115 protein-coding genes, 1 tRNA gene, 1 pseudogene and 1 riboswitch (2 of these 118 cut by a window edge) are annotated in these 109,222 nt (G+C 72.1%); of the genes and pseudogenes, 56 read left to right on the top strand and 61 right to left on the bottom strand.

What is annotated here, in order from left to right:
- The 4 genes and pseudogenes from IH50_RS37885 to IH50_RS0121370 all read left to right on the top strand — a co-directional run.
- Positions 1-377: pseudogene (locus tag IH50_RS37885) on the top strand (ATP-binding protein); it begins 6 nt to the left of the window's first position.
- 317 nt (positions 378-694) lie between these two features.
- Positions 695-1,579: a helix-turn-helix domain-containing protein gene (locus IH50_RS0121380; RefSeq protein WP_078914055.1), complete on the top strand. Its 885-nt coding sequence runs from the start codon at positions 695-697 to the stop codon at positions 1,577-1,579.
- Positions 1,580-1,874: 295 nt separating this feature from the next.
- Positions 1,875-2,321 (top strand): hypothetical protein, encoded by a 447-nt coding sequence (locus tag IH50_RS0121375; protein ID WP_030864557.1) that lies wholly within the window; start codon positions 1,875-1,877, stop codon positions 2,319-2,321.
- Between the two features lie 23 nt (positions 2,322-2,344).
- Positions 2,345-2,911 carry a hypothetical protein gene (locus tag IH50_RS0121370; RefSeq protein ID WP_030864556.1) on the top strand — a complete coding sequence of 189 codons (567 nt, stop codon included), beginning with the start codon at positions 2,345-2,347 and terminating at the stop codon, positions 2,909-2,911.
- A gap of 64 nt (positions 2,912-2,975) precedes the next feature.
- On the opposite strand, the gene IH50_RS0121365 is transcribed toward IH50_RS0121370, so the two are convergent.
- The gene (locus IH50_RS0121365) at positions 2,976-3,902 is read right to left on the bottom strand and encodes a DUF3027 domain-containing protein (protein WP_030864553.1); all 927 of its coding nucleotides are present in this window, start codon (positions 3,900-3,902) and stop codon (positions 2,976-2,978) included.
- A 343-nt stretch (positions 3,903-4,245) separates the two neighbouring features.
- Here IH50_RS0121365 and IH50_RS0121360 point away from each other — a divergent pair, with 343 nt between their 5' ends.
- The 4 genes from IH50_RS0121360 to IH50_RS0121345 all read left to right on the top strand — a co-directional run bounded on the left by IH50_RS0121360 (position 4,246) and on the right by IH50_RS0121345 (position 7,822).
- Complete coding sequence (locus tag IH50_RS0121360; RefSeq protein ID WP_030864549.1) at positions 4,246-5,679, top strand: MFS transporter; 1,434 nt, start codon at positions 4,246-4,248, stop codon at positions 5,677-5,679.
- A 64-nt stretch (positions 5,680-5,743) separates the two neighbouring features.
- Positions 5,744-6,244, top strand: coding sequence for a DUF2771 domain-containing protein (locus IH50_RS0121355; RefSeq protein WP_234328215.1), 501 nt, complete (start codon positions 5,744-5,746; stop codon positions 6,242-6,244).
- A gap of 11 nt (positions 6,245-6,255) precedes the next feature.
- Positions 6,256-6,975 carry a futalosine hydrolase gene (locus tag IH50_RS0121350; RefSeq protein ID WP_234328214.1) on the top strand — a complete coding sequence of 240 codons (720 nt, stop codon included), beginning with the start codon at positions 6,256-6,258 and terminating at the stop codon, positions 6,973-6,975.
- Positions 6,962-7,822 (top strand): 1,4-dihydroxy-6-naphthoate synthase, encoded by an 861-nt coding sequence (locus IH50_RS0121345; RefSeq protein WP_030864539.1) that lies wholly within the window; start codon positions 6,962-6,964, stop codon positions 7,820-7,822. The genes IH50_RS0121350 and IH50_RS0121345 overlap by 14 nt, the downstream gene beginning before the upstream one ends.
- A gap of 7 nt (positions 7,823-7,829) precedes the next feature.
- Here the strand turns inward: IH50_RS0121345 and IH50_RS43325 are convergent, their stop codons facing one another.
- A complete protein-coding gene (locus tag IH50_RS43325; RefSeq protein WP_030864536.1) occupies positions 7,830-8,213 on the bottom strand; it encodes a cold-shock protein in 384 nt (127 codons plus the stop codon).
- A 164-nt stretch (positions 8,214-8,377) separates the two neighbouring features.
- On the opposite strand from IH50_RS43325, the gene IH50_RS0121335 reads away from it, so the two are divergent.
- The gene (locus tag IH50_RS0121335; RefSeq protein WP_030864533.1) at positions 8,378-8,656 is read left to right on the top strand and encodes a hypothetical protein; all 279 of its coding nucleotides are present in this window, start codon (positions 8,378-8,380) and stop codon (positions 8,654-8,656) included.
- Positions 8,657-8,667: 11 nt separating this feature from the next.
- On the opposite strand, the gene IH50_RS0121330 is transcribed toward IH50_RS0121335, so the two are convergent.
- Together IH50_RS0121330 and IH50_RS0121325 are read right to left on the bottom strand one after the other, a co-directional pair.
- Complete coding sequence (locus IH50_RS0121330; RefSeq protein WP_107062104.1) at positions 8,668-9,306, bottom strand: haloacid dehalogenase-like hydrolase; 639 nt, start codon at positions 9,304-9,306, stop codon at positions 8,668-8,670.
- Positions 9,307-9,385: 79 nt separating this feature from the next.
- Positions 9,386-10,576, bottom strand: a complete 1,191-nt coding sequence (locus IH50_RS0121325; RefSeq protein ID WP_030864527.1) for a hypothetical protein — start codon at positions 10,574-10,576, stop codon at positions 9,386-9,388.
- Between the two features lie 117 nt (positions 10,577-10,693).
- Here IH50_RS0121325 and IH50_RS0121320 point away from each other — a divergent pair, with 117 nt between their 5' ends.
- The 3 genes from IH50_RS0121320 (at position 10,694) to IH50_RS0121305 (ending at position 15,693) form a co-directional block, all read left to right on the top strand.
- Positions 10,694-13,378 (top strand): helicase C-terminal domain-containing protein, encoded by a 2,685-nt coding sequence (locus IH50_RS0121320; RefSeq protein ID WP_030864524.1) that lies wholly within the window; start codon positions 10,694-10,696, stop codon positions 13,376-13,378.
- Between the two features lie 419 nt (positions 13,379-13,797).
- Entirely contained in the window at positions 13,798-13,953 is a 156-nt protein-coding gene (locus IH50_RS42080) for a hypothetical protein (RefSeq protein ID WP_199822115.1), read from the top strand.
- 96 nt (positions 13,954-14,049) lie between these two features.
- Complete coding sequence (locus IH50_RS0121305; protein ID WP_030864522.1) at positions 14,050-15,693, top strand: DNA repair helicase XPB; 1,644 nt, start codon at positions 14,050-14,052, stop codon at positions 15,691-15,693.
- 4 nt (positions 15,694-15,697) lie between these two features.
- Here the strand turns inward: IH50_RS0121305 and IH50_RS0121300 are convergent, their stop codons facing one another.
- The 4 genes from IH50_RS0121300 to IH50_RS0121285 form a co-directional block, all read right to left on the bottom strand.
- Positions 15,698-16,081: a hypothetical protein gene (locus IH50_RS0121300; protein ID WP_051767392.1), complete on the bottom strand. Its 384-nt coding sequence runs from the start codon at positions 16,079-16,081 to the stop codon at positions 15,698-15,700.
- A gap of 165 nt (positions 16,082-16,246) precedes the next feature.
- Positions 16,247-17,038, bottom strand: a complete 792-nt coding sequence (locus IH50_RS0121295; RefSeq protein ID WP_030864515.1) for an ABC transporter permease — start codon at positions 17,036-17,038, stop codon at positions 16,247-16,249.
- A complete protein-coding gene (locus IH50_RS0121290) occupies positions 17,035-17,991 on the bottom strand; it encodes a daunorubicin resistance protein DrrA family ABC transporter ATP-binding protein (RefSeq protein ID WP_030864512.1) in 957 nt (318 codons plus the stop codon). Before IH50_RS0121290 ends, IH50_RS0121295 begins: the two co-directional genes overlap by 4 nt.
- A gap of 29 nt (positions 17,992-18,020) precedes the next feature.
- Positions 18,021-18,689 carry a DUF4097 family beta strand repeat-containing protein gene (locus IH50_RS0121285; protein ID WP_030864508.1) on the bottom strand — a complete coding sequence of 223 codons (669 nt, stop codon included), beginning with the start codon at positions 18,687-18,689 and terminating at the stop codon, positions 18,021-18,023.
- Between the two features lie 221 nt (positions 18,690-18,910).
- Here IH50_RS0121285 and IH50_RS0121280 point away from each other — a divergent pair, with 221 nt between their 5' ends.
- Positions 18,911-19,666, top strand: a complete 756-nt coding sequence (locus IH50_RS0121280; RefSeq protein ID WP_030864505.1) for a helix-turn-helix domain-containing protein — start codon at positions 18,911-18,913, stop codon at positions 19,664-19,666.
- Between the two features lie 52 nt (positions 19,667-19,718).
- On the opposite strand, the gene IH50_RS0121275 is transcribed toward IH50_RS0121280, so the two are convergent.
- Positions 19,719-19,904: a hypothetical protein gene (locus tag IH50_RS0121275; protein WP_030864501.1), complete on the bottom strand. Its 186-nt coding sequence runs from the start codon at positions 19,902-19,904 to the stop codon at positions 19,719-19,721.
- 116 nt (positions 19,905-20,020) lie between these two features.
- Positions 20,021-20,917 carry an aldo/keto reductase family oxidoreductase gene (locus tag IH50_RS0121270; protein ID WP_030864499.1) on the bottom strand — a complete coding sequence of 299 codons (897 nt, stop codon included), beginning with the start codon at positions 20,915-20,917 and terminating at the stop codon, positions 20,021-20,023.
- Between the two features lie 93 nt (positions 20,918-21,010).
- Here IH50_RS0121270 and IH50_RS0121265 point away from each other — a divergent pair, with 93 nt between their 5' ends.
- Together IH50_RS0121265 and IH50_RS0121260 are read left to right on the top strand one after the other, a co-directional pair.
- A complete protein-coding gene (locus tag IH50_RS0121265) occupies positions 21,011-21,898 on the top strand; it encodes a helix-turn-helix domain-containing protein (RefSeq protein ID WP_030864497.1) in 888 nt (295 codons plus the stop codon).
- 215 nt (positions 21,899-22,113) lie between these two features.
- A complete protein-coding gene (locus IH50_RS0121260) occupies positions 22,114-24,207 on the top strand; it encodes a HelD family protein (protein WP_030864494.1) in 2,094 nt (697 codons plus the stop codon).
- A gap of 222 nt (positions 24,208-24,429) precedes the next feature.
- Here IH50_RS0121260 and IH50_RS0121255 read toward each other — a convergent pair whose 3' ends face one another.
- Positions 24,430-25,119 (bottom strand): copper homeostasis protein CutC, encoded by a 690-nt coding sequence (locus tag IH50_RS0121255; protein ID WP_030864491.1) that lies wholly within the window; start codon positions 25,117-25,119, stop codon positions 24,430-24,432.
- Positions 25,120-25,232: 113 nt separating this feature from the next.
- The gene (locus tag IH50_RS0121250) at positions 25,233-25,913 is read right to left on the bottom strand and encodes a maleylpyruvate isomerase family mycothiol-dependent enzyme (RefSeq protein WP_030864489.1); all 681 of its coding nucleotides are present in this window, start codon (positions 25,911-25,913) and stop codon (positions 25,233-25,235) included.
- A gap of 75 nt (positions 25,914-25,988) precedes the next feature.
- On the opposite strand from IH50_RS0121250, the gene IH50_RS0121245 reads away from it, so the two are divergent.
- The gene (locus IH50_RS0121245; protein WP_030864485.1) at positions 25,989-26,651 is read left to right on the top strand and encodes a hypothetical protein; all 663 of its coding nucleotides are present in this window, start codon (positions 25,989-25,991) and stop codon (positions 26,649-26,651) included.
- 10 nt (positions 26,652-26,661) lie between these two features.
- The gene (locus IH50_RS0121240) at positions 26,662-27,732 is read left to right on the top strand and encodes a GNAT family N-acetyltransferase (RefSeq protein WP_030864482.1); all 1,071 of its coding nucleotides are present in this window, start codon (positions 26,662-26,664) and stop codon (positions 27,730-27,732) included.
- Here the strand turns inward: IH50_RS0121240 and IH50_RS0121235 are convergent.
- Positions 27,714-27,992, bottom strand: coding sequence for a DUF4031 domain-containing protein (locus tag IH50_RS0121235; protein ID WP_030864479.1), 279 nt, complete (start codon positions 27,990-27,992; stop codon positions 27,714-27,716). The two genes, IH50_RS0121240 and IH50_RS0121235, sit on opposite strands and share 19 nt — an antisense overlap.
- Positions 27,989-28,402: a hypothetical protein gene (locus tag IH50_RS0121230; protein ID WP_051767391.1), complete on the bottom strand. Its 414-nt coding sequence runs from the start codon at positions 28,400-28,402 to the stop codon at positions 27,989-27,991. Before IH50_RS0121230 ends, IH50_RS0121235 begins: the two co-directional genes overlap by 4 nt.
- A 68-nt stretch (positions 28,403-28,470) precedes the next feature.
- On the opposite strand from IH50_RS0121230, the gene IH50_RS0121225 reads away from it, so the two are divergent.
- Together IH50_RS0121225 and murQ are read left to right on the top strand one after the other, a co-directional pair.
- Positions 28,471-29,400, top strand: coding sequence for a MurR/RpiR family transcriptional regulator (locus IH50_RS0121225; RefSeq protein WP_037872648.1), 930 nt, complete (start codon positions 28,471-28,473; stop codon positions 29,398-29,400).
- Between the two features lie 129 nt (positions 29,401-29,529).
- Positions 29,530-30,468: an N-acetylmuramic acid 6-phosphate etherase gene (murQ, locus tag IH50_RS0121220; RefSeq protein ID WP_030864470.1), complete on the top strand. Its 939-nt coding sequence runs from the start codon at positions 29,530-29,532 to the stop codon at positions 30,466-30,468.
- Between the two features lie 18 nt (positions 30,469-30,486).
- Here murQ and IH50_RS0121215 read toward each other — a convergent pair whose 3' ends face one another.
- Complete coding sequence (locus IH50_RS0121215) at positions 30,487-31,116, bottom strand: hypothetical protein (RefSeq protein WP_030864467.1); 630 nt, start codon at positions 31,114-31,116, stop codon at positions 30,487-30,489.
- 101 nt (positions 31,117-31,217) lie between these two features.
- On the opposite strand from IH50_RS0121215, the gene IH50_RS0121210 reads away from it, so the two are divergent.
- Complete coding sequence (locus IH50_RS0121210; RefSeq protein ID WP_030864464.1) at positions 31,218-31,787, top strand: hypothetical protein; 570 nt, start codon at positions 31,218-31,220, stop codon at positions 31,785-31,787.
- A gap of 168 nt (positions 31,788-31,955) precedes the next feature.
- Here IH50_RS0121210 and IH50_RS0121205 read toward each other — a convergent pair whose 3' ends face one another.
- Together IH50_RS0121205 and IH50_RS0121200 are read right to left on the bottom strand one after the other, a co-directional pair.
- Entirely contained in the window at positions 31,956-33,440 is a 1,485-nt protein-coding gene (locus IH50_RS0121205; protein WP_030864462.1) for an MFS transporter, read from the bottom strand.
- 172 nt (positions 33,441-33,612) lie between these two features.
- Positions 33,613-34,743, bottom strand: a complete 1,131-nt coding sequence (locus IH50_RS0121200; RefSeq protein ID WP_030864460.1) for an NADH:flavin oxidoreductase — start codon at positions 34,741-34,743, stop codon at positions 33,613-33,615.
- A 156-nt stretch (positions 34,744-34,899) separates the two neighbouring features.
- Here IH50_RS0121200 and IH50_RS0121195 point away from each other — a divergent pair, with 156 nt between their 5' ends.
- Positions 34,900-35,256, top strand: a complete 357-nt coding sequence (locus IH50_RS0121195; RefSeq protein WP_030864457.1) for a hypothetical protein — start codon at positions 34,900-34,902, stop codon at positions 35,254-35,256.
- Positions 35,257-35,338: 82 nt separating this feature from the next.
- Here IH50_RS0121195 and groL read toward each other — a convergent pair whose 3' ends face one another.
- The 4 genes from groL to thrC all read right to left on the bottom strand — a co-directional run bounded on the left by groL (position 35,339) and on the right by thrC (position 39,615).
- Positions 35,339-36,961: a chaperonin GroEL gene (groL, locus tag IH50_RS0121190; RefSeq protein ID WP_030864456.1), complete on the bottom strand. Its 1,623-nt coding sequence runs from the start codon at positions 36,959-36,961 to the stop codon at positions 35,339-35,341.
- A 346-nt stretch (positions 36,962-37,307) separates the two neighbouring features.
- Complete coding sequence (locus IH50_RS0121185) at positions 37,308-37,511, bottom strand: cold-shock protein (protein ID WP_004929928.1); 204 nt, start codon at positions 37,509-37,511, stop codon at positions 37,308-37,310.
- 430 nt (positions 37,512-37,941) lie between these two features.
- Complete coding sequence (locus tag IH50_RS0121180) at positions 37,942-38,217, bottom strand: ubiquitin-like small modifier protein 1 (protein WP_030864454.1); 276 nt, start codon at positions 38,215-38,217, stop codon at positions 37,942-37,944.
- Between the two features lie 108 nt (positions 38,218-38,325).
- Positions 38,326-39,615, bottom strand: a complete 1,290-nt coding sequence (gene thrC, locus IH50_RS0121175; protein WP_030864452.1) for a threonine synthase — start codon at positions 39,613-39,615, stop codon at positions 38,326-38,328.
- Between the two features lie 17 nt (positions 39,616-39,632).
- A riboswitch (SAM riboswitch) is annotated at positions 39,633-39,780 on the bottom strand.
- A gap of 140 nt (positions 39,781-39,920) precedes the next feature.
- On the opposite strand from thrC, the gene IH50_RS0121170 reads away from it, so the two are divergent.
- The 3 genes from IH50_RS0121170 to otsB are packed head-to-tail and all read left to right on the top strand — an operon-like array spanning position 39,921 to position 43,254.
- Positions 39,921-40,865 carry a glucosyl-3-phosphoglycerate synthase gene (locus IH50_RS0121170; protein ID WP_030864451.1) on the top strand — a complete coding sequence of 315 codons (945 nt, stop codon included), beginning with the start codon at positions 39,921-39,923 and terminating at the stop codon, positions 40,863-40,865.
- Positions 40,866-40,923: 58 nt separating this feature from the next.
- A complete protein-coding gene (locus IH50_RS0121165; RefSeq protein ID WP_030864448.1) occupies positions 40,924-42,330 on the top strand; it encodes an alpha,alpha-trehalose-phosphate synthase (UDP-forming) in 1,407 nt (468 codons plus the stop codon).
- Positions 42,331-42,390: 60 nt separating this feature from the next.
- Positions 42,391-43,254, top strand: coding sequence for a trehalose-phosphatase (gene otsB, locus IH50_RS0121160; RefSeq protein ID WP_030864446.1), 864 nt, complete (start codon positions 42,391-42,393; stop codon positions 43,252-43,254).
- A gap of 135 nt (positions 43,255-43,389) precedes the next feature.
- Here otsB and IH50_RS0121155 read toward each other — a convergent pair whose 3' ends face one another.
- The 4 genes from IH50_RS0121155 to IH50_RS0121140 are packed head-to-tail and all read right to left on the bottom strand — an operon-like array spanning position 43,390 to position 45,900.
- A complete protein-coding gene (locus tag IH50_RS0121155) occupies positions 43,390-43,935 on the bottom strand; it encodes an NUDIX hydrolase (protein ID WP_030864442.1) in 546 nt (181 codons plus the stop codon).
- A gap of 5 nt (positions 43,936-43,940) precedes the next feature.
- Positions 43,941-45,062, bottom strand: a complete 1,122-nt coding sequence (locus IH50_RS0121150; protein WP_030864441.1) for an adenosylhomocysteinase — start codon at positions 45,060-45,062, stop codon at positions 43,941-43,943.
- 14 nt (positions 45,063-45,076) lie between these two features.
- Positions 45,077-45,514: an ATP-binding protein gene (locus IH50_RS0121145; protein WP_037872645.1), complete on the bottom strand. Its 438-nt coding sequence runs from the start codon at positions 45,512-45,514 to the stop codon at positions 45,077-45,079.
- Positions 45,515-45,522: 8 nt separating this feature from the next.
- Positions 45,523-45,900 carry a hypothetical protein gene (locus IH50_RS0121140; RefSeq protein WP_037872644.1) on the bottom strand — a complete coding sequence of 126 codons (378 nt, stop codon included), beginning with the start codon at positions 45,898-45,900 and terminating at the stop codon, positions 45,523-45,525.
- Between the two features lie 148 nt (positions 45,901-46,048).
- Between IH50_RS0121140 and IH50_RS0121135 the strand changes: the two genes are divergently transcribed.
- Genes IH50_RS0121135 through IH50_RS0121125 form a run of 3 tightly spaced genes read left to right on the top strand, consistent with a single transcriptional unit; the run spans position 46,049 to position 48,603 of the window.
- Positions 46,049-47,158, top strand: a complete 1,110-nt coding sequence (locus tag IH50_RS0121135) for a helix-turn-helix domain-containing protein (RefSeq protein ID WP_030864432.1) — start codon at positions 46,049-46,051, stop codon at positions 47,156-47,158.
- Between the two features lie 16 nt (positions 47,159-47,174).
- On the top strand, positions 47,175-47,852 hold the full coding sequence (locus IH50_RS0121130; RefSeq protein WP_030864430.1) for a YdcF family protein: 678 nt from the start codon (positions 47,175-47,177) through the stop codon (positions 47,850-47,852).
- A complete protein-coding gene (locus IH50_RS0121125; protein ID WP_078914052.1) occupies positions 47,794-48,603 on the top strand; it encodes a WbqC family protein in 810 nt (269 codons plus the stop codon). Before IH50_RS0121130 ends, IH50_RS0121125 begins: the two co-directional genes overlap by 59 nt.
- 113 nt (positions 48,604-48,716) lie before the next feature.
- Here IH50_RS0121125 and IH50_RS0121120 read toward each other — a convergent pair whose 3' ends face one another.
- Both IH50_RS0121120 and IH50_RS0121115 read right to left on the bottom strand, forming a co-directional pair.
- Positions 48,717-48,974 carry a DUF3263 domain-containing protein gene (locus IH50_RS0121120; RefSeq protein WP_030864423.1) on the bottom strand — a complete coding sequence of 86 codons (258 nt, stop codon included), beginning with the start codon at positions 48,972-48,974 and terminating at the stop codon, positions 48,717-48,719.
- A gap of 10 nt (positions 48,975-48,984) precedes the next feature.
- Positions 48,985-50,253 (bottom strand): extracellular solute-binding protein, encoded by a 1,269-nt coding sequence (locus tag IH50_RS0121115; RefSeq protein ID WP_030864420.1) that lies wholly within the window; start codon positions 50,251-50,253, stop codon positions 48,985-48,987.
- Between the two features lie 119 nt (positions 50,254-50,372).
- Here IH50_RS0121115 and IH50_RS0121110 point away from each other — a divergent pair, with 119 nt between their 5' ends.
- The 3 genes from IH50_RS0121110 (at position 50,373) to IH50_RS0121100 (ending at position 53,560) form a co-directional block, all read left to right on the top strand.
- Entirely contained in the window at positions 50,373-51,326 is a 954-nt protein-coding gene (locus tag IH50_RS0121110; RefSeq protein WP_030864418.1) for an ROK family protein, read from the top strand.
- Positions 51,326-52,510 (top strand): N-acetylglucosamine-6-phosphate deacetylase, encoded by a 1,185-nt coding sequence (gene nagA / locus IH50_RS0121105; protein WP_030864415.1) that lies wholly within the window; start codon positions 51,326-51,328, stop codon positions 52,508-52,510. Before IH50_RS0121110 ends, nagA begins: the two co-directional genes overlap by 1 nt.
- Positions 52,511-52,630: 120 nt before the next feature.
- On the top strand, positions 52,631-53,560 hold the full coding sequence (locus IH50_RS0121100; protein ID WP_030864414.1) for a 1-phosphofructokinase family hexose kinase: 930 nt from the start codon (positions 52,631-52,633) through the stop codon (positions 53,558-53,560).
- Positions 53,561-53,566: 6 nt separating this feature from the next.
- On the opposite strand, the gene IH50_RS0121095 is transcribed toward IH50_RS0121100, so the two are convergent.
- Together IH50_RS0121095 and cdgB are read right to left on the bottom strand one after the other, a co-directional pair.
- Positions 53,567-54,499, bottom strand: coding sequence for a carbohydrate-binding protein (locus IH50_RS0121095; protein WP_030864412.1), 933 nt, complete (start codon positions 54,497-54,499; stop codon positions 53,567-53,569).
- A 116-nt stretch (positions 54,500-54,615) separates the two neighbouring features.
- Positions 54,616-56,313, bottom strand: a complete 1,698-nt coding sequence (cdgB, locus tag IH50_RS0121090; RefSeq protein WP_030864409.1) for a diguanylate cyclase CdgB — start codon at positions 56,311-56,313, stop codon at positions 54,616-54,618.
- Positions 56,314-56,629: 316 nt separating this feature from the next.
- Here cdgB and IH50_RS0121085 point away from each other — a divergent pair, with 316 nt between their 5' ends.
- Together IH50_RS0121085 and IH50_RS0121080 are read left to right on the top strand one after the other, a co-directional pair.
- Complete coding sequence (locus IH50_RS0121085; protein WP_030864406.1) at positions 56,630-57,211, top strand: flavin reductase family protein; 582 nt, start codon at positions 56,630-56,632, stop codon at positions 57,209-57,211.
- Positions 57,212-57,275: 64 nt separating this feature from the next.
- On the top strand, positions 57,276-57,758 hold the full coding sequence (locus IH50_RS0121080) for a GNAT family N-acetyltransferase (RefSeq protein WP_030864403.1): 483 nt from the start codon (positions 57,276-57,278) through the stop codon (positions 57,756-57,758).
- 281 nt (positions 57,759-58,039) lie between these two features.
- Here the strand turns inward: IH50_RS0121080 and arfB are convergent, their stop codons facing one another.
- Positions 58,040-58,468, bottom strand: coding sequence for an alternative ribosome rescue aminoacyl-tRNA hydrolase ArfB (gene arfB / locus IH50_RS0121075; protein ID WP_030864400.1), 429 nt, complete (start codon positions 58,466-58,468; stop codon positions 58,040-58,042).
- Positions 58,469-58,649: 181 nt separating this feature from the next.
- Here arfB and IH50_RS0121070 point away from each other — a divergent pair, with 181 nt between their 5' ends.
- The gene (locus IH50_RS0121070; RefSeq protein WP_030864397.1) at positions 58,650-59,225 is read left to right on the top strand and encodes a TerD family protein; all 576 of its coding nucleotides are present in this window, start codon (positions 58,650-58,652) and stop codon (positions 59,223-59,225) included.
- Positions 59,226-59,293: 68 nt separating this feature from the next.
- Here IH50_RS0121070 and IH50_RS0121065 read toward each other — a convergent pair whose 3' ends face one another.
- Complete coding sequence (locus tag IH50_RS0121065; RefSeq protein WP_030864395.1) at positions 59,294-60,697, bottom strand: M1 family metallopeptidase; 1,404 nt, start codon at positions 60,695-60,697, stop codon at positions 59,294-59,296.
- Between the two features lie 50 nt (positions 60,698-60,747).
- Here IH50_RS0121065 and IH50_RS0121060 point away from each other — a divergent pair, with 50 nt between their 5' ends.
- Positions 60,748-61,248 carry a hypothetical protein gene (locus tag IH50_RS0121060; protein ID WP_030864392.1) on the top strand — a complete coding sequence of 167 codons (501 nt, stop codon included), beginning with the start codon at positions 60,748-60,750 and terminating at the stop codon, positions 61,246-61,248.
- A 10-nt stretch (positions 61,249-61,258) separates the two neighbouring features.
- Here the strand turns inward: IH50_RS0121060 and IH50_RS0121055 are convergent, their stop codons facing one another.
- Entirely contained in the window at positions 61,259-61,936 is a 678-nt protein-coding gene (locus IH50_RS0121055; RefSeq protein ID WP_078914057.1) for a pentapeptide repeat-containing protein, read from the bottom strand.
- A 132-nt stretch (positions 61,937-62,068) separates the two neighbouring features.
- On the opposite strand from IH50_RS0121055, the gene IH50_RS0121050 reads away from it, so the two are divergent.
- Genes IH50_RS0121050 through IH50_RS0121040 form a run of 3 tightly spaced genes read left to right on the top strand, consistent with a single transcriptional unit; the run spans position 62,069 to position 65,170 of the window.
- Positions 62,069-63,229 (top strand): FAD-dependent oxidoreductase, encoded by a 1,161-nt coding sequence (locus tag IH50_RS0121050; RefSeq protein ID WP_030864389.1) that lies wholly within the window; start codon positions 62,069-62,071, stop codon positions 63,227-63,229.
- 55 nt (positions 63,230-63,284) lie between these two features.
- Positions 63,285-64,259 (top strand): zinc-binding dehydrogenase, encoded by a 975-nt coding sequence (locus IH50_RS0121045; protein ID WP_030864387.1) that lies wholly within the window; start codon positions 63,285-63,287, stop codon positions 64,257-64,259.
- 23 nt (positions 64,260-64,282) lie between these two features.
- On the top strand, positions 64,283-65,170 hold the full coding sequence (locus IH50_RS0121040) for an aminoglycoside phosphotransferase family protein (protein WP_030864385.1): 888 nt from the start codon (positions 64,283-64,285) through the stop codon (positions 65,168-65,170).
- 36 nt (positions 65,171-65,206) lie between these two features.
- On the opposite strand, the gene IH50_RS0121035 is transcribed toward IH50_RS0121040, so the two are convergent.
- Together IH50_RS0121035 and IH50_RS0121030 are read right to left on the bottom strand one after the other, a co-directional pair.
- A tRNA-Thr gene (locus IH50_RS0121035) sits at positions 65,207-65,280 on the bottom strand.
- A gap of 86 nt (positions 65,281-65,366) precedes the next feature.
- Positions 65,367-65,777 (bottom strand): DUF3224 domain-containing protein, encoded by a 411-nt coding sequence (locus IH50_RS0121030; protein WP_030864383.1) that lies wholly within the window; start codon positions 65,775-65,777, stop codon positions 65,367-65,369.
- Positions 65,778-65,868: 91 nt separating this feature from the next.
- On the opposite strand from IH50_RS0121030, the gene IH50_RS0121025 reads away from it, so the two are divergent.
- From IH50_RS0121025 to IH50_RS0121010, 4 genes are all read left to right on the top strand, one after another.
- On the top strand, positions 65,869-66,840 hold the full coding sequence (locus tag IH50_RS0121025; RefSeq protein WP_199822114.1) for a helix-turn-helix transcriptional regulator: 972 nt from the start codon (positions 65,869-65,871) through the stop codon (positions 66,838-66,840).
- 209 nt (positions 66,841-67,049) lie between these two features.
- Positions 67,050-68,138 carry an ABC transporter ATP-binding protein gene (locus tag IH50_RS0121020; RefSeq protein ID WP_030864379.1) on the top strand — a complete coding sequence of 363 codons (1,089 nt, stop codon included), beginning with the start codon at positions 67,050-67,052 and terminating at the stop codon, positions 68,136-68,138.
- A gap of 182 nt (positions 68,139-68,320) precedes the next feature.
- Positions 68,321-68,764 (top strand): hypothetical protein, encoded by a 444-nt coding sequence (locus IH50_RS0121015; protein WP_030864377.1) that lies wholly within the window; start codon positions 68,321-68,323, stop codon positions 68,762-68,764.
- A 212-nt stretch (positions 68,765-68,976) separates the two neighbouring features.
- Positions 68,977-69,708: a nucleotidyltransferase family protein gene (locus IH50_RS0121010; protein ID WP_030864364.1), complete on the top strand. Its 732-nt coding sequence runs from the start codon at positions 68,977-68,979 to the stop codon at positions 69,706-69,708.
- 130 nt (positions 69,709-69,838) lie between these two features.
- Here IH50_RS0121010 and IH50_RS0121005 read toward each other — a convergent pair whose 3' ends face one another.
- From IH50_RS0121005 to IH50_RS0120980, 6 genes are all read right to left on the bottom strand, one after another.
- Positions 69,839-71,464, bottom strand: a complete 1,626-nt coding sequence (locus tag IH50_RS0121005; RefSeq protein ID WP_078914051.1) for a DoxX family protein — start codon at positions 71,462-71,464, stop codon at positions 69,839-69,841.
- Positions 71,465-71,651: 187 nt separating this feature from the next.
- Complete coding sequence (gene rlmB, locus IH50_RS0121000) at positions 71,652-72,596, bottom strand: 23S rRNA (guanosine(2251)-2'-O)-methyltransferase RlmB (RefSeq protein WP_030864343.1); 945 nt, start codon at positions 72,594-72,596, stop codon at positions 71,652-71,654.
- Positions 72,597-72,775: 179 nt separating this feature from the next.
- Positions 72,776-74,176, bottom strand: coding sequence for a cysteine--tRNA ligase (cysS, locus tag IH50_RS0120995; RefSeq protein ID WP_030864339.1), 1,401 nt, complete (start codon positions 74,174-74,176; stop codon positions 72,776-72,778).
- A 146-nt stretch (positions 74,177-74,322) separates the two neighbouring features.
- Complete coding sequence (ispF, locus tag IH50_RS0120990; RefSeq protein WP_030864337.1) at positions 74,323-74,820, bottom strand: 2-C-methyl-D-erythritol 2,4-cyclodiphosphate synthase; 498 nt, start codon at positions 74,818-74,820, stop codon at positions 74,323-74,325.
- A complete protein-coding gene (gene ispD, locus IH50_RS0120985) occupies positions 74,810-75,583 on the bottom strand; it encodes a 2-C-methyl-D-erythritol 4-phosphate cytidylyltransferase (RefSeq protein WP_030864336.1) in 774 nt (257 codons plus the stop codon). Before ispD ends, ispF begins: the two co-directional genes overlap by 11 nt.
- Before the next feature lie 330 nt (positions 75,584-75,913).
- Positions 75,914-76,396, bottom strand: coding sequence for a CarD family transcriptional regulator (locus IH50_RS0120980; RefSeq protein ID WP_003953493.1), 483 nt, complete (start codon positions 76,394-76,396; stop codon positions 75,914-75,916).
- A gap of 651 nt (positions 76,397-77,047) precedes the next feature.
- On the opposite strand from IH50_RS0120980, the gene IH50_RS0120975 reads away from it, so the two are divergent.
- Positions 77,048-77,752: a hypothetical protein gene (locus IH50_RS0120975; protein WP_030864334.1), complete on the top strand. Its 705-nt coding sequence runs from the start codon at positions 77,048-77,050 to the stop codon at positions 77,750-77,752.
- Positions 77,753-77,972: 220 nt separating this feature from the next.
- Here the strand turns inward: IH50_RS0120975 and IH50_RS0120970 are convergent, their stop codons facing one another.
- Together IH50_RS0120970 and IH50_RS0120965 are read right to left on the bottom strand one after the other, a co-directional pair.
- A complete protein-coding gene (locus tag IH50_RS0120970) occupies positions 77,973-78,653 on the bottom strand; it encodes a response regulator transcription factor (RefSeq protein ID WP_019326704.1) in 681 nt (226 codons plus the stop codon).
- Positions 78,650-79,981, bottom strand: a complete 1,332-nt coding sequence (locus tag IH50_RS0120965) for a sensor histidine kinase (protein WP_030864332.1) — start codon at positions 79,979-79,981, stop codon at positions 78,650-78,652. Before IH50_RS0120965 ends, IH50_RS0120970 begins: the two co-directional genes overlap by 4 nt.
- Before the next feature lie 201 nt (positions 79,982-80,182).
- Between IH50_RS0120965 and phoU the strand changes: the two genes are divergently transcribed.
- On the top strand, positions 80,183-80,872 hold the full coding sequence (gene phoU, locus IH50_RS0120960; RefSeq protein ID WP_030864330.1) for a phosphate signaling complex protein PhoU: 690 nt from the start codon (positions 80,183-80,185) through the stop codon (positions 80,870-80,872).
- A 131-nt stretch (positions 80,873-81,003) separates the two neighbouring features.
- Entirely contained in the window at positions 81,004-81,159 is a 156-nt protein-coding gene (locus IH50_RS42075) for a hypothetical protein (RefSeq protein WP_199822113.1), read from the top strand.
- A gap of 92 nt (positions 81,160-81,251) precedes the next feature.
- Here IH50_RS42075 and IH50_RS0120950 read toward each other — a convergent pair whose 3' ends face one another.
- Positions 81,252-82,556, bottom strand: a complete 1,305-nt coding sequence (locus tag IH50_RS0120950; RefSeq protein WP_030864327.1) for an MDR family MFS transporter — start codon at positions 82,554-82,556, stop codon at positions 81,252-81,254.
- Positions 82,557-82,709: 153 nt separating this feature from the next.
- Here IH50_RS0120950 and IH50_RS0120945 point away from each other — a divergent pair, with 153 nt between their 5' ends.
- Positions 82,710-83,471, top strand: coding sequence for a phosphoglyceromutase (locus IH50_RS0120945; RefSeq protein WP_030864324.1), 762 nt, complete (start codon positions 82,710-82,712; stop codon positions 83,469-83,471).
- Positions 83,472-83,560: 89 nt separating this feature from the next.
- Here the strand turns inward: IH50_RS0120945 and IH50_RS0120940 are convergent, their stop codons facing one another.
- From IH50_RS0120940 to IH50_RS0120920, 5 genes are all read right to left on the bottom strand, one after another.
- A complete protein-coding gene (locus IH50_RS0120940; protein ID WP_030864321.1) occupies positions 83,561-83,836 on the bottom strand; it encodes a ribosomal protein L7/L12 in 276 nt (91 codons plus the stop codon).
- Between the two features lie 50 nt (positions 83,837-83,886).
- The gene (locus IH50_RS0120935; protein WP_030864317.1) at positions 83,887-84,195 is read right to left on the bottom strand and encodes a hypothetical protein; all 309 of its coding nucleotides are present in this window, start codon (positions 84,193-84,195) and stop codon (positions 83,887-83,889) included.
- Between the two features lie 158 nt (positions 84,196-84,353).
- On the bottom strand, positions 84,354-85,178 hold the full coding sequence (locus IH50_RS0120930) for a LamG domain-containing protein (protein ID WP_030864316.1): 825 nt from the start codon (positions 85,176-85,178) through the stop codon (positions 84,354-84,356).
- A 170-nt stretch (positions 85,179-85,348) separates the two neighbouring features.
- Positions 85,349-85,540, bottom strand: coding sequence for a hypothetical protein (locus IH50_RS0120925; RefSeq protein WP_030864314.1), 192 nt, complete (start codon positions 85,538-85,540; stop codon positions 85,349-85,351).
- Between the two features lie 504 nt (positions 85,541-86,044).
- Positions 86,045-86,323 carry a hypothetical protein gene (locus tag IH50_RS0120920; protein ID WP_030864312.1) on the bottom strand — a complete coding sequence of 93 codons (279 nt, stop codon included), beginning with the start codon at positions 86,321-86,323 and terminating at the stop codon, positions 86,045-86,047.
- 319 nt (positions 86,324-86,642) lie between these two features.
- Here IH50_RS0120920 and IH50_RS0120915 point away from each other — a divergent pair, with 319 nt between their 5' ends.
- A complete protein-coding gene (locus IH50_RS0120915) occupies positions 86,643-87,467 on the top strand; it encodes a hypothetical protein (protein WP_030864310.1) in 825 nt (274 codons plus the stop codon).
- A 13-nt stretch (positions 87,468-87,480) separates the two neighbouring features.
- On the opposite strand, the gene IH50_RS0120910 is transcribed toward IH50_RS0120915, so the two are convergent.
- Together IH50_RS0120910 and IH50_RS0120905 are read right to left on the bottom strand one after the other, a co-directional pair.
- On the bottom strand, positions 87,481-88,086 hold the full coding sequence (locus IH50_RS0120910; protein WP_234328213.1) for a hypothetical protein: 606 nt from the start codon (positions 88,084-88,086) through the stop codon (positions 87,481-87,483).
- A gap of 31 nt (positions 88,087-88,117) precedes the next feature.
- Positions 88,118-89,470, bottom strand: coding sequence for a PE-PGRS family protein (locus tag IH50_RS0120905; protein WP_234328212.1), 1,353 nt, complete (start codon positions 89,468-89,470; stop codon positions 88,118-88,120).
- Between the two features lie 406 nt (positions 89,471-89,876).
- On the opposite strand from IH50_RS0120905, the gene IH50_RS0120900 reads away from it, so the two are divergent.
- Positions 89,877-90,854 (top strand): alpha/beta fold hydrolase, encoded by a 978-nt coding sequence (locus IH50_RS0120900; protein ID WP_030864297.1) that lies wholly within the window; start codon positions 89,877-89,879, stop codon positions 90,852-90,854.
- 99 nt (positions 90,855-90,953) lie between these two features.
- On the top strand, positions 90,954-91,202 hold the full coding sequence (locus IH50_RS0120895) for a hypothetical protein (RefSeq protein ID WP_051767390.1): 249 nt from the start codon (positions 90,954-90,956) through the stop codon (positions 91,200-91,202).
- 120 nt (positions 91,203-91,322) lie between these two features.
- Here IH50_RS0120895 and IH50_RS0120890 read toward each other — a convergent pair whose 3' ends face one another.
- On the bottom strand, positions 91,323-91,790 hold the full coding sequence (locus IH50_RS0120890) for a DUF2000 domain-containing protein (RefSeq protein ID WP_199822112.1): 468 nt from the start codon (positions 91,788-91,790) through the stop codon (positions 91,323-91,325).
- Here IH50_RS0120890 and IH50_RS0120885 point away from each other — a divergent pair.
- On the top strand, positions 91,789-92,598 hold the full coding sequence (locus tag IH50_RS0120885; RefSeq protein WP_030864291.1) for a helix-turn-helix domain-containing protein: 810 nt from the start codon (positions 91,789-91,791) through the stop codon (positions 92,596-92,598). The genes IH50_RS0120890 and IH50_RS0120885 overlap by 2 nt on opposite strands.
- Here IH50_RS0120885 and IH50_RS0120880 read toward each other — a convergent pair.
- A complete protein-coding gene (locus tag IH50_RS0120880; protein ID WP_030864290.1) occupies positions 92,552-93,070 on the bottom strand; it encodes a YbjN domain-containing protein in 519 nt (172 codons plus the stop codon). The two genes, IH50_RS0120885 and IH50_RS0120880, sit on opposite strands and share 47 nt — an antisense overlap.
- Complete coding sequence (gene mshA, locus IH50_RS0120875; RefSeq protein WP_030864289.1) at positions 93,063-94,400, bottom strand: D-inositol-3-phosphate glycosyltransferase; 1,338 nt, start codon at positions 94,398-94,400, stop codon at positions 93,063-93,065. Before mshA ends, IH50_RS0120880 begins: the two co-directional genes overlap by 8 nt.
- A gap of 207 nt (positions 94,401-94,607) precedes the next feature.
- Between mshA and IH50_RS0120870 the strand changes: the two genes are divergently transcribed.
- The 3 genes from IH50_RS0120870 to IH50_RS0120860 all read left to right on the top strand — a co-directional run bounded on the left by IH50_RS0120870 (position 94,608) and on the right by IH50_RS0120860 (position 98,456).
- A complete protein-coding gene (locus IH50_RS0120870; RefSeq protein ID WP_420709089.1) occupies positions 94,608-95,462 on the top strand; it encodes a class I SAM-dependent methyltransferase in 855 nt (284 codons plus the stop codon).
- A gap of 197 nt (positions 95,463-95,659) precedes the next feature.
- Positions 95,660-96,754: a C40 family peptidase gene (locus tag IH50_RS0120865; protein ID WP_030864285.1), complete on the top strand. Its 1,095-nt coding sequence runs from the start codon at positions 95,660-95,662 to the stop codon at positions 96,752-96,754.
- Positions 96,755-97,091: 337 nt separating this feature from the next.
- Positions 97,092-98,456: a PP2C family protein-serine/threonine phosphatase gene (locus tag IH50_RS0120860; protein WP_030864283.1), complete on the top strand. Its 1,365-nt coding sequence runs from the start codon at positions 97,092-97,094 to the stop codon at positions 98,454-98,456.
- Between the two features lie 214 nt (positions 98,457-98,670).
- Here the strand turns inward: IH50_RS0120860 and IH50_RS0120855 are convergent, their stop codons facing one another.
- From IH50_RS0120855 to IH50_RS0120845, 3 genes are all read right to left on the bottom strand, one after another.
- Positions 98,671-99,003 carry a DUF2516 family protein gene (locus IH50_RS0120855; RefSeq protein WP_030864278.1) on the bottom strand — a complete coding sequence of 111 codons (333 nt, stop codon included), beginning with the start codon at positions 99,001-99,003 and terminating at the stop codon, positions 98,671-98,673.
- A gap of 128 nt (positions 99,004-99,131) precedes the next feature.
- Positions 99,132-99,749: a hypothetical protein gene (locus IH50_RS0120850; protein WP_030864268.1), complete on the bottom strand. Its 618-nt coding sequence runs from the start codon at positions 99,747-99,749 to the stop codon at positions 99,132-99,134.
- A gap of 78 nt (positions 99,750-99,827) precedes the next feature.
- Positions 99,828-100,298 carry a helix-turn-helix domain-containing protein gene (locus tag IH50_RS0120845; protein WP_030864267.1) on the bottom strand — a complete coding sequence of 157 codons (471 nt, stop codon included), beginning with the start codon at positions 100,296-100,298 and terminating at the stop codon, positions 99,828-99,830.
- A gap of 122 nt (positions 100,299-100,420) precedes the next feature.
- On the opposite strand from IH50_RS0120845, the gene IH50_RS0120840 reads away from it, so the two are divergent.
- The 3 genes from IH50_RS0120840 to IH50_RS0120830 all read left to right on the top strand — a co-directional run bounded on the left by IH50_RS0120840 (position 100,421) and on the right by IH50_RS0120830 (position 102,898).
- Positions 100,421-100,945, top strand: a complete 525-nt coding sequence (locus tag IH50_RS0120840) for an AAA family ATPase (protein ID WP_030864265.1) — start codon at positions 100,421-100,423, stop codon at positions 100,943-100,945.
- Positions 100,946-101,577: 632 nt separating this feature from the next.
- Positions 101,578-102,210 carry a glyoxalase gene (locus tag IH50_RS0120835; RefSeq protein ID WP_030864262.1) on the top strand — a complete coding sequence of 211 codons (633 nt, stop codon included), beginning with the start codon at positions 101,578-101,580 and terminating at the stop codon, positions 102,208-102,210.
- 88 nt (positions 102,211-102,298) lie between these two features.
- Positions 102,299-102,898, top strand: coding sequence for a DinB family protein (locus IH50_RS0120830; RefSeq protein WP_030864242.1), 600 nt, complete (start codon positions 102,299-102,301; stop codon positions 102,896-102,898).
- A 10-nt stretch (positions 102,899-102,908) separates the two neighbouring features.
- On the opposite strand, the gene IH50_RS0120825 is transcribed toward IH50_RS0120830, so the two are convergent.
- Positions 102,909-104,138: an aminotransferase class V-fold PLP-dependent enzyme gene (locus tag IH50_RS0120825; protein WP_030864239.1), complete on the bottom strand. Its 1,230-nt coding sequence runs from the start codon at positions 104,136-104,138 to the stop codon at positions 102,909-102,911.
- Positions 104,139-104,312: 174 nt separating this feature from the next.
- Complete coding sequence (locus IH50_RS0120820; protein ID WP_030864236.1) at positions 104,313-104,657, bottom strand: winged helix-turn-helix transcriptional regulator; 345 nt, start codon at positions 104,655-104,657, stop codon at positions 104,313-104,315.
- 50 nt (positions 104,658-104,707) lie between these two features.
- On the opposite strand from IH50_RS0120820, the gene IH50_RS0120815 reads away from it, so the two are divergent.
- Positions 104,708-105,595: an NAD(P)-dependent oxidoreductase gene (locus IH50_RS0120815; RefSeq protein WP_030864233.1), complete on the top strand. Its 888-nt coding sequence runs from the start codon at positions 104,708-104,710 to the stop codon at positions 105,593-105,595.
- A 7-nt stretch (positions 105,596-105,602) separates the two neighbouring features.
- Here the strand turns inward: IH50_RS0120815 and IH50_RS0120810 are convergent, their stop codons facing one another.
- From IH50_RS0120810 to IH50_RS0120800, 3 genes are all read right to left on the bottom strand, one after another.
- The gene (locus IH50_RS0120810) at positions 105,603-107,630 is read right to left on the bottom strand and encodes a HelD family protein (RefSeq protein ID WP_030864231.1); all 2,028 of its coding nucleotides are present in this window, start codon (positions 107,628-107,630) and stop codon (positions 105,603-105,605) included.
- A gap of 40 nt (positions 107,631-107,670) precedes the next feature.
- Positions 107,671-108,297 (bottom strand): TetR family transcriptional regulator, encoded by a 627-nt coding sequence (locus IH50_RS0120805; RefSeq protein WP_030864226.1) that lies wholly within the window; start codon positions 108,295-108,297, stop codon positions 107,671-107,673.
- Positions 108,298-108,369: 72 nt separating this feature from the next.
- Positions 108,370-109,222, bottom strand: partial view of a phosphotransferase gene (locus IH50_RS0120800; RefSeq protein WP_030864224.1) — the 3' portion only. Its footprint extends 251 nt past the window's final position; 853 of the gene's 1,104 nt are visible here — the last part of the coding sequence; its start codon lies off the right edge, out of view; the stop codon is at positions 108,370-108,372.

The raw sequence follows: 109,222 nt of genomic DNA, 5'->3' as shown, positions 1-109,222 counted from the left end.
AGTGATGTGAATCAGCAAACCGCCGAACCCGCCGTCCCCGTCCGCAACTTCAGCGTGTTGCCCTCTCCCACGCCACGCGGCGCTCATCAAGCCCGGCGACTGGGAGCAGGCCAACTGCGCTCCCGGGGGTTGCCCGTGGACCCTGCTCGTCAGGTCATCGCGGAGCCGGCCGTCAACGCGGCGAACGCCTCCCCGAACTCCGACCGGCCTCCCCGGACGCCGAGTCCGGCCGGGGCCTGCTGCTGGTCGAAGCGCTCGCGGACCGCTGGGGTGTGACCGAGGGCCGCTTCCCGCACAAGACCGTCTGGACCGAGCTGCGCCTCACCCCGCCGGAACCGCCGACGTCCCACGCCCCGCTGCGGGAGCCGGGGAGCTGACGCCGGCCCGCCCCTGGGCATGACGTCTTTCCCGATACGCGCACACTTCAGCCATCACTGTCCCCTTGCCGCTCATCCGAGCGCCCGCATGACATTTCCCCGCCGACTGCTCACGCTTTTCCCCACAGCACCCACCTGCCAGCCCCCCGCACAAGCCCGAACCACCCGTCACGGCACCGGAACCCGAGATCTGAAGCTCCGGTGCCGTCGGCGCCTTCCCAGGAAAGAACTCGGGGAAAAGCACCCCACCAAACCCCACCCTTTCCCGCCCGAGGCGTGTCGTCACTCGGGCGGGTGAACATCACCGGCTCGGCTGGATTTCCGCCCCCTCGGCACCTCTACGCTCAGCGCACACCACCCGCTTCGTGGTGATCGGCAACCACCTCACCCAGCACCCCGAGCTGTCCCTGGTCGCCATCGGCCTCGCCTGCCACATCCAGTCGCTGCCCGCCGGCACCCCCGTGGACATCAAGAGCCTCGCCGCCCGCTTCAAAGAAGGCACCAAACGCATCGCCAACGCCCTGCACGAACTGGAGACCCACGGCTACCTCCGCCGCGAACGCATCCGCACCCCCACCGGCCACATCATCACCCGCACCACCTCCTGCAACCAGCCCCACCACCGACGCGAACCGGCCCCCACCGACTGCCCCACCCCGCAGCCCCACCCGGCAGAGCAACACACATCCCACCCCCTCCCACCGGGGGAACACACACCCCGACCCCGCCCGGCGAAGCAACACACCCCCCACCTCCGCCCGGCACCCCGACCCCGGCCCCGTAAAGCCCTCCCCGCCGTCCCCCAGCCCGGTCACCCCGCCCCGGCCCTCCTCCAACAGGCCACCGACCTCCTCACCGGCCTGCGCAGCCGTGACCCCCGCCTGCTGCTCTCCACCACCGACACCGCCCACCTCGCCCCCGGAGTCGCCGCCTGGCTCGAACGCGAGGTCACCCCCACCGCCCTACGCCACGCCCTCACCACCGACCTCCCCGACGAGCCCCTGCACCGCCCCGCGGCCCTCCTCGCCCACCGCCTCACCGCCCAACTCCCGCCCTCGCCCCCGTTCCGCGCACCGGCCGCTCCCCCACCGGTCCGCCACCCCCTGCACAACTGCGACGGCTGCGACCGCGCCTTCCGCGCCCCCGAAACCGAAACCCACTGCCGCGACTGCCGTCCGGCGAGCACCGTCCCGCAGTCCTGACCCTTATGGGGGCTGCCCGCCGTTTTCCACGCAGGACGATCTGGGCCGAACCGAGGATCCCCTCCGGTCGGGTGCCGTAAGTCCCTCGGCGGCGATGGGCGCGTGTGTCCATCCGAGGAGCGTGGACGGGGCGCGAGCCCTCGCGCCCCGATGGTGGCGCGAGGCCCGATCGACGGGAAATCAGTCGCACGAGGGGTTGTCAGGATGGGAGGATCGTTCAACGATCCTACGGGAGAGGCGCGTTGCCGGGTGCCGGTCTCCGCGCCTGTGGTGGACAGCCCGGAAGGGAAGTGCCGTGGGGGAATTACGCGCGGGAGCACGGATCGGCACATGGCTCGTCTGCGGGATCGCCGGCCTGGCGATTCTGTACATGGTCGGCGCGTTCGCCTTCGGGGGCGCCGGGTGGATCACGGCGCCGTTCCGCGGCGAGGCCGAGGAGCGGGAGCGGACCGTCGGGTCCGGCGCGTTCCGGCTGACGACGTACGAGGAGTTCTTCGACCTGTGCGAGGCCGTGCAGAACGCCGAGGGGACGATCCTGGCGCTCCAGCAGGAGCGGGAGTCGGCGTCCGAGGCGCGCAGGGCCCAGATCGACCAGTCGGTCACCGCGCTGCGGGCGACACGGATCGAGTCCGTCAACGACTACAACACGAAGGCCGCCCAGGAGCACCGCGCGCCCTTCCGTGACAAGGACCTGCCCTACCGGCTCGACGCCGACGCCGAGAAGACGACCTGCACCGCCTGATCCCGGGAAGGGGACGACCGACCATGCGCAGGATCGCACGCATCACCCTGACCGCCGTCTCGGTGCTCGCTCTGGGCCTCGGACTGGCCTCCTGCACCGACGACTCCAGCCAGGACAAGGAGAACAAGGCCAAGCAGGACGGCTACGACCGGCTTGTGGCGCGGCAGCCCGCGGGCCGCATGGAGTACTCGCCGACCCGTGAGGCGATCAACCAGTGGGTCGAGACCTGGGGCAAGCGGGGCAAGCTGTCGTACGTCTACATCCAGAACGCCAAGGGCGAGTACGGGTACTTCATCATGAAGGGCCTGCCGGTGCCCCGCTGCAAGATGCTCACCCCGACCGAGCGGATGGAGAGCACGTCCCACGGCGTGGCGGTCCTGCCGCAGCCCGGTATGGACGGCACGTACTCGGCGGGCTCCATGTGCCACGCGTACTACGGCTTCGACGCCACGACCGGCGCGTACATGGAGTTCACCGTGGGGACGAACCAGTCGTTCTTCCTCTTCGACAAGCCCATGACGATGCCCGAGTACGCCGGCGCCGGCCAGATGGGCCCGTCCTCGATCGAGGACGTCGAACAGCGGCGCTGAGCCCCGCCCCGTCCGTCACGGCGTGACGTGATCCGTCACGCCGTGGCCGGCGAGCCGCTCCCGCCTACGAGTGCCCCAGCTCCGCCGACAAGGCGTCCTCCGTCGCCGGGACCGAGCCGGAGTCGGGGGCGGGGCGGAGGGGGAAGGGGTCGACGCGGGTCTCGTCGATGACCGGCGGGGCCGGCTGCGGAGGCTTCGGCATGACCGCCGCCTCGGAGTGGCCGCCACAGCCGTAGGCCAGGGAGACGACATGGCCGTCGGCCGGGGAGAACTCGTTGGCGCACACCCCGAACGCCTGGCCCAACGAGCCGCCGATGGGAGTGAGGAAGCCGCACGAGACGCACGAGGCGGGGGCCGCCTGCGCCATCGGCGTCTTCGCTCCGAACGACTCCTCCCAGCGGTCGGCGGCGCTGTGCAGGCCGTAGCGGGACAGGACCCGGGCACGGCGCATGCCGAGTTCCTCGGCGACCGCCGCGATCGAACCGCGGGACGGGGCGACCGGCAGGCCGGCCGGGGCGCCGGCCGTGACCTCGGCGTCCTCCGCCTCCACCAGGTCGGCCATCTCGTGGGAGACCGCGGAGCTCGGCGGCGGCTCCTCCTCACCGGAGAAACCGGGCTCCAGGCGCAGGTCCTCGGCCTCGATGGGGAGGAGGTCGCCGGGGCCCATGTCGCCGGGGCGCAGCCGCTCGCTCCACGGCACCCACTCCGGGGCGAGGACCGCGTCGGGGCCGGGCAGCAGCACCGCCTCGTCGACCGTGACGATCTTGGCGCGGGAGGCGCGGGCCACGGTGACGGCCCAGCGCCAGCCGCGGTAGCCGGGCTCGTGGCACCCGAAGAAGTGGGTGACGACGCGGTCGCCCTCGGAGACCAGCCCCTCGTGTCCGCCCACGACCCCTGGCGCGGCGACCTCCTCGGCTGCGGCGCGGGCGAGGTCGACGGCCTCGGCGCACAGACGGTCGGGGGTGCGGCTTCGCGTTGTCGCTGCGCTCACAGGTATCGCTTCTCTCCTACGCCGTCTCACGAGTGCGCCACTCCCAGCACGGGGGGCGGACGGAGCGGACCGTGGGACCGCGTCGACGTCCGCGCCACAACATGCTCGGGCGCGCCTCCATCCATTCTGCGGGATGGCTGAGATACGCACGCTACCTTCTCGCGTGCGCTGGGCCTACACCGACGGTTGTTACGGAGTCCCGCGCGCCGGTTTCCGGGGGCGGCCGGCCGGCCCCGGCGGCATGTTCCCGTCGGCCTCCGGCGTTCGGCCGTACAGCCGCACCACGGGCGGCGTCCGCGGCGATACGGCATTACACACGGCCATCTCGGGGCACTATGGCGTCGTGGCTACCGCGAGGACACCCCAGGGCGCCACCGGGACCGGTGGGCCGAAAGGGGTGAGGGGCAGCGGCCGACGCTCCGGGACGAGCCGGGCGGGCGGCCCCCTTCGCGCGTTCGGGCGCGCCCTGCACTTCCCGGTGACCAGAACCGCGCGGGGCATCCGCCGGGCGACCCACGCGCACGGCGCCGGGGAGTCCGGGCTCGGCAAGCTGATCGAACTGCACGGCGTGAACGGCGCCGGCGATGTCATGATCACGGTCGCGCTGGCGTCCACCGTGTTCTTCTCGGTGCCGACCGACGAGGCGCGCGGCCGGGTCGCCCTCTACCTCGCCATCACCATGGCACCGTTCACCCTCCTCGCCCCGGTGATCGGCCCGCTCCTCGACCGCATCCCGCACGGCCGCCGCGCCGCCATGGCCGGCGCGATGCTCGCCCGGGCGCTGCTCGCGCTGGTGCTGTCCGGCGCGGTCGTCACCGGCGGGCTGGAGCTGTATCCGGCGGCGCTGGGCGTGCTGGTCTCGTCGAAGGCGTACGGGGTGGTCCGCAGCGCGGTCGTGCCGCGGCTGCTGCCGCCCGCCTTCTCCCTGGTGAAGGCGAACTCGCGGGTCACCCTCGGCGGGCTGCTGGCGACCGGGATCGCCGCGCCGGTCGGCGCGGGCCTGCAGCAGGTCGGGCCGCGCTGGCCGCTGTACGGGGCGTTCGTGATCTTCGTGGCGGGGATGTTCCTGTCCTTCCGGCTGCCGCCGAAGGTGGACTCCGCGAAGGGCGAGGACGTGGCGCTGCTCGCCGCCGACGAACGGCATCTGCACGGCCCGCGCGGCAAGGCGGAGAAACGTCCCGGCCTGCGGACGGTCGGTCCGGCCGTCACCCACGCGCTCGGCGCCAACGCCTCCATCCGCTGCCTCACCGGCTTCCTGATCTTCTTCCTCGCCTTCCTGCTGCGCGAGCACCCGATGACGGGGCAGAGCGCCGCCGTGTCCCTCGGCATAGTGGGCGTGGCGGCGGGGGCGGGCAACGCGCTCGGTACGGCGGTCGGGGCGTGGCTGCGGTCGCGCGCCCCGGAGATCATCATCGTGACGGTGGTGGCGTGTGTGGTGAGTGCGGCGATCCTGGCCGCCGCGTTCTTCGGCGCGGTCCTGGTGGCGTGTCTCGCCGCGGTCGCCGGGTTCGCGCAGGCGCTGGCCAAGCTGTCGCTGGACGCGCTGATCCAGCGGGACGTGCCCGAGCTGGTGCGGACGTCGGCGTTCGCGCGTTCGGAGACGCTGCTGCAGATGTCGTGGGTGCTGGGCGGCGCGATCGGCATCGCCATGCCGCTGATCGGCGCGCTGGGACTGGCGGTGGGCGCGGCGATCGTCGCCGCGGGCTGGCTGACCACGGTCCGGGGACTGGTCCGTTCGGCCCGGCAGGGGAACGCGGGGCGGGCGCGAGTGGCGTAACGGCGCGGCCACGCCGTACCCCCGCATGGGGAGTGCGGCGGACGCGCCAGATAGCCTTCGCCCCATGACCACGTTGCCCCGCGGCGCAGCCGCTCTGAGTCACCGCGCTGTGCGACGCCGCCGTGCCGTCGCCGCCGTCGGCGCCGTATCCGCCGGACTGCTCGTCCTGGCCGCCTGTGACAAGCCGACGCCGATGGCCACCATCACGGTGGGCGGCGACTCGGTGAGCTCGGAGGCCACCTGTGGTGGTGAGGGCGAGGCCCTGAACACCGAGACGCTCAACAAGTGCCTCCAGGACAAGGGCATCGACGAGATCACCGTCGACGCCACCAAGGAAGTGCGCTTCGGCGTCGACCCGGAGATCGCCGACCACGGCTGGACCATCCTGATGAACGGTCAGCCGCTGGTCGACTCCAGCAAGAAGACCTACCAGGCCATCCCGGGCAGCGTGTTCTTCAACGCCCAGTACGGCGCCCAGGGCGACTCGACCCTGGTGTCGATCAAGGAGGGCGAGCAGTCGGCCACGGGGCTGTGGTCCTTCCGGCTGAAGAAGAAGGAAGACTGACCGGTCCGGTCGTGTCGTCCTCACGCGTCCTCGTGGTCACCGCGGTCCCCGCCGAGCGGGACGCGGTGGCCGGGGCGTTCCCCGGGGACGCGGAGCACGTGCACCTTCCCGGGGTGAGCCTGGTCCGCACGGGCGGCGGGTTCGACCTGCTGGCCGCCGGTGTCGGGCCCGCCGCGGCCGCCGCCTCCACCGCCGCGGCGCTGACCGCCGCCGCGCTGGACGGCACCCCTTACGGTCTCGTCGTCTGCGCCGGCATCGGCGGGGGGTTCCAGCCCGAGGCGCCCCTCGGCTCGCTCGTCGTCTCCCGCATGATCACGGTGGCCGATCTCGGCGCCGAGACCGCGGACGGCTTCCTCCCCGTCACCGAACTGGGCTTCGGGCACGTCACGCACCCCTCCCCGCGGTCCCTCGTACGGGAGGCCGTCCGGGTGACGGGCGCCCGCCCCGGCACCGTCCTCACCGTCTCCACCGTCACCGGCACCGCCGACCGGGCAGCCGCACTGCGCGCCCGCCACCCGGACGCCCTCGCCGAGGGCATGGAGGGCTTCGGTGTGGCCGAGGCGGCCGTCGCACAGGGCCGGCCCGTGCTGGAGGTGCGGGCGGTGTCGAACCCCGTCGGCCCACGCGACCGCGCCGCCTGGCGCATCGGCGACGCCCTGAGCGCCCTCACCGAGGGTTTCGGGAAGCTCGCGCCCGTCCTGAAGAGTTGGATACAGCATGACCACCCCTGAGCAGCAGCAGCGCCTGCGGATCGCCTACTCGCCCTGCCCGAACGACACCTTCGTCTTCGACGCCCTCGCCCACGGCCGTGTCCCCGGCGCGCCCGCCGTCGACGTGACGTTCGCCGACATCGACCTCACCAACGGCATGGCCGAGCGCGGTGAGCTGGACGTGCTGAAGGTGTCGTACGCGGTCCTGCCGTACGTCCTCGACGACTACGCCCTGCTCCCCTGCGGGGGCGCGCTGGGGCGGGGCTGCGGGCCTCTGGTGCTGAGCCGGGAGGCCGGGACGGACCTGACCGGCCGTACGGTCGCGGTGCCGAGCGAGCGGTCGACGGCGTACCTGCTGTTCCGGCTGTGGGCGGCGGACGTCGTACCCGGTGGGGTGGGCGAGATCGTGGTGATGCCGTTCCACGAGATCATGCCCGCCGTACGGGACGGGAAGGTCGACGCGGGACTCGTCATCCACGAGGCGCGCTTCACCTACCAGGACTACGGGCTGCACAAGCTGGCCGACATGGGTGAGCACTGGGAGCGGACCACCGGGCTGCCGATCCCGCTGGGCGCGATCATCGCGAAGCGGTCGCTGGGCGAGGAGACGCTGACACGGCTCGCCGACTCCATTCGCACCTCGGTGCGGATGGCCTGGGACGAGCCGGAGGTGTCACGTCCGTACGTCATGGAGCACGCCCAGGAGATGGACCCGGCCGTCGCCGACCAGCACATCGGGCTGTACGTCAACGAGTTCACGGCCGGTCTCGGCGAGGACGGCTACGCGGCCGTACGGGGGCTGCTCACGCGTGCGGCGGCCGAGGGACTGGTGCCGCCCCTCGGCCCGGACGCGCTGCGGTTCCCCTGAGCCGGCCCTAGACGTCGAGCTGGTCGGCGACCGCGCGGAGCAGGCCGGCGATCTTCTTGCCGGCCGCGCGGTCGGGGTAGCGGCCCCGCTCCAGTGACGGCGTGATGTTCTCCAGCAGGGTCGTCAGGTCCTGGACGATGGAGGCCAGCTCGTCCGGCTTCTTGCGCTGGGCCGCCGCGACCGACGGGGCCGGGTCCAGGACGGTCAGGGAGAGGGCCTGGTCGCCGCGCTGTCCGGCGACCACGCCGAACTCGACGCGCTGGCCCGGCTTGAGGGCCTCGACTCCGGCGGGGAGGACCGAGGAATGCACGAAGACGTCCCCGCCGTCGTCACGGGAGAGAAAGCCGAAGCCCTTCTCGCTGTTGAACCACTTGACCTTGCCGGTGGGCACGTCTGTCCTCGTCCTCGTACTCGTCGGGAAAACTGCTTCGGAAAACGGCTCTTGATAGCACTCGGGCGGGCCCGATGACCCGCCGGTACCAAGGCTAATGGTCTTCGGGCCGGTGACAAGACGTCACCCGGTTGTTCCTTCGCGCTGGGAACTACCCTGGTCCGGTGCGTGACAAAACCCAAGCGAATTCCCCCGCGCCCGGTGACGGTCTGGTCCGTGCCGGCGCCCTCGTCTTCTTCGTCGGCGCCGTGGCCACTCTGGTCACCGTGGCCCCGTTGTTCCTCGGGACGACGCCCTTTCCCACGTACATGTTCGGGCTGAGCATGTTCATGGCCGTCGGATTCCTGATGGCCGGCGCGGGCGTACTGCGTTCGGCCGCGGCGGGGCGCCGCCGGGCACGGGCGGGACAGGTTTCCGGGCAGGTTTCGGGTCCGGTTTCCTGAGCGGTTTCCGGTCAGCCGTTCGAGCAGTAGTCCGAAAACCACCGCGGGAATTCCGGCAGACCGGTGAGGACGACGTCCGCGCCGGCCTCGCGCAGCTCCGTGGCGTCACAGGGACCGCTGGCGACGGCGACGGACAGCGCGCCGGCGGCCCGCGCGCCGCGCACGTCGCCCACGTGGTCGCCGACGTAGACGGCGGCCTCGTGCTCGCGCAGCGCGAGCGCCTTCTGCTCGGCCCACAGGTTCCCGATCACGGCGTCCGGCTCGATGCCGAGGTGGGCCAGGTGCAGTTTGGCGTTGGGCTCGTACTTGGCGGTGACGACGATCGCCCGCCCGCCCGCCTCCCGCACGGCGGCTATCGCCTCACGGGCGCCGGGGAGGGCGGGCGTGGCGGTGATCGCGTACGCCGGGTACATCGCCCGGTAGAGGTCCGCCGTCTCGTCGACCCGCTCGGCAGGGAACCAGTGGGCCAGCTCGTCCACCAGCGGCGGGCCGAGGCGGGTGACCGCGAGGTCGGCGTCGATGTACGTCCCGGTCCGCTCGGCCAGCGCGAGGTAGCAGGCGCGGATGCCGGGGCGGGAGTCGATGAGCGTCATGTCGAGGTCGAAACCGACGGTGGGCGGGAGGGGGGCGTTGATGGCCATGCGCGCCATTGTCCCAACCCCCGGCCACGGGCAGGCGCGCCGCCCGTAGCCGCGGGCAGGACCTGTCGGCCGTGGCCGAACCGAAGGATCAGCGTTGGCGCTGTGAGCGCCAGACCAGGAACAGCGCCGTGGTGAGGGCCGCGGCCCGGATGACCCACGGCCAGGTCTCGGAGATCGCGGCGTTCATGTGCCCCTCGGCGATGGGCGTACCCCAGCGCCCCGCCGTCCTCCCCCAGAGCCACACGACACCGCCCGCGAGCGCGAGGCCGGGAAGGATCACCACCGCCCATTTGATCTCCGCCTGGGTCAGGCGACGGGAGGCGTAGGCGATGAGCCAGCCCAGGAGCAGGGCGCGCCAGTCACCGATCACGGCCCCGGCGACCAGCAGGCCGGCGGCGAGCAGGAGCAGGGGGTTGCTCCAGCGGCCGGACGGCAGGCGCGGAAGGAAGCGGCGGCGACGGCGGGAAGCGGCGGGCTCCTCCTCCGCCTCGGGCGCGGCGGCCGGCTCGGCCGGCGTTTCCTCCTTCTCCCTCGCCGGGGGCGGCTTGAGGAGTTCGGGGATCTCGACCCCGCCGACGAAGCCCGGCACCTCGTCACCGATGCCGAACGCGCTGTTGTCCACCCGCCACCAGTCGGGCTGGGTGGCACTGTCACCGAGTTCGTCCGTGCCGGCCCGGTGCGGCGGGGACGGTACGTGGGCGGGGGCGGAGGCGGGTCCGCCGTCCGGCGCCCCGGCGACAGGACGGGGCCGGGGGACGAGCCGGCGCAGGACGCCTTTGGGGCGGCCGGCACGGGCGTCCTCGCGGGCCCCGGCACGGGCGTCCTCGCGGGCCCCGGCACGGGCGCCCTTGCGGGCGTCCTCGCGGGCTTCGGTGCGGGCGTCCTCGCGGGCTTCGGTGCGGGCGTCCTCGCGGGCTTCGGTGCGGGCGTCGGCACGGGCATCCTCGCGGGCGCCGTCGCGGGCCCCCGCGCGCGCGTCCTCGCGGGCCCCCGCGCCGCCCTCCCGCTCCCGCTGCACCGGCACAGCCGCAGGCGGCGCGGCGGCGGCGGAGGTGTCCTCGGCCGCCGTGACGACCTCGGTCGGCGTGCCGATGCGGGAGATGATGCGGCGGACCGCCGCGGGCGAATCGACCACGGCCTTCGCCCGCCGCCGGTCGATCTCGTCGCGCAGCCCGGCCACCAGCCGCATACGGGCCGCCGACGGCAACTGCCGCTGCTGCGCCACGTCGCCGACGCGGCTCAGATACTCGTAGACGACCTGGTCGCTCTCGATACCCACGAAGTCCCCTCCGGGACGGATGCGTCGGGACACCGTCGCCCGACGGTACCGCGAGTGGGACCGGCCGACCCAACTCCCGGCACGCCACCGGCGTACCCACCCGCTAACGTGAGGCGGATGAGCACCGAGGAGAAGCCCGCGGCGGCCCCCCGATCCCTCGCCGAGGCCCTCCGGGGGCGGGACGACGCGGCGCTGGCCGCGCTGCTGCGCGGCCGGCCGGACCTCGTCACGCCCGTGCCCACCGACCTCACCCAGCTCGCCACCCGCGCCGGCACCCGCGCCTCGGTCGTACGGGCTCTGGAGCGGCTGGACCGGTTCACGCTGCAGACGGCGCAGGCGCTGGCCGTGGCGGCGGATCCGGCGTCGTACGGCGAACTGCTCGGGCTGATGGCGGGCGACGACCGCGACCCGGCGGTCCGTGCCGCGCTGCCGCACGCGCTCGGCGTGCTGCGCGAGCAGGCGCTGGTGTGGGGCGGTGACGACCGGCTGCGGCTGGTGCGCACCGCCCGTGAGCTGCTGGCGCCGTCGCCGCAGCACCCCTCGCCGACCGGGCTCGGGCCGACCGTGCGGGAGGCCACCGCCGGGATGTCACCGGGGCGGATCCAGGAGATCGTGGCGGCGGCGGGACTGCCGTCGACGCACGACTCGGTGTCCGCCGTGGCCGCGCTGACCGCCCTGTTCGACGACCCGGAGCGGATGTCGGCGCTGCTCGACGGGGCGCCGGCCGAGTCCGTGGAGGTGCTGGAGCGGCTGGTCTGGGGCCCGCCGTACGGGCAGGTCACCGCCGATCCCGCACCCCGGCTGCGCTGGCTGCTCGACCGGGGGCTGCTGCTGCCGACGGCGCCCGGGACGGTCGTCCTGCCGCGCGAGGTCGCGCTGCGGCTGCGGGCCGGACGGGCGCACCGGACGGTGGAGCCGTCGCCGCCGCCCGTCGAGGCGGCCGCCGCGCACCGTCCGCAGGTGGTGGACGCGACGGCGGCCGGGCAGGCGTACACGGCGCTGTCGACGGTCGAGGAGCTGCTGAAGGACTGGCACGAGGGCGGCCCGGCGGTGCTGCGGGCGGGCGGGCTGAGCGTACGGGACCTGAAGCGGACCGCCGCCGCCCTGGACGTGCCCGAGCCGGTGGCCGCGTTCTGGGTGGAACTCGCCTACACGGCCGGGCTGCTGGCCTCCGACGGGGAGGCCGACGAGCGGTACGCGGCGACCCCGGCGTACGACCAGTGGCGCGAACGGCCGGACGCGGAGCGGTGGGCGCACCTGGCCACGGCGTGGCTGACGGCGACCCGGACGGCGGGGCTGGTCGGCGGGCGGGACGCGAAGGACCGCACACTGTCGGCCCTGGGCCCGGGCCTGGACCGCTCGGCGGCCCCGGAGGTACGGCACAGGGTCCTGGCCCTGCTGTCCGGCCTCCCGGAGGGAACCGCACCGGTCCTGGAGTCGGTCCTGGCACGGCTGCGCTGGGAACGCCCCCCGCGCGGGGGCGGGCGGGGTTCCGCCGGTACGGCCGCTCCGGCGGCGGAGGGCGCGCACCGGACGCCGGGCGGTCCCGGGGCCGGGGACGGCAGGGGGGCGGGTGCGTACGGCTCCGTCGCCGGAGGTGTCCGCGGGGCGGAGGGGGCCCCGGCGGAGAGGGACGGTGAGGATCTGCGGGCGCGGATCGCGCGGTGGACGCTGTCCGAGGCGGAGATGCTCGGCGTCACCGGGCGCGGCGCGCTGTCCGCGCACGGGCGTGCGCTGATCGGCGCGCCCGCGGCCAGGCGGGCGGAGGCGGAGTCCGAGGGGCCGGGCGACAAGCTGCCCGTGCACCACCGGCCCGCCCCGGCGCCGGCGCCGCTCTCCCCCGCCGAGCAGGCCGCGGCCGCCGCTGCCGCCGCCCGCCTGCTCGCGCCGCTGCTGCCCGAACCGCTGGACCACGTGCTCCTCCAGGCCGATCTGACGGCGGTGGCGCCGGGCCCGCTGGAGCGTCCGCTCGCCGACGTGCTCGGGGTCCTCGCGGACGTGGAGTCGAAGGGTGGCGCGACCGTCTACCGGTTCACACCCGGCTCGGTACGGCGCGCCCTCGACGCCGGGCAGACCGCCTCCGACCTGCACGCCTTCCTCGCCGCGCACTCCCGTACGCCGGTGCCGCAGCCGCTGGCGTACCTCATCGACGACGTCGCCCGCAGGCACGGGCACCTGCGGGTGGGCGCCGCCTCGGCGTACGTCCGCTGCGACGACGACGCCGTGCTCAGCGAGATCCTCGCCGACAGGCGGGCCGCGGGGCTGGGCCTGCGCCGGCTGGCCCCGACCGTGCTGGCCGCGCAGGCCGGTCCGGCCGGCCTGCTGGAGGGGCTGCGCGCGATGGGGTTCGCGCCGGCCGCCGAGTCGGCGGAGGGCGATGTGGTGATCGCCCGCGCCGACGCCCACCGCACCCCGCCGCGCACTCCCCCCGCGCCGGTCCCGGACGGGCCGCCGGTCCCCGACGACACCCTGCTCACGGCGGCGGTCCGCGCCGTCCGCGCCGGCGACCTGGCCTCCACCGCCCCGCGCAGACCGGCCGCCGGGAGCGAGCCGGACCGCGGGGAGCCGCCCCGTACGACCGCCGCCGAGACCCTCGCCACCGTGCAGGCCGCCGTCCTCACCGGCGAGGCGCTGTGGATCGGCTACGTCAACGCCGAGGGCGGCGCCAGCCAGCGCGTCATCGCCCCGGTCCGGGTGGAGGGCGGCTTCGTCACGGCGTACGACCACACCGCGGACGAGGTGCGGACGTATCCGCTGCACAGGATCACGGGGGTCGCGGAGCTGGCGGACGACGAGGGCTGAGCCGTCCGGGTGTACGGCGGACTTCATGCACGCCACGCCGGGGCGTTCCCCCTGACGGGCGAGGTTGCGGGGTGTCGCGCATCCCGTGGCGGGCCGTTGGGCAGCCACCGGATGTCCTGGACGGGCCCGGAAGCCACCGCGGTCCGTTCGCACGCAACAGAAAGGAAGTCCCATGCGTGCCGTTCGTCGCGTCGCCGCCGTGCTGACCTCCACGGCCGTGCTGCTCGGAGCGTTCGCCGCCGAGGCCGCCGCGGTCGGGATCGACCTCGGCGGGGGTGTGACCTTCTGACACGTGTCCATGTCCTGACTCGTCTCGTGTCCTGATCCGTTCCGTTCCTCGTTCACGGCGGGCCGGTCCCTCGTCCCCGGGGCCGGCCCGTCCCGTCGTCCGGAGAAGTCGAAGAAGTGAGGGGTGTCCTGTGCCTTCCACGTTCCGTGCGGTGGCCGTCCGTCTCTCCGCTCTCGCGCTCGTCGCGGTGCTCACCCCGGCCGCCGGAGGGGAGCCGCTCCTCACCGAGGGGGTGCTCGTCGAGGGGCCGCTGGTGAACAACCTCACGCTGCCCGCGCCGAGGTAGCCCGGTCCGCTCAGGACCACGAACGCGCGCGATCGGGCAGACTGGAGGTTTGGCCGAAGGGCCCGTGCCGAGCCCGTCGCAGAAAGGCAGCCGCGCGTGAATGGTCCGCTCATCGTCCAGTCCGACAAGACCCTGCTCCTCGAAGTCGACCACGAGCAGGCCGACGACTGCCGCCGTGTCATCGCGCCGTTCGCCGAGCTGGAGCGGGCGCCCGAGCACATCCACACCTACCGGGTGACCCCGCTCGGCCTGTGGAACGCGCGGGCGGCCGGGCACGACGCCGAGCAGGTCGTGGACGCGCTGGTGCAGTACAGCCGCTACCCGGTGCCGCACGCGCTGCTCGTCGACATCGCCGACACCATGGACCGCTACGGCCGGCTCAGCCTGCACAAGCACCCGGCGCACGGCCTCGTCCTCACCAGCACCGACCGGCCCGTGCTGGAGGAGGTGCTGCGCTCCAAGCGGATCGCGCCGCTGGTCGGCGCCCGTATCGACCCCGACACGGTGGTCGTGCACCCCTCGGAGCGCGGGCAGATCAAGCAGACGCTGCTGAAGCTGGGCTGGCCGGCCGAGGACCTCGCCGGGTACGTGGACGGCGAGGCGCACCCCATCGAGCTGGTCGAGGACGGGTGGGCGCTGCGCCCGTACCAGAAGCAGGCCGTGGAGAACTTCTGGCACGGCGGCTCCGGTGTGGTCGTCCTGCCCTGCGGCGCGGGCAAGACGCTGGTCGGCGCGGGGTCGATGGCGCAGGCGAAGTCGACGACGCTGATCCTGGTCACCAACACCGTCTCGGCCCGCCAGTGGAAGCACGAGCTGGTGAAGCGGACCTCGCTGACCGAGGACGAGATCGGCGAGTACAGCGGGACGCGGAAGGAGATCCGGCCCGTCACCATCGCCACCTACCAGGTGCTGACGACGAAGCGGAAGGGGATCTACCCCCACCTGGAGCTGTTCGACTCACGGGACTGGGGCCTGATCCTCTACGACGAGGTGCACCTGCTGCCCGCGCCGGTCTTCAAGTTCACCGCCGATCTCCAGGCCCGGCGGCGGCTCGGTCTGACGGCGACCCTGGTGCGGGAGGACGGCCGCGAGTCGGACGTGTTCTCGCTGATCGGCCCGAAGCGGTTCGACGCGCCGTGGAAGGAGATCGAGGCGCAGGGCTACATCGCCCCGGCCGACTGCGTGGAGGTCCGGGTCAACCTCACCGACTCCGAGCGGCTGGCGTACGCGACGGCGGAGCAGGAGGAGAAGTACCGCTTCTGTTCGACGACGGCGACCAAGCAGAAGGTGACGGAGGCGATCGTCCGGCGGTTCGCGGGACAGCAGATCCTCGTCATCGGGCAGTACATCGACCAGCTCGACGAGCTGGGCGAGCACCTGGACGCGCCGGTGATCAAGGGCGAGACGTCGAACGCCCAGCGGGAGAAGCTGTTCGACGCCTTCCGGGAGGGCGAGATCAACGTCCTGGTGGTGTCCAAGGTCGCGAACTTCTCGATCGACCTGCCGGAGGCGACGGTCGCCATCCAGGTGTCGGGCACCTTCGGGTCGCGGCAGGAGGAGGCGCAGCGGCTCGGCCGGGTGCTGCGGCCGAAGGCGGACGGGCACCAGGCCCACTTCTACTCCGTGGTCGCCCGGGACACCATCGACCAGGACTTCGCGGCGCACCGGCAGCGGTTCCTGGCGGAGCAGGGGTACGCGTACCGGATCATGGACGCGGACGAGCTGCTCACCGAGGGCTGACCGGTCACCCCTCGGGCAGGTTGAACACCAGCGCCAGGACGAACAGCCAGGGCAGCAGCGACAGGCCCGCCAGCCAGGCCCGCGGCACCGACCAGCGGCGGGTCCAGGGCAGCAGCCAGGAGGCCAGCCAGGCGCCGCCCGCGAGGAGGCCGCCGTAGAACAGGGTTCCGAAGACCATGTTCAGTGCGGTCGTCAGCGCCTGCGAGCAGTCGTCGGGTCCGCAGCTGTCGGTCGCCATCACGGACAGTCCGCCGAACAGGAACGCCACGGGGGCCAGCAGCGCCCCGAGCACGGTCGCGACGGTGGGCGCCACCCAGGCGCGGGGGTCCCGCCCGGCCCGGTCCTGCCAGGCGGAGGGAACGGGGGCGGGGGCGTGGTGGTGGCTCATACGGCCAGTGAAGCGGCCGGGCGGTGGCCGGCGCACCGGCGCGGGTACTCAGCCGGGACGTGTCGGCGTACTCAGACGCCGAAGGGGCGGCGTGCGCCGACACGGTGTCGGAGTACGCCGCCCCTGGAGCCGGAGCGCGGGACCTGGTGCGTCCCCTCATGAGGGTTACTTCGGGTCCTGGCCGAACCTGGCGGCCGACCAGAAGTAGCCGAGGACCGCCAGGCCCAGGCACCAGGCCACGGCCAGCCATCCGTGGTGGCCGATCTCCGTGCCGAGCAGCAGGCCGCGCAGGGTCTCGATGGCCGGGGTGAAGGGCTGGTACTCGGCGATCGGCTGGAACCAGCCCGGCATCCCCTCGACCGGGACGAAGGCGCTGGACAGCAGCGGCAGCAGGATCAGCGGCATCGCGTTGTTGCTGGCGGCCTCGGCGTTCGGGCTGACCAGGCCCATGCCGACGGCGATCCAGGTGAGCGCCAGGGCGAACAGCACCAGCAGCCCGAACGCGGCCAGCCACTCCAGGGCCGTGGCGTCCGTGGAGCGGAAGCCGATGGCCACACCGACGGCGCCGACGAGGACCACGCTGGCGACCGACTGCAGCACGCTGCCGATGACGTGCCCGATGAGCACGGAGCCCCGGTGGATCGCCATGGTGCGGAAGCGGGCGATGATGCCCTCGGTCATGTCGTTGGAGACGGAGACCGCGGTGCCGATCGTGGTGGAGCCGATGGTCATCAGCAGCAGACCGGGCACGATGTAGGCGATGTACGCGGACCGGTCGCCTCCGCCGTCCCCGAGGCCGGCGCTCATCGCGTCGCCGAAGATGTAGACGAAGAGCAGCAGCAGCATGATCGGCGTGAGCAGCAGGTTCAGGGTGAGGGACGGGTAGCGCCGGGCGTGCAGGAGGTTGCGGCGCAGCATGGTGGACGAGTCGCGGACGGCGAGGGCGAGGGTGCTCATCGGACGGTCTCCTTGGGCTGGGCGGGGACGGCGGCGGGGCCGGTGAGGGCGAAGAAGACGTCGTCGAGGTCGGGGGTGTGGACGGTGAGTTCGTCGGCTTCGATGCCGGCGGCGTCCAGGTGGTCGAGGATGGAGCGCAGTTCGCGCTGGGTGCCGTCGCTGGGGAGCTGGAGGGCGAGGGCGTCGTCGTCCCGGGATGCCTCGGTCAGTGCGGTGGCGGCGGTGCGGTAGGCGGCCGGGTCGGTGAAGCGGAGGCGGATGTGGCCGCCGGGGACGATCCGCTTGAGCTGCTCGGCGGTGCCCTCGGCGGCGATCCGGCCGTCGTGCAGCACGGCGATGCGGTCGGCGAGTTCGTCGGCCTCCTCCAGGTACTGGGTGGTGAGGAAGACGGTGACGCCGCCGGTGACGAGTTCGCGGATGATCTGCCACATGGTGTGGCGGGAGCGGGGGTCGAGGCCGGTGGTCGGTTCGTCGAGGAAGATGATCCGCGGGTCGCCGACCAGGGTCATGGCGATGTCGAGGCGGCGCTTCATGCCGCCGGAGTAGGTGGAGGCGGGCTTCTTCGCGGCCTCGGTGAGGTCGAACCGCTCCAGCAGTTCGGCGGCCACCCGCCGCCCCTCCCGCTTGGGGAGGTGGTGCAGGTCCGCCATCAGGAGCATGTTCTCCTCGCCGGTGATCAGGCCGTCCACGGCAGAGAACTGTCCGGTGACGCCGATCGCGGCACGCACGGCCTGCGGGTCGGTGGCGAGGTCGTGGCCGCCGACGCGCAGGTCGCCGGCGTCCGCGGTGACGAGGGTGGAGAGGATCTTGACGACGGTGGTCTTGCCGGCGCCGTTCGGGCCGAGCAGGGAGAAGATCGTGCCTTCCGGGACGGTGAGGTCGACGCCGTCGAGGACGGTTTTGTCGCCGTAGGACTTGCGCAGGCCGTGCGCCGCGATGGCCAAGCCGGTCATGAGGGGTTCTCCTTCGGGTGCCGTGGGGGTCACAGGCTGCGGGCGGTGATGTCGCCGTAGGCGGTGGTCGCGTGGAAGGCCAGGCCGGCGGCGGCGCCGTCGGTGTTGTTGAGCGTGTTGTGGACCCGGCCGTAGCCGGTGCCGGCGTCGAGGGAGGCGGAGACCCCGGGGGCGGCGCCGACGGAGATGTCGCCGTACTCGGTGCGCAGCGTGACCGTGCCGCGCATGGCCTCGGTGACCAGGACGTCGCCCTTCTGGGTGCTGATCTCGGCGGGGCCGCCCAGGCGGCCGACCGAGATGTCGCCGTCGAGGACGGTGAGGCGGGCGCTCGCGGTCTCGTCGAGCTTGACCGGGCCCTGCGCGCCCTCGAAGACGACGTCGCCGAGCCGTCCGACGCCCCGCAGCTCCGCGGCGGCGGCCTTCGCCTCGACGTGGGAGCCGGTGGGCAGCTGGACGGTGATCTCGACGGACCCGGACGGGCCGAGGAGCTGGTTCTTCGCCGGCGGGCCGTCGATCCGCAGGACGCCGTCGCCGTATTCGACCCTGATCTGCTCCGCCGCCTTCGTGTCGCGGCTCTTCGTGGCGTCCGCGGGCAGGACCTCGACCACGGTGTCGGTCCGGTCGGCGGCGATGAACCGGATGCGGCCGGCGGGGACGTCGAGGGCGACGGAGACGGGGGCGGGGGTGTCGAACTGCATGGTGCGCTCCTTCGGGTTGTCGTTTCTGACACCGGAAACGCTACGTTGCATTCATAGTTGCGGCAACAGCTTCGTTGCATAGAAGAATGATTTGTGCAGCTCAGAGCAATAATATCGTTGCAACGGTTTGAAATCTAACGCAACAGACGAACTCAGTTCGTTGCAATGAACTGAGGGTGAACGCTATGCTGGAGCCACCACGGACCACGAAGGAGACCACGTTGCCAGGAGGCAGGCTCACCCAGCAGGAACGCCAGCAGATCGCGACGGGACTGGCCGACGGGCTCGCCTACGCGGAGATCGCCCGGCGTCTGGACCGTCCCACCTCGACGATCACGCGCGAGGTGATGCGCAACGGCGGCCCCGCCGGTTACCGCGCGGACCTGGCCCACCGCGCCACCGAACACCGCGCCCACCGGCGCAGACAGACCGCGTCCCGGGGGCCGAAGGCGCTTCAGGAGGAGCACGGACGCGACGCGGAGGCCGTGCGCGCGTACGAGGAGACGCTCACCACCGTCTTCATAGCGTCGGGCACACCCAAGATGATGGCCAGGGTCATGTCCTGCCTGACCCTCACCGACAGCGGCAGCCTCACCGCCGCCGAACTCGCCCGGCGCCTCGAGGTCTCCCCGGCGTCCATCTCCAAGGCGGTCACGTTCCTGGAGGGCCAGGGGCTCATCCGCCGGGAACGCGAAGAAGGCCGCCGTGAGCGCTACGTCGTCGACGACGACATCTGGCACCAGTCGATGATGGCCAGCGCCCGGTCCACCGCCCAGGTCGCCGAGACCTCACGGCAGGGCGTCGGCGTCATGGGGCGCGGCACACCGGCCGCCACGCGCCTGGAGAACATCGCCCGCTACCTCGACTTCATCTCGGAGGCGATCACCCGCGCCGCCGAGCAGGCCCGCGAGGTGCTTCACACGAAACCCGAAGGAACCTCGGACGGACCCGCCGGGCCGCGCCCGGATCACGGGTAGCCGGCCGGCCATGGCCACGACGGCCGCCGCGCGGGGCGGAGGAGGGCACCGCCTACCTGCGGCGGACGCCCACCTCCTCGTCGTACTCACCGAGGATCATCACGTCGAAGGCGGCGCCGAGGAACACCCTCACGGCGCGCAGGGCACCACCGAGGCGGTACGGGTGACCGCCCAGGGCCGGGGCCGTGCCGGTCGGCCGCACCGGCGGTGTGGTGGGGTGGAGGGTCGCTGCGCTCATGCCTCCATGGTTGCCGTCCGCCCCCGGCACGGGCATCGGCCGGAGGGACCGGCCCGCGGGCCCTCCGCGTACGCCTCCGGAACGACCCCTCCCCCTCGGGCGGGACGGGACGTCCCCTAGGGGGCGGCGGGTCGGCGGCCGATCGTGTCCAGCTCGGCGAGGTCCTCCTCGGACAGGGGCAGGCCCGCGCCGGTGACGTTCTCCCGCAAGTGCGCCACCGACGAGGTCCCGGGGATGAGCAGGATGTTGGGCGACCGGTGCAGCAGCCAGGCCAGGGCGACCGACATCGGGCGGGCGCCGAGCCGGGCGGCCACGGCCGAGAGCACCGAGGACTGCAGGGGGGTGAAGCCGCCCAGCGGGAAGAACGGCACGTAGGCGACGCCCTGCTCGGCGAGCCGGTCGACGAGGGCGTCGTCCTGGCGGTGGGCGAGGTTGTAGAGGTTCTGGACGCAGACGAACGGCGCGATGGTCTCCGCCTCGGCGATCTGCTCGGGGGTCGCGTTGCTGAGGCCGAGGTGCCGGATCAGGCCCTGCCGCTGGAGGTCGACGAGGGTCCCGTAGGCCTCGGCGAGTGAGCCGGGCCGCGGGCCCGTGGCGTCGCCGAGGCGGAGGTTGACGAGATCCAGCGTCTCGACGCCGAGGGCTTCGAGGTTGCTGTGGACGGCCCGGCGCAGGTCGTCCGGCTCACGGGCCGGGGGCCAGCCGCCCTGTGCGTCGCGGACCGCGCCGACCTTGGTCACGAGATGCAGCGAGTCGGGGTAGGGGTGCAGCGCCTCGCGGATCAGCCGGTTGGTGACGTGAGGACCGTAGGCGTCGGCGGTGTCGATGTGCGTGATGCCGAGGCGTACGGCCTCGCGCAGCACGGCGAGGGCGCCCTCGTGGTCGGCCGGCGGGCCCATCACGCCGGGGCCGGTGAGCTGCATGGCGCCGTAGCCGAACCGGGTGACGGTCAGGTCTCCCATCGTCCAGGTGCCGCCGGGGAGGGAGGGGGTGGATGTGGTCGGAGTGCTCATGGCCCCACCGTCCACGCCCCCGGCCGGTCCGCCCAGGTTCCTGCCGATCCTGGGAGTGACAGGGACAGGGACGGTCGGCACCGCGCGCCTAGCATGGGGGACATGCCTGAGGAGAACCTGCTCGGTGACTACCTCCGGGCGCGCCGGGAGCTGGTGACGCCCGAGGACATCGGGCTGCCGGTGCACGGGATACGCCGGGTGCCGGGGCTGCGCCGGGAGGAGGTGGCCATGCTCGCCGGAATCAGCTCCGACTACTACCTGCGGCTCGAGCAGGGCCGCGACCGCAACCCGTCGGCGCAGGTCCTCGACGCGCTGGCCCGGGTGTTCCGGCTCGACGACACCGCCACGGGCTACCTCCACCAGCTCGCCGCGCCACGCCCCCGCACCCGCCGCCGGCCCCGGCGACGGACCGTTCCGCCGGCCACCGCACAGCTGCTCGAGGCGATCGGGCTGCCGGCCTTCGTGACGGACCGGACCCTCGACGTGATCGCGGCCAACGCGCTCGCCACCGCGCTGGTCCCGGGCGTACGGGTGGGGGAGAACCGGCTCCGGTCGTTCTTCCTCGACCCCGCCGAGCAGGCGCTGCACACGGACTGGGCCGACACGGCGGCCCGGTGCGTCGCCGCGTTCCGCCGACGGCTCGGGTCGGACGTCGACGACCCGCGGGTCGTCCAGCTCGTCGGCGAGCTGTCCCTGGCCAGCGAGGAGTTCCGGCGGGTGTGGGCACGCCACGACGTCCGGCCGCCGGGCAACGGGACGATCGGGATGAACCATCCGCAGGTCGGCCGGCTGAACCTCACCATGTCCAAAATGGACGTCGACGGCTCCGACGGGATGACGCTCGCGCTCTACCACGCCGAGCCGGGGACCGAGGACGCCGAGCGGCTCGCCCTGCTCGCCTCGCTGACCACGGGGCCGGGGCGGCGGCCGGTCGGCGTGCCCGGCGTACGGGACACGGACGGTACGGCGCGTACGAGCTGACCGGGGCGGCCACGCGAGCGCACCCACCCCGCCGTCCCATCTGGCGCCCCGTCCGCCGTCCCGCCCGGTGCGCAAAACCGTTTGGACCGCACCGGCCTCGCGTCCTAGAATCTCCGCTCTTCCCCCGCCTCCCCTCACGGAGCGCCGCCGTCCGGACGGAAACCGGCCGGCATTTCGCCGCAGCAACCAGCAGCAGGTCCCCCGGAGGCACCCCCTTGTCCGCGTCCACACCGGTAGACAAGCCCGTAGACGAGCCCGTAGACGGCCCCGCGACCACCCTCGCAGACGATCCGCTCGCCCGCGAACGCTCCCACCTCGCCGCGTCCCGTTCCGCGCTGCGCGCCATGCGCGAGGACGTCGAAGCCCTCGACATCAGCGACGTCACCGCGAACTGGGTCAACGCGGCCGCGCTGGCGCACCAGATCGAGGAGCGCGTCAAGGCGCTGGCCGACCTCAGCGACACCCCGCTGTTCTTCGGCCGCCTCGACTATCTGCACTCCCCCGGCGTCGAGCAGGCGGAGGGCGCGGAGGGCGAGAGCTTCTACATCGGGCGCCGGCACGTGCACGACGCGGACGGCGACCCGATGGTGATCGACTGGCGTGCGCCGGTGTCGCAGCCGTTCTACCGGGCGTCCAAGAAGGACCCGCAGGACATCGCGCTGCGCCGCCGCTTCGGCTACACCGGCGGCGACCTCACCGCGTACGAGGACGAGCACCTCTCCGACCCGGCCGAGGCGGCCACCACCAGCAAGCTGCTCCAGCAGGAGATCGAGCGTCCGCGCGTCGGCCCGATGCGGGACATCGTCGCCACGATCCAGCCGGAGCAGGACGAGATCGTACGGTCGGGGCTGTCCGGCAGCGTGTGCGTGCAGGGAGGTCCCGGCACCGGGAAGACGGCCGTCGGCCTGCACCGGGTCGCCTACCTCCTCTACGCCCACCGCGAGCGGCTGGCCCGCACCGGCACGCTGGTCGTCGGCCCGAACCGGTCCTTCCTGCACTACATCGAGCAGGTGCTGCCCGCGCTGGGCGAGCTGACGGTGGCGCAGGCCACGGTGGACGACCTGGTGGCGCACGTGGAGGTGCGCGGGACGGACGACGCGAGCGCGGCGGTGGTCAAGGGCGACGCCCGGATGGCGGAGGTCCTGCGCAGGGCCCTCTACTCCCACGTCACGATGCCCACCGAGCCGGTCGTCGTCGTCCGCGGTTCACGCCGCTGGCGGGTGCCGGCGTACGAACTGGAGGAGATCGTCCGGCAGTTGCTCGACCGCGACATCCGCTACGGCGCCGCCCGCGACGCCCTGCCGCAGCGCATCGCGCACGCCGTGCTGGTGCAGATGGAGCGGGCGGGCGAGGCACCGGACGACAGGGTGCAGGACGCGGTGGCCCGCAACGCGGCGGTGAAGGCGGCGGTGAAGGCGGTCTGGCCGGCCGTCGACCCGGCGAAGCTGGTGCTGCGACTGCTGAGCGACCCGGAGTTCCTTGCGGAGCACGCGGAGGGCCTGCTCGACGAGCAGGAGCGGAAGACGATCCTGTGGACGAAGCCCGCCCGCTCGGTGAAGTCGGCGAAGTGGTCGGCGGCGGACGCGGTGCTGATCGACGAGGCGGCCGACCTCGTCCAGCGCACGCACTCCCTCGGACACGTGGTGCTCGACGAGGCGCAGGACCTGTCCCCCATGCAGTACCGGGCGGTGGGCCGCCGCTGCACGACCGGTTCGGCGACCGTCCTCGGCGACCTGGCCCAGGGCACCACGCCGTGGGCGACGCGCAGTTGGGACGAGGCCCTGCTCCACCTGGGCAAACAGGACGCGGTGATCGAGGAGCTGACGGCCGGTTTCCGCGTCCCGACGGACGTCATCACCTACGCCTCCCGGCTCCTCCCCCACATCGCGCCGGGTCTGACCCCGGTGGTGTCGATCCGCGAGAACCCGGGCTTCTTCGAGGTCCGCCCGGCCGGGGGAACGGACGACGTGGTCTCCGCCTGCCGCGAACTCCTGCGCAACGAGGGGTCGGTGGGCCTGATCGCGGCGGACACCCGCGTCCCGGAACTGGCGGATGCGCTGACGGCGGCGGGCATCACGTACGTCGCCCCCGGCGAGGAGACGACCCACGCCGCTCGCCTGACCCTGGTCCCGGCCTCCCTGGCGAAGGGCCTGGAGTACGACTACGTGGTCCTGGACGAACCCCGGGCGGTGGTGGACGCCGAACCGGACGAACGCACCGGCCTGCGCCGCCTGTACGTGGCCCTCACCCGAGCGGTCTCAGGCCTGATCGTGACCCACACGACCCCCCTGCCGACCCAACTGACGTAACGCACCCGCAGGCAGCCACAGGGCCTGGGAGGTACCCCCAGGGCGGCACGGGTGGGCGATGGGGGTACCTCCCGCTCGAGCGCAGCCGAGAGTGGGGGAGGCACCCCGCAAGCGCCGGGCGGCGCGACCCACCCCCGCCCGGCAACAGCACCGTCCAGCCGCAAGCCCCGCCCGGCAACACAGCACCGCCCAGCCACCAGCCCCGTCAAAAAGGAGCCCCGCTCACCCCTCGAGCACCCGCCGCCACTCGGCGACGGCCTCCGCCGACACGGGCCCGCCCCACCCCCCGGGACGGGCCGCCCCGCCGATGTGAAAGGCATCGATCCCGGCCTTCAGCAACAGCGGCACATGCTCCAGCCGCAGCCCACCCCCCACCAGCAACCGCTGCCCGTACCCCGGCTCCCCCCGCCGCCCCGCCTCCGCGAGCAGCGTCGGCATCCCCGCGTCGACCCCCTCGGCCGCCCCGGCCGTCAGGTACGTGTCCAGGCCGGGGAAGTCCGCGAGCCGCTTGCGCAGGGCGTCCCGGTCGGCGGCCCGGTCGATGGCCCGGTGGAACGTCCACCGGCACCCCTCCAGCACACCGGCGACCCGCTCCACCGCCCCCAGGTCCACGGCCCCGCCCGCGTCGAGGAACCCGAGCACGAACTCCTCCGCCCCGGCCTCGCGCATCGCGCACGCGGCAGCCACCAGCCGCTCGACGTCCCCCGCCGCGAACCCGTCCGCCAGCCGCAGCATCACCCGCGCCGGGATGTCCACGGCCGCCCGGATCCCCGCGACCGTCGCCGCCGAGGGCGTCAGTCCGTCCGCCGCCATGTCGGTCACCAGCTCGAGGCGGTCCGCACCTCCGGCCTGGGCGGCCACCGCGTCCTCGACGTCGAGGGCGATCACCTCCAGGACTGCACGCTTGCTCATGGGACCCCATTCCTCGGCATCAGACGGCGACTACAGGTCTAGTCCAATCCAAGACTACGCCCGACCGCCCGCCCGCGGCCGCCCCGCCCCTCCGCTCAGTCCCCTCAGGCCCCTCAGTCCCCGAAGATGTTCAGCTCCGCCGCCTCCGCCCCGGCCAGCTCGTACGCGGCCCCGTCCACCGGACGCCCCGCGTACAGCCGTACGAGGGTCGGACCGTCCCCGATGTAGCGGGCCGGGGGACGCTCCCCCGTGGCGTCGCCCAGCCGCAGCGGCTCGTCGGCGTCGTCGAGGTCGGCGTGCAGCGGCAGGTGGCCCTTCCGGCCGGTCACCTGGCCCAGCAGGGCGAGTGCGTACGGCAGCCCCGCACCCGCGTACGCGCCCGGCTCCCCGAGCGCGACCCGTACGTCCCCGGCGTGCACCCACTCGCCCAGCGCGAGCCCGTCCAGCGCCCCGCCCGCCTCGGCGATCACGGGCCCCGCCCCGGTCATCCCGCGCTCCAGCTCGTCCACGACCCGGGTGTTCGTCCACCCGGCCCGCTCGGCGATGTCCCGCTCATTGCTCCCGGGCGAGAACACCCCGTCCTCGAACCGCCGCTCCAGGACCCGGGTGAACGCGGCCGAGCAGTGCGCCAGCACGTCCCGCACCGTCCATCCCGGACACGCCGCCACCGGCAGCGCGAAGTCCGCGTCGTCACGCCCCCGTAGCAACGGGATCAGCGCGTCCCGCTCGACGGCCAGCAGCCGGCCGGGCAGTTCGGGGTCTCGTACGTTCCGCACATCCGCAGGAGTCGTCATGCCGCCCACGCTAGTGCGGCGGGGGCGCGCGGCCCACCGGGCGTCGGCCCGGCGGCCGGGGCGGACAATGGGCCCATGGCCGACACCGACGCCCTGCGTGACCGCTGGCTGCTCACCCTCCTCTCGGCACGGGACGGCGCGTGCTTCCCCGCCCCGTACCGGTACGCCGACGCCCTGCTGCGCCGCTGGTCGGAGCCCCAGCGGCACTACCACACGCTCACCCACCTGACCGCCGTCCTGGACCACATCGACGAGCTGGAGGAGTACGCCGACGACCCGGACGTCGTACGGCTCGCCGCCTGGTTCCACGATGCGGTCTACCTGCCGGACCGGTCCACCAACGAGGAGCGGTCCGCCCGGCTCGCCGAGCGGGCGCTCCCCGAGGCCGGGGTGTCCGCGGAGAAGACCGCCGAGGTGGCCCGGCTGGTGCGGCTCACCGTCACGCACGACCCGGCCGACGACGACCGGGACGGGCAGGTGCTGTGCGACGCCGACCTGGCGATCCTCGCCGCGTCGCCGTCGTCGTACGCCGCCTACACCGCCGCCGTCCGCGAGGAGTACCACTTCGTGCCGAACGACGCGTTCCGCGCGGGACGGTCCGAGGTGCTACGGCAACTCCTCGCCCTGCCAAGGCTGTTCCGCACCCCCTACGGCCAGGAACACTGGGAGGCCACCGCCCGCCACAACATGCGCGGCGAGCTGGAAATGCTGTCGACCGCGCCCGCGCCGCCCGCCTAGCCTGCCCCGCATGCATGCTGTGGGAGCGGACCAGGTGGAGGAAGCCGTCGCGGACTGCGTGGCGGCGCTGGGGGCGGTCGTCGACCGGGACTGGACGGGGGTGAGGGCCGGGCGGCTGGAGTGGGACTGCCGGGAGACGGCGGTGCACATCGCGAGCGATCTCATCGCGTACGCGGGACAGCTCGCCGGGCGGGCGCAGGACGCGTACGTGCCCTTCGAGATCGCCCTCGACGAGGGCACCGACAACGCCGGCGCCCTGCAGACGATCGGGGCGACCGGCGCCCTGCTCGCCGCCGCCGTCCGCACCACCCCGCGCGCGGTCCGCGCCTTCCACCCGTACCCCTTCCGGCACGCGAACCGTGAGGGCTTCGCCGCGATGGGTATCGCCGAGGTGCTGCTGCACACGCACGACATCGCCGAGGGAATGGGCATCGGCTACGAGCCGCCGGCCGGGCTGGCCTCCTTCGTCCTCACCCGGATCTTCCCGCGGGTCCAGCCGGGGCCCACGCCGTGGCGGACGCTGCTGTGGGCCACCGGGCGCGGTGAACTGCCGGGGCGGGAGCCCGTCACCGGGTGGAAGTGGAACAACAACCTGGTGATACCGGCCGAGCGGCTCACCCTGGAGGGCGTCACCCCGGCGGTCGCGGCCGATCTGGCCGTGGGCGGCGAGGGCGGGTTCGACTGGCTCGGCCCGGGACCGTTCGAGGGCACGCGGACGGCCGCCGGGATGCTGCTCAAGCAGTACGAGGAGGGTGCGTTCCGGCCCGAGTGGGGGATGTTCGTACTGGTGCGCCGGGAGGACGACCGCGCGGTCGGCGGCATGGGCTTCCACCGGGCGCCCGACGAGAACGGCCGGGTGGAGATCGGCTACGACCTCACCGAGGCCGCCCGAGGCAACGGCTACGCCACCGAGGCGCTGCGCGCACTGTCGGCGTGGGCGCTGGGCCACGAGGAGGTGACGTCGGTGTACGCGAGGACCGACCCGGACAACCTCCCGTCCCAGGCCGTCATCACGCGCGCCGGTTTCACCCGGACCGAGGACGGCGACGAGGACGAGTTCGCCTACGAACTCCGCGGCTGAGTCGCGCCCTTGCGGCGCCGCAGCCCCGCCCCGTGCAGCAGCCGCACCACCTCACGGCTGCTGACCTCGACCGCCCCCGCGCGCACCGCGTCGGCGTACCGGTGGGCGGGGACGTCGTAGTGGTCGCGTTCGAAGGCGCGGCGGGGGACGCCCAGGCGGTCGGCGAAGGTGTGCAGTTCGTCGTAGGAGAGGTCGCTGACGAGGTGGGACCACATCCGGCCGTGGCCCGGCCAGGTGGGCGGGTCGATGTACACGGTCACGAGGGGGCCGATCCGCCCAGCCGGCCCACCGCCGCGACCTTCACACCCGCCTTGTGGCACACCCAGTGCGGATCGGGGCCGAGTTCCGGTTCCACGTCCAGCGCGTGCGGGTCGCCGGTGCCGCAGACCGGGCACAGCGGCCAGCGCCCGTGCCGCTCCAGCAGGGCGTCCTGTACGTCCTGGGCGACCAGGCCGGCGAGGAACCCGGCGCCGTCCGGCCACTGTTCCACCCACCAGCGCCGGTGCGTGACGGACTCCTCGACGAGGGAGACCACGTCCGCCGCGGCGACCTCGCGCGCGACCAGATCGGCGAGCACGAGGGCGCGCGCCGCGTGCAAGGCTTGTTCCAGGGGGCTGACCGGGCGGAGTCCGGGGGTGCCGGGTTCACCGGGCGGATCGTCGGGGGTCATGCCTCCATTGTGCGCACTCTTGACCGCACGACCGGAACGAAAATATCTTTCATACCGTGACCCGTGAAATGAAGGAAATTTTCGGGACCGGTCCGGGCGGCAGCACGCCCTCCCCTCCCGCGCCCGCCGCCTTGGCGGCCAAGGTGCGCACGCTGGCTCCGACGATGACCCGCTCCATGCAGCGGGTCGCCGAGGCCGTCGCCGACGACCCGGCCGGCTGCGCGGCCCTCACGGTCACCGGACTCGCCGAACTCACCGGCACCAGCGAGGCCACCGTCGTCCGCACCGCCCGCCTGCTCGGCTACCCCGGCTACCGCGATCTGCGCCTCGCCCTGGCCGGGCTCGCCGCCCAGCAGCAGTCCGGGCGCGCGCCCGCCATCACCACCGACATCGCGGTGGACGACCCCATAGCCGACGTCGTGGCGAAACTCGCCTACGACGAGCAGCAGACCCTCGCCGACACCGCGGCCGGACTGGACACCGTGCAGCTCGCGGCGGCCGTGGCCGCCCTGGCCGGGGCCCGGCGCACCGATGTGTACGGCGTCGGCGCGTCGGGGCTCGTCGCTCAGGACCTCACCCAGAAGCTGCTGCGCATAGGCCTGATGGCGCACGCCCACAGCGATCCGCACCTCGCCGTCACCAACGCGGTGCAGCTGCGGTCGGGCGACGTGGCGATCGCCATCACGCACTCCGGGTCGACCGGGGACGTCATCGAACCGCTCCGGGTCGCCTTCGAGCACGGGGCGACGACGGTGGCGGTCACCGGACGCCCGGACGGTCCCGTCACGCAGTACGCCGATCACGTCCTGACCACGTCCACGGCACGGGAGAGCGAGCTGCGGCCGGCCGCGATGTCGTCCCGGACGGGGCAGCTGCTGGTCGTGGACTGTCTGTTCGTGGGGGTCGCCCAGCGGACGTACGAGTCGGCGGCGCCGGCGCTGTCCGCGTCGTACGAGGCGTTGGCGCACCGGCACCGGGTGCTCCGCAAGGGGCCGTAGGGGTGCAGCGCCGTTCTCGACCGCGGACGGTCCGTGGCCGGCCGCGCCCCCGCGACGGTGACCGCGCACCGGACACGCCCCCGCGCCCCTGAAGGCAGGCCGCCCACCCCCGGACCGGAGAGATCCGCCATGAATCCCACCTCCCACCACCACGATCTCCGTGCCCAGTTGGAGACGCTGACCACCGAGGCGTTCCGGCCCGAGCTGGCGGACGTCGACCGGCTGCCGACGCTCGACATCGCGCGGCTGATGAACGGCGAGGACGCCACGGTGGCCGGTGCCGTGGCCGAGCAGGTACCGGCGATCGCCGCCGCCATCGACGCCGTCGCCGAGCGGATGGCCCGGGGCGGACGGCTGGTCTACGCGGGCGCGGGAACCGCCGGCCGGCTGGGGGTGCTGGACGCCTCCGAGTGCCCGCCGACCTTCAACACCGACCCGGCGCGGGTCGTCGGCCTGATCGCGGGCGGGCCCGACGCCATGGTCACCTCCGTGGAGGGCGCGGAGGACTCGCGCGACCTGGCCGAGGCCGACCTGGCCGCGCTGGAGCTGACCGCCGACGACACGGTGGTCGGTGTCTCCGCCTCCGGCCGCACCCCGTACGCGGTCGGCGCCGTCGCGTACGCCCGTGCGCGCGGCGCCCTCACCGTGGGCCTGGCCTGCAACCGCGGCAGCGCGCTGGCGGCGGCGGCCGAGCACGGCATCGAGGTCGTCGTGGGCCCGGAGTTCCTCACCGGCTCCACGCGCCTGAAGGCCGGTACGGCACAGAAGCTGGTGCTGAACATGCTGTCGACGATCACGATGATCCGGCTGGGCAAGACGTACGGGAACCTGATGGTCGACGTGCGGGCCTCCAACGAGAAGCTGCGCGCCCGCTCCCGCCGTATCGTCGCGCAGGCGACGGGCGCGGCGGACGACGTCGTCGAGCGGGCCCTGGCCGCCACGGACGGCGAGGTCAAGGACGCGATCCTGGTCGTCCTGGCGGACGTGGACGGCCCGACGGCCGCCCGCCTCCTCGCGGAGTCCGACGGCCACCTGCGGGCGGCGCTCGCCCGGGCCCAGTCCGGCTGAGACCCCGGGGACGAGCGGCTACCCCCTGCGGCGCAGGCCCCCGTACAGCACACCGCCGGCGACGAGGAGCGTCAGACCGGCCGTGCTCGCGAGGGTGATCCCCGCGGTGCTTCCCTGACCGGGACCGTCCGGCAGCCGGGGGTCGAGCAGACCGAGCGGGTCCTCGCGGACCACGACCCGGTCCCCCGGTTCCGCCTGCCCGAAGCAGTTCTCCCGCTGGGAGACCTCGTACGTCCTGCGTTCCCCGCCCAGTTCGCGGACCGTGCAGAACATGTCCGGGCCGCGCCGCTGGTCCCGGTCGACGACCCCGGTCACCACGGCGTCCACCGGCTCGCCCACGGTCCGCATGTAGCCGTCGTACATCGCGGACCCGGCGAACAGCGGCAGGGCGAAGCCGGCGCAGCAGACGAGGACGGCGGCGCCGGCCCGGTGCCAGATGCCGCCGACCAGACATCCGGCGACGGCGACGGCCGCCAGCATGATCACGACGCCGAGCCAGACGGACCACGGGTTGACGGCGGCGCTGAACAGCAGCGCGACCGTCAGCGCGAACGCCCACAGCACCGAGTTCAGGACCACCCCACGACCGGACCGGCCCCCGGGCCCGCCACCGGAGAACTCCACCGCCACCGGCTCGATTCCGTTCATGCCCCCGCACCCTTCGACGACCGCCCGTTCGACCAGGCATCGTAGATGCTCGCCCTTGGGTGCACGCTGGGATACTGGACCGACCCCTACGGAGAACCACCATGAACCACGCGCAGCTCACCGCCCTGGGCCGCGCCCTGCGCGTGCTCGGGGAGCACGGCGAGGCGCTGTCCGCCGACACCCCCGACGCCCGGCTGCACGAAGTGAAGGACGACCTGAAGCGGGCCCTGGACCTGCTGGAGGAGAGCGTCACCACGGCCGCGCCCCGTACGCGCTGCGCCGAGCACCCGGCCGGACCGGTCGACAAGAGCGCCCCCGACCTGTGCCTGCTCTGCGAGACCCGGCGCCGCGCCGCCCGCCGCGCCGAGTTCAACGGCCCGGCCCCGCAGGCCCGGCCCGCCGAGCCCGCGCCGTCCCGGTACGGGGTGCGCGCGGACCGGCCGCAGCCGCAGCAGCGCTGGCTGCCGGAGCTGTGGAACGGACAGGCGTGGCAGCTGTGCGGCACCCCGCGCCGGGACCGGCGCGAGGCGGAGCTGTACATCGCGGCCCAGCGGCGCGGGCCCCGGGCCGCCATGGCGTACCGGATCGTGCACGAGTTCACCGACTACGAGGTGCTGCGCGTGTGGGGGACGCCGGTGCGGGTCGACATCGAGCCGATGGGCAATCTCTGAGCCCGTCCGGAGCCGGCCCTCTCCCCCGCCTCCGCGGCCCGGCCCCCCGGGGACGTTCCCGGGGCTCGTCCGGAGCGCCCCGTCGGCCGCGTCCGGCCGCCGTGACGGCGAACGGCCGCCGCCCGGGAGGATTCCGGGGCGGCGGCCGTCGGCCGCGGTGCGCCGCGCCTACGCCTTGGAGGCCACCCCCGTGGGCTCCTCGGTCAGGCCCTCCGCGGCGGCGTGCGCGGCCGCCGCGGCCGGCCGGCGCGGGATGAAGGCGGCGATGGCGAAGCCGATGAGCGCGGCCCCGGCGCCGAGTGCCAGGACGGTGCGGAAGCCGTCCTCGCTGGGCAGCGCGTACGAGCCGAACCGCGTGGTCATCTGCGCCAGGACGACACCGGCGACGGCGCTGGCGACGGAGGTGCCGATGGAGCGCATCAGGGTGTTGAGGCTGTTGGCGGCGCCGGTCTCGGAGGCGGGCACCGCGCCCATGATGAGGGCGGGCATCGCGCCGTAGGTGAAGCCGATGCCGGCGCCGATGACGCAGGACGCCAGCACGAAGTGCCAGACCTCGCTCATGAGCAGGACGTTCAGGCCGTAGCCGGTGGCCACGATCAGGGCGCCGATCATCAGCGTCACCTTCGGGCCCTTGGCGCGGGAGACCAGCGCGGAGACGGGGGCCAGCGCCATCATCACCAGACCGGACGGGGCCATGACCAGTCCGGCGGCGAGCAGGGACTGGCCGAGGCCGTAGCCGGTCTGCTCGGGCAGCTGGAGCAGCTGCGGGATGACCAGGGACATGGAGAACATGCCGAAGCCGATCGCCACCGAGGCGAGGTTGGTGATCAGCACCTGGGGGCGGGCGGTGGTGCGCAGGTCCACCAGCGGCTGGTCGACGCGCAGTTCGAAGAAGCCCCATGCCAGCAGGACGACGACGGCCGCCGCGAACAGACCGAGGGTGGTGCCGCTGCCCCAGCCCCAGTCGGCGCCCTTGGAGATCGCCAGCAGCAGGCAGACGAGTCCGGTCGCCATGCCGGCCGCGCCGGCCAGGTCGAACCGTCCGCCGGTGCGCACCTTCGACTCCGGTACGAGGACCACCACCAGGAGCAGGGCGACGACACCGAGGGCGGCGGAGGTCCAGAACAGCGCGTGCCAGTCGAAGTTGTCGGCGATCAGTGCGGCGGCGGGCAGGCCGAGGGCGCCGCCGACGCCGAGCGAGGCGCTGATCATCGCGGTGGCCGAGCCGAGCCTCTCCGCGGGCAGTTCGTCGCGCAGGATGCTGATGCCGAGCGGGATCACACCGGACGACAGGCCCTGCAGGGCACGGCCGACGATCATCGGGACCAGGGAGTCGCTGAGTCCGGCGACGACGGAGCCGACGACCAGCATGGCCATGCTGACCAGCAGCATGCGGCGCTTGCCGTACATGTCGCCGAGGCGGCCCATGACCGGGGTGGCGACGGCGGCGGCGAGCAGGGTGGCGGTGATGGCCCAGGCGGTGTCCGATGCCGAGGCGTTCAGGTACTGCGGCAGTTGCCCCACGATCGGGATCACCAGGGTCTGCATCAGCGAGACCACGATGCCGCCGAAGGCCAGTACGGGCACCACGGCACCGGTCTTGGGCGGCGCGGCGGTGCCGGGCGTGGGGGAACGGTCGAGTGCGTCGGACATGAAGGAGGTCTCCGTCGGGACTCGGGCCAGTACTTGACTCAGGCAACTTTAAGGCGATTGATTGACTTAAGCAAATTAAAAACGGGTGACATGCGGATGGCGCCCCCGCGTCCGGGAGCGCCATCGGCCGACTCGGACCGGCGCCTTCACGAAGGCGCCGGTCCGTACGACATCAGCTCAGCGTCTGCAGGGACGCCGCCTCGTACGGCGTCAGCTCGTCGAAGCGGCCGGCCAGCACCTTGGCCGCCCACTCCGGGTCCTGGAGCAGCGCGCGGCCCACGGCGACGAGGTCGAACTCGTCCCGCTCCATCCGGTCGAGCAGGTTGTCGATGCTGCCGAGCTCGGCGCCCTGCCCCTGGAAGGCCTTGAGGAACTCGCCGTTCAGGCCGACGGAGCCGACGGTGATGGCGGGCCTGCCGGTCAGCTTCTTCGTCCAGCCGGCCAGGTTGAGGTCGGAGTCGTCGAACTCCGGGAGCCAGTAGCGGCGCGTGGACGCGTGGAAGGCGTCGACACCGGCCTCGGCGAGCGGGGCGAGGATCGCCTCCAGCTCCTGGGGCGTCTCGGCGAGCCGGGCGTCGTAGGCGTCCTGCTTCCACTGCGAGTACCGGAAGACGACCGGGAACTCGGGCGACACGGCGTCGCGCACCGCCGCCACGATCTCCGCCGCGAACCGGGCACGGGCCACCGGGTCGCCGCCGTAGGCGTCGGTGCGGCGGTTGGTGCCGGACCACAGGAACTGGTCGATGAGGTAGCCGTGGGCGCCGTGCAGCTCCACGCCGTCGAAGCCGATGCGCTCGGCGTCGGCGGCGGCCCGGGCGAACGCGCCGACGACATCGTCGATGTCGGCCTGCGTCATCGCCTTCCCCTTGCCCTCGGTGCCGTCCGTGCGCACCCCGGACGGACCGACCGCCGGAGCCTCCGGGTACGGCGCCTGGCCCTGCTCGCGGACCATGCCGATGTGCCAGAGCTGCGGCACGATCGTGCCGCCCGCCGCGTGCACCGCCTCGGCGACCTTCGCCCAGCCCGCGAGCTGCTCCTCCCCGTGGAACCGCGGCACCCGGTCGCTCAGCCCGGCCGACTCGTGGCCGACGTACGTGCCCTCGGTGACGATCAGGCCGACACCGGCCGCGGCACGGCGCGAGTAGTACGACACCACGTCCTCACCGGGCACGCCGCCCGGCGAGAACATCCGGGTCATCGGCGCCATGGCGATGCGGTTGGGGACGGTCAGGCCGTTGATCGTGACGGGCCGGGAGAGAATCGCGGCCGCTCGGGCGGCGGTGTCCGGGGAGGTGACGGTCACGTGGGGGCTCCTTCGCTTCGAATACCGGTCAGTATGTGTACGCGCATTAAATGCACGTTCAGTGCCAACCGGGAAGCGGGGAGGGGCATTCCCCTTCGGGCCCGGGCGTGACTCCGGTCACGGGACGCCTCCCGCGCACCGGGGTACGGTCGCCCGATGAGAACACGCCTGCTGCGTTTCGGCCTCTACGCGGACGACGAAGGGCTGGCATGGGCCGGCTCGGTCGTCGACCGGGCCCTGGCGCACCGGAGCGCCCGGATCGTCGGCCGGGACGTCGCCCGCACGCTCCCCGGCAGCGGGATGACGACCGCCGAGCTCTACGACCACCTGGCGGAACAGTGGGCCTGGGAGCACCCGGGCCGAAGCGCCGGCGCACGCGAGCCGGTCGAGCTGCGCGTCCGCCTGGTGTGCTCGCTGCGGACCTGGCGGGCGGTCCGCAAGGCGGTGCTGCGGGGCCTGTGCCCGCAGGGCGCGGCACCGCACGTCTGCCGCGTGCCGTGGTGCGCCGCCTGAAACGACCGAGGGCGGCACCCCCTGCCGGAACAGGGGGTGCCGCCCTCGGTCGTACGACGGACGGATCCGATCCTCGGAAGGATCAGAAGTCCATGTCACCGCCCGGCATGCCGCCGCCGGCCGGGGCCGCGGCCTTCTCCGGCTTGTCGGCGATGACGGCCTCGGTGGTGAGGAACAGCGCGGCGATGGAGGCGGCGTTCTGCAGCGCGGAACGGGTCACCTTCGCCGGGTCGATGATGCCCTCGGCGATCATGTCGACGTACTCGCCGGTCGCGGCGTTCAGGCCGTGGCCGACCGTGAGGTTGCGGACCTTCTCCACGACGACGCCGCCCTCGAGACCACCGTTGACGGCGATCTGCTTCAGCGGGGCCTCCAGCGCGAGCTTCACGGCGTTGGCGCCGGTCGCCTCGTCACCGTCGAGCTCCAGCTTCTCGAAGACCTGGGAGGCCTGCAGCAGGGCCACGCCACCACCGGCGACGATGCCCTCCTCGACGGCCGCCTTGGCGTTGCGCACGGCGTCCTCGATGCGGTGCTTGCGCTCCTTGAGCTCCACCTCGGTGGCGGCACCGGCCTTGATGACCGCGACACCGCCGGCGAGCTTCGCCAGGCGCTCCTGCAGCTTCTCGCGGTCGTAGTCCGAGTCGCTGTTCTCGATCTCGGCGCGGATCTGGTTCACGCGGCCCTGGACCTGGTCGGCCGAGCCCGAACCGTCGACGATGGTGGTCTCGTCCTTGGTGATGACCACCTTGCGGGCCTTGCCCAGCAGGTCGAGGGTGGCGTTCTCCAGCTTGAGGCCGACCTCCTCGGAGATGACCTCGCCGCCCGTGAGGATGGCGATGTCGCCGAGCATGGCCTTGCGGCGGTCGCCGAAGCCCGGGGCCTTGACGGCGACGGACTTGAAGGTGCCGCGGATCTTGTTGACGACCAGGGTCGACAGGGCCTCGCCCTCGACGTCCTCGGCGATGATCAGCAGCGGCTTGCCCGACTGCATGACCTTCTCCAGGAGCGGGAGCAGGTCCTTGACGTTGGAGATCTTGGAGTTCGCGATCAGGATGTACGGGTCGTCGAGGACGGCCTCCATACGCTCCATGTCGGTGGCGAAGTACGCCGAGATGTAGCCCTTGTCGAAGCGCATACCCTCGGTGAGCTCCAGCTCCAGACCGAAGGTCTGGGACTCCTCGACGGTGATGACGCCTTCCTTGCCGACCTTGTCCATGGCCTCGGCGATCAGCTCGCCGATCTGGGTGTCGGCGGCGGAGATGGAGGCCGTGGAGGCGATCTGCTCCTTGGTCTCGACATCCTTCGCCTGCTCCAGCAGGGCACCGGAGACGGCCTCGACGGCCTTCTCGATACCGCGCTTCAGAGCCATCGGGTTGGCACCGGCGGCCACGTTGCGCAGACCCTCGCGCACCAGGGCCTGGGCGAGGACGGTCGCGGTGGTCGTACCGTCACCGGCGACGTCGTCCGTCTTCTTCGCGACTTCCTTGACCAGCTCGGCGCCGATCTTCTCGTACGGGTCCTCGAGCTCGATCTCCTTGGCGATGGACACACCATCGTTGGTGATCGTGGGGGCGCCCCACTTCTTCTCGAGGACGACGTTGCGGCCCTTGGGGCCGAGCGTCACCTTGACGGCGTCCGCGAGCTGGTTCATGCCGCGCTCGAGGCCGCGCCGCGCCTCCTCGTCGAACGCGATGATCTTGGCCATGTGAAGTGGTCCCTCCAGGACTGGGGGTGATTCCTTCGGACCGCGCCCGCGCCCGCGACGGACGGCTCGCCGGCCCCGTGGTTCCTTGCCCCACACGGCCCGCGGGCCTCACCGACCCGGTCCTTCGTTGTCACTCTCACCTTCAGAGTGCTAACGCCAATGATTAGCACTCGACCCATGCGAGTGCAAGCGCCCATGGGGAGTACACGGGGCGCCCGGCCACCCGCGGACGCCCCTCGGCCACCCGCGGGCACCGCTCGACCGCCCGCGGGCACGGCGAAGGGCCCGCACCCCTGAGGGGTGCGGGCCCTTGGCCGGCAGAAGATGCTTGCGGCTGATAGCGCGTTCAGGCGCTGAGACGGACCATGTCGGCCTGTGGGCCCTTCTGACCCTGCGAGATCTCGAACTCGACCCGCTGGCCTTCTTCGAGGGTGCGGTAGCCGTCCATCTGAATCGCGCTGTAGTGGACGAAAACATCCGCACCACCGTCGACCGCGATGAAGCCGTACCCCTTCTCCGCGTTGAACCACTTGACGGTGCCCTGAGCCATGCCTAACTCCCCTATTACTGGCCCTTGCACAGATCCACACTTCGCGGATCCGGGTCAGACCTCACCCCCCAACGGTTGGGGGCGTGCGCCGGAACGCGTCGACCGCGGCTGAATGTATCTGTCCAACTGCCGTCTGCAACAGGTCAATCGGACGAGAAATCTGGACGACGCCGGTCCGGAATGTGGCGAGAATTCGCCGTATTCCAGGGCAAGTCGGGCCACGCAAAGGCCACAAATGCCGCGAAGAGTGCCCGCACTTTGGCTACATCCAGTCGGGCCCGCGGCAGGAATTCAATGTTTCCGATCAAGGGATCAGGAGCGTGTTCCCCAACTCTACCGCGCTCAATCCCATGGAATTGCCCCCTCCGCTTCTCTCACGGAGGGGGCCGCGTCCTCAACGCTCGGTGACCGTCATTACCGAAGGTAATGATCAGCCGCCGGCCACCGCCGGAATGATCGACACGCCGGCCCCGTCCGGGGTGGCCGTCTCGAGCCCCTGCTCGAACCGCACGTCGTCGTCGTTGACATAGACGTTCACGAACCGCCGCAGCTTGCCCTGATCGTCCAGCACCCGGGCGGCGATCCCGGTGTGGTTCTTCTCCAGATCCGAGATGACCTCGCCAAGGGTCGCCCCTTCGGCACTCACTTCGGCCTGCCCACCGGTGTAGGTACGCAGGATGGTGGGGATGCGGACAGTAACGCTCACTTTGAAACCTCCGGAAGGGACAGCACCCTAGGGGCGCAGGGCTGTATTGACATGCGGCTACCGCCGCGTGGGCGCGACCAGCCACAACGGACCGGCAGACGAAACGACTCAGCCGAGCCCGGCCTCACGGAACGACTCCAGGGTGGGACGAATGGTCGCAGTCATCCCCGTACCGGCCACCGCATCCAACGTCTTCAGACCATCCCCGGTGTTCAGCACCACCGTGGTCAAAGACGGGTCGAGCACCCCGCTCTCCAGCAGCTTCTTGGTGACCCCCACGGTCACACCCCCGGCGGTCTCCGCGAAGATCCCCTCCGTACGCGCCAGCAGCTTGATCGCGTCGACGATCTGCCCGTCGTTCACGTCCTCCACCGCCCCGCCCGTCCGACGGGCGATGTCCAGCACGTACGGCCCGTCCGCCGGGTTCCCGATCGCCAGCGACTTGGCGATCGTGTCCGGCTTCTGCGGACGGACGACGTCGTGCCCCGCCTTGTAGGCGGTGGACACCGGCGAGCACCCCTCGGCCTGCGCGCCGAAGATCTTGTACGGCCTGTCCTCGACCAGCCCGAGCTTGATGAGCTCCTGCAGCCCCTTGTCGATCTTCGTGAGCTGCGAGCCGGACGCGATCGGGATCACGATCTGGTCCGGGAGCCGCCAGCCGAGCTGCTCGCAGATCTCGTACGCGAGGGTCTTGGACCCCTCCGCGTAGTACGGCCGCAGGTTGACGTTGACGAAGCCCCAGCCCTCACCGGCCGGGTCGCCGATCAGCTCGGAGCAGAAGCGGTTCACGTCGTCGTAGTTGCCCTCGATGCCGACGAGTTCACCGCCGTAGACGGCGGCCATGACGACCTTGCCCTGCTCCAGGTCGTGCGGGATGAACACGCAGGACCGGAAGCCGGCGCGGGCCGCGGCGGCGCCGACGGCGCCGGCGAGGTTGCCGGTGGAGGAGCAGGAGAGGGTGGTGAAGCCGAAGGCGCGGGCGGCCTCGATGGCCTGGGCGACGACACGGTCCTTGAAGGAGTGCGTCGGGTTGCCGGAGTCGTCCTTGACGAACAGCTTGCCGGCGTCGACGCCCAGCTCACGCGCCAGGTTGTCGGTCTGGACGAGCTTGGTCCAGCCGGGGTTGATGTTCGGCTTGGTCGCCACGTCCGCCGGGACGGGCAGCAGCGGCGCGTAGCGCCAGATGTTCGCGGGTCCCGCCTCGATCCGCTTGCGGAGCTCCTCGGTGTCGTAGGCCGAGAAGTCGTAGGCGATCTCCAGCGGGCCGAAACACTCCTCGCAGGCGAAGACGGGGCCGAGGGGGACGCGGTGCCCGCATTCGCGGCAGGAGAGCGCCGCGGCGGGGCCGAGGTCTACGGAGGCGGAATCGGTGGCGCTTGCAACGGTCTGCACAGCCATGGAGGCGAGGCCCTTTCTCCTCATCTTCCTCACGACGCACCTCGCCGTGAGACGGATTTGGCACCTTCCCTAGCCGGGAGCCTCGCCACGTCTATGTGACAAGAACCGACTGGAGGGTTGCCGGGGCTTCATCGGGCCGTATCCCTCTGCCCCTCTGGATGAGCGGTGTTCAGTTGTCGTCCGCGCGGTGACCCCGGCATGCGGGGGGCATCGGCGTTGTTCAAGACTGTAACCGAAGGCCTGCATGGTTGAGATAGTCGTCCGCACCGCGAGATGGATCACAGGCCAGTGAGGAGTCCGGGACCGTGCTGGAAGAAGTCGAGCGCTGGCTGACCGACCGGTCCTGGTCGGTGGCCGACCGCCCGCTCCACCGGATCCTGGCGGCGAAACGCGCGACGGGACAGACGGTGAGCGTGGTGCTGCCCGCGCTCGACGAGGAGGCGACGGTCGGCGAGATCGTGTCGGTGATCCGGCACGACCTGGTGCTCCAGGTCCCGCTGGTCGACGAGGTGGTGGTGGTCGACTCGGGTTCGGCCGACCGCACGGCCGAGGTGGCGGCGGCCGCGGGCGCGCGCGTGGTGCACCGGGACACGATCCTGCCCCGGATACCGGCGGTGCCCGGCAAGGGCGAGGTGCTGTGGCGCTCCCTGCTCGTCACCCGCGGCGACATCGTGTGCTTCGTCGACGCGGATCTGCGGGAGTTCTCCTCCGACTTCGTCTCCGGCATCGTCGGCCCGCTGCTCACCGAGCCGGACGTGCAGCTGGTCAAGGCCATGTACGACCGCCCGCTCGGCTCGGCGGCCGGTCAGGGCGGCCGGGTCACGGAGCTGATGGCCCGCCCGCTGCTGAACATGCACTGGCCCCGGCTGGCCGGCTTCGTCCAGCCGCTCGGCGGCGAGTACGCGGCCCGCCGGAGCCTGCTGGAACAGCTCCCGTTCCCGGTCGGGTACGGCGTCGAGCTCGGCATGCTGGTCGACGCCCTGCACCTGGTCGGCCTGGACGCCCTCGCCCAGGTCGACGTCGGCGTGCGCGTCCACCGCCACCAGGACGGCCAGGCCCTCGGCCGGATGGCCGCCGCGATCTACCGCACCGCCCAGCTCCGCCTGGCCCGCGGCCATCTGATCCGGCCCTCCCTCACCCAGTTCGAGCGGGCGGGCGACGCCTTCGAACCCCGCACGTACTCCGTCGACACGGAGGAGCGGCCGCCGATGACGGAGATCGCGGAGTACCGGGCACGGCGGGTGGCCTGACCCGTATACGGCCGATCTTGTGCGTTTGAGGTCTCCGGGGCCGGGCTAGGTGACATTCATGGCTGTCACGCAGGCTGCTCAGGGTGCTCAGGTGCTGGTCGCGTCGAATCGCGGGCCCGTCTCGTACACGGTGGAGGACGACGGTTCACTGCGGGCCGGGCGGGGCGGCGGCGGGCTGGTCTCCGGGCTGTCGGCGATCGGGCCGGACGCCGGGGCGCTGTGGGTGTGCTCGGCGCTGTCCGACGGCGACCGCGAGGCGGTGCGGCGCGGGGTAGGCGAGGACGGCGTGCGGATGCTGGACATCCCGGCGGACGTGCACGCCGACGCGTACAACGGGATCGCCAACTCGGTGCTGTGGTTCGTGCACCACATGCTGTACCAGACGCCGCTGGAGCCGGTCTTCGACGCGGAGTTCCGCCGGCGGTGGGCGTCGTACGAGGCCTACAACCGGGCGTTCGCCGAGGCGCTGGCCGAGGAGGCGGCGCCGGGCGCGGCGGTGCTCGTCCAGGACTACCACCTGACCCTCGTCCCCGGGATGCTCCGCGAGCTCCGCCCCGACCTGCGCATCGCGCACTTCTCGCACACGCCGTGGGCGCCGCCGGAGTACTTCGCGATGCTGCCCGACGACATCGCGCGGCAGGTGCTGCGCGGCATGCTCGGCGCCGACCGGCTCGGCTTCCTCACCCGCCGCTGGGCGGACGCGTTCACCGCGTGCTGCGAACGCTTCGCGGGCGGCCTCGGGGACACCCGGATCGGCGTGCACGGCCTGGGCGCCGACGCGGACTTCCTGCGCGCCCGCGCCCACGAGGCGGACGTCGAGGAGCGGATCACCGCGCTGCGGGAGGAGATCGGCGAGGGGCGCCGGACGATCGTCCGGGTCGACCGGACCGAGCTGTCGAAGAACATCGTGCGGGGTCTGCTGGCGTACCGGCAGCTCCTGGACGACCACCCCGAGTGGCGCGAGCGCGTGGTGCACGTCGCGTTCGCCTACCCCTCCCGGCAGGACCTCGCCGTCTACCGCGACTACACCGCCGAGGTGCGGCGGGTCGCGGAGGAGATCAACGAGCGGTACGGCACCCCGGGCTGGCGGCCGGTCGTCCTGCACGTCGAGGACGACTTCGCGCGCTCGCTGGCCGCGTACCGGATGGCGGACGTGGCGCTGGTCAACCCGATCCGCGACGGCATGAACCTGGTCGCCAAGGAGGTCCCGGTCGTCTCCGACGCGGGCTGCGCGCTGGTGCTGTCGCGGGAGGCGGGCGCCCACGAGGAGCTGGGCGAGGACGCGATCACGGTCAACCCGTACGACGTCGTCGGGACCGCCCGCGCCTTGCACGAGGCTCTGACCATGGGCCTGGACGAACGCGCCGAGCGCGCCAAGCGCCTGGCCGCGGCGGCGACCGCGCTGCCCCCGGCCCGCTGGTTCCTGGAGCAGCTGGAGGCGCTGCGGGACGGAACGCCCGGCTGACCGGAGGTATGGCCGGTCACACAGGAGTACGCGGGGGCGGGCGCGGATAGGTTGGACGGCATGGCCAGCCATACGGATTCCACGGAGCCGAACGCCACGCCGACGCCCGCCACGCAGGCCGGGCGGGAAGGGCTGGAGGCGCTTCTCTCCCGCCCGGGGAAGGCACTGATCGGGCTCGACTTCGACGGGACGCTCGCGCCGATCGTGGCCGACCCCGAGCAGGCCCGCGCGCACCCGGACGCGGTGGGCGCGCTCGCCGCGCTCGCGCCCAGGGTGGCCGCGGTCGCGGTGGTCACCGGCCGGCCGGCGGGGGTCGCGGTCCGCCACGGCGGCTTCGCGGGCGTTCCCGGCCTGGAACACCTCGTCGTTCTCGGCCATTACGGCGCCGAGCGCTGGGACGCCGTCACCGGCACGGTCACCGCGCCCGCCCCGCATCCCGGGGTCGCCGCCGTCCGCGCGGAGCTGCCGGGGGTGCTGGACCGGGTCGGCGCGTGGCAGGGCACGTGGATCGAGGAGAAGGGGGGCCGGGCGGTGGCGGTCCACACCCGCCGGGCCGCCGATCCGCAGGCCTCGTTCGAGGCCCTGCGCGAGCCGCTCGCCGGGCTCGCCGCCCGGCACGGTCTGATCGTCGAACCCGGCCGCATGGTGCTGGAGCTGCGTCCGCCCGGGATGGACAAGGGCGTCGCCCTGCTGGAGTACGCGCGGGACATCGGCGCCGAGTCGGTCCTGTACGCGGGTGACGACCTGGGCGACCTCCCCGCCTACACGGCCGTCGACAAGCTCCGCTCCGCCGGCACTCCGGGGCTGCTGGTGTGCAGCGGCAGCGACGAGGTCACCGAGCTGCGGGAACGGGCGGACCTGGTGGTCGACGGTCCGGCGGGGGTGGTGGGGCTGCTGCGGACGCTGGCGGAGCGGATGCGCTGACCGGTTTTTTCGCCCCCGCCGCCCCTTCCCGTCCCACCCCGGGGGCGCTGCCCCCGGACCCCCGCTCCTCAAACGCCGGAGGAGCTGCTCTCAGCCTCCAGGGACGGGAAAGGGCCGCCGCGATCGATGCCGGATTCAATGCAGTGCGCTCGTCACCCTTCGACTCAGCTCCCGCGACACCAGGGCCTCCAACCGCAGCCACGCCGCGTCCGTGACCTCTTCGGTCTGGAGCGCGCTGATGTCGGCGGTCTCCGTGCGGAAGAGGAAACGGAAGTCGACGTGCTGATGCTCCGGCTCTCCTTTGGCCTCGTTGGCCGGCATGGGGTGCACGTCGATGTCGACCGGATGGGGACCCACCAGGATCACCGATGCCGAGGAGATCCCGGTCTCCTCGCACAGTTCCCGGAGGGCAGCTGCCTGGAGGGTGTCGTCCTCCGGTTCCAGATGTCCGCCGGGGAGGAGCCACTTGTCGAGCGTCCGGTGACGAATGTGGAGGACGCGGTTGTCCGGTCCGACGAGGATCGCGCCGGCGGTGGCATGGACGCGGAACTCCTTGCGGGAGGTGAGGTCCGCGTCCGTGTCGAGGAGGGCGAGCGCCGGGGCCAGGCCGGGCATGTCCTCGGGGTGGGCGTCGAGGTAGCGGTTCAGGGTCGTACGGAGGTGGGCTGTGCTGAGGGGCATGTCTGTCACCTGTTGAAGTAGGAAAGCCAGGTCGCCGCGATCTCGGCGCGGTCGGGTGCGGGGATCTCGTGGAGGCCAGGAGCCAGGTGCTGGTCGGTGAGCAGCCTGATTGCCGCGAGGATCTCTGCCTGAACGAGAAAGATGAACGGTCCGACGCTGGCACCGTGCAGGAAGTTCACCGCGTTCCCGCCGTTCACCAGATAGAAGTAATGGCCGGTGGTCTGATAGCGGGTGACGTGGTCGCCGATGGCCGTCCGGGTATAGACCTCGGGCAGGGAATCGAGTTCCAGTTCGTCCTCACTGCTTGTCACGGTGGCCACGTACGCTCCGTTGCGCAGATGCCCGAAGTCCTCTCCGCGCAGGGAGACCGCGCCAGTCGCGCACAGGACCAGACCCGCTCCGGTCAGGGCGGCCTCACGATCCCGCGCCACGGCGAAACCCTGAGAGAGTGCCTGCGTGCGTCGTACAGGATCGATGTCGAAGACAGTGACGTGTACGCCCTTCGCCTGGAGCAGCCTCGCGATGGAACTGCCCAACTTGCCGAACCCGATGACCAGCGCAGGACGGCCGTGGAGGATGTCGCCGCGGCCTCGCATCACCGCCTCCGTCGAGAAGACGACCGACTGGCCGATCAGGTAATCCTCAGGGTCCTTGAGCGGGGAGCGGGCTACAGAGACGACTGGACAGGGAAGTTTTTCCAACGCGGTGTATCGCCGGTGCCCGTTCTCGGTGTCCTCGATGACCCCGACGATCTCTCCCGTGAAACGCTCGTGAAGATGCGCGAGGACGGGCGCGAAGTAGCCGCCGACGTCCAGCAGGACCGTGCGTTCGCCTCCGGCGCGGGACTCGATGTAGTCGAGCGCGGCGTCGGGGTCGTTGAAGAGGTCGCGCGAGAGGGTGTCGACGCTGATGGACCGCTCGACGTCACGCTGGGCTGCCGCGTTGATCGACTTCGGCTTGGGGAGCACAGCGCGCACATCGCTCAGGGACGCCACTGCGCGGACGAAGCTGGGGCGCTCGGCCAAGAGATGTGTGATCAGGAAGGATGCAGCGCGTTCCTGAGGCAGGAAGCAGGCAGCGATCTTCGTGAAGTAAGCGTCCAGCCGAGCACGCTCGAAAGACTCCATGACGGTTCTCCTTCTCAGGCCGTTCCGAGGGGCCGGGCAGGCTGGGAAGCCGGTGCGGTCTTGAAGCGGGACCACACGACCTTTCCGTACGGGGAACGCTCATCGACGCCCCAGCCGTCGGCGAGCGTGTCGACGATGCTCAACCCGCGCCCGGCAGTGTCCGTTTCAGCGGCTTCCCGCAAGCGGGGACACCGATCGGGCGAGACGTCACCGCTGTCGTGGACCTCCAGGCGTACGGAGTCCTCGTCGGCGCAGAGGCGCACCAGAAACCCGTGGCCACGGCGAGTGCCGTGGGCCAGGGCGTTGGATGCCAGTTCCGAGACGCAGAGCCGGATGTCCTCGGCCGGCTCACCGGTGATCCCCCACTTCTCCAGCGAGATGATCACGAACTCACGGGCCTGGCCGACGGCGCGTCGCTCGGCATCGAAGTACTTGTGCAGCTCGTTCGTCATGACACACCTCACCTGTGCGGACCGGGAATCGGCGTCCGATGGCGGCGGCTACGTCGGACCAGCAGCAGACGCGCACCGGCCCTCTCGATCCGTCGTCGGCGTTCCGCCGTTGTGCCGCGAGGTCCGAGATGAGAGGCGGTCGGCAGGACCACGCCGTAGACGTCCGGCAGTTCGAGAACATCGAGCAGGCCGACGAACGCCGAAGTCGCCCTCCCCGAGTCGCCGCGCTCGGTGAACAGGCCGGAAAGAAAGAGTTCGTGCCGTCGGCAGTGCTCGGCCAGTGTCGTGGCGAGTGCCTCGCGCCGGGCCGCGGAGACACGGGTAAGGCGCAGGTAGCCGTAGACGACCGGTCCGTCGACCGGGCGGAGTTCGGTTATGGGTTCCATCACGGACCATCCGGTGTGTGGTAGCTGGTCCATTGAGCGTGTCGCAGGAAGTGGGCTGCTCCAATGACCGCTTGTTGCACTTCCGTGGCACTTTCGTCCTACTGCTCCCGGTCGGCGTGCTTGTATGACGGCAGGAAGGGAGGGATCCGTGGCGACCGTGCACCACTGGACCGGCCTGGAAGCCAGGGCGCTGCGGCTCGCCCTGCGGATGAGCGTCCGGACCTTCGCGGCTCATCTCGGCGTAGGCGTCCGGACGATCTCGAAGTGGGAGAAGCTGCTCTCCTCGACTGAGCCGAGGCAGGACACCCAGGCCATCCTCGACACCGCTCTCGCCCGCGCGGACGCGGCTGTCCACCTTCGCTTCGAGACCAACCTCTCCGAGGCCGGCAGCTCCGGTGCCGGCTCCATCCGGCGGGTCACCATCAGCGGGCCCCGTGCGTGGGAGTACGAGTCCTGGACCGACGATCTCGACCGATCCGTCGTCGCCTTGTCCCGGCAGAACTTCGCCTTCGCAGAGGATCTGTTACGTCGCTGGCTGGCCCGCTTCCCACCGATTGGGCTGGACGACAAGGGCCTTTACCTCTACGCGCGGGCGACCGCCCTGCTGGGAGACGTGCAAAGGGACAAAGGCGCCGTTCTGGGCCCCTTGTCGGCGCGACGCTCCTATCACGAAGCCCGGGCCGTTTTCGCCCGGCTCGACGTCCCCCGGCGCGTAGCTCAACTGGACCTCTCGCTGGCCGTCGTCACGGAGATGTCCGATCACTGGGACGCGGCTGCCCACCGATATGAGTCCCTCGCCGTTGACGACCGGCTCTCCCCACGCGACCGCGCGCGGGCTCGGCTGTGGGTGGGTACTGCGTTGAGCAAGAAGGGCGACCATGAGTACGCCGCACGCGTCATGTCAGCGGCGGTACGCGAGTTCGAGGACCTCTCCGAGCCGGAGGACTGGTCCGTGGCCCATCAGAAGCTCGCCCTCGCCCACCGAGGGGCAGGTGACCTGACCGCCGCACTGCACTACATCGACATCGCCCGCACGACCGGTACCGCGGACTCACCCATGCAACGTGTTCGTCTGGACACCGCCCACGGTCACATCCTGTTGTCCGATCCGGCCACCCTGGATGATGGTCTTGAAGTTCTCGACAAGGCAGCGAAGGTGGCCGCTGAGTACGGGCTCAGCCACCAGCGTCGCAGTATCGAGGGCATCAGGAGCAGGCATGCCACGAGCAGTGGGGCGAAGAGCCCCGGGCGACGCTGATCAGGGAGAAACACCAATGACGGGACCGACTGACAGCCGGCAGGCCGTGACCGACGAGCAATGGGCGAACGCCCGGCTCATCTGGGACTACCACCAGATGCGTCACGAACTTCGGCCGGCGGACGTGGCGATCGGACTCGGCAGTCACGACCTCGGTGTGGCGACCACGGCGGCCGATCTGTACCGAGCCGGGCTCTTTCCCGTCCTCGTGTTCACGGGTGGCAACAGCCCCACCACCGCGGCCCGCTTCCCGCGTGGTGAGGCCGTCCACTACCGGGAACACGCTCTCGCCCTCGGCGTGCCTGACGAGGCGATCCTCTTGGAGCCCCGCGCCGGCAACACCGGGCACAACATCACGTACTCCCGGCAGGTCCTCACCGACGCCGGGCTCTATCCGGCCTCGGTGCTCTTGGTCTCCAAGCCCTACATGGAACGCCGTTCGTACGCCACCGCCCGCAAGCTGTGGCCCGAGGTCGACGTGCGGTGTGCCTCGGAACCCTTGGAGTTGGACGACTACGTCAAGAGCATCGGGGACGAGAAGCTCGTCCTGGACATGCTCGTCGGTGATCTCCAGCGGGTGATCGAGTATCCGAAGCTCGGCTTCGCCATCGAGCAGGACGTCCCGGAGGACGTGCATGCCGCCTACAAGAACCTCCTCACCGCAGGCTTCACCAGCCGTCTCATCACTCCCTGACCCGTCGGCGCCGGGCAGGCTGTGTGCCATCCACCAGCCCAACCTCTTCCCCCGGCTTTCCACACTGGCCAAGCTGTACGCGGCGGATTGCTGGATCGTGCTCGACGACGTGCAGTTCGCCCGTCGCGACTATCAGCACCGGGCCCGCCTCGCCGCGCTGCACAACCCGCGACAGAGGCAGTGGCTCACTCTTCCGACACACCTGCCCCATGGCCGGGGGAGCCTTGTCAGTGAGGCGCGGCTCGTGGATTCGGACGTGAGCAGCAAGCGACTCGCCCTGCTTCTGCGGCAGTACTACGGCAGTAGCCGGTACTGGTCCTCCCTCGACGGCATGATCCAACCGCTCCTTGAGCTTCTGGACACCTCCGACCGCACCGCTGTGGTCGCGGAAGCCTCTGCACGGCTTCTGCTCGACCTGCTTGGCCGGCGCGGCTCCGTCGTCCGCAGCAGCGCGTACCCCGCCCGCGAAGGACGCTCGGAAAGACTCGCTGACCTGGCGAAAGCTGTCGGTGCGGACTTGTACCTGTGTGGGACCGGTGGCGCTCGCTACCTACGCTCCGATCCCTTCGACGAGTACTGCATCGGCGTTGCCCTCTTCCGCACTCCCGCGTATGGAGGTGCCTGGACAGGAGCGCGGGAGATCAGCGCCCTGTGGGCCCTGGCGACGTATGGTCCTCAGCATGTCGCCGATCTCCTGCGCGATCGAACGTCAGTGCAGGCATCGAATCGGTTCGAGCTGGGTGCAGGGTGACCCGGTGCCGTCCCCATGGAGCGTCGCGAGCCCTTTGAGGAGGGCACCGGCCGCACCTTCCCGCCCAAGGGCAACTCTCCGAGGTCGGGACGGGAAGGGGCGGCGGGGGCGGATCAACGCTCTGTGCGGCGGGTTTCCCGTATGCGGCGCAGGCGGTTGACCGTCACCGGGTCGTGGGCGAGGGCCCGGGGGTCGTCCAGGAGCGCGTTCAGGAGCTGGTAGTAGCGGACGGGGGCCAGGCCCAGCTCCTCGCGGATGGCGCGTTCCTTGGCGCCGGGACCGGAGAAGCCCCGGCGTTCCAGCGCGAGGATGTCCTGTTCACGCCGCCCCAGACCCGCGCCGGCCTCGTGCTCCTCGTCCCCCGTGTCCATGCTCCGCAGGCTACTCCCTGCTCTCCGCGCGCGTCGCCGTCGCCTGGAGTCCGCCGAGGACGCCGGCGGGGCTGCCGTTGGGGGCGACCGCCTTGCCGATCTGCTTCTTGACGGCCGCGTTGACCGCCGCCCAGGAGGTGTTGCCGACCGGGTAGAGCTCCGAGGTCGTGAGCTGGTCGAGGAAGGGCTTGAGGTCCTTGTCCTGGTCGGAGGCGGCCATTGTCCGGGAGGCGGAGGTGGTGACCGGCAGCAGGTTGTACTCGCGGGAGAAGTCGAGGACGTTCTCCTCGCTGTAGACGAAGTCGAGGAAGTCGCCGACCTGGTCGCGGTGGCCGTTCTTCTTGAAGGCCATCATCCAGTCGGCGACGCCGAGGGTGACCGGGCTCACGCCGTCGATGCCCGGCGTCGGCACCATGCCGAACTCCACGCCCTTCTCCTTCGCCATCTCCATCAGCGAGGGGTGCCCGTTGAGCATGCCGACGTCCCCGGCGGCGAACGCCGCGAACGCCGCGGCCCGGTCGAGCTTGCCGGGCGCGACCGGACCGGTCAGGCCCTTGCCGACCAGCTCGTCCTTCAGCCAGGAGAACGTCTCGACGTTCTGCGCGGAGTCGATGGTGTACGTGCCCATGAGGTCGGTGTAGCCGCCGTCGCCGCTGAGCAGCCACTGCATGGTCTCGGCCTGTGCCTCCTCCGGGCCGAGCGGCAGCGCGTACGGGTACTTCACGCCCTTCGCGTCGAGTGCCTCGGCGGCCTCGGCGAGCTCGTCCCAGGTCTGCGGCGGGGTGGCGCCGGCCTCGGCGAACAGCTTCTTGTTGTAGAACAGCACGCGCGTGGAGGAGGCGAACGGCATGCCGTACTGCACGCTGTTGACCTCGCCCGCGGTGGTGAGCTGGGAGAGGAAGTCCGCCTGGACGGGGATGGAGAGCAGGTCGCCGGCCTTGTAGAGCTCACCCTCGGCCGCGTAGTCGGCGTACGCGCCGATCTGCGCCATGTCCGGCGGGTCGCCCGCGTCGACCATCTCCTTGACCTTGCGGTCGACGTCGTTCCAGGAGTAGACGTCCACGTCGATCTTCACATCGGGGTGCTCGGCCTCGTACCGCTCGACCAGGCCGGCCCAGTACTTCTTGGAGCTGTTGGCCGCACTGTCGCCGTAGTCGGCGGCGACCAGCCTCAAGGTCACATCGGAGGACCCGCCGCCGAGTCCGCATCCGCCGAGGACTCCCGTCAGCCCCAGTGCGGACACCACCGCGATCGCCCTTGTCCTGACCTGCCGCTGCACTTGCCTTGCCCCTGCCCCGGCGCATCGCGCCATCCGAAAGCTTTTCGATAATCGGAATAAGGTCTACACCACGCGAGTGGACTAGACCTCTTGCGGGTCCGGGGGTCACACTGTTCCACGTGAAACACGTCATCGCCCTCGATGTGGGCGGCACCGGGATGAAGGCCGCCCTGGTCGGGGCGGACGGCACGCTGCTGCACCAGGTCCGCCGGGCCACCGGCCGTGAACGCGGCCCGGACGCGGTCGTCGCGGGCATCCTCGACTTCGCGGCGGACCTGCGCGCCCACGGCGTACGGCGGTACGGCGAGGCCGCGTCCGCCGCCGGCGTCGCCGTCCCCGGCATCGTCGACGAGACGGAGGGCATCGCCGTCTACGCGGCCAACCTCGGCTGGCGCGACGTCCCGCTGCGCGCGCTGCTCACCGAACGCCTCGGCGGCGTCCCCGTCGCCCTCGGCCACGACGTGCGCACCGGCGGTCTCGCCGAGGGCCGCATCGGAGCCGGCCGGGGCGCCGACCGGTTCCTGTTCGTGGCGCTGGGTACCGGCATCGCGGGTGCCATCGGCGTCGACGGCCGGGTGGAGGCGGGCGCGCACGGTTTCGCGGGCGAGATCGGCCACATCGTCGTACGGCCCCAAGGCGCCCCCTGTCCGTGCGGGCAGCGCGGCTGTCTGGAGCGGTTCGCGTCCGCCGCCGCGGTGAGCGAGGCGTGGGCGGCGGCCTGCGGGGATCCGGACGCGGACGCGGCGGACTGCGCGAAGGCCGTCGAGTCCGGGGACGTACGGGCCCGTCAGGTGTGGCAGGACGCGGTGGACGCGCTCGCCGACGGGCTGGTCACCGCGCTCACCCTGCTGGACCCCCGGACGCTGATCATCGGTGGCGGGCTCGCCGAGGCGGGGGAAACCTTGTTCACACCGCTGCGGGAGGCCGTCCGGCGGCGGATCACCTTCCAGAAACTGCCGTCCCTGGTCCCCGCGGCCCTCGGGGACACCGCCGGATGCCTGGGCGCGGGACTCCTCGCCTGGGACCTGATCGACACCACTGACCCCTCGTATCCCTCGGAGGTAACCACCTGATGGCCCCCACCAAGGTTCTCGCCGGTGCCCGGGTGGTCCTGCCCACCGGGACCGTGGACGACGGCCGCGTGATCGTCGAGGGCACGCGGATCGCGGGTGGGGGTTCCCCCGGGCCGGAGCCCGCCGGAGGTCCGGGAGAGGCGCCCGCCGGTGCCGAGACGGTCGACCTGAGCGGCCACTGGGTGGTCCCCGGCTTCGTCGACCTCCACAACCACGGCGGTGGCGGCGCCTCCTTCGCCGGCGGCACCGCCGAGGACGTCCTCAAGGGCGTGCGCACCCACCGCGCGCACGGCACCACCACGGTGGTCGCCTCCGCCGTCACCGGTGACCTCGACTTCCTCGCCCGGCACGCCGGGATGCTCGCCGAACTGGCCCAGCAGGGCGACATCGCCGGTATCCACTTCGAGGGGCCGTTCATCTCCCCGTGCCGCAAGGGCGCGCACGACGAGGAGCTGCTGCGCGACCCCGACCCGGCCGAGGTGCGCAAACTGCTCGACGCCGCACACGGGCAGGCGAGGATGATGACGCTGGCGACCGAGCTGCCGGGCGGCCTGGACTCCGTACGGCTGCTCACCGAACACGGGGTGATCGCGGCGGTCGGGCACACGGACGCCACGTACGAGCAGACGCTCCAGGCCATCGACGCGGGCGCGCGCGTCGCCACCCACCTGTTCAACGCGATGCCGCCGCTCGGCCACCGCTCCCCCGGCCCGATCACCGCCCTGCTGGAGGACGAGCGGGTCACCGTCGAACTGATCAACGACGGCACCCACCTGCATCCGGCCGCCCTCCAGCTCGCCTTCCACCACGCGGGCGCCGCGCGGGTCGCCTTCATCACCGACGCGATGGACGCGGCCGGCTTCGGCGACGGCCGCTACATGCTCGGCCCCCTGGAGGTCGAGGTCGCGGACGGGGTGGCCCGGCTGGTGGAGGGCGGCTCGATCGCCGGCTCCACGCTCACCCTGGACCGCGCCTTCAAGCGGGCGGTGACGGTGGACAAGCTGCCCGTCGAGGACGTCGTACGGGCGATCTCCGCCAACCCGGCCCGGCTGCTCGGCCTGGACGACCGGATCGGCTCCCTGGAGCCCGGCAAGGACGCCGACCTGGTGGTGCTGGACGCCGCCTTCGACCTGGTGGGCGTCATGCGGCAGGGGGAATGGGTGGTCCATCCCCAACTGGGCTGATCCGTCCCGCCGTCGACGGACGGCGGCCGGTCCGGGGGGTGGGCCGACCGTCGTCCGTTTGGCATGATCGTGACCACGGGTTTCACGGCAGAAGCAGGCATCAAGGGGGAGGTCGGCCCGGTGATCCTCACGGTCACGCTGAACACCGCTCTCGACATCACCTATCGCGTACCGTCCCTGCGGCCGGGGGCCTCCCACCGGGTCGCCGAGGTGACGGAACGCCCCGGCGGCAAGGGCGTCAACGTGGCGCGGGTGCTCGCGGCCCTCGGCCACGAGGTGACGGTCACCGGCTTCTCGGGCGGCACGACGGGCCGGATCCTGCACGACCGGCTCGCCGAGGTCCCGCACCTGACGGACGCGCTGGTCCCGGTCTCCGGCACGACCCGGCGCACCGTCGCCGTCGCCGACGGACGCTCCGGCACCACCACCCGGCTCAACGAGCCCGGCCCGGTGATCACCCACGCCGAGTGGTCCGCGTTCCAGGAGGTGTACGGGGACCTGCTGGCCACCGCCTCGGCGGTGGCCCTGTGCGGCAGCCTGCCCCCGGGCGTCCCGGTGGGCGCCTACGCGGGCCTGATCCGCACCGCCCGCGCGGCCGGGGTCCCCACCCTCCTCGACACCAGCGGTGCGGCGCTGCGCCGCGGGGTCGCGGGGCGGCCCGACATCCTCAAGCCGAACGCCGAGGAACTGGCCGAACTGACCGGCTTCCACGAGCCGTTGCGCGCCACCCAGGACGCCCGTCGGCGCGGCGCGGGCGCGGTGGTCGCCTCCCTGGGCCCGCAGGGCCTCCTCGCGGTGACCGGGCAGGGCCGCTGGCGCGCGGCCCCTCCGCACCACCTCACCGGCAACCCGACCGGCGCCGGCGACTCGGCCGTCGCGGGCCTGCTGTCGGCCCTGGTGGAGCACCGTCCCTGGCCGGACCGGCTGGCCCGCGCGGTCGCCCTGTCGGCGGCGACGGTCCTGTCCCCCACGGCCGGCGATTTCGACCGGGCGGCCTACGAGGAGCTGCTGACGGGGGTCACGGTGACCGGGGAAGCGACCGCGGCGTAGGCCGGGTCACTCCTTGACCTGGCCCTCCTTCAGCCACAGCTGGTCCACCAGGACGTTGCACTTGTCGCCGTCGGCGCAGGAGACCGAGATGGTGTTGGAGCCCTTGTTGAGGGTCGGCCAGGCGAAGGTCTGGGTCCAGCCCTTGGAGAAGTCGCCGTCCTTGGCGCGGGCGAAGTTGTCCATGTTGAGCTTGGAGCCGAACTCCTTGCCGTTGACGGTGAGCGTCATCGACTGGGGCTCGTCGGCGGTGCTGTAGCGCACGAAGACGGTGTAGGCACCGTCCTCCGGGATGTCGTTGACGGTCCAGGTGACCGAGTTCCCCGGCTGGTTGAGGTTGGCGACGTAGCTGCCGCCGTCGGACTGCGCTCCCTCGACGTCCGACGCGAGGGCGGCCGAACCGCCCAGCCGCAGCGCCTTCGCGTCGGCGGTGGGCAGCTCCGCCTTCTCTTCCTCGCCCGCGCTCTTGCTCGCCGACGGGGTCGGTTCGCCGCTGTCCTGGGACTGGGTCGGCGTGGAGTCGGCCTGGTTGCCGCCGCCGTCCTCGTCGTCGCCGCCGATCACAGCCACGCTGATGCCGATCACGACCGCGGCGACCACCGCGATCGCGCCGATGAGCAGGCCCTTGGTGTTCGGGCCGCGGCCCCGGCCGCCCCCGCCGTGCGACGACTGGTGCGACGGGGCGGTGGGAGCGCCGCCGGGCAGCGTCTCCGGGGCGGCGTAGTGGGCGTTCGCCTGGCCGTACACGCCCTGCTGCTGCGGAGCGGGCTGCGCCTGCTGGCCGTACTGGCGGGTCCCGACCGGCCGCACCCGGTTGACCGAGTTCGGGTAGCCGTAGCCCCCGGACGGCGGCTGGGCCCCGTTGGCCTGCCCGTCGGCGTAGAGGTAGCCGAACGGGTCGTCGTCCTCCGGCGTGCTCGCGCCGTTGTTGCCGGCCGTCATCCCTTGGTGCTCCTAGCTGCGGATCGGGTGCGGTACGAGTGTGGAGAGAACGAGCCTACCCGCTTCCCATGGCCCGAACGGGTGACCCGCACCGCATCAACCCACTGACCTGCGCTTCATCCCGCGCGTCTGTGCTGTTTGGGACGAGATCGTTTCTCGACGTACATCCGCTCGTCGGCCGACTTCAGCACTTCGTCCGCCGTCATCCCGCACTGCGCCCACCCGATGCCGAAGCTGGCGCCGACCCGCACGGCCCGTCCCTCGGCCCGGATGGGCTGAATGATCTCGTTGCGCAGCCGGACGGCGAGGTCCTGGGCGTCGGCCCGGCCGAGCCCGTCGGCGAGGATCACGAACTCGTCGCCGCCGAGCCGGGCGACGGTGTCGCCGTCGCGCACACCGCCTGCGAGCCGGTGGGCGACCTCGATGAGCACCGCGTCACCCGCGTTGTGCCCGAACCGGTCGTTGATCGACTTGAAGCCGTCGAGGTCGCAGAAGAGCACCGCGAGCCCCTTGGCGCCGTCGTCGAACTCGGTGGCGGGCGCGACGGTGTGCACGTGGTGGTCGTAGCCGTCGTACGTCTCGGCGCCCGGCGGGAAGTCGAAGTCGTGGCCCCGGTCGAAGGCGGGCGGGCCGTAGGCGGCGTCGAAGGAGTCCGCGGAGTCGAAGGACTCGAAGGGTTCCATGGAGGCGGCGGAGGCGGGCAGCACGCCCTGCGGCTGCTGCCGGCACAGCCGGGCGGACAGCCGCGCCCGCAGCTCGGCGGAGTTCGGCAGTCCGGTGAGCGAGTCGTGGGAGGCGCGGTGGGCGAGCTGGAGCTCGCGGCGCTTGCGCTCCTCGATGTCCTCGACGTGGGTGAGCAGGAAGCGGGGGCCGTCGGCGGCGTCGGCGACGACGCTGTTGCGCAGGGACACCCAGACGTACGTGCCGTCGCGGCGGCACAGGCGCAGCTCGGCCCGGCCGCCCTCGGCGGAGGTGCGCAGCAGGGTGCCTATGTCCTCGGGGTGGACGAGGTCGGAGAAGGAGTAACGGCGCATCGCGGAGGCGGGACGGCCCAGGAGGCGGCACAGGGCGTCGTTGGTGCGCAGGATGCGGCCGTGCTGGTCGCCGCCCATCTCGGCGATGGCCATGCCGGAGGGGGCGTACTCGAAGGCCTGCCGGAAGCTTTCCTCGCTGGCCCGCAGCGCCTGCTGGTCGCGCTCCAGGCGGACCAGGGCGCGCTGCATGTTGGCACGCAGACGCGCGTTGCTGATCGCGATGGCGGCCTGGAAGGCGTACATCTGGAGCGCCTCGCGGCCCCAGGCGCCGGGCCGGCGGCCGTTGCGCGGGCGGTCCACGGACAGGACGCCGACCAGTTCCCCGGAGGTGCCGCCGCCCTGCGGGCCGGGGGCGTACATCGGGGCGAAGAGCCGGTCGGAGGGGTGCCACTCGTCCTCGAAGCGGGGCGCGGGCCCATCGGTGTACCACTGCGGGACGTCGTCGTCGTCGAGGACCCAGCCCTCGGTGTGCGGGATGAAGACCAGATCGCCCCAGCGTTCCCCCATGCCGAGGCGGCGGTCCCAGGACTCGCGGGAGCCGGTCCGGCCGGTGATGAGGGCCTCGGCGGCGGAGTTCCCGGCGAGGGCGGCGACCACGAGATCACCGTCGGGGCGTACGAGATTGACGCACGCCAGTTCGTAACCGAGGGCGTCCACGACACCGTCGGCGACCGTCTGCAGCGTGTCCGCCAGGCTGCGGGCCGTGTTCATGTCGGCCATGGCCCGGTGGAGTTGCCGCAGCGACGCAAGGCGGACGTAGGGTTCCGACTCGGTCTCCATCCTCGCCCTCCCCCCGAGACCTCGCAGCGAATCAAGGGTTGTCTTCGGCGTATCGTCCCAGCAGCTTCCCCGCCACTGAATCACAGCGCGCTGCCCACTCGGTACACAGGGTCAACAATTCTTGCCCCTTGTGACTCAAGTCACAGGCAAACGTGAACAATTGCGTGGATTTTCCGCGATTTTCCCTCGCTTTTGACGAACGCAGTTTTTGTGATGCTTGTGCGGGGACTGTGCCCGACTCGGGCGTTGGTCCTAGGTCCCGGCTCGGGCCGGGGTCCGATGCGGTGCCTGTGGAGCGGAGATTAGCGTTTCCGGCGTGCCGAACACTTCCACCCCGTCCACGATCACCACCGCGCCCGCCGCCCGGCATGCTGAGGGGGTGAGCAACGACGAGTTCCGAGCCGCCCTGTCCCGGCTGGCCGCCGGCGTGGTCCTGGTGACCGCGCAGGAGCCGCCCCTGGACCCCGACGACCCCTCGGCACCGGCCGGCGAGGACGTCGGCATGACGGCCACCGCGTTCCTGTCGGTCTCCCTGGACCCGCCGCTGGTGCTGGTCAGCCTGCGCAACGGCTCCCGCATGGACGAGCTCCTCGACGAGCAGCCCCTGTGGGCGGTGTCCGTGCTCTCCGAGAGCCAGCGGCACATCGCGGGCCGCTTCGCGATGAAGGGCCGGGTCAGCGACCGCCTGCTCTTCGCGGACATCCCGTACCTGCGCGGCGAGCACAGCGGGGCGCCCCTGGTGGGCGGCGCGCTGGCGACCCTGGAGTGCCGTACCGAGCAGCGGGTCCCGGCCGGGGACCACACCCTGGTGATCGGCCGCGTCCTGGCCGCCCGGGTACCGAGCGCGGAAGGCGGTCCGCTGACGTATTTCCGGGGCCGTTACCGGCAGTTGGGCTGAACGATTTGCCGCCGTCGCCGAAATCACTTTCCCCGTACGGGATTTACCTGATTAGGGTGCCCGGATGACGACGCCCACCGCACTCCGCCTCGAAGAGATCACCCCGGAGAACCTCAAGACCGCCCTCGGGATACGGGTCCGCCCCGACCAGGAATTCGCGGTCGCGCCGGTGGTGAAGTCCCTCGCCGAGGCCTACGTGCATCCCGGTACGGCCTGGCCCCGCCTGATCATGGACGGCGACCGCGCGGTCGGCTTCCTGATGGCCTTCCTCGACGTCGACTGGCACGAGGACGGCGGCAGCGTCATCCGCTCCGGCCTGTGGCGCCTCAACATCGCGGCGGAGGAGCAGGGCAAGGGCTACGGCCGCTTCGCCGTCCGGTCGGTGGCCGGGGAACTCCGCCGCCGGGGCACACACGAGCTCTACGCCACCTGGCACCCCGGCGACAACGGCCCCGAGAACTTCTACCTGAACCTGGGCTTCCACAAAACCGGCGAACTCGTCGAGAACGAGACGGTGGGCGTCCTGAAGCTGCACCGACCGGACTGAACGGCGTTCGAGACCCCGCATCGACCACCGGATGGAAACCTGCGGCGGACGCGCCCCAAAGGGGCACGGGGCTGTACCCGACATGCGACTACCGTCGCGTGGGCGCGCCCCGACAGGGACGCGCCCCAAAGGGGCGCGGGGAACTGCGCGACCAGCCACAACGCACCCGCAGGGACACTGATCCCCGGCCGGGAGGCCCACACCTCAGGGGCCGAAGGCCACACCCAGGGCCGGAGGCCGCACCCGGGGGCCGGGGCCACGCCCCAGGGGGAACTGGGAGGTCATCCCCAGTCCCGCGAGGAACGCCCCCTCTTCGTCTCGGCCCGCTGCTTCTTCTCCCGCAACCGCCGCTCATTGATCCCCCGCGGAACACGCGTGGGCCTGCGCGGCTTCGGCGGCGGCGCGCTCGCCTCCGCGAGCAGTGCCGCCAGCCGCACCGCCGCCGTCTCCCGGTTACGCCACTGCGAACGGTGCTCCGAAGCGCGAACGGTGATCACACCACCGGTCAGCCGCCCGGCCAGCCGCTCCAGCGCCCGCTGCTTCCACACCTCGGGCAACGCCTCGGTACGAGCGAGGTCGAAACGCAGCTCGACCTGGGAGTCACTGGTGTTCACATGCTGCCCGCCGGGCCCGGACGACCGCGAGAAACGCCACATGAGCTCCGCCTCGGGCAGGACGACGGAACCGCGGATGACATAGGGACCGGACATGCCCTACAGGTTCCCGCGCCTGACCGGGCCACGTCACCCGAATATCCGGATCTCGGGGGACCGGTCCCGCGACACGGGTAAAGAAAGTAAAGAGACCTGGAACCTCTCGCACCCCTCTCCGCGTTCAATGGGGTAGCGGTAGCTTCTAGCCGTACGCAAACGAGGGAAGGGACTCCCAACAATGGCTGTAAGCCTGTCCAAGGGTGGCAACGTCTCGCTCACCAAGGAGGCTCCGGGCCTGACCGCCGTCACCGTGGGCCTCGGCTGGGACGTCCGCACCACCACCGGCACGGACTTCGACCTCGACGCCTCGGCGATCGCGGTCAACACGCAGGGCAAGGTCTACTCCGACGCCCACTTCGTGTTCTTCAACAACAAGCAGACCCCGGACAACACCATCGTCCACACCGGTGACAACCGCACCGGCGAGGGCGCCGGCGACGACGAGGCGATCAACGTCAACCTCGCCGCCCTCCCGGCCGACATCGACAAGATCGTCTTCCCGGTGTCGATCTACGACGCCGAGAACCGCAGCCAGAACTTCGGCCAGGTGCGCAACGCCTACATCCGCATCATCAACCAGGCCGGCGGCTCCGAGATCGCCCGCTACGACCTGTCGGAGGACGCCGCCACCGAGACCGCCATGGTCTTCGGCGAGCTGTACCGCAACGGCGCGGAGTGGAAGTTCCGCGCCGTCGGCCAGGGCTACGCCTCGGGCCTCGTCGGCATCGCCCAGGACTTCGGTGTGAACGTCTGACGGACACCCCGCTCACGACGCGGTCCCCGGCCGGGCGGCAACCACCCGGCCGGGGCTCCGGCACACCCTCAGGGCCGCTCCGGCCGCCCCTCCCCGTACAGCCAGTCCTCCCAGATCCCGGTGAAATCCTCCCCCGGGGCCGACCTCTCCACATACGCCGTGAAGTCACCGGTGCCCGCGTTGCCGTGACGGTGCTCCCGCGCCCAGCCCCGGAGCAGGGCGAAGAAGGAATCGTCACCGACCGTCTGCCGGATCCTGTGCAGCACCATCGCACCACGCCAGTACACGGGAGTGGCCGAGATGTCCGCCGCGCCCGGCGGCTCGGCCGGCGGGAAGGACCACAACGCCTCGTTCGTCCCCGCGTCCGGGAAATACGAACCGGCATACAGCAGGTCGAAGGTCCGCTGCGCGCTGTCGCCCCCGTGCTCCTCCTGCCACAGCCACTGCGCGTACGTCGCGAACCCCTCGTTGAGCCACATGTCCCGCCAACTGCGCGGGGACACGGAGTCGCCGTACCACTGATGGGCGATCTCATGGACCAGCAGCACCATGTCCGGGGCACCGGGAAAGACCGGCCGGCTCTGGGTCTCCAAGGCATACCCGGCGTCCCCGGGACGCTCGACGACCGCACCCGCGGAGGAGAAGGGATACGGGCCGAAGGTCCGCTCCGCCCACTCCAGCACCTCGGGGATCCGCGCCAGAACCGCACGGCCCGCCCCCGCCTGCTCCGGATCGACAGCCGTGTACACGGGCAGCCCGCCGGCCGTCACCGTGCGACGGACCTCATACCTTCCGACGGCCAGCATCGCGAGATAGCTCGCCATCGGCTCACTGGTGCGCCACCGGTACGTCGTACGGCTCCCCTTCCGCTCCTCACTGGCCGGCTCCCCGTTGGACACCACCCGCAACCCGCTCGGCACCGTCACCGCGACGGCATACGTCGCCTTGTCGGAAGGATGGTGATTGCCCGGGAACCACGCCATCGACCCCACCGGCTCCCCCAACGCCAACGCACCGTCGGCGGTACGCAGCCAGCCCTCCTCGGAACCGTCCGGATCGGTGACGGTCGCCGGGGCACCGGCATAGCGGACGGCCACCCGGAAGGTGCCCTCCACCGCCTCACGCGGCCGGACGGTCAGCTCCCGCCCCGCCCGGCTCCAGCGGGCGGCCACACCGTCCACGGTGACCTCCTCGACCTCCAGACCCTCGAGGTCGAGGTTCAGCGCGGAGAGATCCTCCCTCGCACGGGCGGTGATCGTCGCAGTGCCGGTGAGGCGGTGCGCACGCGGGTCGTAGGCGAGGTCGAGGGCGTAGTGACCGACGTCGTAACCACCGTTACCGGCCTCCGGGAAGTACGGATCACCCACACCGGAACCGCCGGCAGAAGCCCCGGAACCACCCCCGCACGCCACCACGGACACCACGAGCAGGGCGGCGACGACACCGCGGGAACAGGAGCCGTGAAAGCGCACCCCCGGATCCTATGAGGGCCGGCGCACCCCGACGTGACACCATCACCCCCGTGCTCGACATCGGCTACGCCCTCTCCAACCGCTTCCCCGACCCCCCGCAGACCGACTACCGCCGCGCGGACGTCCACGCTCTGCGGCACGACCTGTTCTGCGGAGACGTCTACCTCGCCGACACCACGACGGACCGCGAGCTGTCCACAGCCTGGGGATGGGTACCGGTGCTCGACTTCGCCTGGGCCCTGTGCGACATCGTCGAACACATCGACCGGGACCCGGCCGGCTCCCGCGCCTCCCGCCCCCAGCACGCGGAACTGGACTTCACCGAATCCACCGACCGCCTGCTCTTCGAACGCCGCTTCGGCTGGGTGGACATCGAAGCGGAATGGCTGCCCGCCTCCGAACCCCCACTGACCTTCTCCCACACCGAACTCCGCCGCGAAGCCCGCGACTTCCTCCACGACCTCCTCGCCGACCTGACCGACCTCCACGAGGACCTCGGCGAGAACCCGGCCATCTGGACCCTCCAGGCCCGCTTCCCCCGCGTGAAGTAACCCCCTCCCCTCAGTCCTCCACCCGGATCCCCAGCTCCCCCGCCAGCACCGGCGCCAGATCCAGCAACTGACCCGCACTGATCACCGCCCCCGACAACCGGTCCACCCCCCGCGCGATCCCCAACGACACGGCACCCCGCAGATCCACGTCCTTCAGCGTGGCCCCCGAAAAGTCCGCGTCCTTCAGCACGCAGTCCACGAACTCCACACGCTCCAGCCGCGCCCCGCCGAAGTCCGGCTCGACCAGGACACACCCCTCGAAGACGACGTCCTTGAGCCGGGCCGACCGCAGATTCAGGAAGTCGATCTTCCCGCCCCGGACCAGCACCCGCTCCAGCACCGCCCCGTGCAACCGCGTCCCCCCGAGCCGCGCGTCCGTCAGCTCCACATCGCGCAGGGTCGCCTCGGCCAGATCGGTGCCCACGCCCCGGACACCGGCGAGCACCGAGTCCAGCACCCGCACCCGGGACAACCGCGCCTCGTCCAGCGTGCACCCCGTCAGCACGCAGTCCATGAAACGCGCCCCGCCGCCGTCCTGCCCGGCGAAGTCCGCCTCCCGGAACTCCAGCCCGTCGTAATCCCCGTCCGGCTCCAGCCCACCCCCCTCCCACCGCTCCAGCACCGGCACCCGCACCTCGGGACGCCTCGCCCCCTTCACACCCGTACCGCCCACCGCTCTCCTCACCATGCCCCCATGCTGCACCCCACCACTGACAACCCACCCGACCTGCGGAAACCCCGCACATGTCACATTCCCGCACCCCCACACCGTCCTCTGTGCGAAGCCTGAAGGCGACCCCGACCCAGGGAGACCCCAGCCATGCACCACATCACCGTCATCGGCGGCGGATTCGCCGGACTCACCGCGGCCATCACCGCCGCCGAAGCCGGCGCCAAGGTCACCGTCCACGAAGCCCACCACACCCTCGGCGGCCGGGCCCGCACCTCCGAAGGCCCCTACCGCACCAACGACGGACCCCACGCCCTCTACAACGGCGGCCCCCACTGGACCTGGCTCCGACAGCGCGACCTCATCGGCCCCCTCGCCCCACTCCCACCCCTGGAAGCAGCCCGGCTCCGGCTCCGCCACCACGGCACCCTCCGCCGCACCCCACCCCTCGCCCTGCTGAAACTCCTGCGCCGCGGCACCGCCCAAGCCCCCGTCGACACCGACTTCCTCACCTGGGCCACCGCCATCGCCGGCGAAGAAGGCGCACGGGCCGCCGCCCACTACACCGCGGTCGCGCTCTTCCACCACGACCCCGGCTCCCTGTCCGCCGCATTCGTACAGGAACGCCTGCGCCGCGCCACCAAACTGCCCCCGGAGGCCCACTACCCGCGCGGCGGCTGGGGCGGCCTCATCGACCGCATGGCCGCCCACGCATGGAACCTCGGCGTACGCGTGGAGACACTGTCCCGCGTCGACACCCCGCCCACCGACACCCCCGTCGTCGTCGCCACCTCACTCGACTCCGCCCGCCGCCTCCTCGACGACCCCACCCTCACCTGGCCGAGCGGCCGCACCGTCCTGATCGACCTCGCCCTGCGCACCCGGCGCGGCGACGCGTTCGCCGTGTCCGACCTCGACGCACCCGGCTGGCTGGAACGCTTCACCGCCCAGGACCGCACCCTCGCCCCCAGCGGCGAACAACTCGTCCAGGGCCAGATCCCCATCGCCCCGCACGAGGCCAAGACGGACGGCACCGCCCGCGCGGAAGAACTGCTGGACCTCGCCTTCCCCGACTGGCGGAAACGGGTCACCTGGCGGCGGGACGCGATCGCGAACGGCCGCACCGGCGCCGTCGACCCGCCCGGCACCAGCTGGCGCGACCGCCCCGCCATCGACCGCGGCAACGGCGTCTACCTAGCCGGCGACCAGGTCGCCGCCCCCGGCGTGCTCTCCGAAGTCTCCTTCAACAGCGCCCTCACAGCCGTCTCCCTCGCCCTCGGCCGGAACACCCTTGACCTCAAGCACGCTTGAGGTCGCACCGTGGAAGCCGCAACGGCACACGACCCGACCCCAGAGGGGATCCCCCATGCACGCCATCCGCCTGCACACCTTCGGCCCGGCCGAAAACCTCACCTACGAAGAGAGCGAGGACCCCCAACCCGGCCCCGGACAGGTCCGCATCGCCGTCCACGCGGCCGGCGTCCACCTCCTGGACACAGCCCTCCGCGAAGGCATGCGAGGACCCGCCCCGGCCCCCGCCACCCTGCCCACCATCCCCGGCCGCGAGATCGCCGGAATCGTCGACGCCCTCGGCGACAACACCCCCGAAGACCTGCTCGGCCGCCGCGTCGTCGCCCACCTCGGCTTCGCACCCGGCGGCTACGCCGAACTCGCCGTCACCGACACCGGCCGACTCCACGACATCCCCGGGCACCTCGACTTCGCCGAAGCCGTCGCCATGATCGGCACAGGCCGTACGGCGATGGGAATCGTGCAGTTCGCCGAACCCGGCCCCGGGGACGTGGTCCTCGTCCCGGCCGCGGCAGGCGGTATCGGCACCCTCCTCGTGCAGTACGCCAAGAACGCCGGCGCCACCGTCATCGGCCTCGCCGGCGGCCCCACGAAAACCGCCCGGGTGACCGCCAACGGCGCCGACCTCGCCATCGACTACACGAATCCCCACTGGCCCGAACAACTCGACACCCACCGCGGCAAGATCACCATCGTCTACGACGGCGTGGGCGGCGACACCGCCCGCACGGCAGTCGACCTCCTCGCCCCCGACGGCCGCCACATCGTGTTCGGCTGGTCCTCCCAGGGCATCAACAGCGACAACCCGTACCTCGTCGAAGGCGTCTCCCTCAACGTCCTCGGCCCCGAGATGATGCGCAAAGCAGGCGGCCCCAACCCCGTCCGCACCCTCGAACTCCGCGCCCTCACCGAGGCCGCCGAGGGCAGGCTCACCCCCGCCGTGCACCGCTTCCCCCTCACCGAGGCCGCCGCCGCCCACCGCGCCCTGGAGAACAGGGAGACAACCGGAAAAGTCGTCCTGGAGCCGTAGCGGACCCCACTACCGTGCAAAAGATGATCGACATCCCCGCAGGACTCGCCGCCGCCCAGGAGAAGTACAACAAGGAGGCCGGCCGCGCCTTCATCGCCGCCCTCCCCGACCTCACCGCCACCTTCCTGCACCGCTGGAACCTGTGCGTCACCGGCGCACCCATGCACGGCGTGAGCGCCCTCGTCCTCCCCGTCGACCGCGCGGACGGCACACCCGCGGTACTCAAACTCCAGGTCCGCGACCACGAGACCGACGGCGAACCGATCGCCCTGCGCCTGTGGAACGGCGACGGCGCGGTCCGCCTCCTCGACCACGACGAACCCACCGGCACCATGCTCCTGGAACGCCTCGACGCCACCCGCATGCTCGCCCACCAGGAAGACGTTCACGAGACCGTCCTGGTCATCGCCCGCCTCCTCGCCCACCTTCACACCACCCCGGCCCCCGAAGGCATGCGCCACCTCCGCGACATCGCACCCGCCATGCTGGAACGGACCCCCGCCGTCCTGGACCGCATCCCGGACCCGGCCGCCCGCCACCTCGTCGCCGACTGCGCCGCCGCCGTACGCGAGGTCACCGACGAACCCGGCGACCGCCTCCTCCACTGGGACCTGCACGATGAGAACGTCCTCGCCTCCGACCGCGCCCCCTGGCTCGCCATCGACCCCAAACCCCTGGCCGGCGACCCCGGCTTCGACCTCTGGCCCGCCCTCGCCAACCGCTTCGACCCCGACGACGTCACCTGGCGCTTCGACGCCATGACCGACGTCCTCGGCCTGGACCGCGCGCGGGCACGCGCGTGGACGTACGGGCGACTGCTGCAGAACTGCCTGTGGGAGGTCGAGGAGGGCCGTCCGCTGGACGAGGCGGACCTGGAGATCGCCCGCCGGCTACGCGGTCTTACGGCATGAAAAACCCCAGGTCGGGCCTGACCTGGGGTTCCACTGAGCCCCCTGTCGGATTCGAACCGACGACCTACGCATTACAAGTGCGTTGCTCTGGCCAACTGAGCTAAGGAGGCGCCGCGCGGCGCGCGCGAAGGCTGGTCCACTGTACACAGAGCCGGTTTCGCCGGGCCACGCACTTGTGGGACGAGGTCCCGCCCGTTCACCCCAAGTCGTACTCGAAGGTGTACGCCACCTCCGTCTCCCCGTGCCGGTAGGTGAACCCACCCGTGCCTCGCAGCTCCGTCAGCTCCTCGGTGCCCGAACCCTCGACGACCTCGAAGGTGCAGTGGACGGTGCCGTCTGGCTCGAAGCGGCCGCGCTCCTCCAGGACGAAGGTGCCGGCGCGGCCGTCGACCCGGCCGGCGACGAGCTCCATTCCGGCGAAGGTGCCGGTTCCGCCGGTCAGGTAGGTGATCGCGTAGTCGCAGGTCGTGGCCTCGGCCTCGATGCCGCCCGAGAAGGCGTTGGTGACCGTGGCGTGCGCGAGGCGGGGGAGAACACCCTCTTCGGTGACGGGGCTCTCCTTCCAGTCGGCGAAGGTGAAGTGGCCGGTGGTCTCGGTGGTGGGCATGGACGTTCCCTTCCGGGGTGGACGACGGTGTGCCCCACCCTTCCCGCCATACCTGACATCCTCTGTCAGGTACGGCGGGACAATGGCTCCCATGCGCGCCGACCGGCTCCTCTCCCTGCTCCTGCTGCTGCAGAACCGCGGCCGGATGACCGCCCCCGAACTGGCGGCCGAGCTGGAGGTGTCGGTGCGCACCGTGTACCGGGACATCGAGGCGCTCGGCGCCTCCGGGGTGCCGGTGCGGGCCGAACGCGGGCCGGAGGGTGGCTACCGCCTGGTGGAGGGCTACCGCACGCGGCTCACCGGGCTGACGGACGCGGAGGCCGGTTCGCTGGTCCTCGCGGGACTGCCGGGACCGGCCAGGGACCTGGGTCTGGGTGCCGTACTGGCGAGCGCCCAGCTGAAGGTGGAGGCCTCCCTGCCGGGCGAACTGGCGGACCAGGCGCGGCGGGTGCGCGAGCGGTTCCACCTGGACGCGCCGGCCTGGTTCCGGGACGCCGACCCCGTGCCGTACCTGGAGCCGATCGCGCGGGCCGTGTGGGAGCGCAGGGTGCTGGAGACCCGCTACCGGCGCTGGCGCGGCGAGGTGCACCGGGAGGTGCGTCCGCTGGGGCTCGTGCTGAAGGGCGGCATCTGGTACCTGGTGGCGCTGGCGGACGACGCGGTGCGCACCTACCGGGTGTCGCGGTTCCAGGCGGTGGCGGAGACGGGCGAGGAGTTCATCCGGCCCGCGGGCTTCGACCTGGCCGCGTACTGGACGGAGTCGTCCCGGCGGATGGAGGCGGCGATGCGGCAGGGCACGGCCCGGGTGCGGCTCTCACCGCGCGGGCAGAAGCTGCTGCCGATGCAGTTCGGGGCGGCGGGGGCGCGGGCGCTCGCGGACGCGGGGCCGGCGGACGGGCGGGGCTGGGTGGAGGTGGAGCTGGCCGTCGAATCGGAGTCGGTCGCGACCGGCGACCTGCTGCGGCTCGGCGTCGAGGCGGAGGTGCTCGGCCCGGCAGGGCTGCGGGAGGCGGTCGCGACGGCGGTAGGAGTGCTGGCGGACCGCTACGCGAGCGAGCGGTGATCACGTACGAAACACGAAAGTCACCGCCGCGGTCGAAAGTTTCCGCGAAATTCACAGCCCTGGAACTACTGACAACCAGGTGAACGCCCGGTACCGTCCTGTGCCAGTTCACTCGTGTGGACCACACCACAGCGGAGCATCCGTCGTGGCTTCACCTTCCTACTCGGATCGTCCGGCACGTTCCTGCCGGTAGAAGGGGACCATTCACCATGGCCACTGTCACGTTCGACAAGGCGACCCGGATCTACCCCGGTTCCACCAAGCCCGCCGTCGACGCGCTGGAGATCGACATCGCGGACGGCGAGTTCCTCGTCCTGGTCGGTCCCTCCGGTTGCGGCAAGTCGACCTCGCTCCGCATGCTCGCGGGGCTCGAGGACGTCAACGGTGGTGCGATCCGCATCGGTGACCGCGACGTCACGCATCTGCCGCCGAAGGACCGGGACATCGCCATGGTGTTCCAGAACTACGCGCTCTACCCGCACATGACGGTCGCGGACAACATGGGCTTCGCGCTCAAGATCGCGGGTGTCAACAAGGCGGAGATCCGGCAGAAGGTCGAGGAGGCCGCGAAGATCCTCGACCTGACCGAGTACCTGGACCGCAAGCCGAAGGCGCTCTCCGGTGGTCAGCGTCAGCGTGTCGCGATGGGCCGTGCGATCGTGCGTGAGCCCCAGGTGTTCCTCATGGACGAGCCGCTGTCCAACCTGGACGCCAAGCTCCGTGTGTCCACCCGTACGCAGATCGCGTCGCTGCAGCGCCGTCTGGGCATCACCACGGTCTACGTCACGCACGACCAGGTCGAGGCCCTCACCATGGGTGACCGTGTCGCGGTCCTCAAGGACGGTCTGCTGCAGCAGGTGGACACCCCGCGGAACATGTACGACAAGCCCGCGAACCTGTTCGTCGCCGGCTTCATCGGTTCGCCGGCCATGAACCTGGTCGAGGTTCCGATCGCCGACGGTGGTGTGAAGTTCGGCAACTCGGTGGTGCCGGTGCAGCGTGACGCGCTCTCCGCGACCAGCGACAAGACCGTCACCGTGGGCGTGCGCCCCGAGCACTTCGACGTGGCCGGTGCCGACACCGACAAGGGTCTCGCGGTCACCGTGAACGTCGTCGAGGAGCTGGGCTCCGACGCGTTCGTGTACGGCACGGCGCAGGTCGGCGGCGAGGCCAAGGACATCGTGGTCCGTGTCGGTGGCCGTGAGGTTCCGGAGAAGGGCAGCCAGCTGCACGTCGTGCCGCGCGCGGGTGAGACCCACGTGTTCTCGACGTCGACCGGTGCGCGCCTGTCCGACTGACGTCATCGCGTGGAAGGGCCCTGCGGCTTGCCGCGGGGCCCTTCGCGTTGTCGACAAATACCCGGGCACACCGGTCATTTCGGCCTCATGCGTCAACACGCCGCACGGAGTATGGAGTTCCGTGTCCCCCGTAACGGTGACGGAATGTTTTCTTGTCGCTACCGGACGCTACCCTCACACGCGTGAAGCACTCCACTAACCGTCAGACGCGTCGCGGCCGGGGCCCCGCCCGCCGGATCGGCCGCTCCCTCGCCCTCGTCCTGCCCGTCGTCCTGGTGCTCTCCGGGACTTTCGCGGTCGCGCGGGTCAATTGGTCGGGGGCTTCCTCGAGCCCCGTGCTCGCGGCCGCCTCCGGTGCCTCCTCCCGCGGTGACGCCCAGGCGCCGCAGCACGCGCTGCGGGACAAGCTGCTGGTCGAACTGCAGGAGGAGAACCCGGGTGTGGCGCTCACCCACCTCCAGCAGGCCGTGAACGACCGCCCGTCGCTGGCGAAGCACTGCGCGTCCATCGCCCGTGCCCTCGGCAAGGCGGCGGTCCGTGTCTACGGTCCCACCAAGGCCCAGTCCTACGCCCGCCCGGTCTGCGACACCTCCTTCGCCTCCGGCGTCACCACAGCCAACCGCTGACACGGCTGCCCCGCTCCCGCCCCCGTTCCCGCGGGCAGCCGCATACCCCGCTCCCGCGGGCAGTCGTGCCGCAGGGCGGCACGGGTGGGCGCGACGGTACCCCGCAAACGCCGGGCTGCGTGACCACCCCCCGGCCCACACCAACCCGGGGCACCTCGCACAGCACAGGGCACCCGCACACCCCCGAACGCCGCGCCGCGTACAGTGCGGGCATGACCGATCCGCGAGCCGTCGCCCGCCCCGTACAAGCGGTAGTCCTGGCCGGAGGCCAGGGATCCCGGCTTCGGCCGTACACCGACGACCGCCCCAAGCCGATGGTCGAGATCCCCGGCACGGGAACCCCGATCATCGGCCACCAGCTCTCCTGGCTCGCCGAGGAGGGCGTGACGGACGTGGTGGTCTCCTGCGGCCATCTCGCCGAAGTCCTGCAGAAGTGGCTGGACACCGCCGACCTGCCCCTCTCCGTCACCACCGTCGTGGAGACGGAACCCCTCGGCCGCGGCGGCGGCCTGAAGTACGCCGCCGCCCACCTCCCGCACCCGGACCGGCCCTGGTACGCCACCAACGGCGACATCTGGACCCGTTTCTCGCTGCGCGACATGGCCGACTTCCACACCGAGCGCGACGCCGTCGCGACCCTGGCCCTGGCCCGTCCGCGTATCCCGTGGGGCGCGGTGCGCACGGACGGCTTCGGGCACATCACCGACTTCATCGAGGCGCCGCCGTCGACCTTCGAGATCAACGCGGGTGTGTACGTCTTCTCCCCGGAGTTCGCCGGTCTGCTCCCGGAGCGCGGTGACCACGAGCGCACCACGTTCCCGCACCTGGCGCGTGAGCGCCGGCTGGCCGGCTTCCCCATCCCCCAGGGCTCCTACTGGCGGGCGATCGACACCGCGAAGGACCTGACGGAGGCGGCGAAGGAGCTCTCGGCGCAGGGCCGCTGAAGTCTTTTCCTTCCGCCCGTCACCCCGTCGGGCCGGCGTCGTGTGCGTGACGGCCGGCCGTAGCCGCCGCTTCCACACGGCAGTGGGGTCCCGCACGTCATCCGTGCGGGACCCCACTGCCGTGTGCGGGCTATCCCAGGAGGCCGCCCACGAGGCCCGGCCTTCCGGAGGAACCGCCGCTGCCGCCGCTCGGTGCGCCGCTGCCGCCGGAGGCGCCGGTGCCGCCCGCCGTGGGGCCGGAGCTGGTGCTGGGTGCCTGGCCGGCCGGGGAGGACTGCTGGGGCGGGGCCTGGCCGGCGCTGCCCTGGGTCTGGCTGGGTGTGCCGGTGGCCGCGCCGGCGCCCTGGATCGCGCCCGGGGTGGTGGTACCGGCGGACGGGCTCGCCGCGTCCGAGGTGGCGTCCCGGATGGGTGGGGTGGAGGCGGCCGGGGTCCGCTCCTTCTTCCGGTGTTCGCCGGACTCCTCCGGCAGCGGGGAGCCGGGCAGTTCGTTGCGCGGGGCTTCGCCGGGTCCGGGGACGACCACCCGGTCGGCGTCCCGTACGGCGCCGCCGAGCAGGGAGCCGACGAGCATGCTGAACCCGCAGACCACGAAGGTGACCAGGGCGCCCCGGCGCAGTACGTACCGGCGCAGGTCCCAGATGTCGGCGCGGGGGCCGAGCCGGCGCCAGGCCCGGCTCGCGAGGCTGCCGTCGACGGAGTAGACGGGGGCGCCCGCGATGATCAGCGGTGACCAGGCGGCGAGGTAGATGATGTCGGGTGTCTCGTAGGCGGGGACGCTCTTCCAGCTGACGGTGACCAGCAGGGCCGCCGAGAGCGCCGCCCCGACGACGGCGGCCAGGCGCTGCCAGCAGCCGAGGGCGGTCAGGACGCCGACGACGATCTGTGCGAAGGCGATGGCGAGCCCGGAGCCGATGGGGTGCTCGAGGGCGAACTGGCGGAGCGGCTCGGCGACTTCCCAGGGGTGCAGGGTGTGCAGCCACTTGACCATGGAGCCGCGTTTGCCGCCCTCGAAGTAGAGGGGGTCGCACAGCTTGCTCATCCCGGCGTAGACGGAGATGCCGCCGAGGAAGACACGCAGCGGGAGCAGGACGACGCCGAGGTTCATCCGGCGGCCGGGGTAGTAGGCGTGCCGGGCCGGGTCGTCGCCGTGCCGCCTGGTGCGGCGGCCGGTGTCCTCGAACCCGTCGTCGGGGGCGGGTTCGTCGTAGGCGGGTTCGTCGTAGGCGCTGCCGACCGTGCGCATCGGGGGCAGCAGGGGCCCGTCGGCCGGGCGGCGCTGGGCGCCGACGAACGGGGTTTCGAGGGTCTGGGTGACCGGGTCGGCGGTGTGGTCGTACCCGGTGCCGGTGTGCGGGACGACCTGGGTGGCGCCGGCATGGGTGAGCGGCTCGTCGGCGTGGCGGACGCCTTCGTGCCGTACGGCCTGGAGCAGTCGGTGGGCGCCGGTGTCGTCGGGTGCGGACCGGCCGCTCCAGACGACGGGCCGGCGGCGGGTGCCGGTATGGCCCGGCGTGCCCACGGTGGTGACGACGGGGATGCGGGCGGTGTCCTCGGCGGCGCTCACGTGCCGTGCGATCCGCGGCGACTGGGCGCGTCGCGCCGAGCCGCCCAGCTGCACGCGGAAGCTGGCGTGATTGACGATGACCTGCGCCGGATCGCTCGGCACCTTCACCATGCTCAGCGCGGGAGCGTCGTCGAGTCCCGACGAGCGGTCCCCCGTGGGTGTGCGGGGTGTTCTCGTGTCCACACTCATCTAACCGAGTGACACGGCGTTAGGACACTGCCTTGACCCGCCGGAAGTGTCCGGACCGCGTCAAGCCTGCCCGGACCGCCCGGAACACCCCGTATGGGCGACCTCACCGAACATCCGTCCGGTCCCGCCCGCCGCACTCTCCCGGCCGCGAAGAGCCCCGTCCGGCGGCCTCCACCAGCCTCCGGAATCAGCCCCGTCGACGCGCCGCCTCGTACAGCACGATCCCCGCCGCCACACCCGCGTTGAGCGACTCGGCGCCGCCCGGCATCGGGATCCGGACCCGGAAGTCGCAGGTCTCGCCGACCAGTCGGGAGAGGCCCTTGCCCTCGCTGCCGACGACGATGACGACCGGTCCGTCCAGCGCGGTGAGGTCGCCGAGCTCGGCCTCGCCGTCGGCGGCCAGGCCGACGACCGCGATGCCGGCCTTCTTGTACGCCTCCAGCGCGCGCGTCAGGTTGGTGGCGCGGGCGACGGGCGTACGGGCGGCCGTACCGGCGGACGTCTTCCAGGCGCCGGCGGTCATCCCGGCGGCGCGCCGCTCGGGTACGACGACGCCGTGGCCGCCGAACGCGGAGACGGACCGGACGACCGCGCCGAGGTTGCGCGGGTCGGTGACCCCGTCGAGGGCGACGATCAGCGGGTCCTCACCCTCGTCGTGGGCGTTGGCGACGAGGTCCTCGGGGTGTGCGTACTCGTACGGCGGGACCTGGAGGACCAGGCCCTGGTGGTTCAGGCCGTTGGTCATGCGGTCGAGCTCGGGACGCGGCGCCTCCATGAGGTTGATGCCGCCGCGTTCGGCCGCGAGCTGGAGCGCCTCGCGCACCCGCTCGTCGTTGTCGATGAACTGCTGGACGTAGAGCGTGGACGCGGGCACGCCCTCGCGCAGCGCCTCGACGACCGGGTTGCGGCCGACGACGAGTTCGGAGGCCGAGCGGCCCCCGCCGCGCCGCTGCTGCGGGCGGGCGCCCTGGGCGCGGCGCGCCTTCGCCTGGGCGGCGCGCTGCTTGGCGTGCCCCTTGCGCATCTCGGCGGGCGGCGTGGGTCCCTTGCCTTCCAGGCCCCGGCGCCGCTGGCCGCCGCTGCCGACCTGCGCGCCCTTCTTGCCGGACATGCGGCGGTTGTTCGCGGCCATGAGGTATCCGTCTCCATGAAGTCGTGGGTGGTGCTGCTTGTGCGCGTACCTGGCGCGTATCAGGTACGCACCTGGTGCTTACGTCTGTGACGTGTGCCTATGAAGTGTGCCGCCCGGAGGCCCGGACGGCACAGTCGATCTTCGGATGCCGAGGTCGGGACCGGTCGGGGCCTGGCTCCTCAGCGCGGGCCGAGGCTCCAGCGCGGTCCCTGCGGGCTGTCCTCGATGACCAGGCCGGACTGGCCCAGCTGGTCGCGGATGGCGTCCGCGGTGGGCCAGTCCTTGCGGGCGCGGGCGGCCTCGCGCTGGTCGAGGACCATGCGGACGAGGGTGTCGATCACGCCGTGGAGGTCCTCGCCGCGGCCGGTCTCGCCGGCCCAGTGCGGGTCGAGCGGGTCGAGGCCGAGCACGCCGAGCATGGCGCGGACCTCGGCGAGGCGGGCGACGGCCTCCTCCTTGTCGTCGGCGGACAGTGCGCTGTTGCCCTGCCGGACGGTGGTGTGCACGACGGCGAGCGCCTGCGGGACGCCCAGGTCGTCGTCCATCGCCTCGGCGAACGCGGGCGGCACCTCGGTGGCGGGTTCGACGACGCCTCCGGCCTTCTCCATCACGCGCTGCACGAAGCCCTCGATCCGCGCGAACGCGGACTCGGCCTCGCGCAGGGCCTCCTCGCTGTACTCGATCATGGACCGGTAGTGCGGGGTGCCGAGGTAGTAGCGCAGCACGATGGGCCGCCAGCGCTTGACCATCTCGGAGACCAGGACGCTGTTGCCGAGCGACTTCGACATCTTCTCGCCGCTCATGGTGACCCAGGCGTTGTGCACCCAGTAGCGGGCGAACGCGTCGCCGTAGGCCTTGGCCTGGGCGATCTCGTTCTCGTGGTGCGGGAAGATCAGGTCGAGGCCGCCGCCGTGGATGTCGAAGGCGCTGCCGAGGTACTTGTGCGCCATCGCCGAGCACTCCAGGTGCCAGCCGGGGCGTCCGCGGCCCCACGGGGTCTCCCAGCTCGGCTCGCCGGGCTTGGCCGCCTTCCACATCGCGAAGTCGCGCGGGTCCCGCTTGCCGGTCTCGCCCTCGGCGGACGGCTGGAGCAGGTTGTCGAGCTCCTGGTTGGACAGGCCCAGGTACTCGGGGAACGAGGTGACGGCGAAGTACACGTTGCCGTCGGCCGCGTAGGCGTGGCCGCGCTCGATGAGGCCGCGCATCATCTCGACCATCTCGGTGATGTGGCCGGTGGCGCGCGGTTCGTAGGTCGGGGGCAGGCAGCCGAGGGCGCGGTAGCCGTCGGTGAAGGCGCGCTCGTTGTCGTAGCCGATGGACCACCAGGGGCGGTCCTGTTCGGCGGACTTGGCGATGATCTTGTCGTCGATGTCGGTGACGTTGCGGATGAACGTCACCGACAGGCCGCGGTACTCGAACCAGCGGCGCATGATGTCGAAGTTCAGGCCCGAGCGGATGTGCCCGATGTGGGGTGCCGCCTGCACGGTGGCACCACACAGGTAGATCGAGACGCAACCCGGCTGGAGCGGGGTGAAGTCACGGATCTGCCGGGCGCTGGTGTCGTACAGGCGAATAGTCACGACACCAGGGTAGTAGGCGCGGACGTGTGCGCGGTGCGCCTCGCTGTTTCGGGGACGTTTGTCATGGCGGGCCCGGTGAGGGGGTGTCGCGCCCGCGCGGCGGGGCCGCGTACCGGCGCGGCCCCGCGTCCCCCGGGCCGGACGGCTCATCCTTCTTTGACGACCAGTGCCGTCGCCACCGCCATGAGGCCCTCGTCCCTGCCGGGGAAGCCCAGGCCGTCGGTCGTGGCGCCGGAGACCGAGACCGGGGCGCCCGCCGCCTCCGAGAGGAGTTTCTGGGCTTCCTGCCTGCGTTTGCCGATCTTCGGGCGGGGGCCGATCACCTGGACGGCGATGTTGCCGATGCGGAAGCCGGCCTCGTGGACGATGCGGGCGGCCTCGGTGAGCAGGGTGACGCCGGAGGCTCCGGACCACTCCGGGCGACCGGTGCCGAAGTGCTGTCCGAGGTCGCCGAGGCCGGCGGCGGAGAACAGGGCGTTGCAGGCGGCGTGGGCGACGACGTCCGCGTCGGAGTGGCCGGCGAGCCCGGGGCCCTCCCCCTCCCATTTCAGGCCGGCGCACCACAGTTCGCGGCCGTCCTCGAAGGCGTGGATGTCGGTGCCGATGCCGACCTGCGGCAGGGGGTACGGCTGTTCAGAAGCCATCGTTGAGCCTCCTGCGGGCGAGGACCGCCTCGGCGAGGACCAGGTCGAGGGGGCGGGTGACCTTGAAGGCCTCTTCGTGGCCGGGGACGGTGACGACGGTGAGGCCGAGCTGTTCGACCATGCTCGCGTCGTCGGTGACGTCGTCCTTCACGGTCTCGTGGGCACGTACGAGGGTGGCCCGGTCGAAGCCCTGCGGGGTCTGTACGGCCCGCAGCAGTGACCGGTCCGGGGTGGAGGTCACGGGCTCGGGCTCACCGGGGGCGGCGGGTTCGACCTGCTTGACGGTGTCGGCGAGCGGCAGTGCGGGGACGACGGCCGGCGCGCCGTCGCGTACGGCCTCGATGACGGTGTCGACGGTGTCCACGGGGACGAGCGGGCGGGCGGCGTCGTGCACGAGGACGATGTCGTAGCCGGGCGGCAGCGCGTCCAGGCCGAGTTTCACGGACTCCTGGCGGCTCTCGCCGCCGGGGACGACGAGGAAGTCGGTGCGGTCGGGCAGCGCGTGTGCGTCGAGCAGCGACCTGACCTCGGGGGCGCCGTCGGGCGGGGCCACGACGACGACCAGGGAGACGGCTCGGGAGGCGGCCATCGCGCGGACGGCGTGGATGAGCATGGGGGTGCCGCCCAGTGCGCGGAGCGCCTTGGGGGCGCCCGGTCCGAGGCGTACACCACGGCCGGCGGCCGGGATCACGGCCGCCGTGCGGGCGGTCGTACGGCCTGGTGCGGGGCTCGGTGACGGCGGGGGGAGCGGATCGTCAGACATCGGTTCCTGTCAGGTTTGTGTGCTCGGCCCAGGTGGGTATGGCCTGGGCGTGCCCCCTGCTCCCGGAGCGGGGGGAATGCCGGGCGTCCCGTCTTGACCAGCCCCTTCCGTGATTCTGGTCGAGTCGACCGCCCGGGCCCGGCACGCCAGGGGTGGGGACGTGAGTCATGACACATTCCCCGGCGCGACGCAAGTGCAGCGTATGCACGGTGTCCGGGTACGAACATGCCGCAGCGCCCGGCGACGTCCATGACGTCATCGGGCACCGCGGCATTTCGAAGTGCTGAGTGCTGAGAGTGAGCCGCGGGCCGCGCGGCCTGCTCAGAAATCTCAGGAGGCGAGGACCTCGTCGAGCAGGGCCTCGGCCTTGTCCTCGTTGGTGTTCTCCGCGAGGGCGAGCTCGCTGACCAGGATCTGACGCGCCTTGGCGAGCATGCGCTTCTCACCGGCGGAGAGTCCGCGCTCGCGCTCACGACGCCACAGGTCACGTACGACTTCCGCGACCTTGATGACATCGCCCGAGGCGAGCTTCTCGAGATTTGCCTTGTAGCGACGGGACCAGTTCGTGGGCTCCTCCGCATACGGTGCGCGCAGCACCTCGAAGACCCGGTCCAGCCCGTCCTGACCGACCACATCACGTACGCCGACGAACTCCGCATTGTCCGCTGGCACACGTACCGTCAGGTCACCCTGGGCGACCTTCAGCACCAAGTAGGTCTTGTCCACGCCTTTGATCTGGCGAGTTTCGATAGCCTCGATCAGCGCGGCCCCGTGATGGGGATAGACCACGGTGTCGCCAACCTTGAACGTCATGTGACAGGTACCCCTTCCGTGGCTATCCAGGGTAACACGGATACGGCGCCTTCTGAATGGCGTTTTCGCAGGTCAGGGCCATTCTCGGGGCTTGACAACAGCAACAGGAACGTGCTGCGGACACCTAGCGGAAGCAGGTATTCGCAGGTCGGAGCGGCTCTCCGGCGCAAGCGAAACGCGCACGTTACACGCATCGGGAGCCCCGCACGAGCGGTCGAACATCCCCATATGTCCGGTTCCATGTGCTCGAGTTCCGCTACTCCGTTCGGTGTGCCGGGCCGGGTTCCGGCCGAATCCGGAATTGATCACACGGTGCGAGGATGAGCGGCCGGTGATCAATTCCGGAGCCCTCCGCTCATTCCTTCACGGGAAATGCGCGATCACTATGGGAATGGCGCGGGAGTACGACGTGAAAGCGACCCAAGTGACTGGTGAGTCACTTGTGACTCAAGAGGCGGAACGCGCCCGCTCCCGACCGCCGACGGAGTGATGACGGGGGTCCGGACACGCCTCACCGGGCCGACACGGGACGTATCGGGAGGGTCGGGTGCGGTCGCGCGGGGACGGCTCGGTAACCTGAGGCCGCTGACAGACACTTAGGGCGGCTTCACCCGGTCGCCGAACGACCCGAGTCAAGGAGTTGCCGCCGCCGTGAGCAGCAGCCTTCGACGCGGCGCTCTCGCCGCCGCCGCCATCGCGTTCTCGATCGCCTCGCTCTCCGCGTGCGCGGCCGGCCACAACGCCCAGACCCTGGAGATCCAGCCGGACAACGCGTCGGCGACCGTCGGCGACATCAAGGTCCAGAACGCCACGGTCATCACCCAGCCCGACCTGGAGTCGACGGGCCCGGCGGTCGTCTCCGCCACCCTGTTCAACACGGGTCGCACCGACCAGACGCTGGAGTCGGTCACCATCCCCGGCACCGGCAAGACCGCCGAGCTGTCCCCCGCCGAGGGCGGCAGCCTCACCGTCCCGGCCGGCGGCTCGCTGATCCTCGGCGGCGAGGGCAACGCGTCCGCCGTTCTGCCCAGCAGCCGTGAGGCCGTCCAGGACGGCAACGCCCAGAAGGTCACCTTCACCTTCAGCAAGACCGGTGATGTGAGCCTGCGCGCGATCGTCTTCCCGGCCGAGCACTTCTTCAAGAGCTGGGGCCCGACCGAGGAGGCCGCCGCGCCGGACGCCTCGACGGAGCCGTCCGCGGAGTCCTCCGGCGAGCCGGCCGCCGGCACCACGAACGAGGCCACCGGCGCCCCGGAGGGCACGGAGAACGGCGAGAACGGCGGGTCGACGGAGACCGACGCCCCCTCGGGCACCCCGACCGACGCGGCCTCCGCGAGCACGCAGACCGGCCACTGACCACTCGCACGCCACAAAAGGGCGGGACCCCCTGAGGGGGTCCCGCCCTTCGCACAACTGCGGGCATCCATGCCGCGCAGCTGCGGGCAGTCGTGCCGCTGGGGCGGCACGGGTGGGCGCAGCGGCACCCCGCAAACGCCGGGCTGCGCAACACCCCCCGCCCAGCCACAGCACCCGCACCGGCACCGGCACCGGCACCGGCGAACGCCGCGCCGCAGGCCTACGGCTCGAACTTGTACCCCAGCCCCCGCACCGTCACCAGGTACCGCGGCGCCCCCGGATCCGGCTCGATCTTCGCCCGCAGCCGCTTCACATGCACATCGAGCGTCTTGGTGTCGCCGACGTAGTCGGCCCCCCACACCCGGTCGATGAGCTGCATCCGCGTCAGCACCCGCCCCGCGTTCCGCAGCAGCATCTCCAGCAGATCGAACTCCTTCAACGGCAGGTCGATCTTCGTACCGCCCACCGTCACCACGTGCCGGTCGACGTCCATCCGTACCGGCCCGGCCTCCAGCGCCGCCGGAGCGACCTCCTCCGGCTCCCCGCGCCGCCGCAGCACCGCGCGGATGCGGGCCACCAGCTCCCGCGAGGAGAACGGCTTGGTGACGTAGTCGTCGGCCCCTATCTCCAGCCCGACAACCTTGTCGATCTCGCTGTCCTTGGCGGTCACCATGATGACGGGGACGTTGGAACGGCCGCGCAGCTGGCGGCAGACCTCGGTGCCCGGCAGGCCGGGCAGCATCAGGTCGAGAAGAACGAGGTCGGCGCCGTTGCGCTCGAACTCGTCGAGTCCGTCGGGCCCGGTGGTCGCGACGGCGACCTCGAAGCCCTCCTTGCGGAGCATGTACGACAGGGCGTCGGAGAAGGACTCCTCGTCCTCGACGACGAGCACACGGGTCACGGAAGGACCTCCGGGGAGGGAAGCGTTTCGTACGCGGATGAATCGGAAGAGTGGGGGGATGAGCGGGACACCCTCCGGGCCTCACCGTCGAGGCCGTGGGTGCCGCCGTCCTGGAGGGACGTGTCGTCCTGAGGGGACATGTCGTCCCGGTGGGACATCTGGTGGGCGCGGTCACGGGCCGCACGGGCCTCCGGCAGCCGCAGGGTGAAGGTGGAACCCTGGCCCTCGGCGCTCCACACCGTGACCTCCCCGCCGTGCGAGGCGGCCACGTGTTTCACGATCGCGAGGCCGAGCCCCGTACCGCCGGTGGCGCGGGAACGGGCCGGGTCGACCCGGTAGAAGCGCTCGAAGATGCGCTCCTTGTCCTTCTCCGAGATGCCGATGCCCTGGTCGGTCACCGCTATCTCGATCAGGGCCCCGCCGGGCTGCGCGACCGTACGGGCCGCGATGCCCACGCGGGTGCGGGCGGGTGAGTAGTTGACCGCGTTCTCGACGAGGTTGCCGAGCGCGGCGGCGAGCTGGCCGCGGTTGCCCCATATGTGCAGGTCGGCGGTGCCGCCCGCGGCCATGGTGATCTCCTTGGCGCCGGCCTGGTGCCGGCAGCGGTCGATGGCCTCGGCGACGAGTTCGTCGACGCGGACGGATTCGGCGTCCTCCAGCGGGTCGTCGTTCTGCACCCGGGACAGGTCGATGAGCTCCTGCACCAGGTTGGTCAGCCGGGTCGCCTCGATCTGCATCCGCCCGGCGAACCGTTCCACCGCCTCCGGGTCGTCGGCGGCGTCCATCACCGCCTCGGAGAGCAGCGAGAGCGCTCCGACCGGGGTCTTGAGCTCGTGGCTGACGTTGGCGACGAAGTCGCGTCGTACGGCCTCGATGCGGCGGGCCTCGGTGAGGTCCTCGACGAGCAGCAGAACGAGCCGGGAGCCGAGCGGCGCCACCCGCGCGGACACCGCGAGGGCCTCGCCGCGTCCGGTCCCCCGGCGGGGCAGGTCCAGCTCGACCTGGCGTATCTCGCCGTCGCGCCGGGTGTCGCGGGCCATCTGCAGCATGGGCTCCACGGCAAGCTTGCCGCCGCGGACCAGCCCGAGGGCGTACGCGGCGGAGCTGGCCTTGACGACGCCGTCGGCCTCGTCGAGGACGACGGCGGACGAGCGCAGCACGGACAGCACCGTGTCCACACCCGGCGGGAGCACCGGGTCCGTGTGCAGGGAGGTGCGCGTGGGGCGCCTCTGTTCGCGCTCGCTGAAGCGGAACGCCAGCATGGCGATGACGCCGGTGAGCACACCGGCGATCGCTGCCACTGCGGCGACCGCCGCGTTCACGTCCATGCGTCCAGGTTAGGCATGGCGCGGGTGGTGCCCACAGCCGTCGGAGTGCGAGCTCGAACACTCGTCGCCCAGAGTTCACCTTGGAGCCAGGGGCGGTTCATGTGAGGTGGCGGAATCGGACGCGTAGAGGGCACAACGTGGGAGCGTGGGGAGGAGAGCAGGCCCCTGAAGCCCGGATGAAGAAGTACGAGAGGAACCCTGATGCGGGACGCGTACCACGAGGAACTGGATTCGATCGGCGACGGTCTGGTGGAGATGGCCCGGCTGGTCGGGTCGGCGATCGGACGCGCCACGACGGCCATCCTCGACGCCGATCTGAAGCTGGCGGAGAGCGTGATCGAGGCCGACCAGAAGGTCGACGAGCTCCAGCACGACCTGGAGGCGCGGGCCATCGCCCTGCTGGCCCGTCAGCAGCCGGTGGCGACCGACCTGCGCATAGTCGTCACCTCGCTGCGGATGTCGGCCGACCTCGAGCGTTCGGGCGACCTGGCCCAGCACGTGGCCAAGCTGGCCCGGCTGCGCTACCCGGATCGGGGGGTGCCGCGTGATCTGCACGCCACGATCCTGGAGATGGGCCAGCTCGCGCAGCGCCTGATGGCGAAGGCCGCCGAGGTGATCATCACCAAGGACGTCGATCTGGCGCTCCAGTTGGAGCAGGACGACGACGCGATGGACCTCCTGCACCGCACGCTCTTCCAGCACCTGATGGACGACCGCTGGAAGCACGGCATCGAGACGGCCGTCGACGTCACGCTGCTGGGCCGGTATTACGAGCGTTTCGCCGATCACGCGGTCTCGGTCGCCAAGCGGGTGGTGTACCTGGTCACCGGCGAACACGCGGACGAGATCCAGTCGGACCTGCAGCCGGTGCCGGGGGTCGAGGGGGCCTGACGGCCGGCGTGACCCCGCGCGCGGGGGCCTGCCGGGATCCGTACGAGCTTCCATGCGCCGTTGCCGCGCCCGGCGGGGCGGGCGTCCAATGGGGGCAGGTGTGCACAGGCACCAGCCCTGAGGAGGGACCCATGGCCGAATCCCCCAGCACGACGCCCGACCCCGCACGGGAGCGCGAGACCGAGCAGCCCGCCGAGATCAGGAACCTCACCCTGATCGCCGCCTGCGGCTGCGGTTCGGGCTGCGGCTGTGGCTGCCAGTCGGGCAGTCCCTGCCAGTGCGGCTGACGCCGTACGCGTCCGGCCCGTCATCGACCGGGGACCCCGGTGCCCGTCACAGGCGCCGGGGTCCTCGTCGTGCCCGCGGGGGCCGGCTCCCCTCAGGATGCGCCGGCCTCCGCGGCCTTCTCCACCACGACCGCTTCCTTCGCCTCCCGCGGCAGCCTTTCCTCCGGCAGCTTCTCCTCCGGAAGTCCCTCCTCCGGAAGCCGCCGCATCAGCAGTCCGTACCCGAGGCCGGCCACCGTCCCGACGACGGCGCACATCCCCCACAGCCACGCGGCGCCCCAGTGGTCGATGACGAACCCGGACATCAGCGGGGCGACGAGTGAGGCGACCGCCCAGGACATGGTGTACATGCCCTGGTAGCGCCCACGCCCGTGCACCGGGGAGAGGCGGACGACCAGCCCGGTCTGGGTCGGCGCGTTGACGATCTCGGCCAGCGTCCACACGCACACGGTGAGGGCGAAGACGCCGACCGACCCGGCGAAGGCGGTGAGCCCGAAGCCGTATCCGGCGAGCAGCGAGGAGATCACCAGCAGCCGTCCGGGGTCCCGGTGCTCGATGAACCGGGTGACGGGAAGCTGCAGGACGACGATCAGTACGCCGTTGACGGCGATGGCCATCCCGAAGTCCGCGGGCGTGAACCCGGCCTCCCCCATCGCGACCGGAAGCCCCAGGTACCCCTGCTGGAAGACGAGGGCGATGAGGAAGGACAGCCCGACGACCCCCATGTACCGCCCGTCGCGCAGCACGGTCAGAAGGGAGACGGACCCGCTCTCCCCGGAGCCGCCCGGAGAGTCCTTGCCCTCCGGCCGGGACTCGGGCAGCTTCACGAAGACGAGCACGGCGCAGACCAGCGTCATGCCCGCCTCGATCAGGAACCCGGCGAGGTAGCTGTACTCGGCGATGAACCCGGCCCCCGCGGAGGAGACCGCGAAGCCGAGATTGATGGCCCAGTAGTTGAGCGAGAAGGCCCGGATACGGTCCTCCGGCCGCACGATGTCGGCCATCATCGCCTGTACGGCGGGCCGGGAGGCGTTGGAGGCCATGCCCACGAGGAACGCGACGGCCGCGATGGCGACCGGGTCCCGCATGAAGCCGAGCAGCGCCACGGACAGGGCGGTGGCGGTCTGCGCGACGAGCAAGGTGGGCCGCCGCCCCAGCCGGTCGGTCATCACCCCGGCGCCCAGCGACGAGATCACCCCGCCGAGGCCGTGCAGCGCGGCGACGAGCCCGGCGTAGGAGGCGGAATACCCGCGGTCGAGCGTGAGGTACAGCGCCATGAAGGTGGCGACGAACGCCCCGAGCCGGTTGACGAGGGTGCTGGTCCACAGCCACCAGAACTCGCGGGGGAGCCCGGAGACCGACTCACGCACGGCACGTCTCAGTCCGTCGACCGACATGGAACCCCCGGAGAAGATGTAAGCGTCTGAAGCGGCATGCACAACTTACAAAAGAGGGGGCCGGGGTAACCACTCGATTAACAGATCCCGTCAACCGTCCGCCAAGCGGGCAGGGCGCGCGGCCCGTACGGGGTGTCGATTACGCTCGGGCACATGGCCGACGCACCGTACAAGCTGATCCTCCTCCGCCACGGCGAGAGCGAGTGGAACGAGAAGAACCTGTTCACCGGCTGGGTGGACGTCAACCTCACCCCGAAGGGCGAGAAGGAGGCGACGCGCGGCGGCGAGCTGCTCAAGGACGCCGGCCTGCTGCCCGACGTGCTCCACACCTCCCTCCAGAAGCGCGCGATCCGCACCGCGCAGCTCGCCCTGGAGGCCGCCGACCGCCTGTGGATCCCGGTGAACCGCAGCTGGCGCCTGAACGAGCGTCACTACGGCGCCCTGCAGGGCAAGGACAAGGCGCAGACCCTCGCGGAGTTCGGCGAGGAGCAGTTCATGCTGTGGCGCCGCTCCTACGACACCCCGCCGCCGCCGCTCGGCAACGACGCCGAGTACTCCCAGTTCTCCGACCCGCGCTACGCGACCCTCCCGCCGGAGCTGCGCCCCCAGACGGAGTGCCTGAAGGACGTCGTCGTCCGGATGCTCCCGTACTGGTTCGACGCGATCGTCCCCGACCTCCTGGCCGACCGCACGGTCCTGGTCGCCGCCCACGGCAACAGCCTGCGCGCCCTGGTCAAGCACCTCGACGGCATCTCGGACGCCGACATCGCGGGCCTGAACATCCCGACGGGCATCCCGCTGTACTACGAGCTCGACTCGGACTTCAAGCCGGTCACCCCCGGCGGCAAGTACCTCGACCCGGAGGCCGCCGCGGCCGCGATCGAGGCGGTCAAGAACCAGGGCAAGAAGAAGTAAGCACCCACGGAAAAGCCCCTGTCTCCGGTTCTTCGCGGACAGGGGCTTTTCGTCGTCTCCGGGGCGTCTGCTGTTCGGCCGGGTCGGGGTCAGGGCTTGCGGAAGTCCGGCTCCGGTTGTTGTCTCACCTCGGCCCGTGCTCCCGCGTCGCGGAGAGCCGTGGCGACCGCCTCGGCTTCTTCCCGCGGCACGCCGGCGAGGATCACGGCGGGTGCCCGCACTGCCAGAACCTTGCTGTGCCAAAGGCTCAGCCCTGTCAGCCGCCGTACGACGTGGACGACGTCCAGCGTGCGCGTGCCGGGGTCGGTGAGCACCACGTCGTGCGGCGCGTCGTCGCACACCAGCAAGAAGTACTCGTCAGCCATGACTCCTCTTGAGCCTGCAGCTCCACCACGTGGCGCAGGCCGGGCGGGTCTCAGTAGAGGATGACTCTCCACAGGTCGACCCACAGCGTCTGGCCACTGTCCGTGTCGCGTACGTGGACCCGGTCGTCCTCCACCTGCTGGACGGTGCCGTAGATCGTGGCCTCCGGGAGGTCCACCCTGACGGTGTCGTACACGTCCAGGTCGTCCTCCAGCAGGCGGGACCACGTGTGCCCGCAGCGGTCGCAGCGGTAGCCGACGGCATCCCGTCCTCGGGCAGAGGAGGGGATGCCGATACGGACTTCCTCGACGCGGCACCTGGGACATGGATCGGCGGTATGTGCGCCTATTGAGCGGGACATCGTCCGGTCCTCCGGTGGAGCAGCGGAGCTCAGCGACTGTCGAGGGGCGACAACGACGGCTCAGCCGCCCTGCGCGCGGACGCTCCACGATCCGCGCGCAGGGGCAGGAGTGCCGCACCGGCTTATGGAGCCGCGGGCGCGGTCGGCCCGTCCGGTGCTCAGAGGTCGGGGAGTCCCGTCAGGGCGGACATCTGCTGGATCGTCACCGGGTCCGCGACACCGGAGTAGGCCCGTACCTCGTCCACCGTGCCCGCGAAGTACTCCCCCCGGATCGCCGAACGGCCCACCTGAAGACCGCCCGAGGCCGTCCACGAGGTCGTGTCGACGGCGGTGGACGTGCGGGAGAGCTGCCCATCCACGTAGAAGCGGAGCTCGTGGGCGGGTGCGTCGAAGACGACGGCCAGGTGCTCGCCCACGTCGTGGGGATCGTCGTTGGGCAGGGTCTGTTCCTCGGAGATGACCACCTGCGGAGCGTTCACCTCGTCCTCGGTGGACACCACGACTTCCCACTCCCCGCTTTCCGCCTGGTACCGGATCGCGAGGCGGTCGGTGTGCGAGCCCGGAAGGGAGAGGACGGTCTGCGTCCTGTCGTCAACCGCGGCCAGGCGGGCACGGACGGCGAGAGTGAAGCTCCCGTCCCCGCCGACCGGTGCCGCGGACGTCTCCGCCCAGTCGCCGTCGCCGTCGAGCCTGAGGTCGCCCTGATCGACCAGGGCGGGGTCTCCGAAGAGGGGGTCGTCGGGGTGGTAGATCCAGGCATCGCCGTTCAGGGCCAGCGGCAGGCCCCCCGGCTCCACGTTGGGCGCGACTCCGCCGGGGGCTGCCTCCAGGGGCCAGTAGCCCTCCCGGCTCAGCGACTGCGCCGGGGTCTGGGCGTCAGGCCCCTCGTCCGCCGCGTAGGCGGTACCAGGGAGGCCGCCGAGTGCGAACGAGAGCGCGAGGGCTCCCGCCGTCACCGTGGCGGCGCGGTATCTGCCGTTCATGTTCCCCCTCTTTTTGAGAAGCCGTCAGGACGATGAAGTGATCGTCAGGTGTTGCTCCTTGAGACGCAAGGAGTTTTGGCCGTCGTACTTGATGTTCCGTTGCCCGGAGGAGCTCGGCGGACAGGGCGTCCGTCCTCCCGCCGGCGCTCACCGTCACACGGCGGATCGGATCAGACCTCGACGGGGTCGTACGTGCCGTCGTGGAATTCGTACCGCTCTCCCGAGGCCGTGAACTCCTGCACCGTGCGGCGCAGGCATACGGTGTCGCCGCCGGGGAGGCGGCTGTTGCCGTCAGCGAGCAGCAACGGCCAGGGGTGATCGTCCTGGTCTTGGGTGTCCGGGCAGCCGGCGTCCATGCCCATGTGTCAGCGCAGGGCAACCAGGGCCGGGGGCCGGGGTGTCGTCGCGCAGGAAGCAGGAGAAGATGACCTTGTGATGTTCGCCCACGACGGCATTGTGGGAGACGCCACTGACTCAGGCCGTCTCCGGGCCGTCCGACACCGCTCGACAGCAGCCGATGACGACTACCAGGCGCGTGAGCCCACCACTTCTCATCAGGGAAAACCAGATCACCAAGATCCCCGGCAAGCCCGGGCAAGAAGACAGGTCTCTGCTCGCCCATGGAGAGTCCGCCGGCCTCGGAGAGGCCCTGGACAGCCTTCGGCGACTTCACCGGCGAGACGACGAGTGCCGGCACGAGAACTGCCGGGGCGACGCTGGTTTCTGACATTCACGGCTGACATCAACGACTCCGGACAGTGGCGTACACCAACAACCCTGTCCAGCCCTCGTACCAGTCGGTCACGGCATCCGAAGTGGGCTCGGATCGAACTCCTGGAGCAGTGCTCTCTCAGCCGGTGTCGGGCTCAGTCTTCCTGTTCCTCGACCAGGCCGCAGGCGAAGGGGAACGCCTCCAGGAACTCTCTTCGTGCGGGGTCCTGTTCCGCTTCGGCCAAGCCGGCGAGCACCTGCAAGAGACGGTCGCGCTGGTCCGGAGGCAGTCGCAGCAGTTCCCCGCCCACGCTTTCCATCATCTTCACCGCGGAGTCGGGATCGACTTCGTCGTCATCGCAGCTCTCGAGGAACCAGACGGCGTCGACAACCACCCCTGCGAGGGCTGGCACAAGCGGATCCACGGCGGTCATTCCCCCAAGCTAGCCGACCCCTGCGTCAAGGCCACCCGCTCCCTGGGCACGAGGACGCACCGCGTCCCCTCCTGAAGAGAAGTGAGCACTCACGCCAGTAGGCACCCTGCCTGCGACTTCACCGCGGACAAGGGGCCTGCTCGTGGGGCTGGGCCGTCTCGCCCGAGCCAGGCGCCAGCCGACTCGAAGGAGACGGCCGTTCCACCGAAACGGCTCGGCCCGTGCGACCCACTCGTCGTTGTCCGGGTCGCTTGGCAGGCCCTCCGTCTCTCCTCCGCCGGGTTAGCCTCGTGCCAGCCCGTCTGCGGAGGACGTGTTCATGCCCAGTTACGACAGTTCCCGTTCACGGCTGCGGCTGGCCGACCGTCATGTGCGGGTGCTCGTCCGCCTTGCGGAAGGAAAGACGCCGAGCGCGGAACTCTTCCCCTCGCTCGGGGAGCTCCAGGTGCTCGGGCTGGTCGGCGAGGAAGGACAGCTCTCGCCTCTCCTGCGGGAGTTGACGGAAGCGCTCGGAGCTCCCGTGCTCACCATCAGTGTCGAGATCACCGGAGAGGCCGGTCCCGTGCACCACGGTGTCGTCGTCGGGCCGAACTCGGTGATCGCCCACGAAGGGTGGCCGGGCGAGGAGGAGTCGGAGTACATCCCGGTCGAGCCGAGCACCCTCGTCTTCGAGCTCGCCCGCATGGTTCACCTGCGTCGTGGTGCCGACGCGCAGCCGGCCGCCACCCGGGTCGTATCGACCATGAGGGCTCTGGACGGCGCCTTCGCCGTGATCACGGCTCCGTCCGGGGAGGCCGAGGAGGACCGGGACGCCGTGCACAAGGCCGTCACCGACGCCGGGACCTCCGGGGAGATGGCGGGCCCGCTGACCGAGCTGGTCCTCGCCCTGAACTCGTACTGGCGTGTCACCGTCGCCTGGGACGGGGAGCACGACGGTGCCCACGCCCCGATGCTGCGCAGTCTCGCCGTCTGGGACTGCGGCCCGCGGGGGTACTGGATCCGTGAGCAGCCGAAGGAGCCGATCCTGCCCGGTCAGGTCACGCCGGAGAGCCCTCTGGAGCTGGTGCGTTCGGACGCCGGGGAGATCTGGCGCCGGTTGACCGGCCTGCTGCCGGAGAAGGAGGAGTTGGGGCCGCGGCCCTGAGCGGGGCGGCCCGCTACTCCGCCCGGTCCGAGAAGTGCTGCATCAGGGCGAAGGGGGAGGACAGTGCGGCACCGGTCAGGGTGAGGACGTCGGTGTCCACCTCTTCCAGCACGATGGCGAGGGCGAGGTCCACGGCGTCCACCGGGCCGGTCGCCGTACCCGCGCCGGCGATGCCGGCGGGCGGGATCTGCCGGCCGAGTCCGATCGAGACCCGGACCCCCTCTCTCCGCAGGACCTTCGCCTTCCCCAGGCCCTCCGAGGAGTACGCGTACTCCCGGCCGTCGTAGGCGATGCGCAGCACCCGGTCCTCACGCTTCAGGGCCTTGGCGTTGAACCGCAGCTCCGCGTGCCGGCCGTCGAGGGTGAGCTCGGCCTTGAACAGCGACGGCCGCCCCGACCGGCGCTTCCCCCGGAGAACCGTCTCCGGGAAGGCGGGACCACTCAACCGAGCGGTGTCCATTCCCTTCTCGAGTGGCTGGTGAAGCGGGCAGCGCTCCACGACGACCGGGCCGAAGGGTCCCACGTCGCCCTCGACCCCTGCTTTGGGCCGCTCCCGCTTCGTCGCCTCGGTCCTGTACGGCAGCAGCTCGAACTCGAAGGATTCACTACTCGTTCCCATGGCGACGAAGGCTCTCATCTCTCGCGTCTGATCAGTCGGACGGGTTGAGCGCGCTGCCCAGCTTCTTGGCGCCGTCGGCGATCCCGTCGCCGAGGTCACCCGCCTTGTCGCCCACCCACTCGGCGGCTTTCCCGGCGCCTTCCGTGATGTCGTCCCAGTGTTCTACGACCTTCAGTCCCCCGTAGACGAGGCCGGTGCCCACGGCCAGGCCGATCGTGAGCGGGGTGGGGGCCACCATCGCCGCGGTCAGGGAGGCGTTGAAGCCGACCTCGGCGTAGTTGGCCAGATAGCCGGCCTTGCTCTTCTCCCACTCCTTGGCGTGGTCCATGGTGGCAATGTTGGCCACCGAGAACGCCGTCGCGCCCGCCGAGCCGACGATGCCCGCCCCGCGCCACAGCCCGGCGGTCTTCGCCGCCGCGCTGAACCCGCCGGCCCTGCCGACCGTGATCAGGCTGGCCTGTCCCGCACGGGTGACCGCCTGACCGGAGTGGGTCAGCCCGCCGTACATACGGGCCATGTCGTCCGACCCGGCGAAGAAGTTGATGGCCTGGTTGGGGGTGAAGCCCAGCAGCTTGGCGTTCATGAAGCCGCGTTGCCGCAGCGCGTCGAATCCACCGCCCCAGCGGTCGCCCAGGAAACCGGAGCTGAAGGGCACGTGCGCGACCCTTTGGTACGTCCGGCTCCTCGACGCCATGTTGCCGAGCTGGCCGGGAAGCCAGCTTCCGGGCGCCGACAGCGAGCGGATCGGCGGGTTGTAGCTGCCGAGCCTGCTGCCCGCCCAGCGGAGGACGGGGTTGCTGCCCGCCGCCGTCCAGCGTGCGGCCAGGGCGTCCTTCATCGGCCCGAGCTTCCCGGTCTTCACCGCGTTGCCCAGCAGAACCTTGGTGCCCGAGAAGCCGCTCATCACCGAGACTTGGGCCGCGGCCGCCACGTTGAACGCGTCGCTGCCGAACTTGATCATTTCGGTGAGGGTCTCTTCGTGCGGTTCCAGACCCGGGATCGTCGAGAGGGCGTGCGCCTCCAGCCGTGCGACGTAGTCGCCGAGTTTCTCCCCCGGCCGCCGTCTCAGGCTCTCGGCGTTCGGGTCGTCGCTCGCCGCCACCGAGTTGACCAGCAGGAACGTCTCCGGCGTGATCCCCTCACCCTGATACTTCTCCAGGTCCTTCGCCGTGAATCCGGCCCACAGCAGCCCGGCCGTCGGGTCGCCGTTCTCCAGACGGAGCAGGGTCGCGCGTCTGCGCAGGTCCCTGGCCTCGTCACGGGTCCAGGACCGCATCGGTCCCAGGGGCGCCAGCTGCCCGCTCACCCCCAGACGGGCAGCACGGGTGAAGGCCTCGTCGAGGCGGTCCTCGACACCACCTCGGCCGTCCAGGAACTTCGCCAACTGCTCCAGGTCCTCGGGATCCGCCCCCCCGAAACGCCATCGCTCGCCCCGTCCCTCGATCGCCTGCCCGGCCCTCGCGGCTCGCGGCTCAGAATAGGACGCCGGACGGGGAGCGGGTGTCATGGCTTTATCAAAGACATCGTTGTGAGCGGTTCACCGGACCGCACCGGGACGCCACGGGTTCTGACCGGATCCGCCGCGGCCGGACGGCCGACGGCGACGGGCGGCCGTCCGGGGAGGAGGCGTACCCGGGGCCCCGCCCTCGCCACAGCCCCACGGACCGCGGCGGAGGGACGGGACGGGTCGCGGGCGGTGGGTTTGCCGGGTCGGCAAACGCGCTCGGGTCTTCGGGGCGGTCTTCCGCATGATCGAGGCACGGCAGACCGCCGATCCCGGAGGAGGACGTATGAGCAGGAAAGCCACGGAGATCACGCACCGGCTGGTTCCCTCGCCGGGAGGGCGGATCCATCTCGTGGAGCAGGGAAGCGGGCCGCTGGTGCTGCTCGTGCACGGGTTCCCGGAGTCCTGGTACTCCTGGCGGCACCAGTTGCCGGCGCTCGCGGCGGCGGGGTACCGCGCGGTCGCCGTCGACGTGCGCGGGTACGGGCGCTCCTCCAGGCCGGCCGAGATCGAGGCGTACCGGATGACGGCCCTGGTGGAGGACAACGTCGCGGTGGTGCGCGCCCTGGGCGAGGAGTCGGCGGTGGTCGTGGGGCACGACTGGGGCGCGACCATCGCCGCGAACTCCGCGCTGCTCGCGCCGGGGGTGTTCCGCGCGGTGGGGCTGCTGAGCGTGCCCTACACCCCGCGCGGCGGGCCCCGGCCTCGTGACGTCTTCGCCGGGATGGGGGGCGACGAGGAGTTCTACGTCTCGTACTTCCAGGAGCCGGGCCGCGCCGAGGCGGAGATCGAGCCCGATGTACGGGGCTGGCTCGCGGGTTTCTACGCGGCGCTGTCCGCCGACACCATGCCCGCGCCCGGCGCTCCCGATCCGCACTTCGTCGGCCAGGGCGGGACGCTGCGCGACCGGTTCCCCGCGGGCCGGCTGCCCGGCTGGCTGAGCGAGCGGGACCTCGACGTCTACGCCGGGGAGTTCGAGCGGACGGGGATGACCGGCGCGCTCAACCGCTACCGGAACATGGACCGCGACTGGGAGGACCTGGCCGCCTACGACGGCGCGCCGATCACCCAGCCGTCGCTGTTCGCCGGCGGTGGCCTGGACGCCTCCACGACGTGGCTGGCCGACGCGATCGAGGCGTTCCCGGTGACGCTGCCGGGCCTGGTCTCCTCGCACGTGCTCGACGGCTGCGGCCACTGGATCCAGCAGGAGCGCCCCGACGACGTCAACCGGCTCCTGACCGAGTGGCTGGCCGCCTTGTCGTGACGGCTTCGTCTCCCGCGGTCGGCGGACGGTTCACCTCCGCCGGGTATCCACCCGACCGGACGCGCTCGCGTCGCGGGCCGGTCGTCACGAGGGGATGTCATGAGAAGACCGCACGGGACCACCGTACTCACGGCGTCGGCGCTGCTGTGCGCGCTGCTGCTCGCGGGCTGCGCCGAGCCCGACCGGACGGAGATCGTCACATGGACCGACGAACACGGCCGGGCCTGCACGGGCGTGGCGGTGATCGACTCCGAGGACGACGACCGTGAGGTGACCGGCATCGACTGCGACTACCCGCCGGAGGGCAGGCAGCCGGGCCGCGAGACCTCCGGGCCGCTGCCGGACTGAGGCACTCACGGCGCGACGGTCAGGTCCAGGTCGCGGCCCGGTCCCTACGGGTACACGGGCTGTGCGCGCCGCCGCCGAGGCAGTGGAGCGTGGGCGCACCACTCATGCGGCCGGCGCGTCTCACGGGTGCATCCGCGCGCCCTTGAGGACCTTGTCCACCGCGTTCCTCGGGCCGTGGAGCGACAGGCCCACCAGGTCCAGGTCCGCCGTGCCCACGGCGCGGACCGCCGCACGGTTGGCCTCGTCGTGGCCCGTGGCGAACAGGTCGGAGGTGAAGACCGCGCGGGGCAGGGCGCGGGTCAGGGCGCGGGTGTGGGCCGCCTTCAGCACTTCCTTCGTGCCCTGGAAGACCAGGACCGGCTGGCGGAGCATCGGCAGGTACGGTACGCCGTCCGCGTCCTCGTAGGGGGCGCCGATCAGCTCGGGGAGCCGGGTGCCCAGGCCGCTGACCAGGAAGGCGGTGACGTTGAGGCGCTGCCAGGGCTCCAAGTCCTCGCGCAGCAGTACGGCGATCTTCGTGTCGAAGCGAGTGCTCATGCCCTGAGACTGCCGATCGGGGCCGGCCCGCGTCTTGTACGTTGTTTGCATGTCCTCCCGGGCGAGCGTGTCGGCCTGGCGGCCCCGGGTCCCGGGTGTCGTCGAGGTGTTCCACGCCCGTTTCACCGAGTACGCCTACCCGATGCACGTCCACGACGCGTGGACGCTGCTCATCGTCGACGACGGGGCCGTACGGTACGACCTCGACCGGCACGAGCACGGCACCCCGCACGACACCGTGTCCCTGCTGCCGCCGCATGTTCCCCACAACGGGGCCCCGGCGACCCCCGGCGGCTTCCGGAAACGGGTGCTCTACCTGGACACCGGTCATCTCCCCGAGGGTCTCGTCGGGGCCGCCGTCGACCGGCCCGATCTGCGTGATCCGCTGCTGCGGCGGCGCGTGGGGCAGGTGCACTCCGCGCTGGTGCGGCCCGGGGACGAGCTGGAGGCCGAGAGCAGGCTGACGCTGGTCGGGGAGCGGCTGCGGGAGCATCTGCGGTCCCGGGAGGTGCTCGGCGCGCCCCGGCGGGATCCCGTGCTCGCGCGGCGGCTGCGGGAGCTGCTCGACGAGCGGGTCGTGGACGGCGTGAGCCTGGCGGAGGCCGGCGGGACGCTGTCCGCCCATCCCGCGCATCTGGTACGGGCGTTCAGCGGGGCGTACGGCATCGCGCCGCACCAGTACCTGATGTCCCGGCGGGTCGGCCGTGCCCGGCGGCTGCTCCTGGAGGGGCGGTCACCGGGCGAGGTCGCCGTCGCCACCGGGTTCTACGACCAGGCACATCTCACCCGGCACTTCCGCAGGCTGGTGGGGGTCACGCCGGGGCGTTACCGGGCGACGGGCGCTCCAGCAGGTGGGTGAACGCGTCCAGGTTGCGGGTGGACTCGCCGCGTGACACGCGCCAGTCGTACTCCTTGCGGATCGCCGAGGCGAAGCCGAGTTCCAGGAGGGTGTTGAAGCTGCCGTCGGCGGCTTCCAGGACCTGGCCGAGGAGGCGGTCGAGTTCGTCGGCGGTGACGGCGGCCAGGGGCAGGCGGCCGGTGACGTAGATGTCGCCGAGCGGGTCGACGGCGTAACTCACGCCGAAGAGCTTGAGGTTGCGTTCCAGGAGCCAGCGGTGGACGCCGGCCTCGTTCTCGTCGGGGTGGCGGATGACGAAGGCGTTCAGGGAGAGCGTGTGCCGGCCGGCGATCAGGGACACGGTGGTGGAGAGCTTGCGGGTGCCGGGGAGTTTCACCACGTAGCTGCCGGGCGCGGGGTTCTCCCACTCCAGCTCGGCGTCCTTCAGGACGTCCTCGATGACCCGCGCCGCCTCCGTCGCCTTGTCAGCCATGGTGCGAGCGTACGCGACGGCGGTGGGCCTGGGTCGCGGCCGTGTAGACGTCGGCGGTGGCCGCGGCGGAGGCGTCCCAGCCGAAGGACCGGGCGTGCCGGGCGGCGGCCTCGCCCATGCGGTCGGCGAGGTGCGGGTGGTCGGCGAAGTCGCGCAGCACGCGCGCGTAGGCGTCGGGGTCGTGGCCCTGGACGAGGAAGCCGGTGTGCCCGTCCCGTACGGCCACCGGGAGGCCGCCGACCGCCGCCGCGAGCACCGGGGTGCCGGCGGCCTGCGCCTCTATGGCGACCAGTCCGAAGGACTCGCTGTAGGAGGGCATGACGAGCACGGACGCCGCGCGGAACCAGTCCGCGAGCTGTTCCTGTCCGACGGGCGGGTGGAAGCGGACGACGTCGGCGATGCCGAGCCGCGCGGCGAGCTTCTGGAGTCCCTCCGGCTTGGCGAGGCCGCTGCCGCTGGGGCCGCCGACGACGGGGACGCAGAGGCGGGAGCGCAGCTCGGGGCGGTCGCCGAGGAGGGCGGCCACCGCGCGCAGGAGTACGTCGGGGGCCTTGAGGGGCTGGATGCGGCCCGCGAAGAGGGGGATGAGGGCGTCCCGGGGGAGACCGAGGCGGGCCCGCGCGGCGGCGCGGCCGTCGGCCGGGCGGAAGCGGGAGAGGTTGACGCCGGGGTGGACGACGGCGACCTTGCCGGGGTCGGCGGCGTAGTGCCGTACGAGTTCGCCGGCCTCCTCGGCGGTGTTGGCGACGAGCCGGTCGGCGGCGGCGACGATCTGGGTCTCGCCGATGACGCGGGCGGCGGGCTCGGGGGTGTCGCCGTCGGCCAGGCTGGCGTTCTTGACCTTGGCCATGGTGTGCATGGCGTGGACGAGGGGGACGCCCCAGCGCTGGGCGGCGAGCCAGCCGACGTGACCGGAGAGCCAGTAGTGGGAGTGGACCAGGTCGTAGTGGCCGGGGCGGTGGTGGGCCCAGGCCTGCATCACGCCGTGGGTGAAGGCGCAGAGCTGGGCCGGGAGCTCTTCCTTGGCGAGGCCCTCGTAGGGGCCCGCGTCGACGTGCCGGACGAGGACGCCGGGGGCGAGTTCGACGGTGGGCGGGAGGGCGGCTGCGGTCGCGCGGGTGAAGATCTCGACCTCGATGTTGATCGCGGCGAGGCGCTGCGCGAGCTCCACGATGTAGACGTTCATGCCGCCCGCGTCGCCGGTGCCCGGCTGGTGGAGCGGGGAGGTGTGCACGGAGAGCATCGCCACGCGGCGGGGCCTGCGGTGCAGCCGCAGCCGCGGCGGTGCGGCGGGGGAACGCCGTCCGAGCCTCGCGATGTACTGGCTCACGTGGCGTTCCTCCTCGCTGCGGGCATGGCTGGCGGAGGGTGTGGGGCCCCTCGGCGAGGTCAACGTCCGAAAACCGCGTCCTCATTTCCGGACGACGTCCCCGGTTCAGCGTTTTGCCGACTTTTTACCGAAAGTCGCTCAACCGTTCGAGAGCAGACCGCGTCACCTCCACCGGTGCCGTCTCCGGGTACCCGCATACTCGTCCGTATGACAGCCCGCGCCTCTTCCCTCCCCCACTCTCGGCTGCGCTCGAGCGGGGGGACCCCCATCGTCGGAACGGTGACGCGCGGGACCACCAACCCCAACCGCCTGCGCCGCATGGACCGCTGGATCGCGGCCACGCACGGCGCGGAACTGCGCCGCGCGGCCGATCCCGTCGCCGTCGACCTCGGCTACGGCGCGGCCCCCTGGACGGCGGTCGAACTGCTGCACCGGCTGCGCACCGCGGCGCCCCGCGCGCGCGTGACGGGCATCGAGATCGAACCGGCCCGGGTCGCGGCGGCACGGCCGTACGAGCGCGAGGGGCTGGCCTTCCTCCGCGGCGGCTTCGAGGTCCCGGTCCCCGGGCGGCCGGTGCTGGTCCGCGCGGCGAACGTGCTGCGCCAGTACGACGAGGCCGAGGTCGCCGCCGTGTGGCGGCGGCTGTGCGCGCGGCTCGCCCCCGCCGACCCGGCCACCGGCTCGCGCGGCGGGCTGCTGGTCGAGGGGACCTGCGACGAGATCGGGCGTCGGCACGTCTGGGTCGCCCTGGGCCCCGAAGGGCCGCGCACGGTCACCTTCGCGACCCGCCTCGGCTCCCTGGAACGCCCCTCCGACCTGGCGGAACGCCTGCCGAAGGCGCTCATCCACCGCAATGTGCCGGGCGAACCGGTGCACGCCTTCCTGCGCGACTTCGACCGCGCCTGGGCCGCCGCCGCGCCCTACGCCTCGTACGGCGCGCGGCAGCGCTGGATCCGGGCGGTGCGGGACCTCACGGCCGACTGGCCGGTGGCGGACGGGCCGGCGCGGTGGCGGCAGGGGGAAGTGACGGTGCGGTGGGAGGCGCTGGCGCCACGGGGGTGACTCCGCGCCGCCCGCGGAGCGGGAACGATCCGCGTGAGCCGTTCGTCACACGGGCGGGACGATCACCGCGCCGGAGGTGCCGGGGACGCCGGGGAGGGGAGAGGGGAGGGACTCCCTCTGTCGTTTCGCGCGTCGGCATGACAGCATCCACCGGGCGGACATATGTTACTGACGGTTAATCAACGGGGGTGCGCGTCATGGAGACGGCCAAGCGCGGGTTGCTCACGGCGGCTGTGACCGTGGTCTGCGCGGTCACCGTACTGGCCCTGCCCGGTACGGCGTTCGCGGCTCCCGCTCCTCCGCCGTCCCCGGGCACGACCGCGAGCGTCACCGTGGTCCCCGACCAGGACAAGGAACTCGAGGCCGTACGCGAGAAGCTCGACAAGCTCTACCGCGAGGCGGCCGTCGCCACCGAGGAGTACAACGCCGCCGAGGAGAAGGCGCGGCAGCAGTCCGCCCAGATCGTCCAGCTGGCGAAGAAGATCGTCGAGGGCCGGGAGAGACTGGCCGAGCTGAGGACCCGCGCGGGCGCCGCCGCCGCCGCCCAGTACCGCGGCGGCGGACTTCCGCCCGAGGCCCACCTGATGCTGAGCGACGACCCGCAGGAGTTCCTCGACGGCGCGGGCCGGGTGCGCCAGGGCGAGCACGCGACCGAGGGCCTGCTCGGGGAGATGACCCGCACCCAGCAGGACCTGGAGCAGTACGCGCAGGACGCCGAAGCGCAGATGACGAAGCTGGAGGCGGGCCGCAAGACCAAGGCCGAGGCGCAGAAGAAGATCGAGGAACGGATCGAGGCGGCCGAGAAGGTCGAGTCCGAGCTGGAGCAGGTGGAGAAGGAGCGCCTGGCCCTGCTGGAGAAGCGGGCCGCCGCCGAGGCGCAGGCCTCCTGGCTGAGCTCCGGCATCCTCGACGAGATCAAGGGCAAGGCGACGGAGCAGGGCGCGAAGGCCGTCGCGTACGCCACCGCGCAGATCGGCAAGCCCTACCAGTGGGGCGCCGAGGGGCCGAACACGTACGACTGCTCCGGACTGACCTCACAGGCCTGGATCTCGGCCGGGCGGGCCATGCCGCGCACCTCGCAGGCACAGTGGGAGCAGCTCGAGCGCGTCGACGTCGAGGACATGCGCCCCGGTGACCTCGTCATCTACTTCGGCGACGCCAGCCACGTGGGGATGTACGTCGGGGACGGCAAGATCGTGCACGCCCCGCGCCCGGGGCGGACGGTGACGCTCGCGGGAGCCGGGTCGATGCCGATCCTCGGGGTGGTACGGCCGGACGCGGACGCGAACTGAGCGGTTCGCGCCCTCCCGGCCGGCCGCTCAACACCCCGGTGACATGGGCCACGTGACCCAGTACACGTCGGTCTTCCCGCCAACCGCCCCGCGGACGTGACGTTCGTCATCCCCGTGACGGCTCCGGGCTGTCCAAGTGCGGTAGCAAACGCGGCATATGACGGGGGCCGAGGGCGGAGCGGCGTGGTCCACACCATTCCGCTGCGGCGCCGTCAGCCGCTATGGTCCCCGTTCGAAGGGGGCATCCCCCGCTCGCACCCGGAGGTGGGAGCAGGACACAGGCCTACGGCCGAAGCCCCCACCGTGCCCTCGGGGGGGAGGGAAGGAACCCGCAACAATGCCCGCACCCGTACCGCGGCAGGAAGCGATCCCGGCCGCGGAAGGCGGTCAGGCGCCGACCGCCGCACCGAACGGCGGCTCCGCCCAGGACTCCCCGGAGACCAGGGTGACGGCCCCGCGCGCGGCGGCCCCGTCCGAGCACACCGCGGCCCGGTCCGGCACCGTGCCGGACCGGGCCGAGACGGCCGCCCCCACCCACCTCACCCTGCTGCTGATCGAGGACGACCCCGGCGGGTCGCCGATCGTGCCGGGACTGCTCGACCAGTCCGGCAAGCCGGTCCGGGTCCGCACCGCCCGCAACCTCACCGAGGCCGAGCGGCTGCTGACCGACGACGTCCACTGCATCCTGCTGGACCTCGCGCTGCCCGCGCCCGGCCGGGCGGACGACGCCGACGAGCTCGCCGTGCTCAAGCACGTCCTGGAGCTCGCGCCCCGGCACGCCGTCCTCGCGCTCACCGGCGCCGACGACACCGAGCGCGGCGCCGAGGCCGTACGGGTGGGCGCCCAGGACTACCTCGTCCGCGACGAGCTGGACGGCCGGCTGCTGAGCCGGGCGATCCGGTACGCGGTGGAGCGCAAGCGGTCCGACTCCGCCGAGCGGCGGCTGGCCGAGGGCCGCGTACGCGCCCAGGAGAACCGCCGGCTGGAACGCGGCCTGCTGCCCACCCCGCTGCTGGACGGCTCCCCGCTGCGGTTCGCCGCCCGCTACCGCCCCGGCCGCTCCCGCGCCCTGCTCGGCGGGGACTTCTACGACGTCGTCCGCACCCCGGACGGCACCGTGCACGCCATGATCGGCGACGTCTGCGGGCACGGCCCGGACGAGGCCGCGCTCGGTGTGGAGCTGCGCATCGCCTGGCGCGCGCTGACCCTGGCGGGACTGTGCGGGGACCAGCTGCTGGGCACGCTGCAGGAGGTGCTGGAGCACGAGCGGCCGGACGACGAGATCTTCGCGACCCTGTGCACGGTGGACATCGCGCCGGACGGCCGCCGGGCGGGCCTGTGCCTGGCCGGCCACCCGTCACCGCTGCTCGCCCGCCCCGGCCGCCCCGCGCGGCTGCTGCCGTACGACAACAACGGCCCGGCGCTCGGGCTGCTGCCGGGCGCCCGCTGGCCGCGGATGCAGGTGGAGCTGGGCGCCGAGTGGAGCCTGATGCTCTACACCGACGGTCTGATCGAGGGCAAGGTCGGCGACACCGGGGAGCGGCTCGGCCAGGACGGCATGGTGGAGATGATCCGCCGCCAGCTCTCCGAGGGGCTGAGCGGGGAGGAGCTGCTGCGGACCGCCGTCAACGAGGTCCGGGACCTCAACGGGGGCGAGCTGACGGACGACGTGGCGGTGCTGCTGCTGGACCGGACGGGGTGAGCGGAGGACCGCCGTCCGGGGTGTGCCGCGGGGCGGACACCGGCCCGCCGCGGCCGGTCACGCCCGTGCGCTGGTGGCTGCGCATCGTGGCCGACCGCACCCGTGCGCCGATGACCGCGGGTTGTAGCGGGCCACACCCGTGTACCGGTGGCCGCGCGTCGCTACGGTCCCGCGCCCTCTCAGGGCACGGGGCGGCCCTTCTCCGTTCTCCGGATCAGCGGCCGCCGTTGTACGGCCCGTAGGGGCCGTCGCTGCTGGAGCCCCTGCGGGAGCGCCCGCCGCCGGAGAGGCCGCGGAGGGCGGGGCGGACGTCGACCATGTACACGATGGTCGCGATCAGTCCGATGACCGGCAGGAACGACAGGATGTTGAAGATCAGGTTCACCACGAAGGCGAGGGCGAGGACGATCAGCCAGAACGGCTTGGTCTTCTTGTCGGCCGCGCGGTAGGCGTCCTCACGGCGCGTGGCGGCGTCGATCAGCGCGAAGCCGCTGAACACGATCAGGGCCATGCTCAGCAGCCACATGAACCCCGCGAAGCCCTGCATCAGCACAACGTCCACCACCAGACTCGGCTCGTCCTCTACGCCGTCACCGTACCCGCAACCACCGGCCGGCTATCCGGACAACGGGCCGGGCACCGCGAGAGTGCCCGGCCCGTCCGGTTCCGTCCCGTCTACTTCGCGGGCGGAGTCGTCTTCTTCGCCGTGGTCCTGCGCGCCGGGGCCTTCTTGGCGGCGGCGGGCTTCTTCACCGCGGCGGACTCGGCGGCGGGCGTGTCGTCCGTGACCTCGACCGGCTCGGCCGGCTCAGGCCCGGACGCGGTCTTCGGCTCGGCCGCCGACGGCTCGACGGCGACGGCGATGTCCTCGATGCCCTCGGCGGCCTCGCCGCGCCAGGTCCTCACGGCCTGCTCGCCGTGCTCGGCGACCCTCTCGTAGGCCTCCCGGGCCTTGACGGCGTACTCGGCGGCGATGCCGACCCCGCGCAGCGCGAGGTCCTGGGCGTTCTCACCGAGCTTCTTCAGGTCGGTGTCGAACGAGCCGAAGAGCTCGCCGACCTTGCTCTGGAGGTTCTCCTGCGTCTCCCGGACCCGGACGGTCGCCCGCTCCTGGACGGCCTTGGGGTCGGTGTTGCGCACGGCCTCGATACGGGCCGGGGCCTCGGCGCGCAGCTGCTCCACCAGGGCCGGCACCTTCTTGGCCTGCTGCAGCGCGAGGTCGGCGGTGCCGGCGGCGAAGTAGAGCGGGGTCGGGTCGCTGAAGGTCTTGCGCAGGTCGTCGGTGATGGCCATGGTGATGGTCCTCCCGGATTCTTTTTCGGCTGAGGGTTTCATGTGGTCCGCGGTGGGCGGCCGGTGCCCTGGTCCGGCTCAGCCGGCCGTCCGCCGCGGACCGCTGTCGCTGTCGCTGTCGCTGTCGCCGGCCGTGTCGCCCGCGGGGACGTCGACGGCCTCGGATTCCCCGGGCGCCGCCTCACCGTCCTCGGCGCTCCCGAACCCGTTCTCCTTGCGGAACGACTCATAGATCTGGAGCAGCACCTGCTTCTGACGCCCGGTCAGCAGGGGATCGGCGAGGACGGCGGCCCGCGTCTCGACCTCGGACCGGTCCCGCTCGGCGTCGAGGATGCCGGCCCGGACGTACAGCGTCTCGGCGGAGATCCGCAGCGCCTTGGCGACCTGCTGCAGCACCTCCGCGCTCGGCTTGCGCAGCCCGCGCTCGATCTGGCTGAGATACGGATTGGACACCCCGGCGGCATCGGCGAGCTGCCGCAGCGACAACTGCGCGCTGCGCCGCTGCTCGCGCAGGTACTCACCGAGATTGCCGACGTTGAGCGATGCCATACCCCCACCGTGCCCCACCTAGCTAACTATTGCAAGCACCTGCTTGCAAGAGTGCGCCACGGCACGGACGAATCCCGGGAAACACCGGAGCCGTACCGGACGGGGCGTTAACGTGGGGGCCCATGATCGTGTGGATCAACGGCACCCACGGCGCGGGCAAGACGACGACCGCCCCGCTCGTGCAGCGGCTGCTCCCGGACTCGCGGGTGTTCGACGCCGAGAAGGTCGGCGAGACGCTCATGGACATCACGCCGGGGCTGCCCGACACGGACAACTTCCAGCACTGGCCGCCGTGGCGGCCGCTCGTGGTCGAGACCGCCCGCCGCGTCCTCGACTACACCGGCGGCACCCTGGTGATGCCCATGACCGTCCTGGTCGAGGAGTACTGGCGCGAGATCAGCGCGGGCCTCGCGCGCCATGCCGTCCCGGTACGGCACTTCGTCCTCCACGCCGATCAGGAGACCCTCCGCGGGCGCATCGCGGGGGACACGGTCCTCGGCCCGGACTCCCCCTTCCGGCTCAGCCACCTGGAGCCCTACGCCGAGGCGGCCCGCACCTGGCTGCACCGCGAGGCCGAGGTCGTCGACACCACGCACCTCACGCCCGCCGAGGCGGCCCTGCGGATCGCGGAGGCCGTCAAGGGCTGAACCGCCCGTTGTCAGTGGCATCGGCGAGGATCCCGGACATGACTGCGACCGCCGCCGACGCACGAACCCTCCTGGACGACGTCCGCACCAGCGCCGCCTGGATCGCCCGCGCGCTCAACGGCTCCGGGTACCGGGCGGACTTCACGCCCACGAGCCTGCGGGACGTCGAGCGCTTCATGGCCGAGCACAGCGACCACGGGATCGCGGTGCCCGACGGCCTCCTCGCGACGGACCTGGGGCCACGCCTGTTCGCCCTCGGCGCCTACCTCGGGGAAACGGTCCGGCGCAGCACCGGCGGGGCCTGGGAAGCCGACGACGACGATCCGCACAGCGAGGTGGACCTCAGGCTCCGCCTCCCCGACGGCTCCGTCGTCTGGCCCGTCCAGCGCGTGATCAAACGCTTTCAGCACGGTCACGAGGACAGCATCGTCGGCTACGCGATGGGCCTGGATCTGCACCTGTCCGCACCGGCCCGGTGGCGTCACCGCCCCGGCGCCGCCGGCCGGACGGCCGCGCCGGAGCCGGAGTCGGGACCGGAACCGGAGCCGGGGCCGGGACCGGGGCCGGGACCGGGGAAGACCGGTCAGGAATCGAGAAGCCTCCGGAGGCGGAGGACTCCTAGCGTGGAGGGCATGACATTCATCGACAGTGTGACGCTCGACGTGGCCGACACCGCGGCCGCACGCCGGTTCCAGTCCGTCGCCTTCGGGCTGGACTCGCGGATAGGGCTGCGCGCCTCGCAGGAGGCCACGAGCGGGTTCCGTGGGTTCACCCTGGGGCTCACGGTGTCCCAGCCGGGTGACGTCGACAGCCTCATCGGCACCGCTGTGGAGGCCGGTGCCGTACCGCTGAAGCCGGCCGCGAAGTCGCTCTGGGGGTACGGTGGCGTCGTCCAGGACCCGGACGGGACGTTCTGGAAGGTCGCGACCTCGGCGAAGAAGGACCGCGGCCCCGCGACCCGGCGGATCGACGAGATCGTGCTGCTGCTCGGCGTCGCGGACGTGGCCGCGAGCAAGCGGTTCTACGTCGAGCGGGGCCTCACCGTGGCGAAGAGCTTCGGCCGTATGTACGTCGAGTTCGCCGCCGGGGAGTCGAGTCCCGTCAAGCTGGCGCTGTACCGGCGCCGTGCCCTCGCCAAGGACCTCGGCGTCTCCCCGGAGGGGAGCGGATCGCACCGGCTGGTGATCGGCGGCGGTGCGGGCGCCTTCACGGACCCGGACGGCTTCGCCTGGCAGGCCGCGTCACCGGCCGCCCTCGCCTCCTGACCCCGGCGCACGCCGTACGCCGGGGGAACGGGACGCCCGTACGCGGAGGCCGCCGGTCCGGCGGGCCGCGTACGGCAGACTGACCCGCATGACCACCGCAGCCGACACCGCCGTGTCCGATCTCCGCCGCTATCTCCAGGAAGCCCGCGACGCCCTGCTGTGGAAGCTCGAGGGCCTCTCCGAGTACGACGTCCGCCGCCCGATGACGCCGACCGGCACCAACCTCCTGGGCCTGGTGAAGCACGCGGCCGGTGTGGAACTGGGCTACCTGGGCGACACCTTCGGCCGGCCGTCCGGCGAGCCGCTGCCCTGGCTCGCGGACGCGGCGGAGACCAACGGGGACATGTGGGCCACCGCCGAGGAGTCGCGCGAGGACATCGTCGGCCTGTACCGCCGGGCGTGGGCGCACGCGGACGCGACGCTCGAGGCGCTGCCGCTGGACACGGCCGGCAGGGTGCCGTGGTGGCCGGACGACAGGGACGGACTGACGCTGCACCACGCCGTGGTCCGCGTGATCGCCGACACCCACCGGCACGCCGGCCACGCCGACATCCTCCGCGAACTCCTGGACGGCTCAGTGGGGGAGAGCCCGACCGGCACCAGCCTGCCGTCGGACGACCCGGCCTGGTGGGAGGCCTACCGGGACCGTCTGGAGCGCGTGGCCCGGGAGGCCGGCCGCAAGGCGTGACCGGCGCCCCTCACCGTGCCGCGCGGGCCCACTCGCCGAGCACGGGGACGCACTTCTCGGCGAAGTACTCGTAGTCCTCGGCCGTGTTGTAGACGTGCGCGGACAGCCTCAGGTAGCCGACTCCGCCGAAGCTGGTGAACGCCGCCTCGACACCCAGCTCCGCGGGGGCCCGGTCGCGCAGCGCGTCGGCCGCGAGGCGACTGTCGGCGAGCCCGTCGGGCAGCCGCACCAGCCGCATGCCGGGCGCGGGCATGCCCACGTCGACGGAGGCGTCCGCGCCGGTCAGTTCGGCGAGCGCGGCACCCACCACCCGTGCGCCGTAACCGGCCAGCTCGTCCATGTACCGGCGGGCGGCGGGCCAGCCCCAGGTACGGCCGACGAAGTCGAGGGCGGCCGGGGCCGCCAGCGGGCCGGTGGCGTCGAGGGTGCCCTGGTGGTCGAAGCGGCCGGGGTACGGGTCGGCGGCGCCCCACGAGTCGATCAGCGGATACAGCCCGTCCCGCAGCGGACCGCGCGCCACCAGGGCCGCGGTGCCGCGCGGGGCGCAGCTCCATTTGTGCAGGTTGCCCGTCCAGAAGTCACCGTCCCACCCGTCGAGCGGGGCGGCGATCAGCCCGGGCGCGTGCGCGCCGTCCACGAGCAGCGGGACCCCGCGCCGCCGCAGCTCCGCGGCGATCCGCTCCACCGGCAGCCGGCGGGCGGTCGCCGAGGTGACCTGGTCGACGACGACGAGCCCGGTCGCCTCGCCCACCTCGGCCATCACCGTCTCGTACGCCCGCTCCTCGCCGGCGTCCAGCGGCACCCGGGCGGTGCGCACCCGGCCGCCCCAGCGGCGGGCCAGCCGTTCGGCGCCCATCGTGACGGCGCCGTAGCCGTGGTCGGTGACGACGATCTCCCCGCCGCCCCGGCGCTCCAGGTTCGCGTACACGACGCTCGCGCCGGCGCTCGCGTTCGGCACCAGGGCGAGGTCGCCGGGGTCCGCGCCGAGGAAGGCGGCGAGCTCGGCCCGGACCGCCGCGAGCCGCTCCGGCAGCCCGGAGAACCACACCACCGGGGCGCTCTCCATCCGCGCCCGCAGCTCCCGCTGCCGCTCCTGGGCGGCCAGCGGTACGGCGCCGAAGGACCCGTGGTTGAGATGGCGCAGTGCGGGGTCCAGCGACCAGGCCCGCGCGGCCGGCCGGCCGTCGGCCAGCAGCAGGGGCCGGGGCGCGGTGCTGACCTCCGTCTCGGTCTCGTTCACCTGACTCCCCTCCGTCGGCTCCCCGCCGTGAGGAACACCGGATCCTAACGCGGCGCCACGAGGCGTCCCGGCGGCGGGCACACCCACTTTTTTGTGGGTACTTGGCAGCGCGGCGGCGTGCGGCGAACCTGGTCGCGGGGCGCCGGACAGGAAGGGAGCGGAAACGGCCGGCGGTCAGGAGGCAGGGGCCTCGGCCAGCCCCTCCAGCCGGCGGTGCCCCCAGTCGGACAGGGGTGCCAGCGCCTCGGCGAGCTCACGGCCGAACGCGGTCAGGGAGTAGACCGTCTTCGGCGGCAGCACGTCGTGCACCTCCCGGTGCACCAGCCCGTCCGCCTCCATCTCGCGCAGCGCCTGGGTCAGCACCTTCTCGGTGAGGCCCGGCACCTTCCGGCGCAGTGCGGCCGGCCGGTGCGGGCCGGACTCCAGCAGCCACAGCAGCGTGGTCTTCCACTTGCCCTCGATCACGGCGATCGCGGCGGTCACCCCGCAGACGTCCGGATCGTGGCGCCGGTGCACCATACCCTGCCCCTTTCCTCAGTAATTGCCATGAATACTACGGGAGTTGAAACATGTCCGTGCAGACCGACCAGCCCTCCGTCACCGTCCTCGGTCTCGGCCCGATGGGCCGCGCGCTGGCCGGCGCGTTCCTGGACGCGGGGGTGCGCACCACCGTCTGGAACCGCACGCCCGGCCGGGACGCCGGGCTGACCGGCCGGGGCGCGGCCGTGGCAGCCTCGCCCGAGGAGGCGGTCGCCGCCTCCCCGCTCACCGTCGTCTGCGTGGTGAACTACGACGCCTCGGACGCCGTACTGCGCCAGGACGCCGTCACCGTCGCCCTCAAGGGCCGTACGGTGGTGAACCTGAGCGCCGACACCCCCGGCCGCGCCCGGGACACGGCCGAGTGGGCCGGCCGGCACGGCATCCGCTACCTGGACGGGGCGATCATGACCCCGACGCCGGCCATCGGCACGGACGACGCGGTCTTCCTGCACAGCGGCCCCGAGGAGCTGTACCGGGAGCACCGGCCCGTCCTGGCGGCGCTCGGCGGCAGCCACACCCATCTCGGGGAGGACATCGGCCGGGCGGCGGCGTACGACGTCGCGCTGCTCGACGTCTTCTGGACGGCGATGGCCGGCTACACGCACGCCCTCGCCGTGGCCCGCGCGGAGGGCGTCACCGCGACGGAACTCGCCCCCTTCGCCCAGGGGATCGCCGCGATCCTGCCCCCGCTGTTCACCGAGTTCGCGGCCGACACCGACGCCGGCACGTACTCGGGCGAGCTGAACCCGATCACCTCGGCCGCGTCGACCATGGCCCACATCGTGCACGCCTCCGAGGCGCACGGCATCGACGCGAGCGTGATGCGGGTGATCGAGGGCCAGGCCCGCCGGGTCATCGCACGGGGACACGGCGGGGACGGCTTCACCCGGGTCGCCGAGGTGATCGCCGGCCGCTGACGAGGCGTCAGAAGGGCAGCTCCCGCGCCCGTACCACCTCCAGCCGGGACACCGCCCGGGTCAGCACCACGTACAGCCGGTGCAGCCCCCGCGCCTCCGCCTCCGCGATCGCCGCGGGTTCGACGGCCACCACATGGTCGTACTCCAGGCCCTTCACGGCGCTCGCCGGCACCACGGTCACGCGTGCGCCCAGTACCTCCGGACCCGGTGCCTCCACCCCCGCCCCGGCCAGCGCCCGCCGCAGCCGGGGCACGTCCGCGTCCGCCGCCACGACGCCGACGGAACCCTCCCGCTCCAGCGCGTCCCGTACGGCGGCCACGACCGCGTCCGGCACCTCGTCCGGCGCGGCGACCCGCCGGGTGCGCAACTCGCCGTCGCCGCGCAGGGAGCGGGCCGCCGGGACGTCGACGTCCAGCCGTTCCAGGAGCCGGTTGGTGAGCGTGACCACCGCCCGCGGCACCCGGAAGCCGGTGGTCAGCGGGATCACGGCCGCGTCCGGTTTCCCCAGGTGCCGCAGCACCGCCGGCCACGAGCGGGCCGCCCAGGGGGTCGTCGCCTGGGCGAGGTCGCCCAGCACGGTGAGCGAGCCGAAGGCGGCCCGGCGGGCGATGGCCCGGCACTCCATCGGGGAGAGGTCCTGGGCCTCGTCGACCACGACGTGCCCGTACCCCTCGGGGTGCTCGACCAGCCCGGCGGCCTCGTCGAGCAGCACCAGGTCCGCGGCCGACCAGCGCGCCGACTTCCACGACCGCGGCGGCCTCGTCCACAGCAGCGCCTTCCGCTCCTCGTCGTCCAGTACACCCTCGGCCGCGGCGGCCAGCGCCTCGGGGTCGCCCAGCAGTCCCGCCACCACCTCCTCCGCGCGGACCCGCGGCCACACGGCGTCGACGTACGCCGACACCGGCCGCGCCCGCTCGATCCGGCGCGCCCAGGCGGCGGAGCGCGGACCGCCGCGCCGTTCGGCCCGCTCCCGCACGGCCCGCACGATCCGGGCCCGCACCCGCTCCCGCCCGACGCCGTACGGCGGTTCCTCGGCCCGTACGTCCGTCACGATCCGGGTCAGTTCCTCCGCCTCGACCCGCCAGCGGTACGAGCCGTCGGGCACGGTGAGGGAGCCGGCCGGGCCGGTGCGCACCCGCGCGTACAGGGCCCGGCGCAGCACCTCGGCCATCCGGGCGTCGTGCTTGACGACGGCGGCGCGTTCGTCGTCGGTGCCGGTGACCGGGTGCCGGGCGATCTCCTCGGCGAGGGTCGACTGCCGTACGCCGGTCTCGCCGAGGGCGGGCAGGACCTCGGAGATGTAGGAGAGGAAGGTGCGGCTGGGTCCGAGGACGAGCAGTCCGCCGCGCCGGATGCGCTGGGGGTGGGTGTAGAGCAGGTAGGCCGCCCGGTGCAGGCCGACGGCGGTCTTGCCGGTGCCGGGGGCGCCCTGCACGCACACGGAGACGTCCAGGTCCCCGCGGACGAGGTCGTCCTGCTCCGGCTGGATGGTGGCCGCGATGTCCCGCATGGGGCCGACGCGGGGCCGCTCGATCTCCCGGGCGACGATGCCGCTGGCCCGTTCCTCCCCCCGCTCCAGGTGTTCGTCCTCCAGGCCGGTCAGGTCGGCGGAGTCGCCCCGGCTGCCGGGTGCCCAGCCGAACCGCCGGCGTACGGCGACGCCCTGCGGGTCGCGGGCGGTGGCCTGGTAGAAGGCGCGGGAGACGGGTGCCCGCCAGTCGACGACGAGGGGCGGTGCGGCGGGGTGCTCGGTGATCCGCAGCCGTCCGACGTGGTAGCTCTGCCCCGGGTGGCCGGTGCCGTCCCGTGCGAAGTCCAGCCGCCCGAAGAACAGCGGGCCCGGGGGCAGTTCCCGCAGTTCCTTGGCGTGGCTGCGCAGCCGGTGACCGAGGACCTCGGCGTCGGCTCCGGAGGCGGAGACGTCCTCGCCGGTGACGACCCGCTCGTCGGCGCCGTCGGCCATGGCGGCGAGGGCGGTGCGGCAGCGGTCGTGGTGTGCGCGTTCCCGGTCGAGGGCGGGCTCGGGTGGTGTCATTCCACCGAGCGTACCGAATAAAGCAACCGAGTAACATTTTTTACTGAGTATCTTCCATGCGGCCCTTCAAGCGCGGCAGCGTCTCCGCCAGCACCTCGAACGCCCGCCCGGCCGCCGCCACCGCGTCATCCCGTACGTCGTCGATCCGCTCCCCCGCCGCGATCCGCCGCCAGTTCTCCTGCGCGAGGATCCGCCGTACGGCGATGATCTGCCCCGCCGCCAGCCGCGCGTCGAGCCCGCCGCCGAGCGCCCCGGCCAGCGCCTCCTCGGCCCGCTCCAGATACCCGTACAACCGCGCGACCAGCGCCGGGGTGCCGTACAGCAGCGTGTGGAAGGCCAGTACCTCGGGATCGTCGTTGAGGCCGGTGACCGGATCGCACCGCCGGAGTCCGTCCAGGAAGTGCCGCCGCAGCGCCTCGACCGGCTCCGGCCCCTGCGCGGCCACCCGGGCGGCCTCGTCCTCGTGATCGGCGATCCGGTACAGGACGAGGTCCTCCTTCGCCGGGAAGTACCGGAAGAGCGTCGGCTTGGAGATCTCGGCCGCGGCCGCCACCTCGGCGACGGACACGGCGTCGAAGCCGCGCTCCAGGAAGAGCCGGATGGCGGTGTCCGACACGGTCCGGTACATCCGCCGCTTCTTGCGCTCCCGCAGGCCGATCTCGCTCATGCGGCGAGCCTACGCACACGGCCTCCGGGACGGCGGCTGGCCGCTCGGCCCGTGTGACGAGGCGTGCCCGGGTCAGCCCGGGAGGACGTCCACGGCCTTCCCGTGCTCCGCGCGCCAGCGCACGAGGGCGTCCGCGATACGGTCCGGGGCCGGCACGGAGACGAGGCCCAGCGGGACGGCGGCGTCGGTCAGGACGCGGCGCAGCTTCCTTCCCGTGTCCTCCGGCCGGTGCCGGCCGGTGCCCTGTCCGGGGTCCGGTGCCAGGGCCGCGCGGATGACGTCGGTGAACACGGACTGGGCCTTCTTGAAGTCCATCAGCAGCCCCAGATCGCGCCGCCAGCCCTCCGAGCTGCCGGGGCGGACGTCCTCGACGGTGCTCACCCAGTGCCGGGTGAGCCTGCGGGCCTGCCACTCCGGATACCGCATGAGATACAGGTGGGTGGCCAGGTCGTAGAGCGGGTCGCCGACCATCGCGAGCTCCCAGTCGATGGTCCAGAGCCGCTGCCCGGGGTCGACGATGAGGTTCTCGCGGTGGAGATCGGCGTGGAGGAGGCAGAAGGGCCGCTCCGACAGGCCCGACACGTGCTTCCTGAGGATCTCGAACACGTGGTTTTTCACGCCGAGTTCGCCGAAGAGCGCCGCGAACGCGTCGAGGTTCGACAGGTAGACGTTCTCCTCCGCGAAGGAGATGAGCCGGTCGAGGAACCCGTTGGTGTCCCCGTCCCGGGGGCGGTCCCTGGCCTCACAGCGCCGCTTGACGACGAGCGTCTCCGGCCTCACCCCGGCCAGCTCGCGGAAGAGACCGACGACCTGCCGGAGCAGCGGGCCGGGAACCGGGAGACCGGACCTGCGCAGCTCGCCCAGCGTCCGGCCCTCGATGAACCGCTGCAGGCGCAGGCCGCCGAATTCCGTGACCCCCGGGATG

Source organism: Streptomyces sp. NRRL S-37 (assembly GCF_000721605.1).
Lineage (GTDB): Bacteria > Actinomycetota > Actinomycetes > Streptomycetales > Streptomycetaceae > Streptomyces.
This window is presented reverse-complemented; position numbering and strand designations above follow the sequence as displayed.

Bases quoted from the DNA above. Each gene is read 5' to 3' on its own strand.
- IH50_RS0120810 (WP_030864231.1), bottom strand. From the start codon at position 107,630: ATGACACCACCCGAGCCCGCCCTCGACCGGGAACGCGCACACCACGAC.
- cdgB (WP_030864409.1), bottom strand. From the start codon at position 56,313: ATGGAGACCGAGTCGGAACCCTACGTCCGCCTTGCGTCGCTGCGGCAA.
- IH50_RS0120815 (WP_030864233.1), top strand. From the start codon at position 104,708: ATGTCCGTGCAGACCGACCAGCCCTCCGTCACCGTCCTCGGTCTCGGC.
- IH50_RS0121155 (WP_030864442.1), bottom strand. From the start codon at position 43,935: ATGCCCCTCAGCACAGCCCACCTCCGTACGACCCTGAACCGCTACCTC.
- IH50_RS0120945 (WP_030864324.1), top strand. From the start codon at position 82,710: ATGGCCGACGCACCGTACAAGCTGATCCTCCTCCGCCACGGCGAGAGC.
- IH50_RS0121045 (WP_030864387.1), top strand. From the start codon at position 63,285: ATGCACGCCATCCGCCTGCACACCTTCGGCCCGGCCGAAAACCTCACC.
- rlmB (WP_030864343.1), bottom strand. From the start codon at position 72,596: ATGGCCGCGAACAACCGCCGCATGTCCGGCAAGAAGGGCGCGCAGGTC.
- IH50_RS0121330 (WP_107062104.1), bottom strand. From the start codon at position 9,306: ATGGCGCGCATGGCCATCAACGCCCCCCTCCCGCCCACCGTCGGTTTC.
- IH50_RS0121270 (WP_030864499.1), bottom strand. From the start codon at position 20,917: ATGAGCACTCCGACCACATCCACCCCCTCCCTCCCCGGCGGCACCTGG.
- IH50_RS0120865 (WP_030864285.1), top strand. From the start codon at position 95,660: ATGGAGACGGCCAAGCGCGGGTTGCTCACGGCGGCTGTGACCGTGGTC.
- IH50_RS0121215 (WP_030864467.1), bottom strand. From the start codon at position 31,116: ATGAACGGAATCGAGCCGGTGGCGGTGGAGTTCTCCGGTGGCGGGCCC.
- IH50_RS0121370 (WP_030864556.1), top strand. From the start codon at position 2,345: ATGCGCAGGATCGCACGCATCACCCTGACCGCCGTCTCGGTGCTCGCT.
- IH50_RS0121195 (WP_030864457.1), top strand. From the start codon at position 34,900: ATGAGAACACGCCTGCTGCGTTTCGGCCTCTACGCGGACGACGAAGGG.
- IH50_RS42075 (WP_199822113.1), top strand. From the start codon at position 81,004: ATGGCCGAATCCCCCAGCACGACGCCCGACCCCGCACGGGAGCGCGAG.
- IH50_RS0121250 (WP_030864489.1), bottom strand. From the start codon at position 25,913: ATGACGACTCCTGCGGATGTGCGGAACGTACGAGACCCCGAACTGCCC.
- IH50_RS0121095 (WP_030864412.1), bottom strand. From the start codon at position 54,499: ATGACGGCCGGCAACAACGGCGCGAGCACGCCGGAGGACGACGACCCG.
- IH50_RS0121320 (WP_030864524.1), top strand. From the start codon at position 10,694: ATGAGCACCGAGGAGAAGCCCGCGGCGGCCCCCCGATCCCTCGCCGAG.
- IH50_RS0121145 (WP_037872645.1), bottom strand. From the start codon at position 45,514: ATGACGAACGAGCTGCACAAGTACTTCGATGCCGAGCGACGCGCCGTC.
- IH50_RS0121210 (WP_030864464.1), top strand. From the start codon at position 31,218: ATGAACCACGCGCAGCTCACCGCCCTGGGCCGCGCCCTGCGCGTGCTC.
- IH50_RS0120885 (WP_030864291.1), top strand. From the start codon at position 91,789: ATGTCCTCCCGGGCGAGCGTGTCGGCCTGGCGGCCCCGGGTCCCGGGT.
- IH50_RS0120830 (WP_030864242.1), top strand. From the start codon at position 102,299: ATGACCACCGCAGCCGACACCGCCGTGTCCGATCTCCGCCGCTATCTC.
- IH50_RS0120910 (WP_234328213.1), bottom strand. From the start codon at position 88,086: ATGGGAACGAGTAGTGAATCCTTCGAGTTCGAGCTGCTGCCGTACAGG.
- thrC (WP_030864452.1), bottom strand. From the start codon at position 39,615: ATGGCTGTGCAGACCGTTGCAAGCGCCACCGATTCCGCCTCCGTAGAC.
- IH50_RS0121070 (WP_030864397.1), top strand. From the start codon at position 58,650: ATGGCTGTAAGCCTGTCCAAGGGTGGCAACGTCTCGCTCACCAAGGAG.
- IH50_RS0120895 (WP_051767390.1), top strand. From the start codon at position 90,954: ATGAGAAGACCGCACGGGACCACCGTACTCACGGCGTCGGCGCTGCTG.
- IH50_RS0121285 (WP_030864508.1), bottom strand. From the start codon at position 18,689: ATGCAGTTCGACACCCCCGCCCCCGTCTCCGTCGCCCTCGACGTCCCC.
- IH50_RS0121255 (WP_030864491.1), bottom strand. From the start codon at position 25,119: ATGAGCAAGCGTGCAGTCCTGGAGGTGATCGCCCTCGACGTCGAGGAC.
- IH50_RS0120845 (WP_030864267.1), bottom strand. From the start codon at position 100,298: ATGGCATCGCTCAACGTCGGCAATCTCGGTGAGTACCTGCGCGAGCAG.
- IH50_RS0121050 (WP_030864389.1), top strand. From the start codon at position 62,069: ATGCACCACATCACCGTCATCGGCGGCGGATTCGCCGGACTCACCGCG.
- IH50_RS0120920 (WP_030864312.1), bottom strand. From the start codon at position 86,323: ATGACCGCCGTGGATCCGCTTGTGCCAGCCCTCGCAGGGGTGGTTGTC.
- IH50_RS0121355 (WP_234328215.1), top strand. From the start codon at position 5,744: ATGACCACGTTGCCCCGCGGCGCAGCCGCTCTGAGTCACCGCGCTGTG.
- IH50_RS0120805 (WP_030864226.1), bottom strand. From the start codon at position 108,297: ATGAGCGAGATCGGCCTGCGGGAGCGCAAGAAGCGGCGGATGTACCGG.
- phoU (WP_030864330.1), top strand. From the start codon at position 80,183: ATGCGGGACGCGTACCACGAGGAACTGGATTCGATCGGCGACGGTCTG.
- IH50_RS0121005 (WP_078914051.1), bottom strand. From the start codon at position 71,464: ATGAGTGTGGACACGAGAACACCCCGCACACCCACGGGGGACCGCTCG.
- IH50_RS0121125 (WP_078914052.1), top strand. From the start codon at position 47,794: ATGCCGCCTACAAGAACCTCCTCACCGCAGGCTTCACCAGCCGTCTCA.
- IH50_RS0121120 (WP_030864423.1), bottom strand. From the start codon at position 48,974: ATGGACACGGGGGACGAGGAGCACGAGGCCGGCGCGGGTCTGGGGCGG.
- IH50_RS0121030 (WP_030864383.1), bottom strand. From the start codon at position 65,777: ATGCCCACCACCGAGACCACCGGCCACTTCACCTTCGCCGACTGGAAG.
- IH50_RS0121275 (WP_030864501.1), bottom strand. From the start codon at position 19,904: ATGAGCGCAGCGACCCTCCACCCCACCACACCGCCGGTGCGGCCGACC.
- IH50_RS0121140 (WP_037872644.1), bottom strand. From the start codon at position 45,900: ATGGAACCCATAACCGAACTCCGCCCGGTCGACGGACCGGTCGTCTAC.
- IH50_RS0121245 (WP_030864485.1), top strand. From the start codon at position 25,989: ATGGCCGACACCGACGCCCTGCGTGACCGCTGGCTGCTCACCCTCCTC.
- groL (WP_030864456.1), bottom strand. From the start codon at position 36,961: ATGGCCAAGATCATCGCGTTCGACGAGGAGGCGCGGCGCGGCCTCGAG.
- IH50_RS0121165 (WP_030864448.1), top strand. From the start codon at position 40,924: ATGGCTGTCACGCAGGCTGCTCAGGGTGCTCAGGTGCTGGTCGCGTCG.
- IH50_RS0121185 (WP_004929928.1), bottom strand. From the start codon at position 37,511: ATGGCTCAGGGCACCGTCAAGTGGTTCAACGCGGAGAAGGGGTACGGC.
- IH50_RS0121290 (WP_030864512.1), bottom strand. From the start codon at position 17,991: ATGACCGGCTTGGCCATCGCGGCGCACGGCCTGCGCAAGTCCTACGGC.
- IH50_RS0120940 (WP_030864321.1), bottom strand. From the start codon at position 83,836: ATGGCTGACGAGTACTTCTTGCTGGTGTGCGACGACGCGCCGCACGAC.
- IH50_RS0120855 (WP_030864278.1), bottom strand. From the start codon at position 99,003: ATGCAGGGCTTCGCGGGGTTCATGTGGCTGCTGAGCATGGCCCTGATC.
- IH50_RS0121150 (WP_030864441.1), bottom strand. From the start codon at position 45,062: ATGGAGTCTTTCGAGCGTGCTCGGCTGGACGCTTACTTCACGAAGATC.
- IH50_RS0120980 (WP_003953493.1), bottom strand. From the start codon at position 76,396: ATGACGTTCAAGGTTGGCGACACCGTGGTCTATCCCCATCACGGGGCC.
- IH50_RS0121230 (WP_051767391.1), bottom strand. From the start codon at position 28,402: ATGACCCCCGACGATCCGCCCGGTGAACCCGGCACCCCCGGACTCCGC.
- IH50_RS0121025 (WP_199822114.1), top strand. From the start codon at position 65,869: ATGCGCGCCGACCGGCTCCTCTCCCTGCTCCTGCTGCTGCAGAACCGC.
- IH50_RS0121225 (WP_037872648.1), top strand. From the start codon at position 28,471: ATGAAGGAAATTTTCGGGACCGGTCCGGGCGGCAGCACGCCCTCCCCT.
- murQ (WP_030864470.1), top strand. From the start codon at position 29,530: ATGAATCCCACCTCCCACCACCACGATCTCCGTGCCCAGTTGGAGACG.
- IH50_RS0121130 (WP_030864430.1), top strand. From the start codon at position 47,175: ATGACGGGACCGACTGACAGCCGGCAGGCCGTGACCGACGAGCAATGG.
- IH50_RS0120840 (WP_030864265.1), top strand. From the start codon at position 100,421: ATGATCGTGTGGATCAACGGCACCCACGGCGCGGGCAAGACGACGACC.
- IH50_RS0121240 (WP_030864482.1), top strand. From the start codon at position 26,662: ATGCATGCTGTGGGAGCGGACCAGGTGGAGGAAGCCGTCGCGGACTGC.
- IH50_RS0120890 (WP_199822112.1), bottom strand. From the start codon at position 91,790: ATGCAAACAACGTACAAGACGCGGGCCGGCCCCGATCGGCAGTCTCAG.
- IH50_RS0120915 (WP_030864310.1), top strand. From the start codon at position 86,643: ATGCCCAGTTACGACAGTTCCCGTTCACGGCTGCGGCTGGCCGACCGT.
- IH50_RS0120925 (WP_030864314.1), bottom strand. From the start codon at position 85,540: ATGGGCATGGACGCCGGCTGCCCGGACACCCAAGACCAGGACGATCAC.
- IH50_RS0120850 (WP_030864268.1), bottom strand. From the start codon at position 99,749: ATGGCCATCACCGACGACCTGCGCAAGACCTTCAGCGACCCGACCCCG.
- IH50_RS0120870 (WP_420709089.1), top strand. From the start codon at position 94,608: ATGACAGCCCGCGCCTCTTCCCTCCCCCACTCTCGGCTGCGCTCGAGC.
- arfB (WP_030864400.1), bottom strand. From the start codon at position 58,468: ATGTCCGGTCCCTATGTCATCCGCGGTTCCGTCGTCCTGCCCGAGGCG.
- IH50_RS0120820 (WP_030864236.1), bottom strand. From the start codon at position 104,657: ATGGTGCACCGGCGCCACGATCCGGACGTCTGCGGGGTGACCGCCGCG.
- IH50_RS0120860 (WP_030864283.1), top strand. From the start codon at position 97,092: ATGCCCGCACCCGTACCGCGGCAGGAAGCGATCCCGGCCGCGGAAGGC.
- IH50_RS0120880 (WP_030864290.1), bottom strand. From the start codon at position 93,070: ATGGCTGACAAGGCGACGGAGGCGGCGCGGGTCATCGAGGACGTCCTG.
- ispD (WP_030864336.1), bottom strand. From the start codon at position 75,583: ATGTCTGACGATCCGCTCCCCCCGCCGTCACCGAGCCCCGCACCAGGC.
- otsB (WP_030864446.1), top strand. From the start codon at position 42,391: ATGGCCAGCCATACGGATTCCACGGAGCCGAACGCCACGCCGACGCCC.
- IH50_RS0120935 (WP_030864317.1), bottom strand. From the start codon at position 84,195: ATGTCCCGCTCAATAGGCGCACATACCGCCGATCCATGTCCCAGGTGC.
- ispF (WP_030864337.1), bottom strand. From the start codon at position 74,820: ATGGCTTCTGAACAGCCGTACCCCCTGCCGCAGGTCGGCATCGGCACC.
- IH50_RS0121040 (WP_030864385.1), top strand. From the start codon at position 64,283: ATGATCGACATCCCCGCAGGACTCGCCGCCGCCCAGGAGAAGTACAAC.
- IH50_RS0120835 (WP_030864262.1), top strand. From the start codon at position 101,578: ATGACATTCATCGACAGTGTGACGCTCGACGTGGCCGACACCGCGGCC.
- IH50_RS0121295 (WP_030864515.1), bottom strand. From the start codon at position 17,038: ATGAGCACCCTCGCCCTCGCCGTCCGCGACTCGTCCACCATGCTGCGC.
- IH50_RS0120900 (WP_030864297.1), top strand. From the start codon at position 89,877: ATGAGCAGGAAAGCCACGGAGATCACGCACCGGCTGGTTCCCTCGCCG.
- IH50_RS0121265 (WP_030864497.1), top strand. From the start codon at position 21,011: ATGGGGGACATGCCTGAGGAGAACCTGCTCGGTGACTACCTCCGGGCG.
- IH50_RS0121080 (WP_030864403.1), top strand. From the start codon at position 57,276: ATGACGACGCCCACCGCACTCCGCCTCGAAGAGATCACCCCGGAGAAC.
- IH50_RS0121010 (WP_030864364.1), top strand. From the start codon at position 68,977: ATGACCGATCCGCGAGCCGTCGCCCGCCCCGTACAAGCGGTAGTCCTG.
- IH50_RS0121020 (WP_030864379.1), top strand. From the start codon at position 67,050: ATGGCCACTGTCACGTTCGACAAGGCGACCCGGATCTACCCCGGTTCC.
- IH50_RS0121055 (WP_078914057.1), bottom strand. From the start codon at position 61,936: ATGGTGAGGAGAGCGGTGGGCGGTACGGGTGTGAAGGGGGCGAGGCGT.
- IH50_RS0121300 (WP_051767392.1), bottom strand. From the start codon at position 16,081: ATGAGCCACCACCACGCCCCCGCCCCCGTTCCCTCCGCCTGGCAGGAC.
- IH50_RS0120930 (WP_030864316.1), bottom strand. From the start codon at position 85,178: ATGAACGGCAGATACCGCGCCGCCACGGTGACGGCGGGAGCCCTCGCG.
- IH50_RS0121205 (WP_030864462.1), bottom strand. From the start codon at position 33,440: ATGTCCGACGCACTCGACCGTTCCCCCACGCCCGGCACCGCCGCGCCG.
- nagA (WP_030864415.1), top strand. From the start codon at position 51,326: ATGGCCCCCACCAAGGTTCTCGCCGGTGCCCGGGTGGTCCTGCCCACC.
- IH50_RS0121345 (WP_030864539.1), top strand. From the start codon at position 6,962: ATGACCACCCCTGAGCAGCAGCAGCGCCTGCGGATCGCCTACTCGCCC.
- IH50_RS0120950 (WP_030864327.1), bottom strand. From the start codon at position 82,556: ATGTCGGTCGACGGACTGAGACGTGCCGTGCGTGAGTCGGTCTCCGGG.
- IH50_RS0120965 (WP_030864332.1), bottom strand. From the start codon at position 79,981: ATGGACGTGAACGCGGCGGTCGCCGCAGTGGCAGCGATCGCCGGTGTG.